The sequence below is a fragment of the Salinivibrio sp. IB282 genome (assembly GCF_001995685.1).
GTDB classification, from domain to species: domain Bacteria; phylum Pseudomonadota; class Gammaproteobacteria; order Enterobacterales; family Vibrionaceae; genus Salinivibrio; species Salinivibrio kushneri.
In genome coordinates this window covers 1-115343 of the sequence record NZ_MUET01000001.1, presented here as the reverse complement: position 1 = coordinate 115343, position 115343 = coordinate 1, and the positions used below count along the sequence as shown (strand labels likewise).

94 protein-coding genes, 4 tRNA genes and 2 pseudogenes (1 of these 100 running past the window's edge) are annotated in these 115343 nt (G+C 51.2%); 41 read left to right on the top strand and 59 right to left on the bottom strand.

Translation table 11 applies throughout. The features are described 5' to 3' along the window. Nucleotides 1-95, top strand: partial view of a uridine diphosphate-N-acetylglucosamine-binding protein YvcK gene (gene yvcK / locus BZG14_RS00505; RefSeq protein WP_077484810.1) — the end only. It extends 838 nt beyond the left edge of the window; 95 of the gene's 933 nt are visible here — the last part of the coding sequence; its start codon lies beyond the left edge, outside the window; its stop codon occupies nucleotides 93-95. Here the strand turns inward: yvcK and BZG14_RS00500 are convergent. The 3 genes and pseudogenes from BZG14_RS00500 to uvrB all read right to left on the bottom strand — a co-directional run bounded on the left by BZG14_RS00500 (nucleotide 27) and on the right by uvrB (nucleotide 4183). Further along, complete coding sequence (locus BZG14_RS00500) at nucleotides 27-386, bottom strand: Hpt domain-containing protein (RefSeq protein WP_069361189.1); 360 nt, start codon at nucleotides 384-386, stop codon at nucleotides 27-29. The two genes, yvcK and BZG14_RS00500, sit on opposite strands and share 69 nt — an antisense overlap. Nucleotides 387-399: 13 nt before the next feature. Continuing rightward, nucleotides 400-1847: pseudogene (luxO, locus tag BZG14_RS00495) on the bottom strand (quorum-sensing sigma-54 dependent transcriptional regulator LuxO). A 308-nt stretch (nucleotides 1848-2155) separates the two neighbouring features. After that, nucleotides 2156-4183, bottom strand: coding sequence for an excinuclease ABC subunit UvrB (uvrB, locus tag BZG14_RS00490; protein WP_077607678.1), 2028 nt, complete (start codon nucleotides 4181-4183; stop codon nucleotides 2156-2158). Between the two features lie 759 nt (nucleotides 4184-4942). Between uvrB and BZG14_RS00485 the strand changes: the two genes are divergently transcribed. The 10 genes and pseudogenes from BZG14_RS00485 to gloA all read left to right on the top strand — a co-directional run bounded on the left by BZG14_RS00485 (nucleotide 4943) and on the right by gloA (nucleotide 12276). Continuing rightward, nucleotides 4943-5018, top strand: a tRNA-Asn gene (locus tag BZG14_RS00485). 43 nt (nucleotides 5019-5061) lie between these two features. Beyond that, nucleotides 5062-5137 (top strand) — tRNA-Asn (locus tag BZG14_RS00480). A 452-nt stretch (nucleotides 5138-5589) separates the two neighbouring features. After that, complete coding sequence (gene rsxA / locus BZG14_RS00475; protein ID WP_046075315.1) at nucleotides 5590-6174, top strand: electron transport complex subunit RsxA; 585 nt, start codon at nucleotides 5590-5592, stop codon at nucleotides 6172-6174. Then, nucleotides 6171-6746, top strand: a complete 576-nt coding sequence (gene rsxB, locus BZG14_RS00470) for an electron transport complex subunit RsxB (protein ID WP_077484805.1) — start codon at nucleotides 6171-6173, stop codon at nucleotides 6744-6746. Before rsxA ends, rsxB begins: the two co-directional genes overlap by 4 nt. Beyond that, on the top strand, nucleotides 6746-8893 hold the full coding sequence (gene rsxC / locus BZG14_RS00465; RefSeq protein WP_077607677.1) for an electron transport complex subunit RsxC: 2148 nt from the start codon (nucleotides 6746-6748) through the stop codon (nucleotides 8891-8893). Before rsxB ends, rsxC begins: the two co-directional genes overlap by 1 nt. A 5-nt stretch (nucleotides 8894-8898) precedes the next feature. Further along, a complete protein-coding gene (gene rsxD / locus BZG14_RS00460) occupies nucleotides 8899-9978 on the top strand; it encodes an electron transport complex subunit RsxD (RefSeq protein WP_077607676.1) in 1080 nt (359 codons plus the stop codon). Continuing rightward, nucleotides 9975-10613, top strand: coding sequence for an electron transport complex subunit RsxG (gene rsxG / locus BZG14_RS00455; protein WP_077484801.1), 639 nt, complete (start codon nucleotides 9975-9977; stop codon nucleotides 10611-10613). Before rsxD ends, rsxG begins: the two co-directional genes overlap by 4 nt. Further along, entirely contained in the window at nucleotides 10610-11308 is a 699-nt protein-coding gene (locus tag BZG14_RS00450; RefSeq protein ID WP_077607675.1) for an electron transport complex subunit E, read from the top strand. The genes rsxG and BZG14_RS00450 overlap by 4 nt, the downstream gene beginning before the upstream one ends. 17 nt (nucleotides 11309-11325) lie before the next feature. Next, a pseudogene (gene nth / locus BZG14_RS00445) lies at nucleotides 11326-11772 on the top strand (endonuclease III); the annotation flags it as partial. 87 nt (nucleotides 11773-11859) lie between these two features. Next, nucleotides 11860-12276, top strand: coding sequence for a lactoylglutathione lyase (gene gloA / locus BZG14_RS00440; RefSeq protein WP_046075308.1), 417 nt, complete (start codon nucleotides 11860-11862; stop codon nucleotides 12274-12276). 519 nt (nucleotides 12277-12795) lie between these two features. Here the strand turns inward: gloA and motY are convergent. Continuing rightward, nucleotides 12796-13698 carry a flagellar protein MotY gene (gene motY / locus BZG14_RS00435; protein ID WP_077607674.1) on the bottom strand — a complete coding sequence of 301 codons (903 nt, stop codon included), beginning with the start codon at nucleotides 13696-13698 and terminating at the stop codon, nucleotides 12796-12798. 209 nt (nucleotides 13699-13907) lie between these two features. On the opposite strand from motY, the gene rnt reads away from it, so the two are divergent. The 3 genes from rnt to BZG14_RS00420 all read left to right on the top strand — a co-directional run bounded on the left by rnt (nucleotide 13908) and on the right by BZG14_RS00420 (nucleotide 18222). Further along, nucleotides 13908-14576 (top strand): ribonuclease T, encoded by a 669-nt coding sequence (gene rnt, locus BZG14_RS00430; RefSeq protein WP_077607673.1) that lies wholly within the window; start codon nucleotides 13908-13910, stop codon nucleotides 14574-14576. Nucleotides 14577-15076: 500 nt separating this feature from the next. After that, a complete protein-coding gene (locus BZG14_RS00425) occupies nucleotides 15077-16411 on the top strand; it encodes an outer membrane protein transport protein (protein ID WP_077607672.1) in 1335 nt (444 codons plus the stop codon). Nucleotides 16412-16899: 488 nt separating this feature from the next. Further along, the gene (locus BZG14_RS00420) at nucleotides 16900-18222 is read left to right on the top strand and encodes a Na+/H+ antiporter family protein (protein ID WP_077607671.1); all 1323 of its coding nucleotides are present in this window, start codon (nucleotides 16900-16902) and stop codon (nucleotides 18220-18222) included. A gap of 105 nt (nucleotides 18223-18327) precedes the next feature. Here the strand turns inward: BZG14_RS00420 and grxD are convergent, their stop codons facing one another. Continuing rightward, on the bottom strand, nucleotides 18328-18666 hold the full coding sequence (gene grxD, locus BZG14_RS00415; RefSeq protein WP_077607670.1) for a Grx4 family monothiol glutaredoxin: 339 nt from the start codon (nucleotides 18664-18666) through the stop codon (nucleotides 18328-18330). A 282-nt stretch (nucleotides 18667-18948) separates the two neighbouring features. Here grxD and sodB point away from each other — a divergent pair, with 282 nt between their 5' ends. Continuing rightward, on the top strand, nucleotides 18949-19533 hold the full coding sequence (gene sodB / locus BZG14_RS00410) for a superoxide dismutase [Fe] (protein ID WP_069362010.1): 585 nt from the start codon (nucleotides 18949-18951) through the stop codon (nucleotides 19531-19533). Between the two features lie 140 nt (nucleotides 19534-19673). Here sodB and asd read toward each other — a convergent pair whose 3' ends face one another. Continuing rightward, on the bottom strand, nucleotides 19674-20795 hold the full coding sequence (gene asd, locus BZG14_RS00405) for an aspartate-semialdehyde dehydrogenase (protein ID WP_077607686.1): 1122 nt from the start codon (nucleotides 20793-20795) through the stop codon (nucleotides 19674-19676). A gap of 535 nt (nucleotides 20796-21330) precedes the next feature. Between asd and nhaC the strand changes: the two genes are divergently transcribed. Beyond that, entirely contained in the window at nucleotides 21331-22770 is a 1440-nt protein-coding gene (gene nhaC / locus BZG14_RS00400; RefSeq protein ID WP_077607669.1) for a Na+/H+ antiporter NhaC, read from the top strand. 128 nt (nucleotides 22771-22898) lie between these two features. Here the strand turns inward: nhaC and yejK are convergent, their stop codons facing one another. Then, entirely contained in the window at nucleotides 22899-23918 is a 1020-nt protein-coding gene (yejK, locus tag BZG14_RS00395; protein WP_077607668.1) for a nucleoid-associated protein YejK, read from the bottom strand. Between the two features lie 77 nt (nucleotides 23919-23995). On the opposite strand from yejK, the gene BZG14_RS00390 reads away from it, so the two are divergent. The 3 genes from BZG14_RS00390 to BZG14_RS00380 all read left to right on the top strand — a co-directional run bounded on the left by BZG14_RS00390 (nucleotide 23996) and on the right by BZG14_RS00380 (nucleotide 26346). Beyond that, entirely contained in the window at nucleotides 23996-24214 is a 219-nt protein-coding gene (locus BZG14_RS00390; RefSeq protein WP_069362013.1) for a YejL family protein, read from the top strand. A 42-nt stretch (nucleotides 24215-24256) separates the two neighbouring features. Then, on the top strand, nucleotides 24257-26134 hold the full coding sequence (locus BZG14_RS00385) for a DUF3413 domain-containing protein (protein WP_077607667.1): 1878 nt from the start codon (nucleotides 24257-24259) through the stop codon (nucleotides 26132-26134). 135 nt (nucleotides 26135-26269) lie between these two features. Then, nucleotides 26270-26346: transfer RNA gene (locus BZG14_RS00380), tRNA-Pro, on the top strand. 60 nt (nucleotides 26347-26406) lie between these two features. Here BZG14_RS00380 and BZG14_RS00375 read toward each other — a convergent pair. Together BZG14_RS00375 and BZG14_RS00370 are read right to left on the bottom strand one after the other, a co-directional pair. Continuing rightward, nucleotides 26407-28473, bottom strand: a complete 2067-nt coding sequence (locus tag BZG14_RS00375) for an alpha-amylase (RefSeq protein ID WP_077607666.1) — start codon at nucleotides 28471-28473, stop codon at nucleotides 26407-26409. Nucleotides 28474-28642: 169 nt separating this feature from the next. Next, nucleotides 28643-31588: a bifunctional diguanylate cyclase/phosphodiesterase gene (locus BZG14_RS00370; protein ID WP_077607665.1), complete on the bottom strand. Its 2946-nt coding sequence runs from the start codon at nucleotides 31586-31588 to the stop codon at nucleotides 28643-28645. Nucleotides 31589-31810: 222 nt separating this feature from the next. Here BZG14_RS00370 and BZG14_RS00365 point away from each other — a divergent pair, with 222 nt between their 5' ends. Further along, on the top strand, nucleotides 31811-32569 hold the full coding sequence (locus BZG14_RS00365) for a sulfite exporter TauE/SafE family protein (RefSeq protein ID WP_077484781.1): 759 nt from the start codon (nucleotides 31811-31813) through the stop codon (nucleotides 32567-32569). A gap of 88 nt (nucleotides 32570-32657) precedes the next feature. Here the strand turns inward: BZG14_RS00365 and BZG14_RS00360 are convergent, their stop codons facing one another. The 3 genes from BZG14_RS00360 to BZG14_RS00350 form a co-directional block, all read right to left on the bottom strand. Continuing rightward, a complete protein-coding gene (locus BZG14_RS00360) occupies nucleotides 32658-34661 on the bottom strand; it encodes a DNA topoisomerase III (protein ID WP_077607664.1) in 2004 nt (667 codons plus the stop codon). Nucleotides 34662-34776: 115 nt separating this feature from the next. After that, nucleotides 34777-35325, bottom strand: coding sequence for an NAD(P)H nitroreductase (locus BZG14_RS00355; protein ID WP_077484777.1), 549 nt, complete (start codon nucleotides 35323-35325; stop codon nucleotides 34777-34779). 95 nt (nucleotides 35326-35420) lie between these two features. Then, nucleotides 35421-37433: an NADPH-dependent 2,4-dienoyl-CoA reductase gene (locus BZG14_RS00350; protein ID WP_069362020.1), complete on the bottom strand. Its 2013-nt coding sequence runs from the start codon at nucleotides 37431-37433 to the stop codon at nucleotides 35421-35423. A gap of 216 nt (nucleotides 37434-37649) precedes the next feature. Between BZG14_RS00350 and sppA the strand changes: the two genes are divergently transcribed. From sppA to BZG14_RS00335, 3 genes are all read left to right on the top strand, one after another. Continuing rightward, complete coding sequence (gene sppA, locus BZG14_RS00345; RefSeq protein WP_077607663.1) at nucleotides 37650-39536, top strand: signal peptide peptidase SppA; 1887 nt, start codon at nucleotides 37650-37652, stop codon at nucleotides 39534-39536. A gap of 131 nt (nucleotides 39537-39667) precedes the next feature. Continuing rightward, the gene (ansA, locus tag BZG14_RS00340; protein WP_069362070.1) at nucleotides 39668-40681 is read left to right on the top strand and encodes an asparaginase; all 1014 of its coding nucleotides are present in this window, start codon (nucleotides 39668-39670) and stop codon (nucleotides 40679-40681) included. A 119-nt stretch (nucleotides 40682-40800) separates the two neighbouring features. Next, nucleotides 40801-41463 carry a glutathione S-transferase family protein gene (locus BZG14_RS00335; RefSeq protein ID WP_077607662.1) on the top strand — a complete coding sequence of 221 codons (663 nt, stop codon included), beginning with the start codon at nucleotides 40801-40803 and terminating at the stop codon, nucleotides 41461-41463. A gap of 68 nt (nucleotides 41464-41531) precedes the next feature. Here the strand turns inward: BZG14_RS00335 and BZG14_RS00330 are convergent, their stop codons facing one another. Next, entirely contained in the window at nucleotides 41532-41828 is a 297-nt protein-coding gene (locus BZG14_RS00330) for a YeaC family protein (protein WP_077484771.1), read from the bottom strand. 153 nt (nucleotides 41829-41981) lie between these two features. Here BZG14_RS00330 and BZG14_RS00325 point away from each other — a divergent pair, with 153 nt between their 5' ends. The 3 genes from BZG14_RS00325 to BZG14_RS00315 all read left to right on the top strand — a co-directional run bounded on the left by BZG14_RS00325 (nucleotide 41982) and on the right by BZG14_RS00315 (nucleotide 45228). Then, nucleotides 41982-42845, top strand: a complete 864-nt coding sequence (locus BZG14_RS00325; RefSeq protein ID WP_077599171.1) for a DUF2989 domain-containing protein — start codon at nucleotides 41982-41984, stop codon at nucleotides 42843-42845. A 365-nt stretch (nucleotides 42846-43210) separates the two neighbouring features. Next, entirely contained in the window at nucleotides 43211-44206 is a 996-nt protein-coding gene (gene gap / locus BZG14_RS00320) for a type I glyceraldehyde-3-phosphate dehydrogenase (protein WP_077456280.1), read from the top strand. 137 nt (nucleotides 44207-44343) lie between these two features. Beyond that, nucleotides 44344-45228 carry a D-hexose-6-phosphate mutarotase gene (locus BZG14_RS00315; protein ID WP_077607661.1) on the top strand — a complete coding sequence of 295 codons (885 nt, stop codon included), beginning with the start codon at nucleotides 44344-44346 and terminating at the stop codon, nucleotides 45226-45228. A 55-nt stretch (nucleotides 45229-45283) separates the two neighbouring features. Here BZG14_RS00315 and BZG14_RS00310 read toward each other — a convergent pair whose 3' ends face one another. Continuing rightward, nucleotides 45284-46042 carry a MipA/OmpV family protein gene (locus BZG14_RS00310; protein ID WP_077607660.1) on the bottom strand — a complete coding sequence of 253 codons (759 nt, stop codon included), beginning with the start codon at nucleotides 46040-46042 and terminating at the stop codon, nucleotides 45284-45286. A 276-nt stretch (nucleotides 46043-46318) separates the two neighbouring features. On the opposite strand from BZG14_RS00310, the gene BZG14_RS00305 reads away from it, so the two are divergent. The 3 genes from BZG14_RS00305 to BZG14_RS00295 are packed head-to-tail and all read left to right on the top strand — an operon-like array spanning nucleotide 46319 to nucleotide 51147. Then, entirely contained in the window at nucleotides 46319-48253 is a 1935-nt protein-coding gene (locus BZG14_RS00305; protein WP_069362028.1) for a PrkA family serine protein kinase, read from the top strand. Between the two features lie 33 nt (nucleotides 48254-48286). Then, nucleotides 48287-49558, top strand: a complete 1272-nt coding sequence (locus BZG14_RS00300) for a YeaH/YhbH family protein (RefSeq protein WP_069362029.1) — start codon at nucleotides 48287-48289, stop codon at nucleotides 49556-49558. Between the two features lie 41 nt (nucleotides 49559-49599). After that, nucleotides 49600-51147 (top strand): SpoVR family protein, encoded by a 1548-nt coding sequence (locus BZG14_RS00295; RefSeq protein ID WP_077599168.1) that lies wholly within the window; start codon nucleotides 49600-49602, stop codon nucleotides 51145-51147. 78 nt (nucleotides 51148-51225) lie between these two features. Here the strand turns inward: BZG14_RS00295 and fadR are convergent, their stop codons facing one another. Next, nucleotides 51226-52077: a fatty acid metabolism transcriptional regulator FadR gene (gene fadR / locus BZG14_RS00290; protein WP_077607659.1), complete on the bottom strand. Its 852-nt coding sequence runs from the start codon at nucleotides 52075-52077 to the stop codon at nucleotides 51226-51228. A 405-nt stretch (nucleotides 52078-52482) separates the two neighbouring features. Between fadR and nhaB the strand changes: the two genes are divergently transcribed. Continuing rightward, entirely contained in the window at nucleotides 52483-54063 is a 1581-nt protein-coding gene (gene nhaB, locus BZG14_RS00280) for a Na(+)/H(+) antiporter NhaB (protein ID WP_077484904.1), read from the top strand. Nucleotides 54064-54151: 88 nt separating this feature from the next. Beyond that, complete coding sequence (dsbB, locus tag BZG14_RS00275) at nucleotides 54152-54691, top strand: disulfide bond formation protein DsbB (protein ID WP_077607657.1); 540 nt, start codon at nucleotides 54152-54154, stop codon at nucleotides 54689-54691. On the opposite strand, the gene BZG14_RS00270 is transcribed toward dsbB, so the two are convergent. The 8 genes from BZG14_RS00270 to BZG14_RS00235 all read right to left on the bottom strand — a co-directional run bounded on the left by BZG14_RS00270 (nucleotide 54657) and on the right by BZG14_RS00235 (nucleotide 61253). Then, nucleotides 54657-55163: a (deoxy)nucleoside triphosphate pyrophosphohydrolase gene (locus tag BZG14_RS00270; RefSeq protein WP_077607656.1), complete on the bottom strand. Its 507-nt coding sequence runs from the start codon at nucleotides 55161-55163 to the stop codon at nucleotides 54657-54659. The two genes, dsbB and BZG14_RS00270, sit on opposite strands and share 35 nt — an antisense overlap. A 4-nt stretch (nucleotides 55164-55167) precedes the next feature. Then, entirely contained in the window at nucleotides 55168-55806 is a 639-nt protein-coding gene (locus BZG14_RS00265; protein ID WP_077607655.1) for a YecA family protein, read from the bottom strand. Next, nucleotides 55794-56795, bottom strand: coding sequence for a tRNA dihydrouridine(16) synthase DusC (dusC, locus tag BZG14_RS00260; RefSeq protein ID WP_241824594.1), 1002 nt, complete (start codon nucleotides 56793-56795; stop codon nucleotides 55794-55796). The genes BZG14_RS00265 and dusC overlap by 13 nt, the downstream gene beginning before the upstream one ends. Nucleotides 56796-56911: 116 nt before the next feature. Then, nucleotides 56912-57643, bottom strand: a complete 732-nt coding sequence (locus BZG14_RS00255) for a DsbA family protein (RefSeq protein ID WP_158011714.1) — start codon at nucleotides 57641-57643, stop codon at nucleotides 56912-56914. Nucleotides 57644-57669: 26 nt separating this feature from the next. Continuing rightward, nucleotides 57670-58191: a protein disulfide oxidoreductase gene (locus BZG14_RS00250; RefSeq protein WP_077607653.1), complete on the bottom strand. Its 522-nt coding sequence runs from the start codon at nucleotides 58189-58191 to the stop codon at nucleotides 57670-57672. Further along, complete coding sequence (locus BZG14_RS00245; protein WP_077607652.1) at nucleotides 58188-60311, bottom strand: protein-disulfide reductase DsbD family protein; 2124 nt, start codon at nucleotides 60309-60311, stop codon at nucleotides 58188-58190. Before BZG14_RS00245 ends, BZG14_RS00250 begins: the two co-directional genes overlap by 4 nt. Nucleotides 60312-60340: 29 nt before the next feature. Then, nucleotides 60341-60721, bottom strand: a complete 381-nt coding sequence (locus BZG14_RS00240; protein WP_077607651.1) for a hypothetical protein — start codon at nucleotides 60719-60721, stop codon at nucleotides 60341-60343. A gap of 91 nt (nucleotides 60722-60812) precedes the next feature. Continuing rightward, nucleotides 60813-61253 (bottom strand): YcgN family cysteine cluster protein, encoded by a 441-nt coding sequence (locus tag BZG14_RS00235; protein WP_069362038.1) that lies wholly within the window; start codon nucleotides 61251-61253, stop codon nucleotides 60813-60815. A gap of 163 nt (nucleotides 61254-61416) precedes the next feature. On the opposite strand from BZG14_RS00235, the gene BZG14_RS00230 reads away from it, so the two are divergent. Next, entirely contained in the window at nucleotides 61417-61683 is a 267-nt protein-coding gene (locus tag BZG14_RS00230) for a YkgJ family cysteine cluster protein (RefSeq protein ID WP_069362074.1), read from the top strand. Nucleotides 61684-61743: 60 nt separating this feature from the next. Here the strand turns inward: BZG14_RS00230 and BZG14_RS00225 are convergent, their stop codons facing one another. Beyond that, complete coding sequence (locus BZG14_RS00225) at nucleotides 61744-62604, bottom strand: Tim44 domain-containing protein (protein ID WP_077607650.1); 861 nt, start codon at nucleotides 62602-62604, stop codon at nucleotides 61744-61746. A gap of 186 nt (nucleotides 62605-62790) precedes the next feature. Between BZG14_RS00225 and BZG14_RS00220 the strand changes: the two genes are divergently transcribed. Both BZG14_RS00220 and BZG14_RS00215 read left to right on the top strand, forming a co-directional pair. Next, nucleotides 62791-63186, top strand: a complete 396-nt coding sequence (locus BZG14_RS00220; protein ID WP_077607649.1) for an NINE protein — start codon at nucleotides 62791-62793, stop codon at nucleotides 63184-63186. A 110-nt stretch (nucleotides 63187-63296) separates the two neighbouring features. Continuing rightward, nucleotides 63297-65159 (top strand): MFS transporter, encoded by a 1863-nt coding sequence (locus BZG14_RS00215; protein WP_077607648.1) that lies wholly within the window; start codon nucleotides 63297-63299, stop codon nucleotides 65157-65159. On the opposite strand, the gene BZG14_RS00210 is transcribed toward BZG14_RS00215, so the two are convergent. From BZG14_RS00210 to BZG14_RS00185, 6 genes are read right to left on the bottom strand one after another with little or no spacing between them, the layout of a single operon-like run. Further along, on the bottom strand, nucleotides 65156-66571 hold the full coding sequence (locus BZG14_RS00210; protein ID WP_131825158.1) for an AMP-binding protein: 1416 nt from the start codon (nucleotides 66569-66571) through the stop codon (nucleotides 65156-65158). The two genes, BZG14_RS00215 and BZG14_RS00210, sit on opposite strands and share 4 nt — an antisense overlap. Next, a complete protein-coding gene (menC, locus tag BZG14_RS00205) occupies nucleotides 66553-67542 on the bottom strand; it encodes an o-succinylbenzoate synthase (RefSeq protein WP_077607646.1) in 990 nt (329 codons plus the stop codon). The genes BZG14_RS00210 and menC overlap by 19 nt, the downstream gene beginning before the upstream one ends. A gap of 8 nt (nucleotides 67543-67550) precedes the next feature. Beyond that, nucleotides 67551-68417: a 1,4-dihydroxy-2-naphthoyl-CoA synthase gene (menB, locus tag BZG14_RS00200; RefSeq protein ID WP_077607645.1), complete on the bottom strand. Its 867-nt coding sequence runs from the start codon at nucleotides 68415-68417 to the stop codon at nucleotides 67551-67553. Between the two features lie 54 nt (nucleotides 68418-68471). Then, a complete protein-coding gene (menH, locus tag BZG14_RS00195) occupies nucleotides 68472-69251 on the bottom strand; it encodes a 2-succinyl-6-hydroxy-2,4-cyclohexadiene-1-carboxylate synthase (protein WP_077607644.1) in 780 nt (259 codons plus the stop codon). Then, on the bottom strand, nucleotides 69244-71007 hold the full coding sequence (gene menD, locus BZG14_RS00190) for a 2-succinyl-5-enolpyruvyl-6-hydroxy-3-cyclohexene-1-carboxylic-acid synthase (RefSeq protein ID WP_077607643.1): 1764 nt from the start codon (nucleotides 71005-71007) through the stop codon (nucleotides 69244-69246). The genes menH and menD overlap by 8 nt, the downstream gene beginning before the upstream one ends. Then, nucleotides 71007-72305, bottom strand: a complete 1299-nt coding sequence (locus BZG14_RS00185) for an isochorismate synthase (RefSeq protein ID WP_241824592.1) — start codon at nucleotides 72303-72305, stop codon at nucleotides 71007-71009. Before BZG14_RS00185 ends, menD begins: the two co-directional genes overlap by 1 nt. A gap of 271 nt (nucleotides 72306-72576) precedes the next feature. Between BZG14_RS00185 and BZG14_RS00180 the strand changes: the two genes are divergently transcribed. Next, on the top strand, nucleotides 72577-73797 hold the full coding sequence (locus BZG14_RS00180) for a pyridoxal phosphate-dependent aminotransferase (protein WP_077484737.1): 1221 nt from the start codon (nucleotides 72577-72579) through the stop codon (nucleotides 73795-73797). A gap of 91 nt (nucleotides 73798-73888) precedes the next feature. Beyond that, a complete protein-coding gene (locus tag BZG14_RS00175) occupies nucleotides 73889-74488 on the top strand; it encodes a tRNA-uridine aminocarboxypropyltransferase (protein ID WP_077484735.1) in 600 nt (199 codons plus the stop codon). Nucleotides 74489-74553: 65 nt separating this feature from the next. Here BZG14_RS00175 and BZG14_RS00170 read toward each other — a convergent pair whose 3' ends face one another. From BZG14_RS00170 to BZG14_RS00125, 10 genes are all read right to left on the bottom strand, one after another. After that, nucleotides 74554-75912, bottom strand: a complete 1359-nt coding sequence (locus BZG14_RS00170; RefSeq protein ID WP_077607642.1) for an anti-phage deoxyguanosine triphosphatase — start codon at nucleotides 75910-75912, stop codon at nucleotides 74554-74556. After that, on the bottom strand, nucleotides 75899-76501 hold the full coding sequence (gene yfbR / locus BZG14_RS00165) for a 5'-deoxynucleotidase (RefSeq protein WP_069362051.1): 603 nt from the start codon (nucleotides 76499-76501) through the stop codon (nucleotides 75899-75901). Before yfbR ends, BZG14_RS00170 begins: the two co-directional genes overlap by 14 nt. Before the next feature lie 106 nt (nucleotides 76502-76607). Next, a complete protein-coding gene (locus tag BZG14_RS00160) occupies nucleotides 76608-76910 on the bottom strand; it encodes a ComEA family DNA-binding protein (protein ID WP_102505046.1) in 303 nt (100 codons plus the stop codon). A gap of 162 nt (nucleotides 76911-77072) precedes the next feature. Then, nucleotides 77073-78953 carry a peptidylprolyl isomerase gene (ppiD, locus tag BZG14_RS00155; RefSeq protein WP_077607641.1) on the bottom strand — a complete coding sequence of 627 codons (1881 nt, stop codon included), beginning with the start codon at nucleotides 78951-78953 and terminating at the stop codon, nucleotides 77073-77075. Between the two features lie 169 nt (nucleotides 78954-79122). Beyond that, nucleotides 79123-79398: an HU family DNA-binding protein gene (locus BZG14_RS00150; protein ID WP_046075257.1), complete on the bottom strand. Its 276-nt coding sequence runs from the start codon at nucleotides 79396-79398 to the stop codon at nucleotides 79123-79125. 188 nt (nucleotides 79399-79586) lie between these two features. Continuing rightward, nucleotides 79587-81959, bottom strand: coding sequence for an endopeptidase La (gene lon / locus BZG14_RS00145; protein ID WP_069362054.1), 2373 nt, complete (start codon nucleotides 81957-81959; stop codon nucleotides 79587-79589). A gap of 138 nt (nucleotides 81960-82097) precedes the next feature. After that, nucleotides 82098-83375 (bottom strand): ATP-dependent protease ATP-binding subunit ClpX, encoded by a 1278-nt coding sequence (gene clpX, locus BZG14_RS00140; protein ID WP_077484726.1) that lies wholly within the window; start codon nucleotides 83373-83375, stop codon nucleotides 82098-82100. 145 nt (nucleotides 83376-83520) lie between these two features. Beyond that, a complete protein-coding gene (clpP, locus tag BZG14_RS00135) occupies nucleotides 83521-84144 on the bottom strand; it encodes an ATP-dependent Clp endopeptidase proteolytic subunit ClpP (protein ID WP_046075254.1) in 624 nt (207 codons plus the stop codon). 278 nt (nucleotides 84145-84422) lie between these two features. Next, nucleotides 84423-85727 carry a trigger factor gene (gene tig, locus BZG14_RS00130; RefSeq protein WP_069362057.1) on the bottom strand — a complete coding sequence of 435 codons (1305 nt, stop codon included), beginning with the start codon at nucleotides 85725-85727 and terminating at the stop codon, nucleotides 84423-84425. A 336-nt stretch (nucleotides 85728-86063) separates the two neighbouring features. Continuing rightward, a tRNA-Arg gene (locus BZG14_RS00125) sits at nucleotides 86064-86140 on the bottom strand. A gap of 304 nt (nucleotides 86141-86444) precedes the next feature. Here BZG14_RS00125 and folD point away from each other — a divergent pair. Continuing rightward, on the top strand, nucleotides 86445-87305 hold the full coding sequence (gene folD / locus BZG14_RS00120; protein WP_077607640.1) for a bifunctional methylenetetrahydrofolate dehydrogenase/methenyltetrahydrofolate cyclohydrolase FolD: 861 nt from the start codon (nucleotides 86445-86447) through the stop codon (nucleotides 87303-87305). Nucleotides 87306-87338: 33 nt separating this feature from the next. Here the strand turns inward: folD and BZG14_RS00115 are convergent, their stop codons facing one another. The 4 genes from BZG14_RS00115 to BZG14_RS00100 all read right to left on the bottom strand — a co-directional run bounded on the left by BZG14_RS00115 (nucleotide 87339) and on the right by BZG14_RS00100 (nucleotide 91781). Then, entirely contained in the window at nucleotides 87339-88568 is a 1230-nt protein-coding gene (locus BZG14_RS00115; RefSeq protein WP_077484720.1) for a response regulator, read from the bottom strand. 214 nt (nucleotides 88569-88782) lie between these two features. After that, nucleotides 88783-90006, bottom strand: a complete 1224-nt coding sequence (locus BZG14_RS00110; RefSeq protein ID WP_241824590.1) for a GGDEF domain-containing response regulator — start codon at nucleotides 90004-90006, stop codon at nucleotides 88783-88785. A gap of 64 nt (nucleotides 90007-90070) precedes the next feature. After that, nucleotides 90071-90571 (bottom strand): transcription/translation regulatory transformer protein RfaH, encoded by a 501-nt coding sequence (gene rfaH, locus BZG14_RS00105; RefSeq protein WP_077484717.1) that lies wholly within the window; start codon nucleotides 90569-90571, stop codon nucleotides 90071-90073. Between the two features lie 154 nt (nucleotides 90572-90725). Next, nucleotides 90726-91781 carry a response regulator gene (locus BZG14_RS00100; protein WP_077484715.1) on the bottom strand — a complete coding sequence of 352 codons (1056 nt, stop codon included), beginning with the start codon at nucleotides 91779-91781 and terminating at the stop codon, nucleotides 90726-90728. 512 nt (nucleotides 91782-92293) lie between these two features. Here BZG14_RS00100 and BZG14_RS00095 point away from each other — a divergent pair. Next, the gene (locus BZG14_RS00095; protein WP_046075248.1) at nucleotides 92294-92893 is read left to right on the top strand and encodes a Yip1 family protein; all 600 of its coding nucleotides are present in this window, start codon (nucleotides 92294-92296) and stop codon (nucleotides 92891-92893) included. Between the two features lie 62 nt (nucleotides 92894-92955). Here BZG14_RS00095 and purF read toward each other — a convergent pair whose 3' ends face one another. The 10 genes from purF to fabB all read right to left on the bottom strand — a co-directional run bounded on the left by purF (nucleotide 92956) and on the right by fabB (nucleotide 107685). Then, nucleotides 92956-94470 carry an amidophosphoribosyltransferase gene (purF, locus tag BZG14_RS00090; protein ID WP_077484712.1) on the bottom strand — a complete coding sequence of 505 codons (1515 nt, stop codon included), beginning with the start codon at nucleotides 94468-94470 and terminating at the stop codon, nucleotides 92956-92958. A gap of 31 nt (nucleotides 94471-94501) precedes the next feature. Next, entirely contained in the window at nucleotides 94502-94999 is a 498-nt protein-coding gene (locus tag BZG14_RS00085; protein ID WP_069362063.1) for a CvpA family protein, read from the bottom strand. Nucleotides 95000-95060: 61 nt separating this feature from the next. Next, nucleotides 95061-95609: an SPOR domain-containing protein gene (locus tag BZG14_RS00080; protein WP_077607639.1), complete on the bottom strand. Its 549-nt coding sequence runs from the start codon at nucleotides 95607-95609 to the stop codon at nucleotides 95061-95063. A gap of 12 nt (nucleotides 95610-95621) precedes the next feature. Further along, nucleotides 95622-96872, bottom strand: a complete 1251-nt coding sequence (gene folC, locus BZG14_RS00075; RefSeq protein WP_077607638.1) for a bifunctional tetrahydrofolate synthase/dihydrofolate synthase — start codon at nucleotides 96870-96872, stop codon at nucleotides 95622-95624. A gap of 65 nt (nucleotides 96873-96937) precedes the next feature. Next, nucleotides 96938-97864, bottom strand: a complete 927-nt coding sequence (accD, locus tag BZG14_RS00070; protein WP_077607637.1) for an acetyl-CoA carboxylase, carboxyltransferase subunit beta — start codon at nucleotides 97862-97864, stop codon at nucleotides 96938-96940. Between the two features lie 167 nt (nucleotides 97865-98031). Beyond that, on the bottom strand, nucleotides 98032-98817 hold the full coding sequence (gene truA / locus BZG14_RS00065) for a tRNA pseudouridine(38-40) synthase TruA (protein WP_077484702.1): 786 nt from the start codon (nucleotides 98815-98817) through the stop codon (nucleotides 98032-98034). A 135-nt stretch (nucleotides 98818-98952) separates the two neighbouring features. Beyond that, a complete protein-coding gene (locus BZG14_RS00060) occupies nucleotides 98953-103767 on the bottom strand; it encodes a FimV/HubP family polar landmark protein (protein WP_077607636.1) in 4815 nt (1604 codons plus the stop codon). 283 nt (nucleotides 103768-104050) lie between these two features. Beyond that, nucleotides 104051-105064 carry an aspartate-semialdehyde dehydrogenase gene (locus tag BZG14_RS00055; protein ID WP_069360719.1) on the bottom strand — a complete coding sequence of 338 codons (1014 nt, stop codon included), beginning with the start codon at nucleotides 105062-105064 and terminating at the stop codon, nucleotides 104051-104053. Then, a complete protein-coding gene (locus tag BZG14_RS00050; RefSeq protein ID WP_077607635.1) occupies nucleotides 105061-106191 on the bottom strand; it encodes a 4-phosphoerythronate dehydrogenase in 1131 nt (376 codons plus the stop codon). The genes BZG14_RS00055 and BZG14_RS00050 overlap by 4 nt, the downstream gene beginning before the upstream one ends. A 279-nt stretch (nucleotides 106192-106470) precedes the next feature. After that, on the bottom strand, nucleotides 106471-107685 hold the full coding sequence (gene fabB / locus BZG14_RS00045; protein ID WP_077607634.1) for a beta-ketoacyl-ACP synthase I: 1215 nt from the start codon (nucleotides 107683-107685) through the stop codon (nucleotides 106471-106473). Between the two features lie 118 nt (nucleotides 107686-107803). Here fabB and mnmC point away from each other — a divergent pair, with 118 nt between their 5' ends. Next, on the top strand, nucleotides 107804-109804 hold the full coding sequence (gene mnmC, locus BZG14_RS00040) for a bifunctional tRNA (5-methylaminomethyl-2-thiouridine)(34)-methyltransferase MnmD/FAD-dependent 5-carboxymethylaminomethyl-2-thiouridine(34) oxidoreductase MnmC (protein WP_077607633.1): 2001 nt from the start codon (nucleotides 107804-107806) through the stop codon (nucleotides 109802-109804). 101 nt (nucleotides 109805-109905) lie between these two features. Here mnmC and BZG14_RS00035 read toward each other — a convergent pair whose 3' ends face one another. The 4 genes from BZG14_RS00035 to prmB form a co-directional block, all read right to left on the bottom strand. Next, nucleotides 109906-110184, bottom strand: coding sequence for a YfcL family protein (locus BZG14_RS00035; protein ID WP_077484690.1), 279 nt, complete (start codon nucleotides 110182-110184; stop codon nucleotides 109906-109908). 4 nt (nucleotides 110185-110188) lie between these two features. Further along, nucleotides 110189-110740 carry an elongation factor P hydroxylase gene (locus BZG14_RS00030; RefSeq protein WP_077607683.1) on the bottom strand — a complete coding sequence of 184 codons (552 nt, stop codon included), beginning with the start codon at nucleotides 110738-110740 and terminating at the stop codon, nucleotides 110189-110191. A gap of 77 nt (nucleotides 110741-110817) precedes the next feature. Beyond that, the gene (gene aroC, locus BZG14_RS00025; RefSeq protein WP_077456341.1) at nucleotides 110818-111879 is read right to left on the bottom strand and encodes a chorismate synthase; all 1062 of its coding nucleotides are present in this window, start codon (nucleotides 111877-111879) and stop codon (nucleotides 110818-110820) included. A gap of 178 nt (nucleotides 111880-112057) precedes the next feature. After that, on the bottom strand, nucleotides 112058-112990 hold the full coding sequence (gene prmB / locus BZG14_RS00020; RefSeq protein ID WP_069360747.1) for a 50S ribosomal protein L3 N(5)-glutamine methyltransferase: 933 nt from the start codon (nucleotides 112988-112990) through the stop codon (nucleotides 112058-112060). 121 nt (nucleotides 112991-113111) lie between these two features. Here prmB and smrB point away from each other — a divergent pair, with 121 nt between their 5' ends. Continuing rightward, nucleotides 113112-113642, top strand: coding sequence for an endonuclease SmrB (gene smrB / locus BZG14_RS00015; protein WP_069360725.1), 531 nt, complete (start codon nucleotides 113112-113114; stop codon nucleotides 113640-113642). Between the two features lie 47 nt (nucleotides 113643-113689). Here smrB and sixA read toward each other — a convergent pair whose 3' ends face one another. Then, nucleotides 113690-114178, bottom strand: a complete 489-nt coding sequence (gene sixA / locus BZG14_RS00010) for a phosphohistidine phosphatase SixA (RefSeq protein ID WP_077607632.1) — start codon at nucleotides 114176-114178, stop codon at nucleotides 113690-113692. A gap of 142 nt (nucleotides 114179-114320) precedes the next feature. On the opposite strand from sixA, the gene BZG14_RS00005 reads away from it, so the two are divergent. Then, nucleotides 114321-115343, top strand: a 1023-nt coding sequence (locus BZG14_RS00005) for an insulinase family protein (protein WP_198531992.1), incomplete at its 3' end; no start/stop codon positions are given.

Sequence of the window (115343 nt, the reverse complement as noted above, 5' to 3'; positions counted from 1 at the left end):
ATCATTGGCGTCATGACAGGGATAAACTACGTCAAGCTATTGATGAAACTCTGCTCGACGGCCATTTCTCGGTAGGTAGAAGCCGTTCCTCGTAGCATTTCGGTTAGCTCATCTAAATGATGTGTCATCCACTCTTGTTGGCCTTGCTTGACCCGTGATTCACACTCACGCGCCATCTCGGCCAAATCATCCGCACCAAAACTGGCTGCACTGCTTTTTATCGCATGGCTGATCTCACGCACTTGCTCGATCGACGGAGAACCAGACAATTGAGAATGGTATTGCGATAGCTCATCGCTAAAAACAGTGAGCAAAGCCGTCACCGTATCCTCGCCTACTTCTGATTTCAGTCGACGTAATGTGTCAGTATTTACTGTGGTGGCCATACATCCATTCCTATCATTCATGCGCCGCAGATTTTTGCCAAGCTTGTAGCTTTCGATACAAGGTTGAAGGGCTAACTTCAAGTAACCCCGCTGCTTGCGGGATATTGCCATTACACACATCGATCGCGACTTCAATCGCCCGTTTTTCCGTTTTCCACAGTGGTTCTATATCGGCTTTCATCACCACTGGTGATGCTGGTTTGACGGGCTCGTGCGGCGCTAGTGCGCTGTTCGCCGCTTCCGATCGCGTGTTATCCCCTGTAGATGCAATTTCAACACCAGAAACGCGAGCGACTGGCGATGGTAGCATTTCTTTGCTGACTTCTTCGCCGTTATGCAACACCACAATGTTACGAATCACGTTTTGCAGCTGCCGAACATTGCCTGGCCAATCGTAGCGAAGGAGCTGCGTGGTCACTTCGTCACTAAAACGACAAAAATCTTTGCCTTCTTCCGCGGAAAACAAAGCAAGCAACGCATTGGCAATGGCGATGACGTCGTCTCCACGCTCTCTTAAAGGTGGCAACTCGAGTGGAATGACGTGCAAGCGGTAGTAGAGATCTTCCCGGAATTTCCCCTGCTGTACTTGGAGCCAGGGATCGCGGTTGGTGGCACAGACAAATCGAACATCCACTGACTTCACCTGCGAAGAGCCAACCTTTTGAAAACTCCCCGTTTGAATGAAACGTAGCAGTTTGGATTGCAAATCCATATCCATTTCGCAAATTTCATCCAAAAACAAGGTGCCACCATTGGCCATTTCTGCAGCCCCTTCGCGCTCGGACGCAGCGCCCGTAAAGGCTCCTTTCACATGGCCAAATAACTCACTTTCAATCAGATCTTTCGGAATCGCCGCGCAATTTAGTGCAATAATCGGCTTGTTACTTCGTGTACTGGCAGCATGAATCGCTTCTGCGCACACCTCTTTACCTGTCCCGCTTTCACCGGTAATAAACACCGTGGCTTTACTGGGTGCGGCCGATTCGATCACACGGTAGACCGCCTGCATCGGCAAGCTACGGCCAATGAACCCGTGGTATTCACTTTCCTGTTTAGTCGCTTTCTCCGGATGACTCGGCTTGGGTTTGAGCGACTTATTGACCGTGACACGCAACTGATCGGCTTCACATGGCTTGATCAAAAAGTCATTGGCACCATGACGCATCGCATCGACAGCGGCATCAATCGAACCGTGAGCGGTCATGATAATCACGGGTAAATCGGGCGCGACCGCACGCACTTTGGCAAGCACATCGATGCCCGACATATCTGGCAGGCGTAAATCTAAAATCATCAGTGCTAACTGGTCGCCTTCTTGCTCGAAAAAAGCCATCGCTTCCTGCCCCGTCCCTACAATGGTGACATCCACATCTAAGGGTTAAGGTAGGATTTATATAACGCCGCCACCGACGCTGTATCTTCCACCATCAAAATTCGTTTACTGGGTGATAGTGCTGGCATGTATCCTCCAAGAATCGCATCGCGGCGTGTAGCGTTAACTCACTCAGTTGCACGAGCGTATGCGAAATGCGTTGCATTATGCAATTTTACAACCATTGTAGCGGGACGAGTCCGTTAAAACCACACGTTTTGTCGATGTAATGGCTATCTTTTATTTTTGGCACGCCAAATGCATCTATTCCAGTGACCCTCAGGGGTCACCTAGCCAACTGACGTTGTTTGTGAGTTTTCACTCACTGAAACACTGTAGCCAACCTGTCGTTTAGGTTGGCTTTTTTTTTACTTTCAAGCGGTGATTGTTCACCCCATTAACTATTAACAATAAACTGCTCACGCAGTGCTTGTAACTGATCTCGCAATTGTGCCGCGGTTTCAAACTCTAGGTTCTGCGCGGCCTCAAACATCTGACTTTCCAACTTTTTGATTTCAGCATCAATTTGTTGTGGTGACTTCAACGCATAATCCGCATCAGGCTCGGCAACGGCACGCAGCGATTTGGCTGCTGGTTTCGCAGGTTTACTCCGTTTACCCGTGCCTATCTCCATCACGTCCATCACTTTCTTGTTCAGTTTCTGTGGCGTGATGCCATGCGCCTCATTATGGGCAATTTGCTTAGCCCGGCGTCGCTCGGTTTCATCAATGGCGCGTTTCATCGATTTGGTCATCGAATCGCCATACAAAATCGCTTTGCCGTGAAGGTTACGTGCTGCGCGGCCAATGGTTTGAATCAACGAACGTTCAGAGCGTAAAAAGCCTTCTTTATCCGCGTCCAAAATCGCCACCAATGACACTTCCGGCATATCTAACCCTTCTCGCAGCAAGTTGATCCCAACTAACACATCAAACTCACCAAGGCGCAAGTCTCGAATGATTTCCATACGCTCCACCGTATMAATATCGGAGTGCAGATACCGCACGCGGACGTCATGTTCTTGCATATATTCGGTTAAGTCTTCAGCCATRCGCTTAGTCAGGGTCGTCACGAGTACGCGCTCGTCTCGCTCACGACGCGCGCGTACTTCGGAGAGCAAATCATCAACTTGGGTGGCCACCGGACGTACTTCTATTTCAGGGTCGATAAGCCCCGTTGGACGCACGACTTGATCAATGATATCCGAGCCCGATTTTTCAGCTTCATAGTTACCCGGCGTGGCCGAGACATACACGGTTTGTGGTGCCAGTGCCTCGAACTCATCAAATTTTAGCGGTCGGTTATCCAACGCGGAAGGCAGCCGAAACCCATAGTCCACCAAGGTCTCTTTACGCGAGCGATCGCCCTTGTACATGGCACCAATTTGCGACACCGTGACGTGCGACTCGTCGAYGATCAACAGTCCATCGGCGGGTAAATAATCAAACAAGGTCGGTGGTGGTTCGCCTTCTGCGCGGCCACTCAAATAACGCGAGTAGTTTTCGATACCCGAGCAATAGCCCAACTCGTTCATCATCTCTATATCAAACTGCGTTCGCTGAGTGATCCTTTGCTCTTCCAGCAGTTTATTGTGCTCAAGCAGTGTTTTTTTACGGTCCGCTAACTCCACTTTTATCTGCTCGACCGCTTCGAGGATCCGCTCGCGCGGTGTCACATAGTGCGTTTTAGGATAGATGGTGCAACGAGGCATATCTTTGACACTCACCTGCCCAGTTAAGGGATCAAACACACTAATGGTTTCCACCTCGTCGTCAAACAGCTCTACCCGTATGGCATCTTTGTCTGACTCGGCCGGAAAGATATCGATGACTTCTCCGCGAACGCGAAACGTTCCGCGCTCAAAAGCCAAATCATTGCGGGTGTACTGCAATTCAGCGAGGCGTTGTAAGATGGTGCGCTGGTCTAAAAAGTCACCACGACGGATGTGAAGCATCATTTTTAAATATGAATCGGGGTCGCCCAACCCATAAATGGCAGAGACCGACGCCACAATCACCACATCACGGCGTTCCATCAACGCTTTTGTCGCCGACAAGCGCATCTGCTCAACATGATCATTAATCGATGCATCTTTCTCTATGAAGGTGTCCGTCGAAGGGACATACGCCTCTGGTTGATAATAATCGTAGTAAGAGACGAAATACTCCACCGCATTATCAGGGAAAAACTCGCGCATCTCTCCGTAGAGCTGCGCCGCCAAGGTTTTATTGGGGGCCAATACCATCGTCGGACGATTAAGCTCAGCAATGACATTGGCCATGGTGAAGGTTTTCCCCGAGCCTGTTACCCCCAGCAGCGTTTGATGGGCAAGGCCGGCCTCTAATCCTTCACACAGGCGATGAATGGCCTCAGGCTGATCCCCTGATGGTTTAAAAGCAGAGTGCAGTGTAAATGTTTTACTCATGAAACTATCCTGTTAGGGGCTGACCACTGTGTCTAGATTGGGGCGCTAACGCGAAAAGCCTATTGTCCTGACTCGCCCTACGGAGTCAACGACTGCCGTTCATTACTCGCAAGATAATCATTGCGATCTTTTTCTTATTGAATGCTTGATCTCACTATGGCTCCTAGGTAACCTGTCTGTCCTCTTTTGGCATGCATGCACTGCATCCAGCCTCTACACGAAGACAAAGCGCTAAGCAAAGAAAACGCTAACTAAAGATAGTGCGATAAAAATAAATCCTCTAAATCACGTGTTTTCGTGCGTATCTCTGCCCAATACTCTCTAGTACGACCGTTTTATCCCCGATACTCAGGGGGTGAGCACATAGCGACCTGTGTATAATCCCCAACAGTTTTTTTTTCAATCTTATGGCGTTAAACAAACAAAAACCATTAAAAATAAACACGTTATATATTTGTTTATGCGTATCACCACTGCGTCAAGCTGGTAGAAAATCAGTCATCGCGTGAGTTGATCAGGATCCACACACATGGTTATCCACAGAATCTGTGGGTAACCGCTGAGAGCCCTTTCATAATCAGCCGTATAAAAAGTCAAGATAAAATTAGCCGCCATGCTTAATCAATCGCCACTATGGTGTTTTTATCATCGTCGATGGCTAGCTTTTCAGCAGTCGATTGAAAAGATAGATTTTATTGCTTTTCATCAGTTGACACCTTTCAAGGCGCTCGCTAACATTCGCTCCGTTCTCAAGGCAATTCCCCCTTAGTTCAGTTGGTAGAACGGCGGACTGTTAATCCGTATGTCGCAGGTTCGAGTCCCGCAGGGGGAGCCATCTTCTTGAGACACCACACCACAGAGCACAATAGCAACACGATTCCCCCATAGTTCAGTTGGTAGAACGGCGGACTGTTAATCCGTATGTCACTGGTTCGAGTCCAGTTGGGGGAGCCAAATTTATGTCCGATGGCAAATTTAGTTCTTCAGACTAATCGTTCCGCAATGCGGAATATGTCACTGGGCTGGGCGCCCCCGTTGAGTCCAGTTGGGGGAGCCAAATTTATGTCCGATGGCAAATTTAGTTCTTCAGACTAATCGTTCCGCAATGCGGAATATGTCACTGGGCTGGGCGCCCCCAACTAGGCGTTCCCGATAAGTCCAGTTGGGGGAGCCAATTCTATGTCTCTCTTCTCTTTGACCTATCTTACTTTTCCGTGATCTCATCATACACTCTTACCGTGATCGAACACGCTACACTGCCACTACCCTTAGAATAAGGTACGCGCGGAAAGCGTCACTAACAGCTTACAGCGAGCCAAGCAAAAACCCTGCGCAATGGCGGTTGTTATAGCCGCTTCAAAGGTCGATAATAGACAGATCACAAAAACATTAAATGATTAAACAGCATGGCTGAGTATTTGTTGCTACTGGTGGGCACGGTATTGGTCAATAACTTCGTACTGGTGGAGTTTTTGGGCTTGTGTCCATTCATGGGCGTATCAAAAAAACTGGAAACAGCAATTGGGATGGGGCTTGCCACAACCTTTGTGTTGACCTTGGCATCAGTGAGTTCGTATCTGGTTGAAACCTATATTCTGATCCCACTTGATCTCGGATACCTGCGTACACTGAGCTTTATCTTAGTGATTGCGGTGGTGGTGCAGTTCACGGAGATGGTGGTGCATAAAACCAGCCCAACACTGCACCGGCTATTGGGTGTATTTTTGCCCTTGATCACCTCCAACTGCGCAGTGTTAGGCGTCGCTCTACTCAACGTTAAGCAACAGCACAGTTTTATCGAGTCGATTATTTATGGCTTTGGTGCGGCGTGTGGTTTCTCGTTGGTGCTGGTTTTATTCGCTGCAATGCGTGAGCGCATTGCGGCTGCTGACGTCCCGGCACCTTTTAAAGGTGCGTCCGTGGCGATGATTACTGCAGGATTAATGTCGCTCGCCTTTATGGGCTTTACWGGACTGGTGACTTTATCATGAGTGGAATAGTGATAGCGGTGATAGTGCTTGCCGCGCTTGCCGCCATATTCGGTGCAATTCTCGGTTTCGCCTCGATTCGCTTCAAGGTGGAGGCGGATCCGATTGTCGATCAAATTGATGCCATTCTGCCGCAAACGCAATGTGGCCAGTGCGGTTACCCTGGCTGTCGTCCCTATGCGGAAGCCATTGCCAATGGTGACGAGATTAACAAATGTCCACCAGGTGGTCAGCAAACCATTGAAAACTTGGCTGATTTGATGGGTGTCGAAGCGACCGAACTCGCCCACGATGAAGAAAAAAGTATCAAAACCGTTGCCTTCATTCATGAAGAAGATTGCATTGGCTGCACTAAATGCATTCAGGCCTGTCCGGTCGATGCCATTGTGGGCAGCACCAAAGCGATGCATACCGTGATCGAGCAAGATTGTACTGGGTGTGATTTATGTGTCGCCCCCTGTCCGACCGACTGTATTGAAATGATCCCCGTTCAGGACACGCCCGAAACCTGGAAATGGAAGCTTGAACAAATTCCCGTTGTAGATGTTACTGAGAGTCAGAGAGCACGCGCCTGATGGACAGCCTTATCGAACAAATAAAACATGGCCAGATCTGGGATTTCCATGGTGGCATTCATCCGCCTGAGCATAAAACCCAGTCGAATCGGGGGGCCATTTTAGAAAAGATTCTCCCTACCGAGCTTGTTATACCGCTCAAGCAGCATATTGGCAGTAAGGGCAAACTATGCGTGAGCCAGGGCGATCAGGTATTCGCGGGACAAGCCCTCACTGAGACAGATATTCAACAATGTGTGCCGGTACATGCACCGACATCAGGCACCGTGATTGCTATCGAAGATAGAACCATTGCGCATCCCTCAGGCTTGTCCGACCGTTGCGTGGTCATTCAGCCCGATGGCAAAGATACGTGGAGACCTAAGCCTGCCCTACCGGCCTATCAAACTCAGCCGCCCGAGCAATTGATCGATCATATCCGGTCTATGGGCATTGCGGGAATGGGAGGCGCAGGCTTTCCAACCGCAAGAAAGCTACAAAGTGGCTTGGCCAGAACAGAAGTCCTTATCATCAACGCCGCAGAATGTGAGCCTTATATCACCGCCGACGATCGGCTGATGCAAGATTGCGCCGATGAAATCGTCGCGGGGATACAGATTCTTAATCACATTGTTAAGCCTAAGCTGACGGTGATTGGCATTGAAGATAATAAACCAGAGGCTATCGCGGCGCTTAAAGCTGCGGTGAAAGCCGTCGATGAGGACATACTCATCCAGGTAGTCCCTACCAAGTATCCATCTGGCGGTGAAAAGCAACTGATTCAAATCATTACCGGGAAAGAAGTCCCTGCCAAAGCCTTTCCCGCTAGTATTGGCGTGCTTATGCAAAACATCGGGACCATCTATGCGATCAAACGTGCCGTGTTAGATGGCGAGCCGCTGATTAAGCGTGTGGTCACCTTGACTGGGAAAACGCTCAAAACCCAGCAAAACCGGTGGGCGCTTCTCGGCACGCCAATTGGCGAGCTGTTGGAACACCATGGCTATAAGGCAGAGAAAAAACAGCCACGGGTGATTATCGGCGGCCCAATGATGGGCTTTACCGTCCCACACGCACAAGTGCCGGTAACCAAAACCACTAACTGTGTGCTAGTGCCAACGCGCAAGGAAATAGCGCCTGCCAAGCAAGAAATGGCCTGCATTCGTTGCAGTGCCTGTGCCGATGTCTGTCCCGCTCACCTTTTACCTCAGCAATTGCAGTGGTATGCCAAAGATCAGGACTACGACAAGTGCCAAGACTATGATCTCTTCGATTGTATTGAATGCGGCGCTTGTGCCTATGTGTGTCCCAGTGAAATCCCGCTGGTGCAATACTATCGCCAGGCCAAAGCGGAAATTCGTGAAATTGAAGCGGAAAAAGAAGCCGCGGAGCGCGCACGTCAGCGCTTTGAAGCCAAAAAAGCGCGCATGGAACGTGAAAAGCAGGAGCGAGAAGAAAAACATCGCAAAGCCGCAGAGCGTCGCAAAAAAGCCGCGCAACAAAATACTGGCTCCGATGATGCGCTTAACGCTGCAGTGGAGCGGGTGAAGGCGAAAAAAGCCGCGCAGTCGGCATCGAGCGATGTCAAACCTGCCGTAGCAGCGGCAATCGCCCGAGCAAAAGCGAAACAGGCCGAAGCGGCGCAAGCAGGCAGTGATGAGCCAGACAACAGTGAAATGATGAAATTGCGCGAAGAGCGTAAGCGTCAAGCGCGAGAGCGGAAGGCGGCCAAAGAGGCGCAAAAAGCCTCAGAGGCCACCGATTCACAGGCAATCCCCGACGGCCAAGACGGCAAGAAGGACGCTGTCGCCGCCGCGGTTGCCCGCGCCAAAGCACGTAAAGCGGCGCAGCAAGGCGACACCAAGGCACAAYCTGMRACRGCTGCCGATACGCCATCCGAYGCTGCAGAYACCKCGCCGGCAGCTGACGAGRCTAACGACAAAAAAGCCGCCGTCGCSGCCGCGGTTGCSCGYGCCAAAGCGCGTAAAGCGGCKCAGCAAGGCGACACCAAGCCACAACCTGCAACARCTGCYGATACGCCATCCGAYGCTGCGGACACCRCGCCGGCAGCTGACGAGGCTAACGACAAAAAAGCCGCTGTCGCCGCCGCGGTTGCCCGYGCCAAAGCACGTAAAGCGGCACAACAATCACAAGAAGATAAGGAATAACCCACGTGGCGTTTTTCATCGCAAGTTCACCACACGCCCACAACAAACGTTCCACCAGCCATCTTATGCTGACGGTGCTCCTCTGTGCCCTACCCGGTTTGGCCGCACAGTGGTATTTCTTCGGCTGGGGCGTGCTGGTTCAATTAACCTTGGCAGTTATCACGGCATGGTCAACCGAAGCGCTGGTGATGCGGCTACGACGTCGTCCCGTAATGGCTTACCTGCGTGACAACAGTGCCCTTCTCACCGCGTTTTTATTGGCGGTCGCGATCCCGCCGATGGCACCTTGGTGGGTGATCGTCATAGGTACCGCGTTTTCGATTATTGTTGCCAAGCATATCTACGGCGGATTAGGACAGAACCTCTTCAATCCTGCCATGGTTGGCTATGTGGTACTGCTCATCGCTTTTCCAGTGCAAATGACCACCTGGTTACCACCGGAGAGTCTCGCCACCCATAGCTTGACCATTGCCGATACGCTCGCGGCAATTTTTGGCGGCTATACCTTAGATGGCTTTAGCGTCAACCAATTGCGTATGACCGTGGATGGCGCCACCATGGCAACGCCTCTGGATACCATAAAAACCGCACTGGCCGGCGGTCAAACCGTGAGTGAAGCCTTGCAGCGGCCCATTTTCTCAGCGCTAGGCGGTAAAGGTTGGGCGTGGGTCAACACGCTTTATCTCCTCGGTGGTTTGGTGCTGATCCAACGTGGCATTATCAATTGGCATATTCCGGTCGCGCTACTCGCCGCCTTACTTGTATGCTCATTGATCGGCCACCTGATCGCGCCGGATCAACTCGCCTCGCCTCTGATCCATTTGTTATCCGGTGCCACCATGCTCGGGGCGTTTTTTATCGCCACCGATCCGGTTTCTGCTTCCACGACCGACCGTGGCCGCTTATGGTTTGGGGGCCTAATTGGCGTATTGGTCTATTTAATCCGTACGTGGGGCGGCTACCCTGATGGGATCGCATTTGCGGTGATCATTGCCAACTTGTGCGTCCCTTTGATTGATTATTACACCAAGCCAAGAACGTATGGGCATGCCACAAACCGTGCAGAGAAGAAGTCAAAATCATGATTGAGACCATAAAAAAACATGGGGGCATTCTCGCAATCGCTGCCCTCTTGTCGACAGCACTGGTTGCGGTCACTCACGCACTGACCGAAGACACCATTAAAGAGCAGCAGCAAATTCAATTATCAAAGGCGCTCAATCAGGTGATCCCTGAAGACAGGCACGATAATGCACTGCATCAAAGCTGTCGCCTTGTCGAAAATAAGGACGCCTTGGGGACCGATGACGCGCTGCCTTTTTATGTTGCCACCCTCAACGGTGAGGTCAGCGCCGTTGCCATCCAAGCCATCGCCCCTAATGGCTACAATGGTGCTATCAAGGTCTTGATCGGTATGGACGCGACTAGCCACCAGGTGCTGGGCGTAAGGGTTCTCGAGCATAACGAAACCCCGGGGCTGGGTGATAAAGTGAGCTTGCGGGTGTCAGATTGGATCCATAGCTTTAGCGGCAAAACCGTCACCAGTGAGGATGATGCGCGCTGGGCGGTGAAAAAAGACGGCGGGCAGTTTGATCAGTTTACCGGTGCCACCATTACCCCGCGCGCGGTTGTCGGCGCCGTCAAAAAGGCGGCTTGGTTTGTGAGTCAACGCCAAGAAGCGCTGATCAACCAACCAGTGAATTGCGGAGGAGCGTCATGAATAGCGCCCACAAAGAGCTAATGAAAAATGGCTTGTGGAGTAATAACCCAGCGTTTGTGCAGTTATTGGGGCTGTGTCCACTGTTGGCGGTATCCGCTACCGTCACCAATGCACTTGGCCTAGGGGTCGCCACCTTGGCCGTACTCGTTGGCTCTAATTTAATTGTGTCACTGATCCGAGACTGGGTACCTAAAGAGGTACGGATTCCTATTTTCGTGATGGTGATTGCTTCACTGGTGACCTGTGTGCAACTGGTCATGAATGCGTATGCTTACGGCCTTTATCAATCACTGGGGATTTTTATCCCCTTGATTGTCACCAACTGTATTATCATCGGCCGTGCCGAAGCCTTTGCCTCCAAAAATCCTGTTGGTTTGTCAGTGAGCGATGGTTTTTGGATGGGCACCGGCATGACAGCAGCCTTGGTGGTACTCGGCGCTATTCGCGAAATCATCGGCAATGGCACCTTGTTTGATGGCGCCGACCTCTTGCTCGGTGATTGGGCTGCCGCACTGCGGATTGAAATTTTTCAATTCGACACCAAGTTTCTACTAGCGATATTGCCACCAGGCGCGTTTCTCGCGGTCGGCTTTCTGATCGCGTTGAAGAACATCATTGATACACACCTTGCCAGTAAAACAGAAAAAGACGACAAGCCAGTGATTGAGCGCGCGCGTGTGACGGGTAATCAATGATCGACAGGATAGGATAAATGAATAAAGAAAAACGACGGCAAATTCTGGAACGCCTGCGCGATAACAACCCAAACCCGCAAACGGAACTCAATTGGTCAACCCCTTTCGAGTTGTTAATCGCGGTGTTACTGTCTGCGCAAGCAACCGATGTGAGTGTCAATAAAGCCACCGATAAGCTGTATCCAGTGGCCAATACGCCCGAAGGGCTACTGGCATTGGGCGTGGATGGGGTGAAGTCCTATATCAAAAATATTGGCCTGTTTAATTCCAAAGCCGAGAACGTGATTAAAACTTGCCGCGCCTTGATTGAACAACACCATGGCGAGGTACCAGAAAGTAGAGAGGCGCTAGAAGCCCTGCCCGGCGTGGGACGCAAAACCGCCAATGTGGTACTCAACACCGCGTTTGGTTGGCCCACCATCGCTGTCGATACCCACATTTTTCGCGTGTCCAATCGTACCAAGAGATTTATGTGAGTACAAAGAAAAAGTTTATCCAGATAGCTAACGCCATCGAGGGCGAGCACTGGCAAGCAAAAAAGGAGCAACGTCATGTCAAACGGCAGAATTCTACACACTATGATCCGCGTCGGTGATCTAGACCGTGCTATCAAGTTTTACACCGAAGTAATGGGAATGCGTTTGTTACGCACCAATGAAAATGAGCAGTATAAATATAGCCTCGCGTTTGTCGGCTATAGCGACGAATCAGAAGGTGCCGTGATTGAGCTGACCTATAACTGGGGTGAAAGCGAGTACGATCACGGTAACGCCTTTGGCCATATCGCCATTGGGGTCGATGATGTTTACGCGACCTGTGATCAAATCCGCCAAGCGGGTGGCAACATCACCCGTGAGCCAGGCCCAGTCAAAGGCGGTAGTACTGAAATCGCGTTTGTTACTGACCCTGATGGTTACAAGCTCGAGCTGATCCAGAACAAAAGTGCCTCTGCGGGCCTGAACGGCTAACACAGCAAGACAGGTCAAAATGAAAAGCCCGGCGTACGAGATGCCGGGCTTTTTTGTTCTGTCTTTGTTTTTCTTTCTCGTTCCCACGCTCCCGCGTGGGAATGCATACCTAGCTTTTGCTGTCGATCGAACACCAACAGAACCAGATCCAATGTGACATTACGCCGCCTAGAGCATGAAACTGGCTTGTTCGCTAAAGGTATTGATGCCGTCCGTTACCGTTAGAACCGCCATTACGCACCTAGTTATCTAATAAATTACGTGACACCCATCACGCCTCGAATGGCTAAGTCATTCAGTATTGGCTGTACAAGTTGGGTTCTGATAGCAATTTTCGATTAAGTTATCTCTCATTACTATCAGGAGGTTAAACGTGACTCGTCATCAAAAATCACATGCCTCTCCGTTAGTGCCTCAAACTCGGCATGATTCCGCAATTGTCACGAACGCGTCGGCATCTTCGGCGAAATAAATTCTAAAAATAGCTTCGGAATCTCGGGTAACGTCTGCGGCTATCGTCTACAACAAAGTTCTTCCCAACGAAATCACCACACGGCGGTTTTTGCTGCGTCCAATCGGGTTATCGTTGTCGGCAATCGGGCGGCGTTCGCCATAAGCCTCAACGGTAATTCTATCTTCTGGCAAGCCCAGCGAGGTGAAGTAGTCGCGCAATTTCTTCGCCCGCCGCTCCGACATTTGCTGGTTGGCTTCACGGGTGCCTCGTGCATCTGAATAGGTCGCCACTAACACCAAATCGATATCGTCGCTGTAACGAACAAACTCGGCTATCTGCGTGAGTCGCTGACGGCTGGCTTTGGTCAACTCATCGCTATTTTCTTGGTAGCGCAACACCGTAAAAGAAATATCCTCAAACGCATAAGGCAACAGCTTATTCAGACATCGGCTGAATTCATTATATGGCGAGCCAAATGCCACCGCCGACAAGGCCACATCTACCTGCTGCCGCTGACGCCGCCAATCTTTAAAGCTAAATGTCGGAAATCGACCTGCCTCTAACTCACTTAGCATCGCCCAAGCCGTTTTACCGCCCACATAACCATTAAATTGCTTGAAAAATTTGAGTTGGTCCATATAACGTGCCGGCTCCCCGGGCATCCAGTCAGCGGGCATGGAAAGCAGTGACACCGGCGCGGTCTCACCCATGGGCCGCAGCATATCGAGTGAGAAATCGAGATTCATGTCTTTGCTCGCCCGCGACGTAAACGAGGCCTGCCCGTACCCGGGCACGTCATGCTCTAACCGGCACTCGATTGGCGTATCAATCGTCACTGTCCAGGTTGACTCCCCCAAGGATGCCACGTACTGCTTGTTGGCAGACGCTTGGTTGGGCAAAAGCAGACCAACACATGATAACACCACCACAAAGCGCCATTTTATTAAATCAACAGGACAAAACGCCATTACAGACTCCGTACGTCGCGTGATTCTGTCTTCACGCACAGTTTACTGCTTGCAAGGTTGCGTACATCACCGCTAGGACAGTGACCGAAACATGACTAAGACACAAACAAATGATTATAAAGTTATCGACGCGTGACACGCCGACTTTAGCTTAACGCCACTATTTGCGATAATCACGCTTTTCTTATTGTTAGTAAAGTGACATCAGCATGAGCCAAGCAAGTGATCCAAACAGTCTCAAAGCCCGATTCCGTGGTTATTTCCCTGTCGTTGTCGACGTTGAGACAGCCGGCTTCAATGCCCAAACCGATGCACTGCTAGAAATATGTGCCGTGACACTAAAAATGGATGAGCAGGGCTGGCTATCGCCAGACAAAAAGCTACACTTTCATGTCACCCCTTTTGAAGGCGCCAACCTAGAGCCAGCCGCTTTAGAGTTCACCGGCATCCGTGACCCTTATAGCCCACTACGTGGCGCGGTTGATGAGGGCGAGGCCTTGCGGGAAATCTTTAAGCTGATTCGTAAAGAGCAAAAAGCGGTAGAGTGCCAACGCACCATTATGGTCGCCCACAATGCCAATTTCGATCATAGCTTTGTAATGGCCGCCGCCGAGCGTGCAAAGCTCAAGCGTAACCCGTTCCACCCTTTCGCCACCTTTGATACCGCCGCCCTGAGTGGACTGGCGCTCGGGCAAACGGTATTGGCGAAAGCCTGCCAAACGGCGCAAATCCCGTTCGATAATAAAGAGGCGCATAGTGCGCTCTATGATACCGAGCGCACCGCTGAGCTATTCTGTGAAATCGTCAATCGTTGGAAACGTTTAGGCGGTTGGCCGCTTCCCTCCACCTCGGAGAGCACAGCGTCCCCCTCTACCTAATCACGCTGATGTAAAGATCACATGCGCGCAGCCAGGTCGGCAACAACGCAACCTTTGCGTTGCGACCGACCCTGGTTAATTGACGCCAAACGTATTCACAAACCACAAAAAGTTCTGCTTAGACTTGTTAACAATTTGTTTGCGGTCACATTTTTGTGATCTTATTTTGGTCTTTATTTCGTTATCAGACTAACCACTATTAAACAGGCACATAAGGAGTGAGCGACAAAATAAAAATGTAAAAATCACGTTAAATAGGGGCTGAACATAGTTATTACTCAAATAGAGTTTTTACTTAAAACAACCGATAGAAACAATGTCAGCCTAACCAGGTGAAATACCGTGTTACCCGTTTTGAAACCAACCTTTAACAAACGTGAAATTGGTGCCACTATTGAACCTGTAGAACATCCGACCACTTCTCACGCCCACGTAAGATGGGCACTGAAGCGGCGGCCCCAAAGAACAAGAAGCTAATTAACAAAGGAGTGAGGCGCGTTATGTCATCACTATTTAAGAAATCGCTAGTGGCAACCAGTTTATCTTTGTTAGCCGTGCAAGCACACAGCGCCGGCTTTCAAGTATCAGAAACCTCGGTATCCGGTTTGGGGCGTGCTTTTGCCGGTGAAGCCGCTATCGCAGATAATGCCGCAGTGGGTGCACGCAACGCCGCTGCCCTAACCCGTTTTAACACTACCGCGTTCTCGGGCGGCTTGACCATTATTGACCCAGAGGTGCATGCAGATGTTAAAAGTGGTGGAGATGGTCTTCTTAATAAACAGGCGCTACAAGCTGCGAACCTTTCAACGGAAGAAAAAGATCTGGCTCCTACTGAGTATGTGCCCAACTTTCATTTGATTCAGCCGATTGATGATCGGCTCGCCGTTGGTTTCTCGGCTTTCTCTAATTTTGGTTTATCAACCGAATACTCCAAAGATTTTGCCGCAGGACCAGGCGCAGGTGATACGGCGCTGGTCACTATGAACTTTAATCCCAATATTGCTTATAAATTGAATGACCAGTGGAGTATTGGCGCAGGAATCAGTGCCATTTACGCCGATGCAGAATTAAATCGATTTGCAGGGGCAGGAGCTATCGATTTCGGCACTGGAGCAAAACTGGCATCGTTTAATATCACAAACCCTGAAACTAAAATAGCTCACTTACAAGGCGACGGCTGGGGCTTTGGCTGGAATTTGGGTGTTCTTTGGGAGCTAGATGAGGACAACCGTTTTGGTCTTTCCTATCGCTCGCAAACGGATATAACCCTTGAAGGAGATTACGAGGGGTTGTCAACTTATGGCACTGGGACACCTGGGCAATTCGATAAGGTCAGTGGCGAACTAGAGCTCAATTTACCAGAAGTTATCGAGTTTTCTGGCTTTCACCAACTTAACCAACAAATTGCGGTGCACTATAGTGCGATGTATGTCGGTTGGGATAGCTTCCAAGAGCTTAAAGCTACTGGGGAACAATGTAATGATTTAGTAAATAACGTTGACAATCAGTGTCTACAAAAAGACGAAAACTGGAATGATAGCTGGCGTTATGCATTAGGTGCTACTTATACTATGGATGACCATTGGGCCTTCCGCGCGGGTTACGCCTATGATGAAAGCCCTGTTGACGCTGAAGACCGCACATTGAGTATTCCTGATTCAGACCGCCATTGGTGGAGCCTAGGTACTACCTATACCGCCAATGACAACCTCTCTGTTGATGCGGGTTTTGCCTTCCTTGATGGTGACCAAGTCGACGGAAATGAAGATGGATTTGCGTTCTCAGCCGGTGGCGATGCTTACATCTACGGTTTGCAGCTGAACTACTTGTTCTAAATACTGCTACCTAGCCATAACCCAACAAGCCGGCCTACATAGGCCGGCTTTTTTCGATCTAGTATCCCGCCCTGAATGACATTAGAAGCGATGGCTGGCCGCTATGATGGAATAACGCGACCAAGCCCCGCACACAGACATGCCGTGAACCCATCCCTGGGGGCGCCGCCGCGCCGTCCTTGGCGCGGAGGGTCTGCTTAGCGGCACTGGGTCGCTATCGAACAGGATCGCCTCGTATGGCCACACCCGCAATTGCTCCCCCCACACCAGTGCTTTTCACACCACTAGCATTTGCAGCCGTCCCTTTTTGCCTACTTTACTGGTCGCGAATTGCAGCAAGGTTGACAAGCATGAAAGAAAGTAACCAAAAAAAACCGATTACCCCTCGACACGGACAAAATTTTGCGCAAACTGGGTAGCTTAATTACAAAACCATAGATATCCCTGCAGTGAAGCTGCAGTCACCACACCCATAACAGGAATGTTTAATGAACCCGGTAGTCATTTCAGTCTGCGTCATGCTGGCATTGGCGCTTATGCGTGTAAATGTCGTTGTCGCGCTCACGTTCAGCGCCGTCCTTGGTGGCTTGGTCGGTGGTCTTAGTATTTCCGACACCATTAGTGCCTTTGAGGGCGGACTGGGTGGCGGCGCCACCATTGCCCTGAGCTATGCGATGCTCGGCACCTTTGCGGTCGCTATCAGCCGTTCTGGGATCACGGATGTGCTTGCGCACTCGGTGATCCGCAAGTTAAACGCGCGTCCCACCGATGCCAATACCGCCACCTTTAAATACGTTGTTTTAGTCCTATTAGGCCTGTTAGCGATTTCGTCGCAAAACGCAATCCCGGTCCACATTGCCTTTATCCCTATTGTGATCCCCCCTCTATTGCATGTGTTCCAACGCTTAAAACTTGACCGTCGATTGGTCGCCTGTGTGCTCACCTTTGGCTTWATTATGCCGTATATGGTGTTACCGGTCGGTTTTGGCGGCATCTTTTTGAACAACATTTTGCTCAAAAATCTCAATGACAATGGTCTCGATGTAGTCGCAAGCCAAGTCCCTACCGCGATGTTATTGCCTGCGGCGGGTATGGTCGTTGGCCTGCTGATCGCCACCTTTATCAGCTACCGTCAGCCTCGCCAATACAGTGAAAAAGACGTCTTGAGCGCTGAGCCGGAAAACCAAGGCATTCAATCGCGCAACTTGTGGGTCGCCGCGATTGCGATTGTTGCCGCGCTAAGTGTTCAGCTGATGGCCGGCTCAATGATTGTGGGCTCGCTGGCTGGTTTTATGGTGTTTACCTTTGGTGGCGTGATCCGCTGGAAAGACACCCAAGATGTGTTTACCAAAGGCGTGCACATGATGGCGATGATTGGCTTTATCATGATCACCGCCGCGGGCTTTGCCGCCGTCATGAAAGCGACAGGGGGGGTCGAATCCTTGGTCGCGTCCCTGTCTGGCTCCATTGGTGAGAATAAGCCACTGGCGGCTTTTCTAATGTTGGTGGTGGGTCTTCTGGTCACCATGGGGATTGGCTCGTCCTTCTCGACCATTCCCATTATCGCGACGATTTATGTGCCCCTCTCTCTGGCATTTGGTTTTTCACCGATGGCAACGATTGCGTTGGTAGGCACGGCAGCCGCATTGGGCGACGCAGGCTCGCCGGCGTCAGACTCCACCTTGGGCCCCACGTCCGGGCTGAATGCCGACGGTCAGCACGAACACATTTGGGATACGGTCGTCCCCACCTTTATTCATTACAATTTGCCACTAATTGCGTTTGGCTGGCTCGCGGCCATGGTGCTCTAAGCGGGGGCGCCAACAAACGTAACGCGCAATTTCACGCATCGATGAATACGAAAAAGCCACGTCCAAGACGTGGCTTTTTCGTGGCCTGTCACATCAGTAACCGCGCTATTCGTTTTCGCTCGCATCACGGTGCTCGGCCGCTTCTTTGACCAGTGGCTGTAGCTCACCTTTTTGGAACATTTCCAAAATGATGTCACAACCGCCGACCAATTCACCTTCAATCCAAAGTTGTGGGAAGGTTGGCCACTGCGCGTATACAGGCAGCTCTGCGCGGATATCTGGGTTTTGTAATACATCCACGTATGCAAACTTTTCACCACACGACATAAGCGCTTGAGAGGCTTGTGACGAAAAACCACAGCTTGGCAGTTTTGGCGACCCTTTCATGTAAAGCAGAATCGCATTTTCTTCGATTTGCTGCTTAATTTTGTCCGTTRTTTCCATTGCTTCCTCGAACACTGTCTGTGAATCTTGTCTTGATTCTACTGGTTAACAGGCCGGAAAAAAATGCCTAAATCTTTTGTGGGATTAGGCATAAAAATTTTACTGCGATCCTTTTAATAAAGTAAAAACTTGCTAAACTACACTGAGCAAAACGAAAATAGTAGCCACACCCGATGCTTAGGTGATGAGTGGTTCATGTGATCATTGATGACAAACCACACGCTTGAGCGCCGGTGATGGACTACAGGAAGCACTCTCACGATAAAAACGGAGATATAAGCAATGTCATTCCAACTACCAGAACTCCCGTTCGCAAAAGATGCACTCGAACCACATATCTCAAAAGAAACCTTGGACTATCACTACGACAAGCACCACAACACCTATGTCGTGAAGCTTAATGGTCTGATTGAAGGGACTGATTTTGAAGGTAAGTCACTCGAAGAGATCATCAAAAATTCTTCAGGCGGCGTATTCAACAATGCCGCGCAAGTGTGGAACCACACCTTCTACTGGCACTGCCTAAGCCCTAACGGTGGCGGCGAGCCGACTGGTGACGTTGCAGACGCAATCACGAAAGCCTTTGGCTCTTTCGATGAGTTTAAAACTCAATTCACCAACGCAGCAGTCACCAACTTCGGCTCTGGCTGGACGTGGCTGGTGAAAAAAGCTGATGGTTCAGTAGCGATCGTCAACACCTCAAACGCTGAAACCCCACTGACTCACGACGGTGAAACACCACTACTGACTGTGGACGTTTGGGAGCACGCTTACTACATCGATTATCGCAACGTGCGTCCAGACTATCTCGCTGCCTTCTGGAAGCTGGTTAACTGGGACTTCGTGGCGAAAAACTTCGCAGGCTAAGTCAGCTTACGAAAAAGCTTGAAGCTAAGGAGGCGTCTATCGCCTCCTTTTTTATGCGCGCTTGAAACGCTAAGACTAAGCGATACACATAAAAAAGCCGCCAACGTCGTTGACGGCTTGCGATGGTTATCGCTCAGTGATTAGTCTTGCGCTTTTTCCGACAAGATAATACGCAATGTACGACGCAGAGGCTCTGCCGCGCCCCACAGCAGCTGGTCACCTACGGTAAAGGCATTGAGGAAATCGTCACCCATTGCCAGTTTACGTAAACGGCCCACCGGCACAGACATGGTGCCTGTCACTTTAGCCGGACTCAGATCCGTCATGGTGACATCGCGCTCATTAGGCACCACACTGACCCAGTCGTTATGTGATGCAATCATGTCTTCAATTTCATCCATTGGCACCGCTTTTTTCAGCTTAATGGTCAGTGCCTGACTGTGACAACGCATCGCCCCGACACGAACACACGTACCGTCGATAGGGATCGGATTGTGGTCTAGCCCTAAGATCTTGTTAGTCTCCACCGAAGCTTTCCACTCTTCTTTGCTTTGACCATTGTCGCGCTTCACATCAATCCAAGGGATCAGTGAGCCGGCAAGTGGCACGCCAAAGTTGTCACTTGGGAAATTACCCGAGCGTAGGGTTTGCGCGACTTTGCGGTCAATATCCAGAACAGAGGTAGCAGGACTGGCCAAATCGGTATTAACGGCATCGTTGATCACACCCATTTGGCTGATCAATTCGCGCATATGCTTGGCGCCTGAGCCAGACGCAGCTTGATACGTCTGGGCAGTCATCCACTCGACCAACCCGTTTTGGTACAAGCCGCCCAAGCCCATCAGCATTAAACTGACGGTACAGTTACCCCCCACAAAGGTACGCGTGCCTTGATGAATACCCGCTTGGATTTGTTTGAAGTTAACCGGATCCAAAGTGATGATACTATCATCTGCCATTCGTAGTGATGACGCCGCATCAATCCAATAGCCTTTCCAACCTGATTCACGCAGCTTTGCGTAAACATCATTGGTGTAGTCTCCGCCTTGGCAGGTGATAATAGCATCGAGGGTTTTTAGCATCTCAATGTCGTAAGCATCTTTTAAGGTGCCCGAATCTTTACCGTAGTTCGGTGCGTCGATACCCACTTGAGAGGTACTAAAAAAGACAGGTTCGATATGGTCGAAATCTTTTTCTTCTACCATACGCTGCATCAGCACCGATCCCACCATGCCGCGCCAGCCAACTAAACCTACTCGCATCATAATTTTCACACTCCATGTTGTGTGACCGTCGTATAAAGTTCGACAGTCAGTGAAAAAACGTTTTTGATACTAACACGTCTTTTCTCAGTCGTCAGGTTAGCCCCTTTTTCTGCTCAATTATCCACCATTTTTTAAACCTTCCGTCACTGACGCCTAACGTTGTTTAACGTACATACGCCGAAAAACACTGCTCTCATACACATAAAAATCATTAATAAAAAACACTAAAGAAACCTTTAAAAAACACGAGCACAACAATTCGTAATGATAATTAACTCAGCTCGCGTTTGACTCACATAAGCGACAAAAATGTTTCCCATCTCATTGTTCTGTTAGCTAGAGTATGACGCCTCACAAATGGAACAAAGGATACTGACACACGGACAGTGATGTGAGTTTGGTTGTTGCTAGTTGCATCGCTAAATCGCGCAGGGAGTAGTCGCGCAATCACAGACGATCCACCTTCCGATAATGATATTGATACGTTCGCCCTATCGGTTGTCACCGAGTGCGACGTGAAGAAGGTTCAGTTATGACAACACATCAAATTCGATTACCATCCATCGTTCAGGTCATCCTAGCGCTGGGTGCATTTTTGGCGCTCGCGTTTTCGTTTACCGCAAAACTCGATTTACCTATCCAGCTGGCACTGTTTATTGGCTGGTTTGTGATCATGGGTTTGGGACTCAAATTAGGCCATCAATACAAAGATCTTGAGTCGGCAGCGACCAAAGGCATTTCCAACGGCCTTGGCGCGGTGTTAATTCTCCTTTCCGTGGGCGCACTCGTGGGTACCTGGATTGCCGGCGGCATTGTCCCCACTATTATTTACTATGGTCTGAAAGCTATCCATCCTTCTATCTTCCTTTTAGCAACCATGTTGATTTGCTCGTTAACCGCTTTGGCGACGGGGACCTCTTGGGGCGCAGCCGGTACTGCGGGGATTGCGATGATGGGGATTGGCCAAGGCCTTGGGATCCCCGCACCAATGACCGCGGGTGCGGTGCTCTCTGGCTGTTATTTCGGCGACAAAATGTCCCCGCTGTCTGATTCGGTGATCCTGGCTTCATCCATGTCAGGCGTGGAAATTGTCGAGCATATTAAAGGCATGCTTCCGATTGCGCTTATTAGCTACATCATTACCGGCATTCTGTTTACCCTGGTCGGCTGGCACTACGCTGGCAATGTCGATATGAGCCAAGTAGAAATGGTGAAACAAGCGATGCAGGAACAGTTTGTGATCACCCCGATGTCATTTATTCCTGTGCTCATCGTACTCGCGCTGCTCGCCATGCGCCTTCCATCCTTCCCGGTGATCAGCTTTGGCTCACTACTGGGCGTGGTGTGGGCAGTGATGTTGCAAGACATGGCTCCCGTTTCGGCGATTAACACCGCTTGGGCCCCGTTCTCTGTCGCATCAGGGGTAGATTTCATTGATGCCATTCTCAATCGTGGCGGCATGTCGTCGATGCTTGGGTCTGTGGCAGTGATTGTATTTGGTCTCGGCTTTGGCGGGTTACTGGAAAAAGTGGGCGTTCTCCATACTATCGCGAGCCTCTTTGAGCGTCGCGTCAACAGTGCTGGAAGCTTGGCCACCTCCACCATCGGCACAGCCTTTATGGGCAACATTTTTGGCTCAGCGATGTACGTGTCACTGATACTGACCCCCAAAATTTGTGCGAAAAACTACGACCGCTTGGGTTATCAGCGTAAGAACTTGTCACGTAACGCTGAGTTCGGTGGTACCTTGACATCCGGGATGGTGCCTTGGAGTGACAACGGCATTTATATGGCAAGCATCTTAGGGGTCGCCACCTTGTCGTATGCGCCGTTTATGTGGCTAAGCTTTGTTTGTATCGCTGTGACTATCGTGACCAGCTATATGGGTTGGTTTGTTGATAAAGTCGATCCAGCACAAACCGTGCAGACTGATGACGCTGCGACCCTAGACGCTCAGCCCGAGCGCGCATAAAAACGCCAATAAGGTTTTGGTGCGAACACGGCACGAGGCAAAGTAAAGCAACAAACGGGACACCATCAGGTGTCCCGCTTTTTATCATCAAGATAAACCTGACCCAACCAAAGTCAGTGATTTAGACGCTAGTCGTCATCTCGGCTCGACAAGCGGCGCTGAAGCTGGTCGCGCAAGTTCGGCGGCGTGCCTTTTATGGTCAGCGTATCTGTCTCTGGATCATAAAACACACGTTCCCCCAACAGCATGGCATCAAAGTTTACCGACAAACCGCCACCGGCCCCGACAAACTTGGTGAGCTTTCGCATCGTGGTTCTGTCAGCCGGGAACTGCTCTTCAAGCTCATACCCTTGCTGGTTAGCATACTGATAAAAGTCAGTGCCTTCGGGGGTGGTCGGCAACTCGCCCGCCAGCTCTTTCACCACCACTTCATCGCCCGCTTTAAGCTGATCATTGCAATAATCAAAAACTTGTTTGCGATAGTTATTCTTTTCTTCCTTGTCGAGGCGAGCATCGTCGCAGTAGTCTTCTACCGCTTGCATCAGCACCTGGTTTTGCTGCTTGCTATCCATTCCCACTTCCGCTTGCAGAAAGTCGAGGAAGAAATCAGCGACTTTGCGCCCCACGCGACCTTTGATAAAGGAAAGGTAACGATTTGACTCGGCGTCCGTCTCCCAAGTTGATAAGTCAATGCGCGCAGCGATATCCATCTTGCTCACATCGAGATACTCGGTGGCATTTACCTCCAACTCATCGGTGACGCGTAAACTGTGCTTGGACTCGAGCACGCCGATAAACAGATAATCCGTCGCGAGCGCTCGGTAGTGCGCCATCACCAAGGTGCCGTTATCGGCAAAAGGGTATTTGGCTAGTTCAGCACGCAAGCGCTCCACCGCTTTTTCGGACAAGGCTTGAAAGTCGAGTTCACCGGTACGATAAGCCTTTAACCACTGCTGGAAGTCACTCTCGGTGTCAAACAAAGCAAACCCTTTGCCTGCTTTTGCATGATAAACCCGATGAATGTCTCCCATCAGGTTTTCGGTCTGCTCAGTCAGCGGCAACGGGCCGTCTCGAAGGTGAACGTTAAGCGAATCATCATCTTGCTTAACGATTTGATGCAATATTACGTTAGAAAGCGTGAGGGTCATGATTGAAAAGATTTTCAGTAAGACTAAAGTGTGAGTTATTATACGCTGCTTTGGTTTTAAGAAGAAAAGACGAATTTATGCCTGTAACTTCAAAATATGACGACGAGCAAGTGGAACGTATTATCAACGATGTTGTCAACGTGTTAGAGCAACACGATGCATCGACAGATTTATCGCTGATGGTGATCGGGAATGTCGCCACCAACATCCTTAATCACAATATCCCTGCCGCCCAACGCCAGGCATTTGCCGACAAGTTTGCCCAGGCATTAATGGCATCTATCGATAAGCAATAATGCATAAAGCAGCAGTCGCTAATAAGAGAAGAATAAATTTGTATGGTTGATAGCGGAACATCGTATCGTGACAAAGTATCCCAGCTTATCAGTTGGGGGCATTGGTTTAGCTTTTTTAACATCATTGCCGCTATGTTGCTGGGCACGCGCTACATCAGCCAATCGGGATGGCCTGAAACCCTATTAGGGCAAAGCTACTTGGTGTTCAACTGGGTTGGACACTTTGGCTTTCTGGTGTTTGCGCTGTATATTCTGATTATTTTCCCGGCCAGTTTTCTCATTCCCTCTCAGCGGTTAATGCGGCTGTTTGCCGTACTGGTTGCCACTGTTGGGATGATGGTGCTGCTGCTCGATATTTACGCTTACCAAACCCTGCACCTTCACCTTAACCCGCTGGTGTGGGAGCTGCTGTTAAGCGGCGAAAAAACCGATATGAATGCGCATTGGCAATACTTGTTTATTGCTGTGCCTGCTATTTTTATCTTAGAGTTGATTATTGCCGAATGGGTGTGGCGCAAACTGCGTAAACTGACGCGTAAACGGATTGGTATCCCCGTGGCTACCGTCTTTGCGCTTTGCTTTATCTCTAGCCATCTTATCCATATTTGGGCGGACGCCTTCATATATAGCCCGGTCACCGCACAGCGCTCTACCTTCCCGGTCTCCTATCCGATGACCGCGAAAACCTTTATGGAAAAGTACGGCTTGCTCGACAGGCAAGAGTACCAACGTTTGCGTGAACAACGTGGACAAGAAACCAGCGAAGTGATCCGGTATCCCCTTCAGCCGCTTGCCTTTGCACCGGATGCCAACAAATATCAGAAAAACTTACTGATGGTGATGGTAGAGGGACTGCGTGCGGACATGGTAAACCCAGTCACCATGCCTCACCTCCACCAGTTTGCTAATCAAAACCTGTGGTTTAAAAATCACTTTAGCAGCAGCAATGACGACATGGCGGGGTTGTTTGGCTTTTTCTACGGCTTGCCTGGCAGTTATGCGCAAAGCGCCCGTACCGAGGGGCTGCGTCCGGTACTGATAGAAACACTCAAACAGCGTGATTATCAACTGGGGTTGTTTAGTGGCGATCATTTTGCCAATCCCATTTATTATCAGAGTATTTTCAGCCAAGCGCTTGAACGCGATAGCCAATCGGACAAACCCGCTTGGCAAGCCGATGCCGAGGCCATCAGCACGATGCAAAACTGGCTGGGAAGTCGCGAAACCGACAAGCCATGGTTTGGTTACCTAGAATTAGCAACCGTGAATGAATACGAGCAAGGTGGTGACTACCCACAGCCTTTTCAACCGGCACTGGATAGTGCCATGGCAGGGGTCGATACCCAGACAAGCTTGGTATTAAAAAACAGCTACAACAACGCCGCGCATTATGTCGATGACCAACTTGGCCGCTTGCTTGAGCATCTAGGCCAGTCAGGGCAATTGGACAATACCGTGGTGATGATCACCGCCAATCACGGGATGGAGTTTAACGAGACCGGACTCAACAGTTGGGGCTCAAACTCAAACTACAGCCGATATCAGTTACAAGTGCCCATGATTATGCATTGGCCCAACCAAAATGCGGAGCAAACTGCGCATTATAGTAGCCACCTAGATGTGGCCCCCACATTGATGGAATCCATGTTATCGGTCAGCTCTCCGGCGGAGACGTATAGCAGTGGAACCAACTTGTTCGAGCTTAAAAACCGTCCACGCAAGTGGGTGCTCGCCGGCGATAGCCGAGATATCGTGGTGGTACAACCGCAAAAAACCACCGTGGTGGATAAGTTTGGCAACTATAAGGTGTTTGATAAGCACTATACACCGCTGCCAGAGGGGAAACCGCAATTGTCACTACTGATGCAAGTGATGCATGAACTGAAACGCTTTTATTATCCCGAAGAGCCGTCGTCGTGATGAGCAAGGGGCAGAGCAAAATGTCACATCGCGACGGTGGGTTGACGCTTTAATAGCCAAACGGTTGAAAAACCGAAAAACAATGCCCCTTGGCAATTGACACCCACTAGGCCGATTCGTAATATAGCGCTTAGTCGGTCTGTAGCGCAGTCTGGTAGCGCACTGTCATGGGGTGTCAGGGGTCGCTGGTTCAAATCCAGTCAGACCGACCAATATTTAAGCCCACCGTTCATCGAACGGTGGGCTTTTTCGTGCGTGCGCATTAAAGGCGGTTACTTCGCTTGCCGCCCGACAAATGCCGCAACCACGGTATCTTCGCCACGTTGACGAGAAAATACATAGGCCCCCGCTTGTGGGATGACTTGGTGCGTACCTGCCCCAATCGCCGGGTGATCTTGCCTAAACTGGCCTACTTTACGCCAATGGTTTAGCAAATCTGTTTGCATATCATTGCGCTGCCATATCATGTCTGAACGGGTACCTTGATGGAAATCGTCTCCGTAAGGGCCCAAGTCACGCCCGACTTCATCACCATAGAACACTTGTACCGCACCGGGCGCCAGCAAGAGTGCGTTAGCGGCACCACGCTGCATGCTGGCGTCTTTAAAGCGACTGAAAAAAAGCTCAGTATCATGGGACGACATATAGCTTACCGGAATGAAATCGCCCTCTTTTGCCATGGTGTCAGCATACGCTTGATAAGTGTCTTGCATTTCACTGAGGCAATACGCTCCCTTGTCCATCTGCTTTTGCAAATCGAAATTAATCAAGGCATCAAAGCCTTGGTCAAAATAAGGGCTGCGATAAGCACGGTGGCCCCATACTTCTCCCATCATCCAAAACGGCTCTCCCGTTTTGCCATGCTGATGCCGCCACGTCTCTAACGCCGCCGAGGCTTGCGATTTCAATGCTCGCCATACTTCGCCATCGACATGCTTGACCGTATCCACCCGAAAGCCATCAATACCGAAACGCTCTACCCATTGGGTTTGCCATTCCAGTAAGTAGTCACTCACGGTATAGTTATCGCGCGCTTCAACGCGAGTGCCTGGGTTGTTGAGTAGCCATTGTGGTGGCGTCACTGGCTGATCGGATTCTGTTTTAAAGTCGGGTAGCCCAGCCAGTGTCAGGGTTTTATCACTGCTGCCGGGCTGATCATAATCAGGTAACCCAGCTCGCACCCAGTCTTTGCCCCACCATTGGTGCCATTGGGTGCTCTTGTAGTCAATGGCCTGATGGAAGTCATGCCAACTTTGCCCCTTATCGGGCTGCCAATCTTGCCATTTTTCTGGCAACTCAGCGTCATTGACGACGTTAATCCCATCTTGCTGTAAGTCCGCGAGCGTGGCATAACCTGGATGATTGACCACAGCGTCAAGAAAGACTTTTAGGCCGCGCTGGTGCGCTTCATCCACGAGGGTTTTGAGTACGGTGTCATCACCAAAGTTTTTGTCTACTTGGGTAAAGTCACGTGACCAGTAGCCATGATAGGCATAAAAAGGAAAGCTGCCCTTGCTCCCACCGCCAACAAAGCCATGGACTTGCTCGACAATCGGCGACAACCAAATCACATCTGTGCCGAGCGACTGGATATAATCCAGTTTATCGATCACCCCTTGCAGATCTCCGCCATGAAAGGTGCCGATGTTCTGTGCGTTATCTTGATGGCGTCCATAACTGTGATCATTGCTCGGATCGCCATTGTTAAACCTGTCCACCATCACAAAATAGATATTGGCATTCCGGTAGCTAAACGTCGGAGAAGGCGCGTCAACCGGGGCTAAGAGTACCAAGCCACCACTGTTCGCTGCCGGCGTCAGCGTGACACTGTGATCCTTTACACGCACCACCTGGCCACTGAGCGCTTCTTTTAGACGGGTCCCTTCGGCAAAGCTATCGCCCAGTTGCAGAGTAACCGGCCCGCCTTGATACTGCTGGCATTGCACATCTGGCAAAGGCCGCTTAAAGGTCGAGGCCGTCTTTTTTGGCTCACGCTTTACCCGTAATGTGCGCGTATCCGCTTGATAATAAAAGCCATAGTCACCAGCAAAGCGAATGGTGAGATCAAAGGTGCTGGCCGTATCGCACTCAAGCGGTATCGGCGTATTAAACTTGGCTTTGTTTGGCGTATCGGCTTGGCAGTCCCCCTCAACGCCATCCACGGTGATTTGGTAAGTGTTCTTTCCCAATGCGAAGACCGCTGGTGCGTCTACATCAAGTGGTTTATCAGCTTGTGTGGTTGAGGTGGTCACCGTGATATGAGGAGAGGCTGCGGCTGTCATTGAAAGCGACGCGGCTATCGCGATAGCGAGCCGCTGCCAAGTAAATACAGGGGTCATGATCGTGCTCCTTGCGATTTTCTTTTAGGGTAAAAAAACCGCAAGCGCTTGACATCATTCCTGCGTCTGCGCCCTAAAAATGTGAGCCATGACCATCCAAGGATGAGTCAAGTCAGTCATTGCTCTGTTTAATCGGCAACAGTTTGATCAGCAACAGCATGGTGAAACATCAATCATTCTCCACCCCCAAAAGCTCGCCAATATCGGTAGCAGGGGCTGGACGACGATATAAATAACCTTGTCCAAAGGTGCAGCCAAGCTCATGCAGTATGGCTTGTTGGTGTAGCGTTTCAATCCCTTCCGCCACCACGCCGATCCCGAGACTATCCGCCATCGCTATCATTGCTGAAACAATCGCGACTTCTTCTTCGTCTGGCGATTGGCTTTGAATATCTTTGATAAAGTGACGGTCAATTTTTAGCTTCGAGATCGGATAACGTTTTAGGTACGCCATGGACGAATAGCCGGTACCAAAATCATCGATCGCTATCCCAACCCCCTTTTCACGCAACTGTTCGAGAACACGTAACGCATTGGCTTGGTTTTCGATCAAGGTATTTTCTGTGATCTCTAACTCTAAAAAGCGCGGATCCGCGCCGGTTTTATCTAATGCCTCAGCCACTACTTGGACAAAAGTGACGTCAGCAATGTTACGGGGAGAGATGTTTACGGCCATGGAGATCGGCGCACCCGCATCATGCCACGCTTTTAATTGCTGGCAACCGGTTTCCACCACCCATCGGGTAATATCATGAATGATTGAGCGCTCTTCCGCGACCTCGATAAAATGAATAGGAGACAGCAAGCCACGTTCGGGATGATGCCAGCGCAGTAACGCCTCGACACCAATGATGTGCCCCGTCACCAGATCCACTTGTGGCTGATAATAAAGCGCCAGTTCATTGTTTTGTACACATTGGCGTAACTCCACCGCTAAACGTAGCTTATGGTTGGCATTAATGGTTAACGCATCATCATAGAACGCATAGGTATTGCGGCCCGACTTTTTGGCGTGATACATGGCTGAATCGGCGAACGTAAGGAGCTCTTCGGTACTTGACGTATCGTCTGGGTATTGCGCAATACCTATGCTTACCCCAATTTGTGCATCAATGCCGCCATCGAGGACAAACAAACGGTTCATGGCATGGATCACATCTTCTGACAAGCGAATACACGCGGTGTCATCAGTGTGAATCAAACGAAGAATGACAAACTCATCGCCCCCCAAACGTGCCAAGGTGTCGCCTTCCTCAAGCAAGCCATGTAAGCGATCACTCACCAACTTCAACAACTCATCGCCCACCGCGTGGCCATGGCTGTCATTGACGAACTTAAATTGGTCGAGATCCAGAAACATCAAAGCGATCTGATTGCGCTGAACGGACTGCATATTCATCGCTTGACGAACGCGGGACGTTAACAACAGACGATTCGGCAGCTCGGTTAACGAATCATAATGGGCTAAATCAATCAGTTTTTTCTCTGAATCTTTAAGCTTGGTGATATCCGAGAACACCCCAATATAATTAACCACATTATCAGCCTCATCTTTTACCACGCTGATAGAGAGTAGCTGGGGGTACACTACGCCATCTTTGCGTCGATTCCAGATTTCGCCTTTCCACCGTCCGTGGTCGACAATTTGCTGCCACATTTCAGCGAAAAACGATTTGTCATGACGTCCAGAGTTCAAAATGGCCGGCGTGGCACCAAGCACCTCTTCCTCTTGATACCCGGTAATCGCACTAAAGCCACCATTTACCGTCACGATCCTTCCCGTCGCATCGGTAATCAGCACCCCTTCACTGGACTGCTCGAAAATTTTTGCATTCAGCATCAGCTTTCTCTCTACTTCAAGACGTTCTGACACATCATGAATCACAGAAAAAAGCAGCTTGGCATGACCAATGGTGATCGGTGAAGAATGAACTTCCACTTGCCGCACCTCACCACTTTTAAGCCGATGTGAGAAGATAAAACAATTTTTCGCGCGCTGTTGTGCCTGCGAGAGGCTTTCTCTGAGGACACTATCGGTTTGGGTATTGATATCACTGATCTGCATCGACGTTAGAGCAGCATGGTCATAGCCATAGAACTGCTGCGCACTGTCATTGGCATCAAGAATATCGCCCGTTTTCGCATCGAGGAGCATCATCACCGCATCGTGACGTTTAAAAATGCTTCTAAAGCGGTAGCTATCATCCACCACACGCCCGATCGATTGGGCAAAACTGCGCCCCGCATTGTAACGGCCATACAGGCCACCCAGCCAAAAAAGTAAAATAATTGTACCCACAACCCAGACCGTGGGGTGAGGATGCAACCCTTTCCACCCCGATTGCGGTACGCCCAATAAACGCCAATCCCCCGACGGCAAATTGACCGTAACCGTCTCGGGCGACTGGCTCAGTACTGAGGTGTCACCATAAACCGTCGTGAATACTGATTCTGATTCGCGTTTTTCTTGTAATACCGCGCGGACAGGATAGTTTTCGCCTTGCTTAAAACTGGCGGAGAACAAACCATCAATATCTAACACCGTGGATAACACCCCCCAAGGCAGACCGGTGTTTTGGTTAACGATTGACTGCCTGGCAATCAACGCCGTCCCGCTTTGTATAAGCTCAACAGGGCCAGAGATGACCGGCTGCCTCGAGCCATAGGCGGCACGAACACTCTCTAGTTGCTCGGGAAGATCACGATAATCAGCGCCCAATACCGAGTCCTCGAGTGTATTGGGATAAACGTGACTGATCACCCAGTTTCGCGCCGCGCCAAAATTAAGAATATGGGGCGTTTTATCTCTAAGCTGGCCGGCAAAGCGGGAAAAATCCTTTTGGTCCAAATCCGGATTAAGGCTGATGTAGGTGGCAAGCCCGTGGCTTAAATCCAAATTCTGTGTCACTTTCAGCTCAATACGAGAGCGATAGGCCAGCAGCGCACGTTGCACTTCTTTCACCTCTTGGTCATGCGCTTGCTGGTAAAGCCAAAACTCCACCGAGACCACAGAGAAAGCAAAGACCATGATGGAAATAAGCACATTATAAACAAACCCCACTCGCGCGGAGCGGCGCGCAACTTTATCAAGCGCGGATGGAACAGCTTGCTGCATGACGTGATATAACCTTATTTCGCAGGACTAATAGGGCGAAAATAACCAAACTTCAGGTGTAGGACGTGATTATAAAGGGCGTGAACAGATTCGCCAGTATTACTATTAGGTTTCACAACATTGCGCATAAACAGTATGCTTGATGGGGCTTTTCTATCAAGCGGTTACCCCTTTCACTCAAGGTAACCACACCAACGCAGCGATGCAAAACAAGGAGTGTGCATGGCAATGACCCTCGAGTATGGTCTGCTACTGGTCAGCTTAGGACTGATCGCGGGGATCATTAATACATTGGCGGGCGGTGGCTCGAACTTGACCTTACCTGCGTTAATGGTGATGGGCATGCCGGCTGATGTCGCCAATGCCACCAATCGCGTGGCAGTGTGGTTACAGTGTACTTCCGGCATGGCGGGCTTTCGCCAGCACAATAAACTGGATACCCAAGATATTATCCCTGTTTTAGTCCCCAATTTACTCGGTGGCCTTTGCGGCGCATTAGCTGCCGCTTGGCTACCGGCAAGCTGGGTGAAACCCTTGTTGCTTGGCACTTTGCTGACCATGACGCTAGTAATGCTGATCAAACCCGCGACCTTTGGCCCTCCAGAGGGAACACCAACGAAGCGCGTTAAAGATACCCCCATGGCTTGGTTGGGTCTCTTGCTGGCAGGCTTCTATGGCGGCTTCGTGCAAGCCGGGGTAGGATTTGTACTACTGGCAGCCCTGTGCGGTACACTGCACTATGACCTAGTGCGTGGCAATGCGCTCAAGCTGGCCTGTACGCTCGCCTTCACCAGCTTATCTTTAGTGGTGTTTATTGCCGATGATCTGGTGCGCTGGGTACCAGGGCTGATTTTAGCCATTGGCACCATGTTGGGCGCACGAGTGGCCGTTCGCTTTGCCATTTCCGCCAACCCCAAGGTGCTTAAAGGCTTCCTGTTTGTGATGACACTGGTTGGCTGTATTGCCGCTTATGCGTTCTAACAGGTCACCTTGTACGTTTGCTCGCCACATGCTTCACATGCAAGCTGTCGCCATAGTGGTGGTAATATGGCGTACCGCTCCAACAACATTATTTTGCGGCTTTGCGTCTCGCTTTCGTGGCGCGCGCTGATTTCGCCGTTGACTTTGTATTAGCCGCCGGCTTTGCTTTCGCTGTCCGTTTTCGGTAGCCGGACGTGCGCCGCCCTTTACGCGCGAACGATTTAGTGGGGGCGGCTGGCAAATCGCTTAACGAGGCCGGTGGGGGCGATGTTTTTACGGTTTCAATTAAGCCTGTCACTTGTGCCGTTAATTCTTGCATAAAAGGGTGATACGCACACTGACGATCCGCCATATCTTGCAGTTGCCGCTCCCAATCGGCGGTCATATCCGGATAGGTGGCACTGTCTGGCAGCGCCGCGATAAGCCCTTTACCACTGGCGCTAGCGTGCAACGTCTTTCCTTGCCGCGTTAATAAGCCACGTTTCACCAATAACTCAATAATACCGGCACGGGTGGCTTCAGTGCCTAAGCCGTCGGTCTCGCGCAATATCTCTTTCAGCGCTTTGTTTTGTACATAGCGACCAATGCCCGTCATCGCCTGCAACAGCGTGGATTCCGTAAACGCCGCCGGCGGCTCTGTCATGCAATCTTTAATCTCACCGCGTTCACAGCGTCCTTGATCGCCTTTCTCCATTAGCGGCAAGGGGGCCGCGTCGCTGTCTGCGGTGTTATTTGTCGGCAACAAAGCACGCCAGCCGGCCAACGTCAGCACCTTCCCTTTGGCAATAAAACACCCACCTGCGATATCAAAGATGAGCTTCCCTTCTGCGTATTCAGCGGCCGGATAAAACTGCATCACGTATTGGCGCGCGATGAGCTGATAAATCTTTGCTTCATCGGCTGACAAGCTTGTCGGCGCGACTTTCGCTGTGGGGATAATCGCATGATGAGCGCCTACTTTACTGTCGTTCCATGCCTTCCCTTTGCGCTTGGTATCAGCCCCCTCACATGCTTGGCTAAGCGTCTCACAACCTTGCTTAATGGCACCGAGTATCTTATTCGCCTCGGCGAAGTGGCCTTTGGGCAAATAGCGACAGTCTGAGCGCGGATAAGTGATCAGTTTGTGGCGTTCGTAAAGCTGTTGGCACACATCCAGTGCTTTTTGCGCACTAAAACCAAACCGCTTTGAAGCGTCAATTTGTAGTGCCGACAAGTTGTACGGCAACGGCGCGGCCTGTTTACGTTGCTGACGCTCCGCTTCAGTGACGGTCGCGGTTTGTCCTGCGATGCGTTGTGCGACGTTCTCTGCCAAGGGACGAGACAGGACGCGTCCCTGTTCATCTTGCCACTTTGCGCACGCTTCACTGGGCTGCCAACGTGCCCGTATCTCTCCCTCTGGATGAGCAATGATCGCATCCAGTTGAAAAAACGGGTGAGGTACAAAACTGTCTATCGCCTGATCACGGCGCACCACCAGTCCTAACACTGGCGTTTGCACACGTCCGACCGATAACACGCCTTGGTAGCCGGCCTGTTTCCCTAACAAGGTATAGGCACGAGACAGATTCATTCCATACAACCAGTCGGCGCGTGAACGCGCTAAAGCCGATACGGACAGTGGCATGTAGGCTTTGTTATCTTGCAGTTGCGCGAGGGCTTTCTTCACCGCAGAAAGGTTTAAATCACTGATTAAAAGGCGCTTAATGTTAGCTTTTTTGTTGGCACTGACCTTGGCGTAGTCAATCACTTCATCAACCAACAACTGTCCCTCTCGATCGGGATCACCCGCGTGCACCAGTTGATCAAACTGTTTGATCAGTTTTTTGACGACAGCCAGTTGCGCCGCGGCGGCTTGACGAGGACGGAGCTGCCATTTTTCAGGCACAATCGGTAGATCAGCCAGATCCCACTTTTTATAGCGGCTGTCATACGCATCCGGCTCAACCTGCTCTAACAAATGGCCGATACACCAGGTCACTACATCGCCTTGAGCGGTCTCGATGTACCCTTTGTGATTTTTGTGCGGTTTAGGCAGTCCCGCCGCAATCGCGCGTCCGAGACTGGGTTTTTCCGCTATAAACAATCGTGCCATGACAAAGCCTTTTTAACCGTCGCTGAGCGCATGGTATGCAAAGGCCGATCAGGGCGCAATAAAAAACCTGTACATATGCACAGGTTTTTTCGAGGTAAACGCGATTTATCCTAGTTTACAGGTAGGTCACAAACTTACTGGTATCACGCTTAGGAGCATTAGCTGGGGCGCAATCAGGCGTCCCCAAGTATAAAAAGCCGACAATCTGATCGTCACCTTCTACCGACAGCGCTTCGCGCACAGCAGGATGATAAGCAAACGCGCCAGTGCGCCAAAACCCTTGAAAGCCCTGCGCGACAGCGGCCATTTGCATCGCTTGTGTGGCACATCCCGCCGAAATATGTTGCTCAATGGTAGGAACCTTATCGTGCGGACGCGTGCGGGCAATCACTGCCACCACCATAGGCGCTCGAAGCGGGGCATTACGCGCTTTTTCAATCGCCGCCTCATCCGCGCCATTGGTTTGTGCGGCGTCGGCAAGAATAGTGGAAAGCCGGGTGAGCCCCTCACCTTCGCAGATCACAAATTGCCACGGCGTCAACGCGCCATGATCAGGGGCGCGCAGCCCTGCTTGAATAATGTTTTCAAGCACGTCACCGCTCGGTGCGGGCGCGGCGAGACGCGGTATCGAGCGGCGCTGTAAGAGCAATTCAAGTGCGTCCATGATTCATCCTTTTTACCGTTAAACGGCCATGTATAACTCGGTGATCACAGGTTAACACAGCCTAGAACGGATAAAATCGTGCAAAGTGTATGGATTTAGAGCGCCAACGCCGTTTCAATCCCTTGGCGAATCGCACGCTTCGCATCCAGCTCGCCCGCATGCTCTGCCCCACCAATTAAGTGATAGGACAGATTAGCTTGTTTCAACTGCTCTGCAAGCTGATTAACCGACTCTTGCCCGGCACACAAGATGATCTGAGTGGCAGGAATCAAGTGCGCCTCGTCTTTGATACTCACATGTAGTCCCTCATCATCAATTTTGTGATAGGTCACCCCCCCCACAAGATTCACGCCCCGTTTTTGCAAGGTTTTACGATGGATCCAGCCAGTGGTTTTGCCCGGCCCTTTGCCAACTCGGCCTTCTCGGCGCTGTAATACCCAAACCTGCTTATCGCTATGGGTATCATGGCCAGGATACAAGCCGCCTTCGTGGCTAATGGTTTTATCGATGCCCCACTCTTTGAGCCAATCATCCAAGCTTTGATCCTTGGGCTCGGTGATCATGGTGGCAACATCCACTCCAATGCCTCCCGCGCCGATAATCGCGACATGGCTACCCAAGGCCGGGTTGTCACGAATAAAGGTTTGGTAGTCAATCACCTTTGGATGCTCGATCCCTTCAATCGCAGGGCGGCGCGGTTTGACGCCTGTCGCCACCACAACGTCATCAAAGGCACTTAATGTATCCACATCCACTGTTTGATTGAGTTTGACCGTCACTCCCGCTTTTTCCAACCTCCGGAGGTAATAGCGAATGGTTTCTTTAAACTCTTCTTTTCCTGGAATGGCCATCGCCAAATTGAATTGCCCGCCTAGACGATCCGACTTTTCGAACAAGGTCACATCGTGGCCGCGTTCGGCCGCCTCGGTGGCACAGCTAATCCCTGCCATGCCACCCCCAATCACCGCCACCTGTTTCACTTGCCGGACCGGTGTGGCGATCAGTTCGGTTTCGTAACAGGCTTTCGGGTTCACCAAGCAACTTGCCCGTTTTCCTTTAAATACGTGATCAAGACAGGCTTGGTTACAAGCAATACAGGTATTAATATCATCCGGCTGCCCCGCCTTGGCCTTGGCGACAAACTCAGCGTCGGCCAAAAAGGGTCGCGCCATCGACACCATATCCGCCTGCCCGCTGGCCAAAATCGATTCAGCGACCTCAGGCGTATTGATGCGGTTACAGGTCACCAAGGGCACCGACACTTCACCTTTTAATTTTTCCGTCACCCAGCTAAACGCACCTCGTGGTACCTGAGTAGCAATGGTGGGCACGCGCGCTTCATGCCAACCGATCCCCGTGTTGATAATGGTCACGCCCGCTTGTTCAAGGCCTTTGGCTAAGGCAACCACATCCTCGAAGGTATTGCCTTGCTCGACCAAATCCAACATCGATAGGCGGAATATCACGATAAAGTCGTCGCCAGCGGCCTGACGCACCGCGCGCATCACTTCAACGGCAAAGCGCATTCGATTTTCAACCGTTCCGCCCCACTGGTCGTAACGACGGTTGGCGCGGTGACAGAAAAATTGGTTAATGAGGTAGCCTTCCGAGCCCATGATCTCAACGCCATCATAGCCCGCTTCGCGGGCAAGCGCGGCACTGCGCCCAAACGCTTTAATGGTGCGCCAAATCGCCCGCTCACTCATTTCAAACGGAGTAAATTTACTGATGGGGGCGCGAATGGCTGATGCACTTTGCGCGAACGGATGAAAGGCATAACGTCCCGCATGCAAAAGCTGAAGCGCTATTTTCCCGCCATGAGCATGAACCGCTTCCGTGATGGCACGATGTGCACGTGCCGCGCGTCCAGAGCTGAACTGGGCGCTAAATGGCGTCAAGCGACCGCGAAAATTGGGCGAGAAGCCACCCGTCACAATTAACCCTACATCGCCTTTCGCACGCTCGGCGTAGAAGGCCGCTAGCTTTTTAAAACCATCGTTTGCTTCTTCAAGCCCAGTATGCATAGAGCCCATTAGCACGCGATTTTTTAGGGTGGTAAACCCAAGATCGAGGGGGGCTAGCATGTGGGGATAAGGGTGCTGTTCCATTGCTTGCTCACTTATTGTTTTGTGGTCTGACCAGACTATAGCGCTGACAGACACGTGATTTCAAACATTCGTTTACAAGTTAGCAACATGGTATCGCGATTTATGATCTGGGTAGGACTTTCACCCAGTATTGGCGTATATCGATAATCGCTCGCACCTATCGCTCTTGGCTCTGATCAGCTAGGATATCAGCGACATGCACCGATGGACTCAAGTATGAAAAAACTGTTCCGCTTTATTGCATCCCTTTTTAAATGGCTGTGGCGTGCGCTCAGTTTCGCGCGGCAGCTTTTGTTAAACGTCCTTTTCATAGGCGTCATTGTTGCCATCTACTTTGCGCTGACGTCGGAAACCCCCTTGACGCCAAAAGACGCTGAATCGGTCAAGGTCGCTCAATCTGAGCCCGAGCCTCGCGCCCTCTTGCTAAACATTGATGGCCCGATTGTCGAGCAGCGTCAGCGACTTAGCCCAATTGATACCTTATCACGCAACGCGCTAGGCCAGCCGATTGAAACAGAAAATGTGCTGTTTGATATCGTCGACACCGTGCGCCATGCCGCCTCCGACGAGCAAATCAACGGCCTGGTATTAAGCTTGGGTGATATGCCGTCTACCAGCTTGACCAAGTTGAGGTACATCGCCAAAGCCATCAATACCTTTAAAGAGAGCGGCAAACCCGTCATCGCCATCGGGGGGACCTATAGCCAAAGCCAATACTATTTAGCCAGTTATGCTGATGAGGTGCTGATGTCTCCTGACGGTATGGTGATGCTGCAAGGCTATGGTAGCTATAATCTGTATTGGAAAGACTTACTCGATAAGTTGGACGTCTCTACCCATGTGTTCCGTGTGGGGACCTATAAATCGTTTGTCGAGCCTTACACGCGCAACAACATGTCTGATGCCGCCCGCGAGGCGAATCAAGCCTGGCTGTCTCAGCTGTGGCAGGCGTATGTGAGTGATGTCGCCAAGAACCGCGGTATCCAAGCGGATATGCTCTCTCCCAGCGCTGAGCAACTGCTCTCGCGATTACGCCGTTTCGAGGGTGACTTCGCCGCATTGTCTAAGGACGTAGGAATCGTCGATAAATTAATGACGCGTCAGCAAATCCGTCGCCATCTCGCCGATAAGTTCGGGAGCGATGGCAAAGACAGCTTTGAATACACAGGTTATTACGATTACCTGCCGAAGATACAAAGTGGCTTTAGCTTGCCGGGCAACAATAACATTGCTGTCGTCGTCGCCAGCGGCCCCATCATGGACGGACATCAACGTCCGGGGACGGTGGGTGGCGATACCACCGCGGCAATGCTTCGCGATGCGCGCCTAGACAACAGTGTTAAAGCCGTCGTGCTGCGTGTTGATAGCCCGGGAGGCAGCGCTTTCGCCTCTGAAGTCATTCGCAATGAGGTAGACGCATTGCGTGAGGCCGGCAAACCTGTCGTGGTGTCGATGTCGAGCGTGGCCGCCTCGGGGGGATATTGGCTATCGGCCAGTGCCGATAAAATCATTGCCCAACCTACCACGATCACAGGTTCGATTGGCATTTTCAGCCTATTCACCACCTTTGAGAACACGCTGGATGATCTCGGCGTGCAGTCTGATGGTGTCGGCACCACGCCGTTTGCCGGTGTGGGACTGACTCGCGCGCTCCCTGACGAGGTGGGAGACATCATGCAACTTGGCATTGAGCACGGTTATCACCGCTTCCTCTCGGTCGTCAGTCACCACCGCAATATGTCGATGGAACAAGCTGATCAGGTCGCGCAAGGCCGCGTCTGGACGGGGCAAGACGCCCTGAACCTCGGCTTAGTGGATAAGCTGGGTGACTTTGACGATGCGGTATCAACAGCCGCCGATCTCGCAGAGATTGAGGACTACCAGCTCGATTGGATGCAACAGCCACTCACCCCCTTTGAGCAATTTATTAACGACGTGCTCGGACAAGGTGCGAGTGTGCTTGGCAAAACCGTCCAGGCGAGCATGCCATCGATCGCTCAACAACTGGCGTCGTCACCACAGTGGCAGTCATTGACCTTGTTGGAAAAATTTAACGACCCCCAAGGGCGTTACTTATTCTGCTTGAACTGTCAATACCAATAAAATCGACTCGCCCTGACCCTACAGTCAGGGCTTTTTCCTGTTTTTCTTCTATTCTGTGTGTCGCTCGCTGTTATCGATGTAATCGTTACATGTATACTGTGCTCACGCTCATTTAATGCAGATTTGACATGATGGAACGTAAACACATTTATATCGCTTACACAGGTGGCACGATCGGCATGCAAAAGTCCGATCATGGGTATGTCCCTGTGTCTGGTTTTCTGCAACAACAGTTGGAGAAGATGCCCGAATTCCATCGTCCAGAAATGCCGCTTTTTACCATTCATGAGTACCAACCACTCATTGATTCATCGGATATGACGCCAACGGATTGGCAACGGATTGCGGACGATATTGGCGACAATTATCACAAGTACGATGGCTTTGTGATCTTACATGGTACCGACACCATGGCTTACACGGCGTCAGCCCTGTCGTTCATGCTTGAAAACCTAGAAAAACCCGTGATCGTGACCGGCTCGCAAATTCCGATTGCAGAGTTGCGCTCAGACGGGCAAGCCAACCTACTCAACGCCCTTCATATTGCCGCTAACTATCCGGTGAATGAGGTCACCTTGTTTTTCAATAATCAGTTATTACGTGGCAATCGCAGTACCAAATCCCATGCCGATGGCTTTAATGCCTTTACTTCGCCTAACCTGCCTGCGCTGCTTGAAGCCGGTATTCATATCGAGGTAAAAGCAGATAAGCTCAACCAGCCTTCCGCCGGCCCTTTTAAGGTGCATACCATCAATGATCAACCGGTTGCAGTGATCATGATGTATCCCGGCATCTCACCGGACGTGGTAAGAAACGCACTCAAGCAGCCAGTGAATGCCATGATTTTGTTAACCTTTGGGGTGGGCAACGCGCCTCAGCACCCCGAACTGCTGGACTTGCTCAAACAGGCCACCGATCGGGGTGTCTTGGTGCTTAACTTGACCCAATGTTTGGCAGGACGCGTGAATATGGGCGGCTACGCAACAGGCTGTGCATTGGCTGATGCCGGTGTGTTGAGCGGCTATGACATGACGCCAGAGGCGGCGTTGGCAAAGCTTCATTTCCTGCTGAGTCAGTCCTTGCCGTTTGAGACCCTGCGTACCTTGGTACAAAAAGATCTCCGCGGAGAACTCAGTTACTACTAGCTTGTTACTGTTTCACGAATCTTTCAGTGTGTGACGTCGGCAAGGTTGCCGGCGTTTTTATTTGCTAACGTATACGAAGGGGTAACCATACTGTTGGTCGTCATTAAAAGGAGCGCATAATGAGGGTATTACATGGTGACTCGCTGTCGCCCCATACGCGAAAAATCGCGCTGGCGCTGAGGTTAAAGCATTTAGACTATCAACTCGCCCCCACTTCCCCTTTCGAGGCACACGAGCGCATCATCCACCATCCTCCGATGCAAACTGTGGTCGCACTCGCCGAGGCATCACACACCATTTACCAAGACACAGTGATTACGGCCTACCTTGATGATGCCTACCCTGATCCGCTGCTCTATCCAGGCAACCCCACCCATCGCGCCCAGATCCGCTGGGTTGAGTGGTTTTGTCGCTATCAGCTCGATCCCTTAATCACAGATACCTTGTTTTACCAACGGGTGGTACGCGGGCATATTTTAGACAAAACGGTCGATCATCAGGCCGTGAACCAAGCTCTGCAAACATTACCCGCCTGCTGCCAATATTTAGGCGAGCAAGTAAAAGCAATGCCCACCCAGACGGTGACGATGGCAGGTATCAGCGTGTGGAGTCTGTTTCGTTGCGCAAAAATGGCAGGGTTGGTGCTGGACGACCGATTCGCGGCGCTGAGTGATTACCTCTCAGCTCTCGACCAACACCCCTTGTTCGATGCCTATGCGCAGGAGGAAAATCATCAACTAACGCCGTTTTTCGCCAGCCCAAYTAGCCTAGCGACCACCTAGGTACCAGCATGCTAATGGCCGATTCAATGATAGACGCGGCCATCGCCGTGATCGCTGAGCTGTGCGCGCTAATGTTTAGTATTGCTGTCCTGAGTCGCCACCTCAATCCGGGCTTCATCTGGACGGGCAAACTCACGTTTTAGTTCCGCTTTCGATTTCCAGGTCACATTGCCCCCTTTTGCAACGGTCATGTGCTGGGGCTGGCTGTTATGACGTGATTGATACAACATCACGGCTTGCAAGGCTTGGTCGCGTTGCGCTTGGTTCAAGCTGGTGCCGTCCGGCCATTTGCCCGTCTCCACGGCATAACACAACCGATCATACACTTCAGGCGTCATTGCTTTTAAGACTTGTTCAATATCCATGATTACCTCTTGGCGATCCTCATTAGGCTATTATGCCTGAACTGGGTGGGTAGACGGCATGCTTGGTTCAGTGCGCTTTATCACGCTTTAGACCATCAACTACACTAAAAGATCACGTATACTCATCGCAATTGACTCAGGATACGCTAAACCATGGATTTACGATTACTCATACGTTGTTTTTACCCCTTGGGGCTAATTGCGAGTGTACTGCTTCTCACTGGCTGTGAAGGCGAGCCCACCACGAATCAAGTCTGTGAAACCCACCCAGAGCTATGCGCAGGATTAAACACCGGTGATGGACAATGCCGATTTGAGCGCTCTGATCTGATTTTTGATCGCTTATCTGTCTATCAAAACCCCAGTGATTTGAATAAGCTTGCCGAGCTAAAACAAACCAAAGTCTACCTTCGCTGCATGGAGCTGGTTGCCGAAATAGAGCCCACCACCTTAAAACAGCGCAAAACCAAGCGCACCGAAGCGGTGTATCATGCTTACGACGCGATTGAACGGCTAGAGGGCGAACTGAAAGACTCTTACCAGCCACCCGTGATTTACTATCGCTGGTCTCAAGGCGACAACAGCGCGTTACCGCAGTTTTTAAAGCTAGAGGGAACACGCCATCTCGAAACGCCACAATTACAGCTGGGGCTTGCCACCTATTATGTGTCGCGCAATAAAGCGAAAACAGTAGAGATCCTGCGCCATGCGTTAGAACTGTATGATGGTGACAATGAGACCGTTCGCAAAGCGGTGATCCCAGAAGCCATTAAGTCACTGGCGACCACCAATCATGCGCTAAAACGCTTTGAACATGCTTATTTATGGGCAAAAGTGGGGGAAAGTTACAATCTGCCGATTGCGCGCGGTGATCGCCTATCGCGACTTTACCCATTGACCGACGCACAACAAAAAAACCTACAAACCCTTGCGTTTGAGATTGCCGCCGCGATTGAAGATGGTGAGTTTGAGGCGACCCTGTTGCAGCCACTTGATAAAGGGAACCACGCCTCATAGCACAGCCTAATTTAGTATAACGCCTGCGCATCACCCTCACTGGTGCGCGGTGCGGAGACGGACTTCCTGCCGTTCCACCGTCTCGCTTGTCATACCACTTTAACTTTCACGATCGCGGTTCTGCTTCTACGCTAACAATTACCAGCGGTCGCTCCGTGTCTGCAGCCGTCGCATTAATCGCACGCGGTTAAAGCGCATACAGACATGGCGGCAAGGGGTCAAATGTTTAGGCGATGTAAAAAAAATCCGTACTTTTTTTTGACTTTAAACAATTTTGGCTGCGATTACCCTTGCATGGCGGGGTCCTATTCTGTAATTTTACTACCAGTTTCATCTCACTAGAAATTAAGTTGTGGAGCAACATAATGACTATCAAAGTAGGTATTAACGGTTTTGGCCGTATCGGCCGTTTCGTATTCCGTGCATCTGTCGAGCGTAACGACATCGACGTGGTAGCAATCAACGATCTTATCGACGTTGAGTACATGGCTTACATGCTGAAGTACGATTCAACCCACGGTCGCTTCAACGGCACAGTTGAAGTGGAAGGTGGTAACCTTATCGTTAACGGTAAAACCGTACGCGTCACTGCAGAGCGCAACCCAGCAGACCTTAAGTGGGATGAAGTGGGTGTTGACGTTGTTGCTGAAGCAACCGGTATCTTCCTCACTGACGAAACCGCGCGTCAACACATCCAAGCGGGTGCGAAGAAAGTGGTTCTAACCGGCCCATCTAAAGATGCGACGCCAATGTTCGTTATGGGTGTTAACCACAGCGATTACGCGGGTCAAGACATCGTTTCTAACGCGTCTTGCACGACTAACTGCCTAGCGCCAATCGCGAAAGTACTGAACGACAAGTTCGGTATCGTATCTGGCCTGATGACCACCGTTCACGCCACCACTGCAACGCAAAAAACCGTTGATGCTCCGTCTGCGAAAGACTGGCGCGGTGGCCGTGGTGCGTCTCAAAACATCATCCCATCTTCAACCGGTGCTGCAAAAGCGGTTGGTAAAGTATTGCCAGTACTAGACGGCAAACTGACTGGTATGGCGTTCCGCGTACCAACTGCCAACGTTTCTGTTGTTGACCTGACTGTAAACCTTGACAAAGCAGCGTCTTACGACCAAATCTGTGCAGCGATGAAAGAAGCGTCTGAAGGTGAGCTGAAAGGTGTTCTAGGTTACACCGAAGATGCCGTGGTTTCTCAAGACTTCATCGGCGAAGTACAAACGTCTGTATTCGATGCTAAAGCAGGTATCGCACTGACTGACAACTTCGTGAAAGTAGTTTCTTGGTACGACAACGAAATCGGCTACTCAAACAAAGTATTGGATCTGGTTGCACACATCGCTAAATAATGCGCATGTAACCCTATTCAACGTAAAGGCGGCCATTGGCCGCCTTTTGTTTATCAGGCCCATGACTCGCGACCACGCTGTCTGTGAACGTGTCTTCGATAACTGATTAAGGAACACTTACCCAAGAGGATCAGGCTATGACTTCTCCCACCCTGCATGTTGAACGTCAACTTTCTGCATCTGTCGATCTCTGCTATCGCCAATCCGTTCCGATTCTTCGTGTTACTCACCCTGCGTGTTCAGCCACTATTAGCCTATTCGGCGGACACCTCATCACCTTTGCCCCTGCGGGTGAAAAGTCACTGACTTGGATGAGTGATAACGCTATCTACGATGCCAACACCCCATTACGAGGCGGCGTCCCTATTTGCTGGCCATGGTTTGGTCACACTGGGCAACCTTCTCATGGCTTTGCTCGCCGTCAAATGTGGCAGTTAGCGAACATTGAAGAAAACCCTAAAGGCGTCACTATTCAACTGCAGTTATCCGACTCAGACGCCTCGCGAGCACTRTGGCCACATTGTTTTCATGCAACGGTGACCTTTACGCTCACCCATCACGCCGACATTGCCTTAACGGTGACCAATACAGATCAACACCCTTGGGCCATGGGTGGCGCCTTGCACAGCTATCTTGCAGTAGAAGATAGCGAGCAAGCGAACGTGGAAGGGCTGGGTTGTCAGTATCTTGATAACTTTGCGGCAGGCAAGGCCGTGCCAGCGACGGGCAAAGTGACCTTCGAGGAGCCGGTTGATAGGATTTATACGGGGGCTGACAACACCCTCACTGTCACCGACCCGATGGGAAACCGTCGTCTCAAAGTCAACAATCAAGGTGCAAGCAGCGCTGTTATCTGGAACCCGGGTCAGGCGGCGTCCATTCAGATGGCGGATATGGACGATAACGGGTACCTCAAGTTTGTCTGTGTCGAAGCGGCGATTGAACAACCCACACAAGTTGTCCATCCAGGTCAAAGCTACACGTTAGCAACCCAATTAATGGATGAGCGCCACTCAAGCTAGACGGGCGTAACAGGCCGCCTTACACCCAAGCGGCCTGTTTTAATGACTAACAAGGCTACATAAAAATGTAGTTAACCCCTAAGTAGCCCGAGGCGGCAGTCGATTGATCCACCATTGGGCTGTTCGCTATTTCATCATCGAGATTGGTATAGCGCACGCCACCAAGCAGTTGGATGCGCTCGGTCAGCATGAAATAGCCACTGGCACCAACAAAGTAATGACCCGCAGACCCTGGCTCATACGCCGATAAACCGGAACGCGCCGCTTCGCTATCGCTGATCCCGTAGAGGTGCCGGTTTAGCTCATGGCTGTTATAGGCGTAACCCACTTCCGGTGACACGCCCCAGCGAGGATGGTTGAACGCGTATTTCCAGCTAGCCTCGCCATACACCCCGTCCCTATCATGGGTCACGCCTTCCCCAGCTAGCACCTGAAAACGCCCTATCGGAGAATGGTACTGGTAAGCCAGTGCAGCAACGATGGATGTATCACGTTTATCAAGTTGACTGAGTTGTGGGTCATCAGTGTCTGCGGGATCAAAGCGACGTGGATCATAAGTGGCAGATAAAACAAGGTTATGGGTCGATCCTTTCGGTGCCAGTCGCGCGCCCGCCGTCAGGCCACGAAAATAAAAATGGTCAGTCTCAACATTGACCGTCGGCACGACCAGTGGATCGGTATCCGTGTCTTTATAGACCTGAGGTGAAAATGCGCCTATTACGCCAGCAGAGACACGCGTCTCAGCGTAAGCACTGCTGGCGGTTAGCATCAGGGCGCAAGCGACCCAAGCCGTTTGTCTCGCTATGTTCATCATCTATTCCCTTCTTGTTTGACGGCTGGCAAACGTCCACCTAGTCGCCCTAACGGATAAAAATATCACCGTTATCATACCTCACTCGTTTGAACGCCAGCTGTCAATATCTTGACAAGAAAAGCGTACGGATCCGGCAACAAAAATTATCGAAAAAACAAACAATTCTTTCACGCAAAATCGGCAAATCAGGTCTAACCTTATTGAAAGGAAAGGGATCATTCAGCCAATTTTGCACCTTTTCTTTTTGAGTTATTAGACGATTTAGGGGGCAGGACCATGACTATTTTCGATCACTATCGTCAGCGTTACGAAGAAGCGAAAGACGAGGAAATGAGCCTTCAAGCATTCTTGGATCTTTGCCGAGAGGATCGCGGCGCGTATGCCAATGCGGCAGAGCGTTTGCTGATGGCGATTGGCGAGCCAGAAAAAATTGATACCTCGCTTGATCCGCGACTCAGCCGTATCTTCTCCAACCGAGTAATTTCCCGCTATAAAACCTTTGAAGACTTTTATGGCATGGAAGACTCGATTGAGCAAATCGTCTCTTACCTCAAGCACGCCGCCCAAGGCTTGGAAGAGCGAAAACAAATTCTCTATTTACTCGGGCCTGTCGGCGGGGGTAAATCATCCTTGGCCGAGAAGCTAAAGAGCTTGATGCAGCAAATGCCTATCTACGTTCTGACGGCGAACGGCGAACGTAGTCCCGTGAACGATCACCCATTTTGTCTGTTTGATGCCGAAGAAGACGGCCATTTACTCGAGAAAGAGTATGATATTCCCCACCGTTATATTCGCCATATTATGTCACCTTGGGCGGCGAAACGGTTGAAAGAGTTTGGTGGCGATATTAGCCAGTTTAAAGTGGTGAAACTGCGCCCATCGATTCTTAACCAAGTCGGGGTGGCAAAAACCGAGCCTGGGGATGAGAACAACCAAGATATCTCGTCCTTGGTGGGTAAAGTTGACATCCGTCAGCTCGAACACTATTCACAAGATGACCCCGATGCCTACTCCTACTCCGGTGCGCTGTGTCGCGCTAACCAAGGGATGATGGAGTTTGTGGAGATGTTTAAGGCCCCGATTAAGGTGCTCCACCCACTGTTGACCGCGACCCAAGAAGGTAACTACAACGGCACCGAGGGCCTGTCAGCACTGCCGTTTGACGGCATCATTCTCGCGCACTCCAACGAATCTGAGTGGCAATCGTTCCGCAACAACAAAAACAACGAGGCTTTCCTTGACCGTGTCTATATCGTCAAGGTGCCCTATTGCTTGCGGGTGTCAGACGAAATTCGAATCTACAACAAGCTGCTGTCTTCTAGTGAGCTACGCCATGCGCCTTGCTCCCCCAGCACCTTAGATATCTTAGCGCGCTTCTCTGTGCTTTCACGGCTGAAAGATCCTGAAAACTCGAGCATTTATTCAAAAATGCGCGTGTATGATGGTGAAACCTTGAAAGATACGGATCCTAAAGCCAAGTCCTACCAAGAGTACCGTGATTTTGCCGGTGTTGATGAAGGCATGGATGGGCTATCGACCCGTTTCGCGTTCAAGATCTTGTCGCGCGTCTTTAACTTTGACCACGCCGAAGTCGCCGCAAACCCGGTGCATCTGTTCTACGTGTTAGAGCAACAGATTGAGCGAGAGCAGTTCCCGCAAGAGATGGCGGAGCGCTACCTTGAGCACCTAAAAGGCTACTTGATCCCTAAATATATCGAGTTTATCGGCAAAGAAATTCAAACCGCGTATCTCGAGTCCTACTCAGAATACGGGCAAAATATTTTTGACCGCTATGTCACCTACGCTGATTTCTGGATTCAAGACCAAGAGTTTCGCGACCCAGATACTGGCCAGTTGTTTGACCGCTCAGCACTCAATGCTGAATTGGAAAAAATCGAGAAACCGGCGGGCATCAGTAACCCGAAAGATTTCCGCAACGAAATCGTCAACTTTGTCCTCCGTGCACGCGCCAATAATGAGGGTAAAAATCCGGCATGGACCAGCTATGAGAAACTGAAAACCGTCATTGAGAAGAAGATGTTCTCTAACACCGAAGATTTGCTTCCAGTGATTTCCTTCAATACCAAAACCTCGAGCGAAGAGCAGAAGAAACACGACGACTTTGTCGCTCGTATGATGGAAAAAGGCTATACCCGCAAGCAAGTTCGCTTGCTCGCAGAGTGGTATTTGCGCGTGCGTAAATCATCGTAGCCCACGGGCTGACGCAGATGACGGGAGAGAGATATGGCGCATTTTATTGATCGTCGTCTCAATGGCAAAAATAAAAGCACTGTCAATCGACAACGCTTTTTACGCCGACACAAGCGGCAAATTAAAGAGTCCATTGCTGACGCCGTCAACAACCGCTCGATTACGGATGTCGAGAGTGGAGAGGATATTTCTATTCCTTCTCGTGACATTCGTGAACCGACGTTCCACCAAGGCAAAGGGGGACAGCGTGATGCTGTCCACCCAGGTAACGACCAATTTAGCCCAGGGGATCGTATTGCTCGTCCCCCCGGTGGCGAAGGCGGCGGAGCCGGAGAAGGACAAGCCAGCCCTGATGGCGAAGGCCAAGATGAATTCGTCTTTCAAATATCAAAAGACGAGTATTTGGATCTCTTGTTCGAGGATCTTGAGCTTCCGAACCTGAAGAAAAACCAAATGAATAAAATGGTGGAGTACAAAACGCATCGCGCGGGATATACCTCGAATGGGGTGCCCTCGAACATTGCTATTGTACGTTCACTGCAAAACTCACTGGCACGACGCACAGCAATGTCAGCCGGCAAACGCCGAGAGCTGGCAGAGCTTGAAGAGGCGCTGGAGCGCGTGCGCGAGGCCGAGCCAGCACAACCGCTTGAGGTGAAACGACTCGAAGAAGAAATCTCGGTATTGAAACGCAAAATCGCCGCGGTGCCGTTCATCGATACCTTTGACTTACGGTATAAAAATTACGAAAAGCGGCCACAGCCCAGTAGCCAAGCCGTGATGTTTTGCTTAATGGATGTGTCCGGCTCGATGGATCAAGCGACCAAGGATATCGCCAAGCGGTTTTATATCCTGCTGTATCTTTTCCTGACGCGCACCTACAAAAACGTGGAGGTGGTCTTTATTCGCCACCACACGCAAGCGAAGGAAGTGGATGAACATGAGTTCTTCTACTCACAAGAAACAGGCGGCACCATTGTATCCAGTGCCCTGCGGCTGATGGATGAAATCATCAAAGATAGGTACGACCCGGCAGAATGGAACGTCTATGCGGCCCAAGCCTCGGATGGCGATAACTGGGCCGATGACTCACCCGGCTGCCGAGAACTATTGCAAAATACCCTGTTGCCGGTCAGCCGTTATTACGCCTATATCGAGATTACCCGCCGCGCGCATCAAACACTGTGGCGAGAATATGAGGCGTTGGCGCAAAGCCATGACAACTTTGCAATGCAGAATATTCGCTCAGCGGAGGAAATTTTCCCCGTGTTCCGCGAACTGTTCAAGCGTCAGGTCGAAGCCTGACGCCATACCGGCATAGACGCATTTTATCAGGGAGACATGGTATGGCTGCCACCAAAGGTAAACGTAACACTCCACTTCATGATGGACCCGATTGGACCTTTGACCTGCTCGAGCAGTATCACAAGGAAATCAAACGAGTCGCTGAACACTACAAACTGGATACTTATCCAAACCAAATCGAAATCATTGCCGCCGAGCAAATGATGGATGCTTACTCAAGCGTCGGGATGCCCATCAATTACAATCATTGGTCGTTTGGTAAAAAGTTTATCGAGACCGAACGCAACTATAAACACGGCTACATGGGGCTCGCTTATGAGATAGTGATTAACTCCAATCCGTGTATTTCTTATTTGATGGAAGAAAACACCATCACCATGCAAGCGCTGGTGATGGCACACGCCTGTTATGGCCACAATTCCTTTTTTAAAGGCAATTACCTGTTTCAAACCTGGACAGATGCAGGCTCCATTATTGATTACCTGCTGTTTGCTAAACATTACATCAGTGAATGTGAAGAAAAGTACGGCCTCGCGGAAGTAGAAAACCTTATCGACTCCTGCCATGCGTTGATGAACTATGGGGTCGATCGCTACAAGCGGCCGCAAAAAATCTCTCTTGCCGAAGAAAAAGCGCGTCAAAAGGCACGAGAAGATTACTTGCAAACACAGGTCAATGAGCTGTGGCGTACCATTCCGGGCGGTAAAAAAGAGCAAGAAGAAGAAAAGCGCCGCTTCCCGACCGAGCCACAAGAGAACCTGTTGTATTTTTTTGAAAAACACTCTCCGCTGCTTGAGCCATGGCAGCGAGAAATCGTGCGGATAGTGCGTAAGGTCAGCCAGTATTTTTACCCGCAGAAGCAAACCCAGGTGATGAATGAAGGCTGGGCGACGTTCTGGCACTACACCATCCTCAATCACCTGTATGACGAGGGCTTGGTGACGGATAGCTTCATTATGGAGTTTTTACATAGCCACACCAATGTGGTGGCACAACCACCATACAACAGCCAGTTCTATTCCGGCATTAACCCTTACGCACTCGGGTTTGCCATGTTCCAAGATATTCGTCGCATTTGCGAAAATCCCACGGAGGAGGATGAGTACTGGTTCCCTGATATCGCCGGAAAAGACTGGCTCGAAACCGTACACTTTGCGATGGCAAACTTTAAAGATGAAAGTTTCATCAGCCAGTTTCTATCGCCCAAAGTGATGCGGGATATGAAGTTTTTCGCCGTCAATGACGACGATCGGCAAAGTTATATTGAAGTGACTAGCATTCACAATGAACAAGGATACCGCCAGTTACGCGAAGATCTCTCCGCGCAATACAACCTCAGTAATCGTGAACCGAATATTCAAGTGTTCGATGTCGATTTGCGTGGCAACCGTTCACTCACACTTCGCTATGTCCCTCATAACCGGATCCCGCTCGCTAAATCTTATGAAGAGGTGTTGAAGCACGTGCATCGATTGTGGGGATTTGAAGTGATCCTCGAAGAGGAAACCAGTGAAGGGCGAGGAAAGATACTGAGTAGCTGCCCCAAGCGGCCGCAGTTTGACCCTGATATGTTAATGGGCAGCCACTAAAACACATGGCTCCCCTAACCAAAAGCCGCGATGAACCCTGTTCAAAGCGGCTTTTCACGTTTTAAGTATCAGAACGCGTTAGGCTTCTTCTTCTGCCATATGTGCCGCGATCGTTTCACGGTTACTAAACCATAAGCCACCRCACTCACGTCCGTATTGCTTGACCCTATCGCCAATCATGGGGTGCTGGTTATTGGCCACCATCTCCCGTAAATCACTGTAGAAACTCAATGCGTTCTCACAGGCACGGCGATCCATAAAGTAATATCCGCCCACACGCGAATAAATCTGACGCATGCCATTAATGGTTAACACATACACCTTGTTGCCAGAAAAGTGCGCCATGCCTTGGAACAAACGATAGTCAAAGTGATTAAACGCGCGCCCCATACATATGCGCTCACACAAGGCGGGATCTTGCTTACCGTATTTGTCCTGGATCTTTTTAACGTCTTTTAAAACTTCATCTTGTTCATCGATGAGCCCCAAAAACTGCTCAAAGCGTTCGCACTCAAGCACTTGCTCACAGCGTTTAATCACATGGTCAATCAGGTTTAAGCAATCATCAGCACGGTTTTTTGCCGCATAGCGCATGTACACGCCACTGATGTCGGTGCGCGCCGCGAGTAAGTCCTCAAGTACGCCATGCACATCTTGCCCCTCTAGGGTGACCAGGGTATCAAGAATACTCAGCCCCGACGTACGCATATAATCGTTCACGCGTGTGGGTTTGCCATGTTGAATGGTTAACCAGCCATCACGCGCCAAGCGTTGCAACACTTCACGTAAGGTGGTGCGAGTGACCCCARTCAGTTCAGACAGTTCACGCTCTGCAGGTAAAATGGAGCCTTTAGGAAAGTGATTATTCCAAATACTTTCAATTATATATTTTTCAGCAAATGTTGCTGGGCTATCCGCCTTTATAACCATTGAATCTAAATTCCAATTTGCTTCTTGCTCTGATTAATAACTCATCATACCACCAGACGCCATCAGCAGAAACCGCTGAGTGAGATCACCGGATATCGCGTGACATCTGCTATCTTTTTGTACCAGATCAATGAAAAACTGGGCATAAATCGCAAAACTAACCCATACAAGATGTAACAAAATATGTCTGAGGCAAGCTAGCGCACACTTATTCGTGCCAAGGCTATCCATCCACGCATTGTGAACCATGCGTCCCGATGAGCCTTGGTCACTGATATCTGTCACCCTCATACTGTGTCCATGCAGCCGTTCGCCGATGGCGCGTTTGTGTTGGTGCACGAGACTCGCCCATCCGCGCGCTAGGTAGGCATAGATAACAATGAGACTTTCACTATGGCGAAGACCATGACACTCAGAACTGCGTTTCTTAAGAACTTTCTCGGCAAAGCACCCGATTGGTACAAATTAACCATTGTTGGCTTTTTAATTCTCAACCCAATTGTTTTCGCGATCGACCCTTTTATCGCTGGTTGGCTCTTGGTGGTCGAGTTTATTTTCACCCTCGCGATGGCCTTGAAATGCTACCCACTGCAACCCGGTGGCTTATTGGCGATTGAAGCGGTCGCCATTGGCATGACCAGCCCCGCGCAAGTCAAACACGAATTAGTGGCCAACGTTGAAGTCCTGTTGCTCCTCGTCTTTATGGTGGCGGGGATCTATTTTATGAAACAGCTATTGCTGTTTATTTTCACCAAAATCCTGTTGGGCATCCGATCCAAGATAGCCTTGTCGTTGGCCTTTTGTGGCGCGGCGGCGGCGCTCTCTGCCTTTTTGGATGCCTTAACCGTGATTGCCGTGGTGATCAGTGTTGCCGTCGGTTTTTACGCCATTTACCACCGCGTGGCGTCCGGGAAAGAGTTCGGCGCTAACCATGATCATACCTCAGATGAAAGCTTAAGCGACGAGCTTAGCCGCAACGATTTGGAAAATTATCGAGCGTTTTTGCGCAGCCTATTGATGCATGCTGGCGTGGGTACCGCATTGGGCGGGGTGATGACCATGGTCGGCGAGCCGCAAAACCTGATCATTGCCGACCAAGCTGGTTGGCATTTTGGTGAGTTTATTTTACGTATGGCACCGGTCACGCTGCCGGTTTTCTTTGCTGGCTTGCTAACCTGTGCGCTGGTCGAGAAGTTTGCTTGGTTCGGTTATGGCGCACACCTGCCGCAAAATGTATTAAAAATATTGGTAGAGTACGATAACGCACAGCGAGCAAAACGCACGCCTCAAGACATCGCCAAGTTGGTGGTGCAAGCGCTGATTGCGGTGTGGCTAATCACCGCATTGGCTTTCCATTTGGCCGCGGTCGGTTTAATTGGCCTAAGTATTATTATCCTTGCCACCGCGTTTACGGGCGTTGTTGATGAACACCATATCGGCAAAGCCTTTGAGGAAGCGCTACCGTTTACTGCGCTATTGGCGGTCTTTTTCTCTGTGGTGGCAGTGATCATCGACCAACACCTGTTTGCACCTGTCATCGACATGGTGTTGTCGCTGGAAGGTCACCTGCAACTGACCATGTTTTATATCGCCAATGGTCTGCTTTCCATGGTGTCAGACAACGTGTTTGTCGGCACCGTGTATATCAACGAGGTGAAAACCGCCCTGCTCAATGGCGTGATTGGCCGCGAGCAGTTCGATATGTTAGCGGTTGCGATTAACACAGGCACCAACTTACCCTCGGTCGCCACGCCCAATGGCCAAGCGGCTTTCTTATTCTTGCTCACCTCCACACTCGCGCCGCTGCTGCGCCTTTCTTACGGGCGTATGGTATATATGGCGTTGCCTTATACCATCGTCATGGGGGTATTGGGGGTGATTGGCATTGAGTTTTTCTTGGTGCCCGCTACCGAGTGGATGCTACACCAAGGTTGGATTTCCGAAACCATCCATATGACTCAGCAAGCCATACCGAGCGCTCACTAACGCACTTCTATCATTGACCTTAGTCTCAACAAACGATTGAATAGCAGGGCTCTCAATATAGGGCCTTGTTTTTTATCAGGAGTGAGTTATGTGGCGCGCCTTAAACCAGTTTTCTCGCAGCCGAGCGTCCTGGCTGCTGTTGCTTCTATGTGTTGTGGGGCTGGAAGCCACCGCGCTTTACTTTCAACACTATCAAGGGCTGGCACCTTGTGTAATGTGTATTTATGAACGCGTTGCCCTATTGGGGATTGGCGTGGCTGCCTTGTTGGGTTTAATCGCGCCTAACGACCCTTTTTGGCGCACACTTAGCTTGCTTGGCTATGGTGCCACAGTCGGGTGGGCGCTAAAGCTCTCGGTAGAGCACGTGAGTTATCAATTTTCTGACCCGAACCAATTGTTCGGTGCCACCTGCGATGTGACGGTGAACTTCCCTGCTTGGGCACCACTCAACCAATGGCTGCCCTCCGTCTTTGAAGCCTACGGTGATTGCAGCAAGGTGGTGTGGCAGTGGCTAGGCTGGTCGATGCCTCAATGGCTCGTGGGAATATTTTCCGCGATGTTGTTTGTCTGGGTGTTAGTGGTGATCGCCCAGTTTATTGGCCGCCCCCCACGCCGCATTTTTTCATAATTGCGGGTGACGGATCGTGCAAGATAGCGTCGGCTTTATCGGCGCTTTCGCTCCTTGCTACGCGGTTGAACCGCTCACAAAGCACCTTGATTAAGGGACGATCTGCGCCACTAAAAACCCCAGCATCGAGGCGACGAGGCTCACTCCAATAGATGGCCTGATGGTGATGTAGCATGGGCGGTCCATCAAGGATGTCACACCAAAAACTGCGCAATAAGATCACCTTGTCGCCGTAATCGAACTCGGTTTCTACAATCGGTGCCCCAACATGGATATCCACCCCAAATTCTTCACGCCACTCCCGCTTGAGTGCCTGCTGGTCAGTCTCGCCTTGCTCGACTTTGCCACCCGGAAATTCCCACCAGCTAATAAACTGCGTATCCGGTTGGCGTTGTGCCACCAACACTTGGTGATCTTGGGTCGCTACGCCGGCGACAACACGTATCGGAGAGGATTGTTTTGACGACTTCATCTGATTAACGCCCACAGCATTTTTTGAACTTGGCACCACTGCCACATGGGCAAGGATCGTTGCGGCCTATCGACTTAAATGGATTGACCTGGTGCGCACCATGCGTGCCTTGTTGCGCTTCATCCGCCGCTTTCGCCACTTCTTGGATCATTAAGTCCAGTTGTTCCATATATTGGCCCGGCTCAACATCAATGCCGACCTCTTTCATCTGTGCTAACGTGCCTGCTTCATCGTGCAGCAGCAGCATGCTGGTGACTAAGGCGGATAGCATCCGGCGACTGCCATCATTGAGCGTCACCTCGTGCCAGTGCGGCTCAACATAGGGCCACACCGCTAAAAAACCCTCGGCGAAAGCTTGGGCGTGCTCACCGCGCATCGACAACATTAAGCTATCCGGCAATACATAATCATTACGCATTAGGGCGTGATATTGCTGCTCAAGGTGCGCCAGTACCGCCTGCTTATCGTCTTGATTGAGGCTAACTGCCTCCTCGTCTTCTTCAACCCCTGCAGTCACTAGCACCGACAGCCAGGTATCAGGATCTAAAGGAGCCGGACATATATTCGCGGCCAGGAGGGCACCTTCAATAAAACTGGCGGGCATCCCCTCCCAGTGTTCAGAGAGTGTGACTAGTGTTGACATAAACTTTCCTGTGTCATGAATTCTGTTTGTTGACGTGCGTTATCGAGTGCACGGACTATCTCATCCGCGCGATTAAGAACGCGAATCACCTTAAAGCAGGCATCTGCCTGGGGGTAATATTGGCGCAAATACTTAAACCATTGCTTGATGCGGTTGGGGAAATACTGCGCATTATCACCTTGGCGTTCTTGCTCGGTATAGCGAATCAGCAATGCGAGCACGGCAGGCCAAGGCATGGGCGCGACGTTATCACGGATATGCTGACCGAGATTAGGCATATTTAACGCCCCACGACACACCATTAAGGTGTTGCAGCCGGTGAGGGCTTGGCAGCGCAGCGCGTCCTCACGGTGCCAAATATCCCCATTGGCCGTGACGGGGATGGGCAGGTGTTGATTAATGTCAGCAATTAAATCCCAACGAATAGTGCCCGCTTTGTAGCCATCGCGCTTGGTGCGCCCATGTACCACCAGCTCATCCGCCCCTGCGTCGGCCACCGCTTCGGCAATGAGCAAGTAATCATCAAGATCATTAAAGCCAAGACGCATTTTGGCGCTCACCGTATGAGCCGGATCAACCGCCTCTCTCACTGCTTTGACCACATCAAACATATGCTCTGGGGTTTTAAGTAGCGCTGCCCCACCACGGTTGCCATTGACGGTTTTCGATGGGCAGCCAAAATTAATATCAATCCCTTGCGAGCCCAGTTCGATCGCACGCACCGCGTTACCCGCCATTGCATGTGGATTTTGGCCCAATAGCTGTACGCGAACCGGGGTTCCCGCGGTGGTGAAGCCCCCTTGCGCTAACTCCGGACAAAAGCGATAAAAGACTTTTTCCGGCAAGCGTTGGTCGACCACGCGCACAAACTCGGTGACACAGAGACTGTAGTGATTAATCTCGGTGAGCAACTTGCGCATCAAGGGGTCGAGTACCCCTTCCATCGGGCCCAAGACGATACCTGGTGGTGATTGATGTATTTGACTCATGCCATACCTTCGCGATTAAGGCGCGCTATTTTGCCAGTTTTTACACCAAAGCGCAGCTAAGAAAAAAGCCAGTCAAAAAATGACTGGCTTTCAAATCGTTAGCGACGCCGGCAGGGTTAGCCGTCYGCTCTCGCCGCGTCAACCATGGCTTCTAGCTGCGGGTACGGCAAATAGCGAGGTATGACCTGCTCGCCAATGATCATCGCTGGGGTACCTGGAAGTCCAATCTCTCTAAAGGCGCGATAGTTTTCTGCGACCGCTTTGCCAGTCATTTCTTTGCCTTCCAGCAATGCTTCGGTACCGGTTTTCTTGGCGATCTTCTCTAACGAGCGCGCATCATGCATGCCGCGCTTTTTCATCAATAATTGATGAACCTGCGCAAAGGCCTCCGGTTTTTCCAGCCACACATTCATCGCATACACCGCAGAATTGGTGCCGAGCGATTCGATACTCTGCTGTTTGAGTGGTACGGCAATATTAATCACCTTAACATCATCATGTGCGGCCACCAGTTTCTGTAACTCTTCTTCCAGCTTTTTGCAGTATGGGCAGTTGTAGTCCATAAAGTTCACCACGGTGACTTCAGGGTTCTCTGCGCCAATCCAGCTGTGGGTGTCCGATTTAAACCAGTCACGGCGTGCGGCAAGGTTTTTCTTTAACGCCTTTTGTTGTTCAACAAACTTTTGCAAACTCTGGTTAAGGTTGGCGATCAGTTTGGGGTTCTCTTCCAACAAGCTGACTATGTCATCCAATTGCGCTTGCTCGGTATCGGATAACGCATTCGCGCTGACAGGAAGAGCCAGAAGCAGTAGAGCCCAAAGCGGGGCGATATAGCGAGATAAGGACATCGGGTTTCCTTTTAATAAATGTAAATTCATAACGCTAGCCTTAACCATAGGCCAAGCGGTGTCGTGAAGCCTGTTGTGATTGACGTGATTTCACCTTGCTCGACCACCATCACGGTAGGCGTCACTTTCACTGCAAACGCTTTAGAGAGGTTTCCATGTTGATCGTTCACCACGGGAAAATCATACCCATGATGCGCAAGGTATCCAGCAATGTGTTTATCTGAGCCTGAGCGTAACGCGATCGAGACTACCTGCGCATGACCACTTAACCAATCTACCGAGGGGGTCACAAAACGGCAGACACCGCACCAGCTTGCCCATACATAGACAAGCACGGGTTCGTGTTGCGACATGGCGATCAAATCCTGCTGGCGGCCATCCAGCAAACGCACCGACTCGACCGGTATCTGACTGGTATCGATGTCGCGGCTGCGCCACCAATCCATCGCGGYACTCGATATCAGCACAAACACGATGAGCCAGCAAATGTCACGCGCACCGCGTTTGACCCGTTGACGCCATGACAGCTTTTTTTGCTTGGCCATCATGGTGTTTTCGCCTGTTCAATCGCCGTCATCACCGCTTTATCGGTCAAAATGACGGGTAAGGCGATCCCTTCAGGCGCACCAGGGCCGTAGACAATGTTAAACGGCACGCCATAACGCTGGTGCTCTTGCAAATATTGAGTCACGGTGTCGCTCGGACGGGTCCAATCACCTTGCATCGCCACCATATTCGGCGCGGTGATGGTGTCATACACGGGGGATTGTAGAATCACTCCCACTTTGTTGGCATGACAGGTAATGCACCAATCCGCCGTCACATCAACAAACACCACTTTGCCCTGATCCACCGCTTGATCGATCGCGGCTTCATCCAGACTCACCCACTCTGGGTCCGAGTTCAATGGCGTTGCCCACCGCGGCGCGGTCAATGACGCACCAATCAGCCCAAGCACAACCACCACGAGCAGCCCAGCTGTCCCTTTAATCGCTGCCAGTTTTCCAAGGGTGCGATATGTTAGCCACACACTGGCAACCAGTAGCAGCGTTCCCACTGCGATAGCACCAGCAACGCCAAGATAAGGCATCCACAACCAGAAGAGCCACACCGTGGTGCCAGCCAGCAATAATGCGAATACCCGTTTGACATGATTCATCCACGGCCCTGGTTTGGGCAATGCGCGGGTCAGACCAGGAAAAGCGGCAACCAGCAGCCACGGCAGCGCCATACCAACCGCCAGCGCGGTAAAAATAAGCCATAGCGCCGTCAACGACCCGCCCAGCGCATAGGCGACCGCCGTCCCAAGGAAAGGGGCCGAACATGGTGTGGCCAGTAAGGTCGCAAACACGCCTTGAACAAAGTGGCCGCGGGTAGTGTGGCCGCCGCGTGTCGCCATCCAGGTCTGCCAACTGGGCGGTAAATCAATGCGCAGTACATCAAATAAACTCAAGGCAAACAGCCAAATCACCAGCGTCATCACCCCAATAAACAGCGGGCTTTGAAACTGGATCCCCCACCCCACGGCTTGCCCGGTAAGCTTTAATGCCATCAGTAATCCAGCAATCGCCCAGAAGGACACCAGGATCCCCGCCGCTGAGGCCAAAAACTGGCCGCGAATAGCGCCACGTGTCGCTTCTGGATTGGCAACGATACTGTTGAGCTTAAGCCCAAGTACGGGGAGCACACAGGGCATCACGTTGAGGATCAAGCCACCCAAAAGTGCAATACCGCCAATCATCCATATTGATAATCCCGCTTGCGAAACCACATTGCCCGCCTGCACGGTGGTGGCGTGCTCAGCCAGCAGTTGCTTATCCATGACCGTCACTTGAATCGGTTTATCGGTCAGGTTGGGCGTTTCAATCCAATTGGTTACGTCAAACGTGGCGGTCAGGGTGTCGCCATCACGGTGGATACTCGGCGCGCCAAAGGTATCATCGATCACCGCCTCCCCATCCACCAGCATATCGGGTTGCTGCCACGCTTGGTTGCCGGTCACGGTGACCGCGAGCTGTTGTTGATTGGTATCCCATACCGCGGACTCAATCTGCACACTGGGTAGCGGCTTAGGCACTTGGCTCATCGCTTGGTTGAACTGATACATCCGCTCACCATCCGCCTCAAGCGTACTCGGAGTAAAATCGAGAGAGATGGGATAATCAGTGATCACACACACACTGGTGCACGAAGACAAGCGCAAGGTGGCATCGAGCGACACCGGCTGTTGCCAGGTTTCAACCTTGAAGGTTAGTGGGAAGGTCACTTGCCCTTTGTAGCCCAACATGGTCAGGCCAAGTAGCTCGTGGCGCTTCGGTGCTGGCCAATGCCAGGTAATATCGTCCAGGTTTTGGCTGTCATTGATAATCAGCTCTGGAGCGACCCCGCCCTCGCCTGGCGAGCGCCAATAGGTTTTCCAATCGCCTTGCAAACGGATAGAAAGCAACCCATCGAGGCGTAGCGTGTCTGGCTTCCCTTGCCCCGTTAACGCTATACGCGCCGTGACCGGCGGGTGGTCAGGATTAGTGAGCCAGCCGGTATCTGGGGCATTGGCGCGAGCAGTCGGAGTGAGTAACGATAAGCACAATAACAGCAGCGGTAGCAAGGCCCAAGCTTGCCAAGCGCGCCCTTGTTTAACAGTGTGCCAATAGTGATTGAGTCGATTCATAAGTCTGTTCCTTGTTAAGAATAAATACGCTATTTAAGAAGCAGGCCGCTTTWTTCTCGGAACACACAAAAGCAAAGATGCCGTCGTCGATAGGTCGGTGGGTCGTGAGTGGGTAAGGAAATCGATACACTAACGGTCGCCATCACCGCCAGTAGCACAATCAGCCACCAAAGTGGTGACGGTAGCCAGTCTAATGCCAACGCAGACGGATGCATCAATTGCTCGGAAAGCGAACATTTTTTACCCAGTGCGCTTTTTGCGTCCTGGGCGTCACCAATACTGACTGCTTGGCAAACCGCTTGCGCCCCTGATTGCCAGCTCAGTTGGTTTTGCAAGGCACACACCGCTAGAACCCATAACGCAATCGCGAGGGCCCAGCCAGCTTTTGAACGACGCGTGTACCTTTGCATTCCACCTCCTGTCGAGTTGGCGATCATTATGCCCAACAACAGAAATTAAACAATGAGTGAGTCTGCACCACAGGGTGACAAGGCGCTGGAGTTATCGCGGTTGCTGAGTCAACTGAATATGATCTTCCCAATCAATCACATCAATTTCGTACACCACGCTGTCTTTGACCGAGATCCCCGCTTTGTGCATCGCCGCTTTTGATCCTGTGATCAAAGGATGCCACTCGGGCAAGGGTTTATTTTCGGCCAGCAAGCGATAGGCGCAGGTTTCCGGCAACCAATAAAACTCATCAATCTTATCGCGGGTGAGCTTCAAACATGACTCTTCATACGAAAAGCGGTTGGGATAATCTTTGCACGAGCAGGTTTGATCATCGAGCAAACTACACGCAACATTGGTGTAGTAAAGCTCATCGGTCTCTTCATCAATTAATTTGTGTAGGCAGCAGCGGCCACAGCCGTCACAGAGTGATTCCCACTCCTCATCACTCATTTGTGCCAAGGTTTTTTGTTGCCAAAAAGGCGTGCTCATGATGTTTCATCTCTTTTTTATTGCCGTCTATTCACGGCAACGACATTGCGCGCTTGTTATAACCATCATCGGCTTAAAGTGCAAGCAAGCCTTTGTGTGGCTTGGATAGTGCAAAAGTGAGTGATAGAGTGCCCGACTTTGCACCTTGACGGAGGCCATGATTATGCCCACTGCATCGCCATTTTCGTGCCGCCTTGGCTGTGGCGCGTGCTGTATCGCCCCTAGCATTTCATCACCGATCCCTGGTATGCCAAACGGTAAGCCTGCTCACACTCGTTGTGTGCAGCTAGATGATCGCAACCTCTGCAAGCTGTTTGGCTCTGAGGCTCGCCCCGAGGTGTGTGCTGCATTCGATGCGGATCCCGAGGTATGTGGCAACTCATACCAGCAAGCGCTCGACAACCTGATTTATCTGGAAGCAGCGACATAAAAAACGCTGGCTTGTCTCAGCCAGCGCTATATCTATCAGCGTATTATCACCGCGAGCTTGTTAGCTTTGAATGCCTACGATTAGCCAAGGCGCATTGGGCTGGCGTAGGTCACGCTCTAGGTGCCAGATATCGGTAATATCTTCTTCGACCCCCTCCACGCGATCACAATAACGGCCGGTGAATTTTAAGCTCAATTGTGCCATGCGGCTGTCATAATCGGCGCGAACAATCTCGGCATCCACATACATGACTTCAGTATGTTGTTCACTCCCCAATCGTGCCCGCTCGGCAGCCAGATCGTTATAAAGCTCAGGCGTCACATATTCTTGGATTTTACCCAACTCGTTATGGTTCCACGCACCTTGCAAAATCCGGTAGTGCTCACGGGCACCGCTCAAGAAACTTTGCATATCGAACTGAGGCGGGAAGTTAAATGGTACATCATTGTTTGTCGCACCAAACCCACTCGAAGATCCACCAGCAGCTGTCGGAGCCCCTTGTCTAAACGCATGAGGCTGCTCATGGTAATAGCCTTTATTTTGCCCCGCGTACGCTGGCCCTTGCGCTTGTGCGCCCGCTTTGGCTTGGATCAGTCCGCGGAGAAACTTCATCGCAAAGTAAGCAATGACACCCAAAATCAAGATGTCCATAAATTGGATACCTTCAAAGGCACCGCCGAAGAAAGCGGCCAGTAAACCACCGGCGAGCATACCGCCGAGTAGCCCCCTCGCGAGTCCTTTTCTGGTTTTCGAGGTGTTCTTCTTAAGGGTATTAGTATGTGTGGTGTTATTTTTTGGCGCAGGCGCGGTTTTAAAGCTCTTACCAAAAGACTTACCACCGCCGAAGCGTTTCGCTTCTGCGTAGGGCGCTGTCACAACAAAGACAAACATCAAGGCGGCAACAGAGAATAATTTTTTCATTATCGCATCATCTGTGGTTTTAGACCGTTATCATGCTAGAGTCTCTGGTGATGAAGTCAATTGGCAAAGTGGGAATAATTGTTACCAAACGTCATCTAGACACCCCTGTTTTGTCGTCAGTAGGAACCATTTGCCGCACTGGGACTCCAAGCCATTAGTATTCTTTCACTGCAATAGGACCAAGCCATGAATGATACCCACAGTAAATTTGTTGGTTACTTACTCTGGATCTTTGGTTTTCTCGGATCCCATCGATTTTACTATGGTAAACCGGTAACTGGCACCCTCTGGTTTTTCACCCTAGGCCTGTTCTTTGTCGGCTGGATTGTGGATTTATTCTTGATTCCCGCTATGGACAATGAAGCCGATCTCCGTTTTCGCAGCGGCCCCACGGATTTTACCATTGCCTGGCTATTACTGACCTTTCTGGGTGTGTTTGGCATTCACCGTATGTACATGGGTAAATGGATCACTGGCTTTATTTACCTATTGACCGGTGGCTTTTTCTTAATTGGTGTGTTGTATGATTTTTGGACACTCAATGAGCAAGTGTCGATTAAAAACATGCAAAAATTCTCTTAGTCTGCCTTTTTGTCAACTCACTAAATGATGCGCAACGCATTCAAGGTTGCGCACACCTCGCTCGCTGCTAGTATAAGTCGCTTACTGCAACGCGAAATGGATCTGCCTAAATGAGCCAACAGTTTCAGCTTTTACGCGAGCGACGTTTTTTGCCTTATTTTATTACCCAGGCATTAGGCGCGTTTAACGATAACGTCTATAAGAATGTGTTGGTGATCATGGTCGCGTTCGCCTCGGCCGATCAATTGCCGATGGATGCTACGCTGTTTATCAACGCCGCTGCAGGCCTGTTTATTCTGCCTTTTTTCCTTTTTTCTGCCTTTGCGGGCGAGCTTGCGGACAAATACGACAAAGCACTGATCATGCGGCGGGTGAAGTGGTTGGAAGTGGTGATCATGTCGAGTGCCGCTGTCGCGCTGTATTTTCACGCTTGGAATGTGTTACTCGGCTTGCTTTTTTTGATGGGCACCCAATCGGCTTTTTTTGGCCCGGTGAAATACGCATTACTGCCACAAACGCTCAATGACAAAGAGCTTGTTTCAGGCAACGCCTTGGTCGAAACCGGCACCTTCTTATCGATTCTGCTCGGTACCTTGCTGGCGGGCTTTATTGCCCACCACCCTGACGCTAACCTGATCTCTGGGGTAGCCGTATTAAGTTTTGCATGGCTTGGCGTCATGTCTGCCTATGCCATCCCACCTGCGCCTGCCGGGAATCCTGGGCTCAATTTACGTTACCGGCCGGTTGCTTTGATGCGACAAACGCTGCGTTTCGCGCGTAAAGACAAGGTCACCTTGCAAGCGATTCTCGGGATCAGTTGGTTTTGGTTTTTAGGAGCCAGCTATTTAACCCAGTTTCCCAAATTCACCGCCTCGATCGGTGGCGGTGAAATCGGCGTGTCGTTTCTGCTCACCTTGTTTTCTGTCGGCATCGCTGTGGGCGCATTGCTGTGCGATAAGCTTTCTGGTCATCGTATCGAGCCCGGTATTGTCCCCTTGGGCAGTTTAGGGTTAACCGGCTTTGGCTTACATTTGTTTTTTGCCACGCCAGCCGATCCAACGCTACACACCAGCCTGCTGAGCTTTATCACTGATCCCGCCCTGACCTGGGTATTTATCGACCTATTGATGATTGGCGTGTGTGGCGGGATTTTTATTGTGCCGCTGTATAGTCTGATGCAACAACGCGCCGATAAAGCCGCGCGTGCGCGTGTGATTGCCGCCAACAATATTTTCAATGCCTTATTTATGGTGGGCAGTGCGATACTCGGTATCACCCTCTTGGTGGTGGTGGAGTTATCTATCGCGAAATTCTTCTTGGTCTTGGCGGTGCTCAACTTCTTGGTGGCTATCTATGTCAGCAAGCTGGTCCCCATTTTCGCCTTGCGCTTTTTTACCTGGATGGTCACCCATACCTTGTATCGGGTAAAACACCAAGACCTGCACCATATTCCTGAAAAAGGCGGTGCCTTACTGATTTGTAACCATGTCAGTTATATGGACGCGCTCTTGTTAGCCGGGGCGTGTCACCGTCCTATCCGTTTTGTGATGTTTGAAGATTTGTATCAATTACCGGTGCTACATTGGTTTTTCCGAACGTCAAAAGTGATCCCCATTAGCCACCGCAGCCGCACGATCCGGGCCGCCATGAACGAGATTCAAAAGGCGCTTGATAATGGCGAAGTGGTACTGATTTTCCCAGAAGGGCATCTCAGTTATGACGGCGAAATCGACCAATTCCGCCGCGGGATGGATATGATTTTGCAACGCTCGCCAGTGCCTGTGGTGCCGATGGCGTTACAAGGCTTATGGGGCAGCTACTTTAGCCGTCATGGTGGCAAAGCCATGTTAAAACTGCCGAAACGTTTTTGGTCGAAAGTCACGGTCGTCGCCGGCCCAGCCGTTGAACCAGAGCAAGCGACTTCAGAGCATATGCGCAATGAAGTCATTCGTCTGCGCGCCGACCGGTCTTAGTCTATCGCTTGGCGTTGCGCCCATTGGGTTAATAGCGCTCGAGACGGCTTAATCCCCGCCTCGGGCGACAAAGATGGCCAAGGTAAAAACGCGACTGGGCGTTGATAAGCGGGCAAGCGCCGACAATAATCAGCCAGCTGCTGGGCGTGGAGATGGCCCCGACTCTGGATAATCGCCAACGGGCGCGCCCCGAATTCGCGATCGTCAATCGGAACGACTATGGCCTGACGGATCTCGGCACACTGTTGCAAATGTGCCTCGATCACCTCGGGCTGAACGTTCTCCCCACCGCAGATAAATTGATTATCCTTCCGCCCGATGATACGCAGTGTCGGCGGCTGAACGTCCTTACACCAGCTGGCTAAATCGCGCGAGGCCAGTCCTGTAGAAGCATCAATTGGGTGCAGGGCGCCCGCTTGCCAAACCCCTAAAGCTAACGTCTCCCCGCGATGGATTACCTCACCGTCATCCGCCACTATCAGATCGCGATAAGGCAAGGTGGTGCCCACGTCATCCTGTCCATCGGCGCGTTTTAAGGTGACCGTCGATGCCGTTTCCGTCATCCCATACCCACACCAACAGCTTATCCCGTGTTGTTCTGCCTGCTCCGTCAGTGCACTGGAAATCGCCGCGCCACCAAGCAACACGTGAGATAAGGTGGCCGTGTCTGGGCATTGTCTTAGTGCGGGCAGCACGCGATAGAGTTGCGTGGGCACTAAAGAGGCGTGGCTAACATGTGTGAGCGCCGATGCCATGCTTCCCCCGCGGCATGGATAGATAGCCAGCTGAGCACCTTTATACAGCCAGCGCCATACAATGGCTAAGCCGGAGATATGAAACAGTGGCAAAGATAAGAGCCAACGATCGACGCGATTTTCTAGAGAGGTCGTCTTATCCGCCAAGCCCAAAAAAGGCAGCATTTGGGTTAAACCAGCGGCACTGGCGAGATGCTGATGAGCCGCGTGAGCAATCACTTTAGGCGTACCGGTTGACCCGGAAGTTAAGGTTAACGTCAAAGGCTGATCAGGTTGCCAATGGCTCRTCGTTGGCAGCACATTGACACGTGGTTCATACGAGCGGTCAGGCAAAAATTGATAGACGCCAAGTTGACTCAGCACTGTGGCTTGCACCTCGTCATTTAAAGCTTGATTCAATACCAGCGTTTTTTTCCCCGCCTGCCAAGCCGCGAGCATCCCCACGATCAGCGCCCTTTGCGACAATGCGCTATCGAGCACCACAATGGGCGCCTCACCCAGTCGCGCTTGCTGGCCATCCACGAGAGCGGTGAGTTCACCCCATGTAAGCGGCGTATCGCCATCAATCGCTTTCGCGTTCGGTGCCATGGCCGCCCACTGCCGCCATGGCCACGTATCAAACCCAAACATGCCCTCACTCACAAGGTGTTTATCCACACGAGTGGTTGATCGTCGAGCGGAAGCAATGGCTGCGACGCCCCTGGCCAGGTGCGATCGAGTTGATGCTGATAAATTCTCAATGTATCGAGTCCTGGCACGGCCCCCGGGGTTAACCAATTTGCCAACCGAGACAATTGGGTTAAGCCCAAACTGGTTTCCAATGCCGAGCTAATCACCGCCGTTTTCCCTTGCGCGTGCGCCCGACTCACCCATTGTTCAATGGTGGCCAGATCGCCGAGCAAGCTGGGCTTAATCACCCAGGCAGATGCCAAATCGTGTTCAAGCAACGCGCTATCGCGACTCTCTGTTAAGCTTTCGTCCCACGCCAAAGGAAAGCCTAAGGCCTGCGCTTGGACAAGCGACTGGTGAGGATCGGGGCAAGGCTCTTCAATCCAGTGAATTCGCGCTTGGTGTGCTTCACTCAGACCGTTCCAAAAACTGGCAAGTTGCTCGGGCTGCCAGCGACGATTCGCATCAAGACGCAACCTCAAGTCCGGTAATGCCTCTAACAAGGTCGCGATCATTAACCGATCGCGGGCGACCTCATAGTCCCCCACTTTGATTTTTGCCTCATAAGGCTGACCCGCCGGTTGTTGTCCCAGGGTCATTAACAGCGCATCCGGATCCCCTGTGCACACAGGCACATGACCAAACCCTGACTGAGTGGGCAAATATTTATCTAACTCGGCTTGCGCAATGCTTAATCCCCATGCCACCGAAGGCGGCAGTTGTGGCATGGCAATATTACGATGATCACACCAAACCGCGGTGGCGGCAATTAACGCATGACGTGCCTCGGCGAAGGTTTCTTGGCTAAAGCCGGGAAGGGGCGCTACTTCGCCCCAACCACGTTGTGCCCCCTCGCTTAATTCAACCACCAAGCCCTCTCGCTCCGTTAACGGCTGATCACAGACAAATAAACCGGCATTGACTGGCAAGGTGTAGTGATAGATCCGTGCCTGTCTCATAGTGACCTCTATGGATTACGTGGGAAACGATCAAATTCAGGGCGGCGTTTTTCATTAAAGGCATTGCGCCCTTCTTGCCCTTCATCAGTCATGTAAAACATCATGGTGGCGTTGCCGGCGAGTTCTTGCAGACCCGCCTGCCCATCGCAGTCTGCATTCAACGCCGCTTTTAAGCAGCGTAGCGCCATAGGACTGTGTTGGAGCACTTCCCGGCACCAGCGCACTGTCTCTCGCTCAAGCTCATCCAGTGGCACGACTGTGTTCACCAATCCCATGTCTACGGCTTCTTGCGCATTGTAGAAACGGCACAAGAACCAGATTTCACGGGCTTTTTTCTGGCCCACAATCCGCGCCATATAAGAGGCTCCCCAGCCGCCGTCAAAGCTGCCGACCTTGGGACCTGTTTGGCCAAATTGGGCGTTATCAGCGGCGATGGTTAGATCGCACATCATATGCAGCACATGGCCACCGCCGACGGCATAGCCTGCAACAGCGGCGATGACGGGTTTAGGACAGGTGCGGATCTGACGCTGAAAGTCCAACACATTCAAATGATGCGTGCCTTCATCATCTTGATAACCGCCGTAGTCGCCCCGCACGGACTGATCGCCGCCAGAGCAAAACGCCTTCTCTCCCAACCCAGTGAGAATAATCACGCCCACTCGGCTGTCATAGCGCGCATCAACCAAGGCTTGCATCATTTCTTTTACCGTTTGAGGCCGGAATGCATTGCGCACCTGGGGACGATTAATCGTGATCCGAGCGATGCCGTCGGCAGATTTATGGTACAGAATATCGCTAAACGTATGCTCGGTGGGTACCCACTCAATCGGCGCGTAAAGCTCTTGTTCGGTGATCCCTGGCGTGACAGCCATAGTGTCTCCCTTTTCTCGGTTGCTTGGGACAAGGCCCGTCATAAAGATAAAAAGTCAAGCGAGTGCGTGACTTTGCGTCAGTACCTGCACAAATCTATCTGGGTTTTCAACATGGCTGTTGTGCCCCGCCCCTTCTATCGACGTGGCGGGGATCCCTGTGTGTTGCCATAGTGAGTGTGCAAGTGAGGTAAATTTGTTGTCGTGCTCTCCACAAAGGTAGTCAATAACGACGCCTTGTCGAAAGGCTTCACCCAACCCCGCGCGTAAATTCGCCTGGCGACCCAAGGAGGTCGCCATTAGCATTTTCGCCACAGCAGGGCCGTGATTATCACGACGCGCCGCGACAAGGTCGGCCCGCTGCGCATCGGTCAGTGAATGAAAAACCGGTTGTCGATACCATTCAGCTAATACCCCATCGATGGCTTGATGCGCGAAGCGTTCCGCCCACTGGCTATCCTGTGCCAGCCGCTTGCGCCGTTGGTGGCTGTCCGTCAACCCAGGATGACCCGCTTCCAAGAAGACCGCGTGCCAGAGACTAGGTTGAGTGCAGACAAGATGCATAGCAAGACGGGCGCCGAGCGAGTATCCCACCAAGCATGCTCTTTGGTGCCCCCATACCTGATGGCACGTTTGCCGTATTGCTGCCACAGTCGTGGTAAAGTCAACGGATTGACAGCTCAAGCTGCCACCATGACCGGGCAGATCAATACACAGCCAATGACAATGGTGCATTTTATCCGTCACCGTGCGCCAATCTGCTCCGCTACCTAAAAAACCATGGAGAAACACCACTTTCTTTCCATGCCGATCGCCGCCTTGCTGGTAACTAAGCATATGTCCCCCTTGCGGCCATGGCAGCCAGGCACTCGCTAAGCACCTGCCCGGCTTCTCCGGCCGGCGTCACCACCTCAATCACATCAGCACCAGGGGTAGTGAGCGCCTGATTCATGCTTGCCACGAGATCATCTGGGGTAGCGGGTTGATGGAAACCCAAAGAGAATTGCGCCGCGATATGTTCAAACCCGAGGTCATGCGGCATCCGGTAGTAGGTATCACACAGGGTTTGATCAACCGGCAGCGCATCAAAAATACCACCGCCATTGTTATTAAGGATAAGGATGGCGGCTGGCGCGGATGTCTCTCGCCATAATGCAAAACTATTAAGATCGTAAAGGGCACTGGTATCACCCAACACCACTAACATAGGTTGAGCGCGGTATCGCTGCACCCCAGCGGCACAGGCCAGTAAACCATCAATGCCAGACGCGCCGCGATTAGCAAACACCCGATGGCCGGAAAGATCAGACCATATATCGGCTAAGCGGATCGCTAAGCTATTACCGATAAAAATATCTGCCCACTTGGGAAGCAAAGCAGGGAGCTGTTGAAACACGCTATGTTCCGATAATGCCGTGTGGGACAAGGTCGTGGCAGCCTGCTGCATCTGATGCTTGGCTTCTCGTATCAACGTCTGCTGCCATGTCTTGACGCTATCAATACCCTCTCCAGGTGCCGAGTCAGTGTTAGTCACTGACTCGGCCAACGCCTGGAGCCAAAACGACCAATGAGGATGCGGCACAATAAATTGCTCTAAAGACTGATGGTTAGGATCTAGCGCTTGCGTGTGTTCGCTGATCAGCCAGTAGTGAGCTTGCGTTTGCGCCAGCCATTGGCCCAGGCGTTTAGACACCAAGCGCCCCCCGAGCTGAATCACCCATTGAGCTTGGTTCAATTGCTGGAAAAGATCGGGGTGGTTAAGCCACAGATCGTAGCCTGGCGCACTGCTCGCCACCCCTGACTGCGGATCGGCCAAGATAATGGCATGAAGCGCACTCGCTAACGACTCCACCGCCTCGGACAGCCCCGCCGGCACAGCACCAAGTACAATCACTGTTCGCGGGCTCCCATTAGACGGCCTCAACCAAGGCGGCCATTCAGGCATCGCACAACAGCGAGCTTGATGATAGCGGGTATAACACTGGCCGCTTTGCCACCAGTGGGCAACAGACTCGCGAAGCTTTTTCTCCTCTGTCTCATCGCGTTCGCCATAAAAAGGCTCACGAAACGGACAGTTAATATGGACGCTCCCCCCTTGCTCAGCCTGACGTGCAAGTAGCTGATCCACCTTGGTGAGTAATGCCGGCAAAGGGATCTCAGCGGTCGGTGCCGGAAGCGCCAATTCAGCGGTCACATGGGACGAAAACAGGCCTGATTGGGTAATCGCTTGGTTGGCGCCACAATCGATTAATTCAAATGGGCGGTCAGCAGAAAGAATCACTAACGGTTCACCGGTTAAGCCACTTTCCACCACGGCGGGCAACAAGTTTGCCACCGCGGTGCCTGAGGTCACGATCACCGCGACAGGCTCACGGGCACTCTTGGCCAAGCCAAGGGCAAGGTAACCCAGCCCGCGCTCATCAAAATGACGGTGGATTGTCACCGGACGTTGGGGATGCTGACTTTGTTTCACCGCGGCCAACGTCAAGGGTGTGGAACGTGAACCAGGCGCGATACAAATATGCCTGATGCCTAGGCGCGATAGCTCTTCTATCACCACCTCTGCCCAAGTGTGTGTGAGAGAAAGCGACATTAGCAGGCTCCGAGTCTGATAGTGTCTTTTTCCGGCACCGTGCAAGCAGGCAAACACTGACGGAGAGTCGTGAGCTTATTGTCCAGCTCTTGCCACTCAGCATCCGGATCCGACCCAGGGACAATCCCGGCGCCGGCATATAAGTCCACGGTATTCTCTGTCACTTGGGCACTGCGTATCGCCACACAAAACTRGCTTTCACGCTGAGACAGATAACCGACTGCACCGCTATAACGGCCACGTGCGATGCCTTGCTCGGCTAAAAAGGTGCGCGCGTTTTCACGCGGCAACCCGGCCACCGCGGCGGTAGGCTGTAAGGCACTGAGCAACACAGCATCATCGACACCAGGTCCGATGATGGCGCTGATACGACGACGTAAATGCTGAAGATGGCGAAGCACAATCAGGTGCGGTTCAGGGTCAACCGTAATGGTTAAGGCATGACGGCGCAGTCCGGCGAAAATGTCATCCACCACCAGCTGATTCTCGTGCACGTTTTTGGTGTCACTTAATAGCCACTCGCCAAGATGGTGATCGTCACTAAAGCTTGCACCACGACGCACCGTCCCTGCCACCGCTTCTGTGGTGACACGACAATCGCGACGACGATATAGCCGCTCCGGGGTTGAGCCAACAAAAGCGTCATCAGGTCCGGTAGCAAAAAGGAAGTGAAAACTCTCGACGTTATGCTGCTGGCTATGCTGTAACAGCTGGCCGGCACTGATCGGTGCATTGAGCGAGAGACGCGTTTGACGCGCCAGCACCACTTTTTGTAGTGCGGTCTGCTCCATGTGTGTCAACGCACAACGGACAGATTGACGCCATTGAGCGCGGCTGGGTGTATGTGTTTCCTCACGGACGACGGCATGTTGTGCCGCCAATGGACGGCCTTGCCAAATGATCTGATTCAGTACAGCTTGACTGTCGCACGCTTCAGTGAGGTTAACGCTCAGGTGCCACTGTTGATCGCGCCTAATTAGCTCCACCACCGGTAAGAAAAAATCACCATAACCGGGCGCATCATCAAAGGCCACACAGCCCCAAATGCGCTGGTCAGGCAACAGACTGGCTTGAGCCGCTGACAACTGAGAAAACTGGCGGCCAGCGCCCAGTACCAATACCTCTTCACGACCATCGCGTGATTGCCAGTAGGTTTTCGGGTAAACAGGCTGTGCATCCAACCAAGCAACGGGCGATAAATCACCTGGCCAAGTAAACGCCATGGTCAGTTGAACAGGCGCTTGACTGATCGCTACTTGGCTTTGTAAATGATTAGCCGCTTGAATCAAGGTAGTCACGACATCCTCCAACCGCCTAAGCGGCAGTGCTCTTTGCAAGTCAATCCGTACTCTTTTTATGTAGCACGTTATTCTTGCTTGTCAGTCTACCTGTGAGCGTCTTTTACAAATATGCGCTAGATCAGTTATCTGTCAAACTTGGTCGATTTTTTTGTTCCATTCGTGGCAGTAAAACTTTATCCGCCTAAGTCTTTCGAATTGGCAAACAAATAGTGTAAGTTATCAAAAAAGCCTAATAACAATTTTCACCTTTTTATTTACAGGAACGTTAATGCAAACCATTGGAATGTCCGCCAAGCTGGATGATGTCTGCTACGACATTCGCGGTCCAGTCATGAAAGAAGCGAAACGCCTCGAAGAAGAGGGACACCGCATTCTTAAGCTGAATATCGGTAACCCCGCTCCGTTTGGCTTTGATGCCCCTGATGAAATCTTGGTGGATGTGATCCGCAATCTCCCGACTTCGCAAGGATATTGCGATTCAAAAGGGCTCTATTCCGCCCGTAAAGCGGTGGTACAGCACTACCAAAAACGCGGCTTGATGGACTTAGACGTGGAAGACGTCTATTTGGGCAACGGTGCCTCCGAGCTTATCGTGATGGCCATGCAAGCGCTGCTTAACAATGGCGACGAGTTACTGGTGCCCTCACCCGACTATCCACTCTGGACGGCAGCAGCATCTTTATCAGGGGGCAGGCCTGTCCATTACCTTTGCGATGAAGAGTCGGACTGGTATCCAGACTTAGAGGATATCAAACGTAAGATCACGCCCAGCACCCGGGGGATTGTCCTGATTAACCCCAATAATCCGACAGGGGCGGTCTATAGCCGCGACTTTTTATTGAAAGTGGTGGAGATCGCGCGCCAGCATAACCTGATCATTTTTGCCGACGAAATATACGATAAAATTCTCTATGATGGCGCGCAACATTACTCCATCGCCACCTTGGCGCCGGATGTACTGTGCCTGACCTTCAACGGTTTATCCAAAGCCTACCGAGTTTGCGGGTTTCGCGCTGGTTGGATGCTGGTAACCGGCCCCAAACAACACGCGCGCGGGTACATTGAAGGCCTTGAAATGCTGGCATCAATGCGGCTTTGTGCCAATGTGCCCATGCAACATGCGATTCAAACCGCGTTGGGGGGATACCAGAGCATTAATGAGCTTATCTTACCCGGCGGTCGATTGCTGGAGCAGCGCGACAAAGCCTACGAGCTTATCAACCAAATTCCTGGGGTGAGCTGTAAAAAGCCGAAAGGCGCGCTCTATCTCTTCCCGAAAATCGACACCAAGCGGTATAACATCCATAACGATGAAAAGTTGATGCTGGACTTTTTACTCCAAGAGAAAGTGCTTATGGTGCATGGTACGGGGTTTAATTGGCATCAACCCGATCATTTCCGGCTTGTAACCCTTCCCCGTGTGGATGACTTGGAGATGGCGATCAGTCGCTTTGAACGCTTTCTGAGCGGGTACAGCCAAAAAGCCTGATCACGCGAAGCCATTGATAACGCAAGTACGTGCGACACGGCTTGCGTTGTGTTATTGATCGCCATATTCCATTTATAGCGCCCTGATTCGTATGTCTCGATACTGCTCTCGCTGCCATAAAGCCCACGCCATTTGCATTTGCGATGCCATTACCAAGATTGATAACCCCAATCCCGTGATCCTACTTCAGCACCCTGATGAAGTCTCGCATCCAAAGAATAGTGCCTGCCTACTGAGCCTTTCGCTACAACATTGCGTTACCTTAGTCGGAGAAGATTTTAGCCAGCATCCCCAACTGAATGGGTTGTTGGCGGATCCAGACATCAATTATGTCGTGCTCTACCCCGGTGAAAACGCACTGCCACTCAGTGAGATGATGGCCGAAGGGGCGAGTGCCAAACAAGGGATTATTCTACTGGATGGGACCTGGAAGAAAGCCTATAAAATGTATCAGTTGTCGACCAATTTACAGGCACTTCCCAGTGTCAGTATTGCCGCAAAGATGCCCAGCCACTATCAGATTCGTAAAAGTCGCAAGCCAGGGGCGCTTTCCACGCTCGAGGCCGGGTACATGGCGCTGAGTCAGTTGGAGGATAATGCCAAACGCTACCAGCCTTTGCTCGATAGCTTCGACACCATGATTGCACGCCAACTCGCTTTTCTACCCAATGCGAGTAAACGCCGCGACTGAGCACGCAAGGTGCTTGTTGTCTTACTCGTGGGGCTAAACCATCAACCTTTTCGCTCTGCCCATGGCTAACGAATCGCGTATAGCGGGCCGTTACTGGCGGCGGTAAACATGGTGCTGTGAAGCTTTTGCGCAAAGCTATCAGTCATCGACGACAGGTAATCAGCAATCACCCGCATCCCTGATTCTCCCCGCTCTCTGGCGGCCAGCCAATCGCGTCGATAGTCGGTTGGCAACAAACGCTCGGGATCAGACGCAAAGGCATCAAACAGCTCCATCACCAACTGCTGGCCTTTGTACTCCACCACCTGAAGCTCTGGCTGTTTAACCACAAACTCACTGACAAAGCGCTTTAACACCTCCAAAACACCGGCCATGACCTCAGTCAAATAGGCATTCCACGCCAATAGCGGCGAGGTGAAACTGTGGGTGCCATCTTGATTGGTCGGTGCCACTTCCACCGAGGTCAATAAGGTATTCACCAAGGCACCAATGGCGTCTTTACGCTCGTACGGTGGGCCAAACATTTGCTCGCTCAACTCGCCAATGTTGGCCTCTAGCCAAGGGTCACCGCATTCTGCCAAATGACTGGCGACCGCCTCTTGCCATTGCTCTCGGGTCACCAAGCCCATCACGATGGCATCTTCCAAGTCATGGACGCCATAAGCGATGTCATCGGCCAGCTCCATAATAGAGCAATCGAGTGATTTATAGCGTGTTTTGCGGTGTTGATCCGTGGCCGTATGATCACGAAACGCTAAAAATAACGCGCGATCCGCCTCATTAAGCGGCGCAAGCACCCAATCTCGCCGCGCTTTATCATCATCATAAATGCCCTTGGCAGGTTGCCACTCCCGCGCTTTGAGATGGCGAAAGTCGTTAACGGGCGCAGGCTGATTGCCATTGTGAGCGGCACTGATTAACGCAGGGTACTTCATCACTCCCAGTAAAGTGCGACGCGCCAAGTTCATCCCGTGAGCTTGTGTATAGGGCTCAAGCAGCGTGACAATGCGAAAGGTTTGCGCATTGCCCTCAAAACCACCGTCATTTCGCATCATGTAATTCAGTGCGATTTCACCGCCATGAYCATAAGGCGGATGGCCGATATCGTGAGCCAAACAGAGGCTTTCCATCAAACCCGTCGATGGCAGCAGAGGGCGAAATGCGGGTTGTTTCTCTTTGAGCTGCGCGACAATACCGGTACCAATTTGCGAGACCTCAAGTGAATGGGTTAACCGAGTCCGATAAAAGTCGCTGTGCTCGGCACCGAGCACCTGGGTTTTAGCTTGCAAGCGTCGAAAGGCCGCTGAGTGCAGAATTCGCGCACGATCGCGCTGATAGGCCGTGCGCTTATCATGACGGCGCTTTTTTTTCTCATTCGCCATCTGGCGAGTTTGCCAGGCGTCAGACAGGTCAAAATCCATCATCACTGATCTCATCCAACGAGAGTGTAAAACTATCCACAAAGGTAGCCATAAAGTAATCGCTCGCCGGGGAGCGCCTTTTTTCTAACGAGGCTTCCAGCCGCTTCTTYGCTTGCTCAAACTCATGGTTCCCCGCGGCAATTTCTTCTAGGCACTTTAAATACGCACATAAGGTGTCGGCTTGTTTAACCAGCTGGTAATCATCCGGCGCGATGTGATCTGAGTCTATCAGCCCGCTATATTCCTCTTGCAACTCAGGCGGCAACATCGCGATAAGCTTTTTCTCAGCCATTTTCTCTATTTTTTTATACTCCCCCGCAATCGAAGGGTTGAAGTACTTGACTGGGGTAGGTAAGTCACCGGTGATCACTTCGCTGCAATCATGGAACATCGCCAATACCGCAACACGCTCGGGTTGATAGTGGCCATTAAAGCGTTTGTTATTGATTAACGCTAGCGCATGCGCCACAAAGGCAACTTGTAAGCTATGTTCAGAGATATTTTCGGCGGAAACATTGCGCATCAGAGGCCAACGATAAATCAGCTTCATTCGCGCAAGGTGGGCAAAAAAGTGGCTTTGTTTTTGAGTCATCGCATCCTGCTACCATGCTACACATCGCTGTCATTGTGTGCATTCAGGCCAACAGACACAAGTATTATTCGCGCAAAGCGGCAAACACCACTTTGCGCGAGTGTGGTTACACCTTTATGAGGTCTCGGTTTTTATCCAATGTTGAAGGACCAATGCCTTTGACCTCCATCAGTGCGTCTGGCGAGCTAAATTCACCGTGGGCTTGGCGATACTCAATAATGGCCTTAGCCTTCGCCGGACCAATCCCCTTGAGTTGATCTGATAACTGCTGCTCACTCGCCGTATTGATGTTAACGGAAAGACGCTCAACTTGCTCAGTCGCTTGAGCGGCGTTTTCATCAGCACTCCAACTCACCGGCGCCGTCACCAACGCAAGGGCAAAGAACAGACAGGATAAAAGGTGTTTCATGATTTCACTCCTTGTAGAAATGTCAGCCTTACCCTAAGTCCGCGCTCGCCTATTTGCATGTGAGCGATAAAAGAAAAACGACGCAGGACAAAGTCCTAGCGCCGTTTTTCTTACTCAAGCAAAGAGGGTGCGAGAGAGATCGAACTCCTGCTGCCCACTCGCTTACTGGGTATCTGACTCCGCGTAAGTCACATCGACGTCTTCACGCAATGCTTGTAAGGTCGCAGACAATGACGTATTACTCATCGCGCGTTGAACACGCGCCGCCATTTGACTTTGCGGGCTGATAGCCGGCACCTCAGGGGTCACCACCTTGTCCAGTGCGACAACCACGACGTCACCTTGGCGGTTTTGTGTGACACCATAACTCGCCGTCTCTGATGCAGGCTGTGGCAGAGAAAACGCCAGTTCCGCGACGGCTTGTTGTTGCGACACACGGTTAAGTGTCATCGGTGCGCTAAAGGTGTAATCGCTTTCCGTTAACTCACCGCTTTCTTCGAGCTGGGTAATCAAGTCTCCAGCCGTTTCTTTCGCCTGCTCTTGCCCTTTCTCGGCAGCAAGCGTTTCGCGAACTTGCTCTTTCACGTCAGCAAAGCTGAGCTGCTTTTCCGGCTTCACATCATCAAGACGCACGACAATGGCATGCTCGCCAGACAATTCAATCAACTCTGAGTTGAGCCCGTTTTCACGTACATCATAGCTGTCAAGTGCTTGCTGGATTTGAGGGCGAGCCATCAAGCCAGTCGCCGCGTCTAACGCAAAGTAATCAGTATACTGCACCTTGCCATTCACCGCGTCAGCCGCTGGCTCCAAACCGTTCGCTTCTTCAAACGCGACTTCCGCTAGTGTGGTAGACTGCGCGTAGAAACGATCCGCCGCACGCGCTTGTTGCAATTCGCTACGAATATCGTCTTTTACCTCTGCAAGCGGAGTGACATCCGCCGGATCAATATCATCTAAACGGATAATATGATAACCAAAGTCAGATTGAACCAGCCCAGAGGTATCGCCTTTCTCTGACAACGCATACGCCGCTTTCTCGAACGCCGGATCCATCACACCAGGTTCAATCCAATCCAGTGACCCACCCTGCTCAGCACTGAAGGTGTCATCAGACATTTCCTTTGCCAGCGCGGAAAATGCGTCGCCTTGGTTCAGGCGCTCTAACGCTTGCTCAGCTTTGGCTTTGGCCTCATCACCTGTTCCTTCAATTAGGATGTGGCTGACTTTACGACGTTCTTGTGAGCCATACTGAGACWGGTTCTCTTGGTAATAAGTCGCGATGGCTTCATCCGAGATCTGAACCTCATTAGCCAGTCCCTCTCCCGTTAGCTCTACATAAGCGACTTTGACCATGCGAGGTTGGATATAATCGTCTCGGTGAGCTTGATAGTATGCTTCTAGCTCATCGTCCGTGAGCGTTACCTGCTCCGCAAAATCATCCACCGGGAGCGTGATGGTGCGCACTTGCCGACTCTGTGCTTCTAGGCGATACAGGCTTTCCAGCTCACTCGGTAACACAAACCCCGAACTTTGTAAGCCATTTACCAGTTGCTGACGCATTAAATCCGTGCGCATGTAATTAGCAAACTCATCGGCACTCATGCCCGTTTGGCGCAGAGCGGCCTGGTAGCGGTCGTTATTAAACTGCCCGCCTTGACGGAACTGTGGCATCTCACGGATCGCGGCTTTGACTTGTGCATCACTCACACGCAGGCCAAGGTCGCTGGCTGCCTGCTCTAACAGCAAGTCATTGATCATTCGATCTAAGATGTTTTGACGAAAACGCTTCACATACTCTGGGTTACCCAGCAGTTGATTAAACTGCTCTCCCGCCTGTTGCTGCATACGAGCACGTTCGTTTTGATAAGCTCGATCGAGCTCTGCACGGCTGATTTCTTTATCGCCGACGGTTGCAGCGGGCGGGTTGGAACCGCCTGCCAGATAGCTGCCGACACCGGCAAAAGCAAAGGAAAAGATAATAAGGCTTAAAATGATCTTCACCGCAAGACTATTGGTGCCTTCGCGTATACGTTCCATCATAACTGGCCGGTACTCCAACTGGTTTGGGCTGGTTGGTTTTCAACTAAAAAGGCGCATCATGTGATGCGCCTTTACGCTCTTGTGTGCAGAATTATACGCGGTTGTTAGTGGCTTTGCAGCTCCAACGCCCCGTCAAACGCGAATAATTCGGCAGCGAGTCACGTGATTATTACTCGTTAACGGCGTCTTTTAAGGCTTTACCCGCTTTAAAGCCAGGTACTTTGGCCGCTGCGATATCAATTTCAGCGCCAGTCTGCGGGTTACGGCCCTTGCGTGCGGCGCGTTCGCGTACAGAGAAGGTGCCAAAGCCCACTAGCGCGACTTGGTCGCCTGACTTCAATGTGTCAGACACCGCCTCGACGAAGGCATCCAATGCACGGTTTGCTGAGGCCTTAGAAATATCCGCACCTTCTGCAATATGATCAATCAGTTCCGACTTATTCACTTTTTCATCCCCTTAGATTACATCTCCGCAAACCTATCAATGTTGCGGTGTTCAATAACAGACGCTTTGTCGACGAAAGACGTTGAAAGCGCGCTTGCCCGCCCCATGCAGGCAATGCGTCAGAGCAACGTTAGCGAGCAAAAAAAACGCTGACAAGCCTTTTACTGCCTGTCAGCGTTTTACGTTGCTTAATTTTGCTGCATGTCACTCTTTTCGGCGTTAACCAACTCAATGCCGAGTGGGTTATTCTCTAACGCAATGGTTAAAACCTCGTCAATCCAGCGCACTGGATGGATAGATAAATCCTCTTTGACGTTAGCAGGAATGTCCTCCAGATCGCGCTCGTTCTCTTTTGGAATGACAACGGTTTTGATACCCCCGCGACGTGCAGCCAATAGTTTTTCTTTCAAGCCACCAATCGGGAGCACTTCACCACGTAAGGTGATCTCGCCGGTCATTGCCACATCGGAACGCACGGAGTTACCGGTTAAGCTTGAAACTAACGCGGTACACATCGCGATACCTGCGCTCGGTCCGTCTTTCGGGGTAGCGCCTTCAGGGACGTGGACATGAATATCACGCTTCTCGTAAAAGTCGCTATTGATACCCAGTTTGTCAGCACGGCTACGCACCACGGTCATCGCCGCTTGCACCGACTCTTGCATCACATCGCCCAGCGAGCCTGTGTGCGTCAGTTTGCCTTTACCTGGCATCGCTTCGGTCTCGATAGTGAGCAAGTCGCCACCCACTTCAGTCCAAGCAAGCCCAGTTACTTGACCCACGCGATTTTGCTCATCCGCTTTACCGTAATCAAAGCGGCGGACGCCTAAGTAATCTGGCAAGTTCTCATCCGTCACCGTCACTTGCTTAAGTTCGCTATTAAGCAGGATTTCTTTTACCGTCTTGCGGCATAGCTTAGAAATCTCTCGCTCAAGGCTACGTACGCCCGCTTCGCGTGTGTAGTAACGAATAATGCCGATGATTGCCGAGTCTTCAATGGTGATCTCATGCGCTTTCAAGCCATTGCGCGCCACTTGCTTGTCAATCAAATGCTGTTTAGCAATGTTGAGCTTCTCGTCCTCGGTGTAACCTGAAAGCCGGATCACTTCCATCCGATCCAGCAGCGGGCCGGGGATATTCATCGAGTTAGACGTCGCCACGAACATCACATCCGAGAGATCATAGTCGACCTCTAGATAATGGTCGTTAAACGCGTTGTTTTGCTCAGGATCGAGCACTTCAAGTAACGCTGATGATGGATCGCCGCGCATGTCAGACGATACCTTATCGATTTCATCAAGCAGGAACAGCGGGTTACGGACGCCCACTTTAGACATCTTCTGAATCAGCTTGCCGGGTAATGAGCCGATGTAGGTCCGGCGATGACCACGGATTTCCGCTTCATCACGCACACCACCCAAGGCCATACGGGTATATTTACGCCCGGTGGCACGCGCAATAGACTGCCCTAGCGAGGTTTTACCCACCCCTGGCGGTCCCACTAAGCAAAGAATCGGACCTTTCAGCTTCTTCATCCGGTTCTGTACCGCGAGGTATTCCAAGATGCGGTCTTTGACACGCTCAAGCCCGTAGTGATCGGCGTTCAATACTTCTTCCGCCCGGGCTAAGTTTTTCTTCACTTTTGAGCGCTTCGCCCATGGCACACTAATCATCCAATCGATATAGCTGCGTACCACAGTCGCTTCCGCCGACATCGGAGACATCATTTTCAGCTTTTGCAGTTCTTGCTCGGTTTTTTCCCGCGCCTCCTGCGGCATTTTTGACTCTTCGATTTTTTGCTTCAGCGCTTCAAACTCATCCGGCGCATCATCCAGCTCACCCAGCTCTTTCTGAATGGCTTTCATTTGCTCATTGAGATAGTACTCGCGCTGGCTCTTTTCCATTTGCTTTTTAACGCGGCCACGGATGCGCTTCTCAACCTGAAGCAAGTCAATCTCAGACTCCATCATGGTCATCAGGTATTCGAGACGCTCGGAAATATCAACGATTTCCAACACGTTTTGCTTGTCTTCAAGCTTAAGCGGCATGTGGGCAGCAATGGTATCAGCGAGACGCGCCGCCTCTTCAATACCATTTAAGGATGTCAGTACTTCTGGCGGGATCTTCTTGTTGAGCTTAATAAAGCCTTCAAACTGGCTGATCGCCGTGCGAACCAACACTTCTTGCTCACGCTCATCCAAGCTTGGCGTGGTCAAATACTCGGCCTGCGCAGTGAAGAAATCATCTTCACTAAACTGCTCGATGCGCGCACGCTGCATCCCTTCAACCAGCACTTTCACAGTGCCATCTGGAAGTTTAAGAAGCTGGAGAATGGTTGCCACCGTACCAACGGTGTATAAATCTGAGATACTTGGATCATCAGTGGCGGCATCTTTTTGCGCAACCAGTAGAATCTGTTTGTCGTTGTCCATCGCCGCTTCAAGGCAGCGTATCGACTTTTCCCTTCCCACAAAAAGCGGGATCACCATGTGAGGATAAACCACCACATCCCGAAGTGGCAGCACCGGAATGTCAATGCGCTCGGAACGCTCCAAGTTCATATGCTTCTCTCTTCCATTCAATCTGATTATGAGTATATGGGGTCTATTGGACAGGTTTCAACGGCTCAACCGTCAGAAAATAAAAAAGGGAGTTGTCACTCCCTTTTTCTATATCACTGATAACCTTATGTAACGATATTACTCGCCACCCGCCGCTTGGTTATCCGCGTGTTCATACATCAGTAGAGGTGCAGATTCACCTCGGATCACTGAATCGTCAATCACCACTTTGCTCACGTCTTTCATTGACGGTAAGTCGTACATGGTATCCAACAACACAGCTTCGACAATCGAGCGCAGGCCACGTGCACCTGTTTTACGCTCCATCGCTTTTTTAGCGATAGCACGCAGTGCGTCGTCCCGGAACTCAAGCTCGACACCGTCTAGCTCAAGCAAGGCACCATACTGCTTCGTGAGTGCGTTCTTAGGTTCACGTAGAATTTGCACCAAGGCATCTTCATCGAGCTCTCTCAATACCGCGGTGACGGGCAGACGCCCGATAAATTCAGGGATCAGACCGTATTTCACCATGTCTTCAGGTTCAACTTTGCCAAAGAACTCGTCGGCTGAACGATCCGTGGCACCTTTGACCTGTGCACCAAAGCCAATGCCAGAGCCTGTGTCGACACGTTGCTCCACCACTTTATCGAGGCCCGCAAACGCACCGCCACAGATAAACAGGATTTTCGACGTGTCTACTTGCAAAAATTCCTGCTGTGGATGCTTACGTCCTCCCTGAGGAGGAATCGACGCGACTGTTCCTTCTACCAATTTAAGCAGTGCCTGTTGCACCCCTTCCCCAGAAACGTCTCGGGTAATAGATGGGTTGTCGGATTTACGAGAGACCTTGTCAATCTCATCGATATAGACGATTCCACGCTCCGCTTTGGCGACATCGTAATCGCACTTTTGCAACAGCTTCTGGATAATGTTTTCTACGTCTTCACCCACATAACCGGCCTCGGTCAATGTGGTGGCGTCTGCCATGGTAAATGGCACATCCAAAAAGCGCGCAAGCGTTTCGGCCAGCAGTGTTTTACCACTACCGGTAGGACCGATCAGCAAGATGTTACTCTTGCCCAGCTCCACGCCATCTGCGCTTTTGTCACCGTTTCGCAAGCGTTTGTAGTGGTTGTATACTGCAACCGAGAGCACTTTTTTCGCTTGCTCTTGACCAATGACATAATCGTCAAGGTGTGCACGAATTTCACTCGGCGCGGGCAAGGTATCTCCCTCGCGCTTCGGCATCACTTCTTTGATTTCTTCGCGGATAATGTCATTACACAGGTCAACACACTCATCACATATGTAGACCGATGGCCCGGCAATTAACTTACGAACTTCGTGTTGGCTCTTACCACAGAATGAGCAGTAAAGCAGCTTTCCGCTTCCACCGTCTTTTCGCTTGTCTGTCATTCGCTAACCTCTTTGGGGCATTTGCCCGTCGTTGCCTTATGTTGAGTTTACAACAAATCGGCCACTTTTTCCGACCCAACCACTGACAAGCTTTGCACTTGTTCACGCAGCTTGCTTGATTTCAACGCCCTAAGGCATGTTGGGTTTAGTCTCGTTGACTTAATACGGCGTCAACCAAGCCATAGTCCACCGCTTCTTGTGCCGCCATGAAGTTATCACGGTCGGTGTCACGCTCAATCACTTCCATCGGCTGGCCTGTATGCTCAGCTAACAAGGTGTTGAGGCGGTGCTTGGTTTTGATCATTTCTTGGGCATGAATTTCAATGTCAGACGCTTGGCCTTGGAAGCCTCCTAGCGGCTGGTGAATCATCACCCGTGAATTCGGTAGGCAATACCGTTTGCCTTTCGCCCCCCCAGCCAACAGGAACGACCCCATTGAGCAGGCTTGGCCAGTACACAGAGTGCTCACATCTGGTTTAATAAACTGCATGGTGTCATAAATCGCCATCCCCGCCGTGACCACGCCACCTGGTGAGTTGATGTACAAATAAATGTCTTTTTCTGGATTCTCTGACTCTAAGAACAGCATCTGCGCCACAATCAAATTTGCCATTTGATCTTCCACTTGCCCAGTGAGGAAGATGATGCGTTCTTTAAGCAGGCGAGAGTATATATCGTAAGAGCGCTCGCCGCGCGAGGTTTGTTCCACCACCATAGGGACAAGGGCGTCCATAATTGGCGGCATGGCATTATTGTGTTGTTGGCTCATAGCGTAATATCCCTAATCGAATTCGTTATAACTCTTGCCTTAACCAAGGTTTAGCACAAAACGCTGTAACAGGTCACTAAAATCTTAAATCGATGAACGCAGCTTAATGATCCAACAAGATTTTTTGTGGCTAAAACGTCTCGCACTCTCAACGGCTAAGCGGCCCGTATAGCGACTCAGTAGATGGAAAAAATGGCCCAAATGACAAGTCATTAGGGCCATTGTAAGCAAATCCATTTACGCAGTGTCAATGCGACACAAACGTTTTTTAACCTTGATTAAGCTTGCTGCGAAGCGTTCATCAAGTCACTAAAGCCGACTTCAGCTTCGGTGACAGTGGCTTTTGCTAGCAGTGCATCAATCGCTTGCTCTTCTAGCGCGACGTTACGCATGTTTTCCATCAGCTTTTCGTCTTTCTCATAGTAAGCGACAACTTCTGATGGATCTTCATACGCCGATGCCATTTCTTCGATCAGTGCTTTAACGCGCTCATCATCCGCTTCAAGCTCTTCCGACTTGATCACTTCACCAAGCAGCAGGCCAACGCTTACACGGCGTTTGGCTTGCTCTTCAAATAGCTCACGGGGTAGCTGAGACGCGCTGTCCATGTTGCCACCAAAGCGCTGTGCCGCTTGCTGGCGCAAGGTGCCAATTTCTTGCTCAATCAGCGCAGACGGTACATCGATTTGGTTTTGCTCAACCAAGCCGTCTAGTACCTGCTCTTTTACCTTGTTTTTGATCGCTTGCTTGAGCTCGCGATCCATGTTTTTACGCACTTCTGCTTTCAGGCCTTCTACGCTGCCATCAGCAATGCCAAAGCGCTGTACGAACTCTTCAGTCAGCTCAGGCAGCTCTTGTTCTTCCACTGTATGCAGTTTAATCGCAAACTGTGCTGCTTTACCTTTTAGGTTCTCAGCGTGGTAGTCGTCTGGGAAGTTCACATCGATAGTGAATTCTTCACCCGCTTTTTTACCCACTAGGCCGTCTTCAAAGCCTGGGATCATACGACCTTGGCCCATTTCTAGTTGGAAGCCTTCAGCTTTACCGCCTTCAAACTCTTCACCGTCGATGGTACCCACAAAGTCTAAGGTGACACGGCTGTTCTCTTTCGCTTCACCGTCTGCTTCTACCCAGCTTGCTTGTTGCTTGCGTAGCGTATCAAGCATTTCATCCACATCGCTTTCCTGCACTTCGGCTTTTGGCTTTTCAACGCTAATCGCGTCTAGACCTTGCAGCTCCACTTCTGGGTACACTTCAAAGTCAGCTTTAAAGACCAAATCTTGACCCGCTTCGTTTTCAACGGGTGTAAAGCTTGGCGCCCCTGCTGGGTTCACTTTTTCTTGGATCATCGCTTCAATGAAGTGACGCTGCATCACTTCGCCCAGCACGTCTTGGCGTACTGTGTCACCGTACATGCGTGACACCATCTTCAATGGAACTTTACCTTTACGGAAACCATCAAAACGACGATTCTTAGCGATATTGCGTAGCTCTTTAGTGACTGCATCATCGATGTTGGCAGCAGGCACTGTGATGGTCATTTGGCGCTTAAGGCCTTCGGTGGTTTCAACGGTAACTTGCATTATAAATTTAACCTCAAATTTACTCAGGGGTACTGAGTGATGTTTACCAGTTTTACTGGTGGCATCATCTGAGCTATGAATCCGTCATAGCCCCTGCGAATCCGGATACACGCGATTGGCGTATCGAGCTATCTCATCCGAGACTGAAAATTAAGACGCGCTATTATAGCGGCACCCGTCAACTGAGTCGAGACAAGGGGCGACCGATGGCGTTTCAATATCGAAATTGGGGTGATATCTCACAATTCAACCGCGTAAGATCACAGTTTTTACGGTTTTATGCGCGTTTGGTTATTTTCAGAGCAATTGGGAGAGAAAACGGGGGAGAAAGTAAAATGGCGCGCCCTACAGGATTCGAACCTGTGACCCACGGCTTAGAAGGCCGTTGCTCTATCCAACTGAGCTAAGGGCGCACTGTCTTTACGCAGCGTGGATTATAAAGCGACGTTAGGCGTCGTCAACGCTTTTCCCTAAAATCTTGACGCGGTTGCTCAAAACCACATCGTTTACTGGTTATCCATTGATGCGACGCAGGGAGGCGAGAGCGCTAAGCCTGTTCTTTTCGTGTTTCCGTCTAACAAAGCATCGTGCCGCCATGGACGGCTTATTATTTTTCCTTCATCCTCACTAAAGTGCAAAAGCAAACGTTTGCGCAATAGCTTTTAGGCGCGTTTTTTGTCACACTATTGCCAACATTGCTTTAGCCGAAGGATAGTTATGGCCGCACAACTCATTGATGGAAAGCTGATCGCGCAAACCGTGCGCCGAGAGGTTGCCGCTCGCGTCTCTGCTCGCACGCAAGCGGGACGTAGGGCCCCCGGATTGGCGGTAATTCTGGTTGGAGACGATCCTGCGTCACAGGTTTACGTTGGCAGTAAACGCCGTGTTTGTGATGAAGTGGGGTTTGTATCACGGTCCTATGACCTCCCCACGTCTTGCTCTCAACAAGAGTTACTCTCACTCATCGACACCTTGAATGCAGATGACAGCATTGATGGCATTCTCGTCCAACTGCCCTTACCTGCAGGGATTGATGCCACGTCCGTGTTGGAGCGCATCCGCCCAGACAAAGATGTCGACGGCTTTCATCCCTATAATGTCGGCCGCCTGTGCCAACGCATGCCAACGCTGCGTTCTTGCACACCAAAAGGGATCATTACCCTCCTAGACCGCTACAATGTGCCTCTTCGTGGTAAACATGCTGTGGTCGTCGGCGCCTCCAATATTGTTGGTCGCCCGATGACATTGGAGCTGCTGTTGGCTGGCTGCRCAACTACAACGTGCCACCGTTTTACTCAAGACTTAGAGGGGCATGTTCGCCAGGCCGACGTCCTGGTGGTGGCGGTCGGTAAGCCTAAGTTTATTCCTGGCGAATGGATTAAACCCGGCGCAATTGTGATTGATGTGGGCATTAACCGCATGGAAAACGGCAAACTGATTGGCGACATCGAATACGATCTCGCTTATGAAAAAGCCAGTCATATTACCCCTGTCCCCGGTGGTGTGGGCCCCATGACTGTCGCAACCTTGATTGAAAACACGCTCATGGCCTGTGAGCAATACCACGATGGTCACTAGCAGGCAAGAGGGTCAAAATGGCCCTCTTTTTTTTCAGGATACTAAATCCGTTTTGAGCTGGTTTCGTCCCCCTGCCTTGGCTTGGTACAAACACCAATCGGCACGCTGAACAAGTTCATCAATATGCGCATCGGCATGGACCATCCCAATACTAATGGTGATTGAAAACGTCTTGTCGTAGGGTGACCAAACGGTCTTTTCCAATTCTTCTCGCATCGCCTCAAGTCGGCGCACAAAGCCCAGCTCGTCATTGCCGTAGAGGATACAAAACTCTTCCCCACCAAAGCGAGCGACCATGCCTTCTGGAAAATAACGTTTCATCATTTTTGCCAGCTCAATCAGCGTAATATCACCAATATGATGGCCAAATTGATCATTGATCTTTTTAAAATGGTCGATGTCAATCAGCGCCAAACTCCGCGGCCCTTTGTGTGAGCGAGTGTGGGGGTGTTCGAAAAAATAACGTCGATTCCACACCTGGGTTAAATAATCCGTGTTGGCCATATTAAATAAACGACGTTCAGTATCGAGCGCATTCAATGTGCTATGCAAACGACAATAAAACTCCTCTTGGTTAAACGGTTTGGCCAAAAAATCATTCGCCCCTGCCTTCAAAAACCGTGCCGTTAAGCTGGAATCCTCCTCACCCGATAAGCCAATAATCGCCAACTGGCCGTCTGTCTTCAGCTTGCGTAGTGCCTTGACCACGCTCACGCCATCCATTTCTGGCATGGTGTAATCAGTAATCACCAAAGAAATTCGCTTATCACGCCGCACCATAGCTAAGGCCTCTTGGCCATTTTGTGCTTCGAGGACATTAAGGTATTGCCGTTCCAATAAGCTACGCACGTAACGGCGTGCCGTCAGTGAATCATCCACGACTAACACATGGTGCTGATGGTTCTTTTCCAAGCGGTTAAGTAAAGGCGCTATCGACGACACGCACGAAGGACTATCTTTGGGGATGTAATCAATAACGGTTTTGGCTAGCACACGCTCCCGAGTCCGGGCGTCCATCATCGCAGTGAGCACAATCACTTTTATATTCAGCGACAAACAAACATCGATGATTTCACCGTCCTGCCCGTCGGGCAGGCAGTAATCGAGGATAGCGCAAAGAAAGTCGGTCTCTTGGTTGAGGATCTTCTCTGCTTGCTCGATTGAGTCTGCTATACATGGGATGTAACCGGCCTTTCGTATCTCGGCTTCAAGTAACCGCCTGAAAGGTCGACTATCCTCCACAACCAACACTTTATATTCCATCTGCAACGCACCACGTCTTCACGTTAATTTTGCGCGACAATACACGCAATGGGGCAAGAAGCGATACAGGGTAAGGGCAATTCAGTGCGTGTAGACAGAAATTGCGCAAATTTCYCAACAATGACACATATCTCGCAGAAATTTGACGCAACACCTACAACTGAGCGTACACTTTATGCGTTATTTCGTATCATTTTTTAGGCAATGCAGCCATTTACCCTTGATATACCACCATTTGATTTCTACCAGACGCTTTTGCCTGATACAAGGCTTTATCAGCCATGTGTAAAAGGCGTGAAAGAGAAGCAGCTTGCGAGTCCACGCCAATACTCACCGTAACTTTCAGCGTCTGATCTAACACCTGTATGGGGCGATCAGCCACCGATTGGCGGTACGTGTCTAACGATTGCTGAAACACCGCCAAATCACCAAGTGATAACACACAAAACTCTTCTCCCCCCAAGCGGGCGACCGTGTCCTCCGGGAAAGCGTCTGCCAGCATTTGCGCGATCTCAACCAACACATCGTCACCGATATGATGACCAAACTCATCATTAATGCGTTTAAAATAATCAATATCAATAATCGCTAGATGCTTACGCGCCTCAGTCGCCAGCTGGTCACCTCGCTCAAAGAAATAGCGTCGATTACAAAGCCGCGTGAGAAAATCTGTATTGGCTAAAAGAAATAACCGCCATTCGATATCAATCGCATTCAAGCAGCTATGAACGCGACAGAAAAACTCTTCCTGATTAAACGGTTTGGGCAGGTAATCGTTGGCCCCTGCTTTGAGAAAGCGTGCCGTTAGCGCACTATCATGATGTCCAGACAAGCCAATGATCGCCTGGGAACACTCGGTATCTCTCTTGCGAAGTGCAGATACAAGCTGAAGACCATTCATTTTAGGCATATCGTAATCAGTGATAACCAGCGATATATCTGGCGTTTTTTCCACCACGTCAAGTGCCTGTTCACCATTTTCTGCTTCCAATACGGTTAAATACTGGCGCGCCAACAACGCAGAGATACGTTGACGTATCGAGGCTGAGTCATCCACCACCAGCACACGATGGCCTTGATTGTCAGCTAAACGCTTAATGAGTCGGCAAACCGCATCAATACAATGACTACTGTCTTTGGGGATATAATCAATAATGGGCTTTGATAGGATCTCATCACGCGTTTTCTCGCTTTGCGAGGCGGTGAGGACAACCACTTTAAGCCCTGCGGATAAACATAAATCGATGACTTCGCCGTGGTGAGCGTCTGGCAGATTATAATCGAGGATCGCACAGAGAAAGGGGGTGTTGTGAGCTAGCACATCCCGTGTTTCGGCTAGGCAGGTACAGGTCACGGGGGCAAACCCCGCTTTTTTCACCTGCTGTTCAGCCAGCATGCGAAACGACCGGCTGTCTTCAACGATAAGTACCGACTCCAACGACTGCCTCCCCTACTTTAAACTGTCCCCTTGAAGAGTGTAGCAGCCAAACCAGGAGAGCGGGTTATCTGGAAGCACTGATATCGGCGTTATCGATATGTAGTTCAGTTTGCTTGCTAAGCATATTTATCAGCAAAATACAGCGCTTCTCGCCGTCTTTTTCTTTGAAGATCGCTTCCGTGCCTGCAAACTGCCCCTTTTCAATCATCACCGACTGTCCGGGCTTGAAGCCTTGGTAGAGCGCGTCGCGTTGTTCGTCACAGTCTTCTATCGTCATCAGTTGTTGAATCAATGCCAAGTCGACCTTGATGGGATACGCACCTTGGCGAACGAAATCAACTACACCACGCGTGGAGCGAACACTCGTATACTGCACAAGGTCGGGATCAAAACCGACAAAAATATAGTTGGGAAAGAGCGGCTCCTCAACGTGCTGACACTTACCACGACGCAGCTTTTCCACCGTCACTATCGGGTAGTAACAATCAACGCCTTGGCGCTTCAAATTTTGCTCTGCGCGTTGCTGTTCCGCGCGCTTACAATAAAGTAGATACCAATGTTTCATGTCGTTCTGTCCCTGATGTCTATCGCCAGTAGCAGCCTGTCCAGAGCGACGAAAGTATACGGATGTTAAGCCCACACAGCAACAAAGGCGAGCACCCACCACGGCCACTCACCTTTACATAGGGTTGACTATTCGACATTGCATCGCTGGGTCGTTAAGCGATTTTTTGAATATCGACACTGAAACTGTTCAAGCCCACTTCACTCAATGACACACGTGCATCACCTGATTGAAGATCAACGCTTTGAAACTGGCTCGAGAACGCGTCGCGCCCCAACCAGTGATCATTGTGAACCAGGCTTGTCGACCCGCAGCTATCCACCGTGGCTTTTATCCCCGCCGGTAAAATATCAAGCTGATTATCGGCGGTGTTTAGCACACCGAACATCGCACGAACCGGCGACGTATAGGCTGAGGCGCGAATCGCATCCTCGATCCGTTTTACCAGGGTGAGAAACCCTCTTTCATTAACATCACCTGAGCGGACAAAATCATTAAAAAACGCACGGATCATCAAGGTGGTCGCGGTACCGTCTTCCTCTGCCGAGGCAGAGTCGACCACATAAAATGCCATTTTCCCGCCCATCAACCATGCATAATCCAGCACAATGGGGTTGGTATCTGCCGATTGCAGTGAGTGATAGGAAAGACGCCAAGCACCTTGTTGCGAGTCGGGTTCTGGCATCAACCCCATTAATAGTTCACGTGCGCTACCTGGGTTGTGGCGTAAGGCATCAAGGTGCCATTTCAGTTCCGTCTCTGATGCGCCGCGATCCGCGTCCTCGCTCACCTTAAACCATTGTTGACTAAAATCATCGCTGGCGTGTACATCGTCGTTGGCATCATCAACCACCGCTTCGATGGCTTTTTTGACCACATTGATATCTTCGATCGGTTTGATCAAAAAGTCCTTCACCCCAAAGCGAAGCGCTTGAGCTACATCTGCCATCCCCCCGGTGCCAGAGATCACGATTATAGGTAGCATTGGGTATTCAAGGCTCACCTCCTCAACGAATTCTAAGCCTGTCATTACCGGCATCGATAGATCACTGATCAATAAGTCAGGAATCGATTGCCTCAGCGCTTGCAACCCTTCTAAACCATTTTCGACCTCACGTACTACCGCTCCCTCTCTTTCGAGAAAAGACGCAATCATCCGACTGAAGACGGGATCATCTTCGACGATTAAGATCTCTTTATTATGCAACACGACGCTCTCCTCCAGGACTGCAAAGCAGCGGCTGTTTTCTTTCTCACTGCACTAATCGTAGTTGAATTCAGTCACACCTGTGATCGCTAATGAGATTTAATTCAGAAGCGCTCTATAAACAGCTGTTTAAAATAATAATTTTCTTAGCATTCAAGCAGGTGAGCCGTCAAAGCCATTTATCGGCAGCATAAAAAAGGCTTGAAAATCAATGACACTATAAGAGTACGCTACTCTGTATTAAAAGTAAGACTTGTAACAATTAATACATGATGTCTATCACAAGAATGTATATCGGCATTATCTCAATATCGCGCCAGTGAGCCATGCGCAGAAAGGCGATTTTTGTCGAGAAGAAAACTTGCCAATTCAGGTACCAACAACTATTCGTTACTAAAGAAGAGTGTACACGGCATCTATCCTCCGCATACGAGCAGAGAAGAAGCAGTTACTTGAGGCGTCGTGCGCCAACCGTTGCACCTGACTTCACTGAGGGAATAACGAGCGGGGTTACTATGATTTTGAGTCATTTATTAGGGTTATATACCCATCCCAAAAAGGAATGGAAAGCGATTGGCGAGCGCCACGAGGCCGCTTCAAACAGCATTGGTCACGCGTTGTTACTCGCGTTAATCCCGCCTGTTTGTGCCTACTACGCGAGCGTCCACATTGGTTGGCAAATCGGCGCGGGGGATCCCATCTTTATGACCCCGCAAAGCGCCCTGTTCATCGCCAGTGCCATGTATCTTGCTTTGTTGGGCGGTGTCGCGGCGTTGGCCTATCTCACATTATGGATGAGTCGTACGTTCGGTTCCGCTCCGACTTACACCCAGTGTCTTGAACTGGCAGCCTATACCGCAACGCCCATCTTTATGGTGGGACTCGCCACGCTTTATCCAGTGGTGTGGTTTGTGATGATCGTCGGCTTGATTGGCATTGCCTACTCTGTCTACCTCCTCTACACGGGGGTTCCCATATTGATGGAGATCCCTGAAGAGCGAGGATTCATCTATGCCAGCTCTGTCGTCACTTGCGGGTTAGTATTGCTGGTCGCGATTCTGGCTGCCTCGGTCATCCTATGGAATGTCGGCATGGGGCCTGTCTTTACCCATTAGTCAACATGGGCGTAGCAGGATACCAGTGAAAAGCGCCGCGATAACTGTCGCGGCGTTTTCAGTTAGTCCTCGTTATGTATCTCTAAGTTCGCTAGCTCTTGCTGCTGCTCGCGTACCGTTTTCGCATCGTCGTTACGCAAGCTTTGTATATACTCGAGATAAGCTTGATCGACATCTTGAGTGACATATTCACCACTGAATACGGATGTCTCAAAGCGCTCAATAGCTGGGTTCGCTTCGCCAACCGCCGCCACCAAGTCAGACAGATCTTGGTAGACCAAACCATCTGCACCAATCAGTTGACCAATTTCATCAACTTCACGGCCATGGGCGATCAGCTCGTTGACACTGGGCATGTCGATGCCATAGACGTTAGGAAAGCGCACTTCGGGAGCGGCTGATGCCATATACACTTCTTTTGCTCCCGCCTCGCGCGCCATTTCGATAATTTGCTCCGAGGTGGTGCCGCGGACTATCGAGTCATCGACCAACAAAACGCGCTTGTCTTTAAATTCAGAACCAATGGCATTGAGTTTACGGCGCACCGATTTCCGACGCATTTGTTGCCCAGGCATAATAAAGGTCCGCCCGACGTAACGGTTTTTGACAAAGCCTTGGCGGTAAGGCTTACCCAGCACTTGGGCAATCTCCAAAGCGATGTCACAGGAGGTCTCTGGAATTGGGATCACCACATCAATGTCAGCGTCATCCCACTCACGTTGAATTTTAGCCCCCAGTTTTTGGCCCATACGAATACGCGCGCCGTATACGGAAACCTTATCGATAAAGGAGTCAGGGCGAGAGAAGTAGACAAATTCAAAGATACAGGGGTTTAAACTCGGCGTATCCGCACATTGACTGGTATGCAGTTGCCCATCCAGCGTGATATAGATAGCTTCACCGGGTGCCACATCACGGACAAAATCAAACCCGACCGCATCCAACGCCACTGTCTCCGACGCCACCATGTATTCAGTGCCCGCCTCCGTATCGCGCTTACCTAAACAGAGTGGCCGAATGCCTTTAGGGTCACGGAACGCGATCACACCATGACCAATGACCATGGCCACGACCGCATAAGCCCCCGACACTTGGCGATGCACCGACGCCACCGCGGCAAACATATCGTCAACCGTTAATGGATGCGATGTCGCGGTTGATAACTGGTGGGCAAGGACGTTAAGCAGGATTTCAGAATCAGAGGTGGTATTAAGGTGACGACGATCTTTCTCGAATAGCGACTGACGCAAGTCTTGGGCATTGGTGAGGTTACCATTGTGCGCCAGGGTAATACCGTAAGGCGAGTTGACATAAAACGGCTGCGCTTCTGACGCACTCGAACTCCCCGCGGTTGGATAACGCACATGCCCAATACCCACTTGGCCTTGTAAGCGCTGCATATGCTTAAGTTGAAACACATCCTTTACCAGACCATTGGCTTTTCTAAGCCGGAAACGATTGTCGTCAATAGTGACAATCCCGGCTGCATCCTGTCCCCGGTGTTGTAGCACCGTCAGTGCATCATAAATGGACTGATTGACCGGGGTGTTACCAACGATTCCAACTATACCACACATGTCAGCGATTCCTTGTTACGCGAATATCATCCTAAGATCCGGCGATCTCAGGTAAGAAACTGGAACTGTTCTCGAGATAGTGGAAAAACCATTCAATCACTACCGCAAAGTTAGGAATAAGTTGCGACTGCCCCCATGCTTGGGTGTGAGCGACCGACGTGAAGGCATCCAGGAAGAAGAGCATCGCGGCAATAATGAGTACACCACGCACACTTCCAAACACCATACCCAGCACCCTATCGGTACCAGACAACCCGGTTTTCTCTACCAACTGAGCAATCACATAATTGACCACCGCCCCCACTATTAAGGTGGCAATGAACAATAAGGCTATTGCGCTACCATTACGAATAACGGCATCTTCAATATTGGTCAGGTAAACCGCCAGTTGCGTATAAAACTGACTGGCGATAAAAAACGCACCAAACCATATCACCAATGACAATGCTTCTTTAACAAAGCCTCGAATAACACTAACTAGCGCCGAAAAACCAATGACGCCAATAATGAGGTAATCAATCCAATTCATCGTATTCACTTGCTCGAGACGTGCGCATTCTAACAGAAAAAATGCTCACGCAAACGTTTTCTTATTGGGTGAGTGGGTCAAATTTACGCAATTGACCCTTCAATCCAGTCAAAGATTGCAAATCAGTCAGTTGCGATTCTAACGCCGATTTGGAGACGTGAGGCCCCACGACCACCTTGGCTAAATCACCCGGTTGGATGGCTTTGGGTAAGATATGCGCTTGGTAGCCTTTTTCGCGTAATTGCTTGACCAAACGTCGGGCGTTGTCTTGGTTGCGAAAAGTGCCAAGCCGAATCATCCACGCCCCTTCTTGAGCACTGGCTGACGAAGAGGCGGTGTCACTAGACGCCGGTTTAGGCGCAGGCTCGTTGTCCAATTCGTTTGTCTGACGCTCTTTTACCTTGGTGTCTGGCGCGTCCACCTCAACCACTTGTGGGGCTTTAATCGGTGCTTGGCTCACCTCACTATCAAAATTTTCTCGTAGTGGGATACTTTCATAGCTCTCTTGATAATGCTCTTTTTTGCCATCAAGCACATCTGGCAGCACTATCACCCCGATAGACACCAACACCAAGGTACCCACGATTCTTTTTTGTAACTTACTGGCCACAATGACTCCGTTTTAGTTAAGCGCGCTTATTACCTGCCCAACGGTATGAAACGACCCAAATACGACCACACAGTCTCGCGCAGGTTCAGCATGTTTTAATGCCTGCTGATAAGCCTCACTGGGTGATGCAAACTGTTGTGGTGCCGGCACAGGCAAGCTGTCGGCGGGTGCACCTCGAGGCACAGATAACGATGCCGGATACCAGTGATCCACGATTCCGTCCAAGCAGGCTAAGGTACCCGCCATGTCTTTATCGGATAGCATGGCCACCACCGCATGCACGTGTCCGCCGCGTTCCGCTTTGCACTCAGCCAACTTCTCTGCCAAATAAGCGGCCGCGTGCGGATTATGAGCAACGTCAAACACAGTGTAAGGCGCATTGGCAACAACCTGCATTCGCCCGGGTACCGACACCGAGGCTAACCCGTCAGAGATGTGTGTGTCTGCGATCTCCAGCTCGGCAACCCCCAAAGCCATCAAGGCAGTGGCGGCATTTTGTAACGGTATTGCCGGGATAGGCAACGCCGTCAGCTCAAACGCCCCTGCCGCCCAACACCAGGTATTATCCGTGAGCGTATATTGATATTGATAGCCCAGCTGGTGTAGCTCGGCGCCAATGCTGTCAGCATGTGCAGCCACGCTCGCCGGTGGGGAGGGCTGACCGCAAACAGCGGGTTTACCTGCTCGGAAAATCCCTGCTTTTTCGTAGCCGATTTGGTTAATGTCATCCCCTAACCAATCACAGTGATCGAGCGCGAGGCTGGTGATCACCGATACGTCATGCTCCACTACGTTGGTGGCATCGAGGCGTCCACCTAGCCCCACTTCTAAAATAACCACGTCCAGCGAATGCTGCTTGAACAAGTGCAATGCGGCCAAGGTGCCGAACTCGAAAAAGCTCAGGCTCGTGTCACCACGCGCTTGTTCAATCGTCGCGAACGCTTCGCTGTGCGCGGCATCGTCTAGCCGTTCGCCATTAATGCGCACGCGCTCACTATAGTGAGTTAGATGCGGGGAGCTATAGACACCGGTGCGATAACCCGCATGCTGCAAAATCGATTCTAGCAGCGCACAGGTTGTGCCTTTACCATTGGTTCCCGCGACGGYAATCACTGTCGGCGCTGGCTTAGTCAGTTGCGCTTTTTCGGCCACTGCCGCGACGCGTTCAAGGCCAAGATCGATGGCACGGGTATGGATGCTTTSGAGATAAGACAGCCACGTCGTTAAAGAGGACGTGGCTGTTGGGTGTTGTTGTTCAGACATTGGCTTGGTCAGTTACTCCATGATGGGTAAATGATACCAAGGATAGCGCCGTGGGACACGGTCAATTATTGCTCTTGAGAAGGCTGTGCCGCTTCAGGCTCAAGATCAGGCTTGCCTTGTTCTACATCGACCACCAGTGGTGAGTGACGATTATTCAATTTGGCAAGCAGACCCGCTAAGCGTTGACGCATTTCTCGGCGATCGACAATCATGTCAATCGCACCATGCTCAAGCAAAAACTCACTGGTTTGGAAATCTTCAGGAAGATTCTCACGCACGGTCTGTTCAATCACTCGGCGCCCCGCGAAACCGATAATCGCTCTAGGCTCGGCCACATTGATATCACCTAACATGGCAAAACTGGCCGTCACGCCACCGTAAGTCGGGTCGGTTAATACTGAGATAAACGGCAGGTTATGGCGGGAAAGGCGTTCCAATGCGGCACTTGTTTTGGCCATTTGCATCAGTGACATGAGCGCTTCTTGCATACGCGCACCGCCACTGGCAGAAAAACACACCAAACCGCAGTTATTGTCAATCGCCGCATCCACAGCTTTAACAAAGCGAGCGCCCACAACGGCTCCCATCGAGCCACCCATAAATTTAAACTCAAAGGCGCAGGCCACCACGGGCACATCAAACACGCGGCCTTTCATAACCACCAGGGCGTCTTTTTCGCCACTTGCTTTTTGCGCCGACGCTAAACGATCTTTGTACTTTTTCGAATCGCGAAACTTCAACACATCTTTGGGTTCAAGCTCACTGGCAATCTCTTCACGCCCGTCTTTATCCAAAAACACGTCGAGCCGGCGGCGTGCTGGCATGCGCATATGGTGTTCACACTTTGGACAGACTTCCAAGTTACGCTCGACATCCGCGTGATAGAGAACTTGATCACACGACGTGCACTTGGTCCACACGCCCTCTGGAATCGACGCCTTGCGTGATGAACCAATATTACTTTTGGTTAATATTTTTTCTAGCCAGCTCATGGACAACCTTTACTTAGTGATAGCTCTCGCGGACGGACAACTATCTTGGATTCGTAACAAATTAGACCGAATTAAATCACAAGTCTGTCAGACTTGGGATAAAAAACTGGTACTACCTATTCTTTCTCCGTGCTTTATGAGTACAGCGTACTTGCCGCCACAATCACCTAATCCGGCAAAAACAGGGGGCCAATGGGTGAACGAGGCAACCCAAATGTTTCGGGGTAGTCTACGTCAACCAGATACAAGCCTTCAGCTTTCGCGGTCGCAGCCGCCTGGGTACGATCTTTTTGTGCCAGCAACCAAGCCATCCACTCAGGCGGCTGCTCTTGACGACCGACCGTCATTAAGCTCCCCACAATATTGCGAACCATATGATGCACAAACGCATTGGCTTTAATATCAATCACGATAAAGCGTCCTTGACGGTTGACCGATAAATGCATCACATTCCGCCAAGGGGATTTCGATTGACACTGAGCGGCACGGAATGAGGAAAAATCATTCTCCCCAAGGAGATACTGACCCGCTCGATGCATTAAGGTTTCATCAAGTTCAGCGTGATAGTGACTGACTCCCTTGGCTAAGATCGCCGGGCGCAAGGGATGATTATAAATCACATAACGATAGCGTCGCGCGGTCGCACTAAAACGGGCATGAAACTCGTCTGTCACAGGCTTCGCCCATCGCACCGCAATCGGATCCGGCAAGTTCGCATTGACACCCATGGTCCAAGCTTTTAATGGACGCTGATTATCAGTGTCAAAGTGCACTACCTGTCCTGTTCCATGCACGCCAGAGTCGGTACGTCCCGCACACTGTACGGCGACAGGATGATTGGCAACCGTCGATAAAGCACGCTCGAGGTGTTCCTGTACACTGGTGACTTCTCGTTGCCTCTGCCAACCGTAAAACTGAGCGCCATCATACTCAATGCCTAACGCGAATCTCATGCCCTGCCTTCTCGTTACTCGTCAATAAGGCGCCGCATTATACCCATAAAGCCCTCGAGTTGCAGGTGAAAAGCGCGTGCTTGGCCATCACTGCCGCCATAAAGAAACAGGCAGCATTCGCTACCTGTTTTTTCACTACCTCAGCTGTTCTAGCAACTGACGTGCTTCTTGCTGCAAGGCCTTGTTGCCCGACTGCATCACTTTTTCGAGCAAAGAAATCGCCCCATCGATATCGTTCATTTCCAAGTACGCTTTGGCAAGGTCAAGATTCGTCGATGCTTCAGTACTCGCGGTATCACCATCCACATCAATGGCACTGATATCTTCTAACACATCAGGAAACTCATCTAAACCCACATTCAGATTCATTTCCGCTTTATCAGGATCAATATCTGGCGTAGAACCATCATCTCGCATGAGCTCCTCAATGCTGATGTAGTCATCTTCTTCTTGCTCTTCACCAATCAGCTCACTCTCTGCTTCTCCCTCACTCAGAAGATCCTCATCTAAGGCTTCCTCGAGTTCAAAGGTTTCCAATGACGCCGGATCGATGGCGGGCTGTTGACTCCAGTCTTCACTCTCTGCTTCAGGCTCAGGTTCATTATCAGCCTGCCAAACCGCCGCTTCTTCATCGGACAGTGAGGAAAGATCCAGTGGCGTGTCATCGTCTGACTCGGAGAGCAGTGCCTCCATGTTTAAGCCACCCACTTGGTGATCGTCATCGTCGAGATCGCTGATATCTCGCTCATCACGCTCAGGCGTTTCCTTGGCGACGTCACCCTCTTGCTGCTCATCTAAATAAGATTCTAGCTCTCGCTGCTCTTCGAGCGCAGCGCTTAGTGCGTCGTCTTCGCCAAACTCGCCCAGCTCATCAAGCGAGAAAGAGTCAAACTCATAGTCACGCTCATTGCTTGGCTCGGGCTCTGGCTCCGGCTCCGGCTCCGGCTCCGGCTCTGGCTCTGGCTCTGGCTCTGGCTCTGGCTCTGGCTCTGGCTCTGGCTCTGGCTCTGGCTCTGGCTCTGGCTCTGGCACGCTATCTAAATCCGCTTGTTCTTGATCGTCAACCGGTTCAGCGTCTGCCAATGCCGCTTCTTCGTCGTACTCTGGTAGGCTGGTTAAATCAAGTAAGTCTTCTTCGCTAATGTCGTCGAGATTATCGCCGTCATCATCAGCTGCTTCATCTTCCTCGCGGGTAGCTTCTGGCTCAACCGATTCGTCCGCCTCTGCATCGTCTTCACTTAACGCTGCTTGCGGCTCGTCTTCCGCGTCATCGTCCGCTGCGGGTGCATCATCGGCCTCGCTAGTGGCTTCTGGCTCAGTCGATTCGCCCGCCTCTGCATCTTCTTCACTTAACGCTGCTTGCGGCTCATCCTCCGCGTGATCGTCAGCTACGGGTGCTTCATCGGCCCCGCTAGTGGCTTCTGGCTCAGTCGATTTGTCCGCCTCTGCATCGTCTTCACTTAACGTTGCTTGGGGTTCGTCTTCCGCGTCATCATCAGCTGCGGGTGCTTCATCTGCCCTGCTAGTGGCTTCTGGCTCAGCCGATTCGTCCGCTTCTGCGTCGTCTTCACTTAACGCTGCTTGCGACTCATCCTCCGCGTGATCGTCCGCTGCGGGTGCATCATCGGCTTCGCTAGTGGCTTCTGGCTCAACCGATTCGTCCGCTTCTGCATTGTCTTCACTTAACGCTGCTTGCGGCTCATCCTCCGCGTCATCGTCCGCCGCGGGTTCTTCATCGGCCCCGCTCGTGGCTTCTGGCTCAGCCGCTTCGTCCACCTCTGCATCGTCTTCACTTAACGCTGCTTGCGGCTCATCCTCCGCGTGATCGTCCGTCGCGGGTTCTTCATCGGCCTCGCTAGTGGCTTCTGACTCAGCCGATTCGTCCGCCTCTGCATCGTCTTCACTTAACGCTGCTTGCGGCTCGTCTTCCGCGTCATCGTCAGCTGCGGGTGCTTCATCGGCCTCGTTAGTGGCTTCTGGCTCAGCCGATTTGTCCGCCTCTGCATCGTCTTCACTTAACGCTGCTTGCGGCTCATTCTCCGCGTCGTCGTCCGTCGCGGGTGCGTCATCGGCCTCGCTAGTGGCTTCTGGCTCAGCCGATTCGTCCTCTTCAGCATCGTCTTCGTTTAATGCTGCTTGCGACTCGTCTTCCGCGTGATCGTCAGCTGCGGGTGCTTCATCGGCCCCGCTAGTGGCTTCTGGCTCAGCCGATTCGTCCACCTCTGCATCGTCTTCACTTAACGCTGCTTGCGGCTCGTCTTCCGCGTCATCGTCAGCTGCGGGTGCGTCATCGGCCTCGCTCGTGGCTTCTGGCTCAGCCGATTCGTCCTCTTCAGCATCGTCTTCACTTAACGCTGCTTGCGGCTCGTCTTCCGCGTGATCGTCAGCTGCGGGTGCTTCATCGGCCCCGCTAGTGGCTTCTGGCTCAGCCGATTCGTCCACCTCTGCATCGTCTTCACTTAACGCTGCTTGCGGCTCGTCTTCCGCGTCATCGTCCGCGGCGGGTGCTTCATCGGCCTCGCTCGTGGCTTCTGGCTCAGCCGATTTGTCCGCCGGTGCATCGTCTTCACTTAACGCTGCTTGCGGCTCATTCTCCGCGTCGTCGTCCGTCGCGGGTGCGTCATCGGCCTCGCTAGTGGCTTCTGGCTCAGCCGATTCGTCCTCTTCAGCATCGTCTTCGTTTAATGCTGCTTGCGACTCGTCTTCCGCGTCATCGTCAGCTGCGGGTTCTTCATCGGCCCCGCTAGTGGCTTCTGGCTCAGCCGATTCGTCCACCTCTGCATCGTCTTCACTTAACGCTGCTTGCGGCTCGTCTTCCGCGTCATCGTCAGCTGCGGGTGCTTCATCGGCCTCGCTAGACTCTGCCGCGGCGGGAGTGTCCGCTGGTGCGTCAGCGTCGCTGTCTTGCTCAGCACCTGTCTCTGATCCTGGATCAGTGTCAGGTGTTTCTTCTGTTTGCGTATCCGACGCGTAAAGAAGTTGCTCTAACTCCGCTTCGTTCGGATCACTGTCGTCTTCTTCTCCCCACAATGCTGGATCATCATCATCAGCGAGTGGGTCGGGTTCATCGTCATCCCCCAACACTTCTTCGAGTAAAGCGTCAGAATCTTCTAAATGAGGGTCATCATCTTTGTCTAAGACTTCATCCAGTAAGGCGTCACTACTTTCATCGAATTCGCCCTCGGTATCATCCCCTTCATTGAGCCAGCTATCTTCGTCCTCTTCATCACCGACAAGTTCATCAAGCAACTCGGTTGTGTTATCAAGAGAAACGTTGTCATCGTTATCATCATCAGATAAATCAATGTCTTGGCTTAAATCCAGCTCAGGTTCATCGTCGAGCACCGAGTCAAATAGCGCGTCATTTGGCGCTTGCTCGTCATTGTCTTCGCGCTCTTCTGACGTTTGCGCTTTCGTCTCGGCGCTTTCGCTCTCAGGCTCTTCCGCTGGGGCTTCAGCGGCGTTTCCATCAGCTTCACCTGCTAACAAGGCATCGATATCGTCGACATCACTGTCATTGCCTTCCTCGAGCGCTTTAGCCCACTCGGCGGCAAGCGCTTCATCAGCACTCATTTCCTCTTCAGGTTGGTCTGTGTCGCCCGTTTCCGATTCGTCCCCCTCGTCGGATGATGTGTCATCGGCAGCGCTATCCTTATCAGCCGGCGGCGTATCGGCCAGCTCATCCAGCGCGCGCTCCATGTCTTCAAGACCGATAGCATCATCGCTGGTAGGCGCGACACTCGATTCATTGCCTGCCATATCATCGAGTTCGTCATCCAGATCGAGATCGTCCAGGTCGGTATCATCGCCAAACGCGATATCCTCACTCGCCGTCTCATCATCGGTGATCTCTAACTCATCGTCATCTTGCGGATCGTCAACATCGTCTTCATCCGGATCGGGCACCATGACCACGGGCATATCGTCTATATCATCATGATCCAGTGCCGCAGGCTCTTCCGCGTCTTCCTCTTGCTTTCTGCGACGCGCGAGGAAGAAGAAAATGGCCCCTGTAATCAAGGCCCCCGGGATGATGGCCAACATGGCAAGCAATAATGGGCTATCAAGTAAAGATTCAACCACTGAGGGAGGTTGAGTGTCCTCAGCCACCTGTTGCTGACGCTGCTTTTCTAAAAATGCCCGGATCTCTTTATTGATTTCAGCATCACCGCTCATCTGCTCTTTTAGGGCGCTCAGCTCGTGCTGGACCTCAGACAAACGAACCTTGAGCACATGATTGCTCTCAACCAAACGCGTCATTTCTTGGTCTGACGCTTGCAGCTGAGACTGTAAGTTTTGTACCACTTGAGGTTCAGGCGCACTGGCTTGCTGAGTCTCTTCACTGGATTGGGAAGTGTCTTGGCTTGTTTGCTCAGGTTGCGATTGTTCCGGCTGGGTGTTCGTTGAAGGCGCTGGCGACGGTTGCGGACTCGGTTGCTCAACCTGTTCGCTGAGTGGCGTGGTATTTTGGGCTTGCTTACGCGCTTCATCAATTTCAAGCCGATTGACCACATCTTGGGTGCTTTCTCGCTCAATTTGCGCCAGCGTCGGCATCACTAAAGTGCTACCCGGCTGCAAACTATGAATATTGTTGTTGGTGAATGCGTCGGTATTCAGACGAAAAATCGCGCCGAGCGTCTGATACACACTCACTTGCGTATTAGGGCGCATTTGAGTCGCAATCGACCACAAGGTTTCATTGTCCCCGGTTGGACCATATTGTTGTGCCGATGCAACCGCTGGCGTTGGTTGGGGCGAAGCGGTTTCAGCCGCCATTTCATCTTGCGGACCAAGAATGCGTATTGCCGCTTCGACCGGCACCGTTGAAACACTGACAAGCGCAACCGCCAATACCCCTGCGACGGCAATAAGATGCCGCTTAACGCGATGCGAGGTTATGGTCAATCGAGTTTGAGAAGAAGACTGTTCACTTTGCTGTGCGTTGGACACACCCGCACTCCCTTATGGCAAAAATGGCCTCACTAAATATCTAACTATATCGGAAGCCATGCTAAAAACTGTAGTTTGGTGATATAAAAGTGTGTTGCGCGATCAAACTGTGGGCGCTCTGCCTCAGTTTTGACTCGATGATAGCATCGTCACACGTCGCGTATCGCCCACCTATGCAAAATTAATGCCTAAAAAAATACCCCATCAACGGATGGGGTATCAATCAACCTAGTGTGGTGATGGGCGGGCTATCACGCTCTTTTATGGGTGCGACGCTTGTTGCTTAAAGGTAATCGCGAACCAATACTTCCGCAATTTGTACCGAGTTAGTTGCGGCCCCTTTACGCACATTGTCTGCTACCACCCAGAGGTTGAGCCCATTAGGGTGGCTAATATCGTTGCGAATACGCCCCACCAGCACCTTATCTGAGCCAGTGCCTTCTTTCACCTGAGTGGGGTAATCTTCCCCTTCAAAGACCTCAATGTGTTCATGCTGACTCAAGATCGCTACCGCTTCCGTTGCGTCAATCGGTTGACGGCACTCAAGGTGCACGGCTTCAGCATGACCGTAAAACACGGGCACGCGCACACAGGTAGGGTTAACCCCTATCATCTCATCGGCAAGAATTTTCTGGGTTTCCCACACCATTTTCATTTCTTCTTTGGTGTAGCCATTTTCCATAAACTGGTCAATGTGTGGTAGGCAATTAAAGGCAATTTGCTTGCTGTATAACGCAGGCTCCGCATCTTGGCTGTTAAGCAATTTAACCGTCTGCCCGGCAAGCTCATCAACGCCTTCTTTCCCTGACCCTGAGACCGATTGGTAGGTAGACACATTTAAACGTTCGATACCGACGGCATCGTAAATGGGTTTTAATGCCACCAGCATTTGGATCGTCGAGCAATTTGGGTTAGCAATAATATTACGATTACGGAAGTCACCAATCGCGGCTGCGTTCACTTCAGGGACCACCAAGGGCACGTCGAAGTCATAGCGGAATTGCGACGTGTTATCGATAACGACGACGCCCGCTTCCGCTGCAATCGGCGCCCAATGCGCAGAAGCCTGTGCGCCCGCCGAGAACAAGCCAAGCTGAACCTGTGTCCAATCAAATTTGTCGACATTTTGCACACGCAGGCTCTCACCTTTAAAGGTGATGGTTTCACCTGCACTCCGCTCACTGGCGAGGAGGTGTAGCGTGCCAATGGGGAAATCGCGCTCTTCTAAAATCTCGATCATGGTGCGTCCTACCGCACCGGTTGCGCCCAAAATGGCAACGTCAAATGCTTGTGTCATGCATGCTCCTCAATACTAAAGCCCAGCTTAGCCAGCGACTGTAACCCGAAATCAGCCTGTCCGGCTACCGTGATCGCACTGTACTCGCGTCGATCCCAGTAATTTTTCCGTAATTGGTCAAAGGCTGCACGCTGAGCGAGTTTGTCATCACCGGCCGCATGCATGGCCCGACGAAAATCACTGTCATCTCGGCGAATATCGTAGACCAATTGCGTCAGTGCCATCAGATCACTTTGTTGCCACGGCTGTGCCAAGGCAACGTGTGGAATCGGCGCGGTGGGCAGCAGCTCACTGGCATGGGCAAGATGAGGCAGGCCCAGGTGTTCACACAGTGCGTTAAAGACCATGGTAGTACCACGGGCTTTGCCTTCTAGACCATAGCCTGCAATATGAGGCGTAGCAAACGTAAGCTGGTCCATCAGGGCAAGGTCGACCTCGGGCTCCTGTTCATAAACATCCAACACCGCATCAATCTCGCCTCGCGCTAACCGCACTTTAAGTGCCTGATTATCAACAATCGGCCCCCGAGCGGCGTTTATCAAAATGCTTCCTGACGCAAGCGCATCTAACCGAGCTTGATTCATGAGGTGATAAGTGGGGTGCGCTCCGGTCGTGGTCAAAGGGGTATGGAAAGTGACMACATCCGATTGTGCGATCAGGGTGTCAATGTCCACCATGTCAGCCAGGTTTTCTTGCTCCTGACGAGGGGGATCGCAAAGTAAGGTTTTAATCCCAAGTGCCGCAAGCCGCTCGGCCAAGTAGTGCCCCACATGACCCACGCCCACGATACCGACCGTTCGGTCGGTCAACTTAAAGCCTTGCTGTTGCGCTAACACCAGCAAGGCGCTAATCACGTATTCCGCCACCCCAACCTTGTTACAGCCAGGCGCCGCCGTACCGTGGATGCCTTGTGCGTGCAAGGCGTTAAAATCAAGATGATCTTCACCCGCGGTGGCTGAACCGACAAAACGCAGACGAGTTGCACCGTCAATCAGAGCATGGCTCACTTGCGTGACGCTTCTCACCATTAATGCGTCAGCATCAATCAAATCCGTCGCACGGATTGCGCGCCCGGGTAATGCAACCACCTCACCCAATTGACTAAACAAGGTTTGGGCATAAGGCATGTTTTCGTCTACAACAATTTTCRCGTTCAACGTCCTGTGTGAGTCGGTGCATCGCTTATCGGATGCTCAATGCAAGAAAATCATTGTATCTATCTCACGGTAAGAAAACACCCTTGAACTGAGTGGATAACCCGCTCACCGGGTGGCCTCAGGCAGAAAAAAACCCGGCCGAAGCCGGGTAAATCCAGGACCTGAAAAGACCATTAACGGCTCTCAACGATAATGGTCCGTGTCTGATGGCAGAGCCTCTCTGCATACCTGGAAAAAGGGGCGATTGTATTAACCGCGATATTTTTCAATTACCAAGGTGGCGTTGGTACCGCCAAAGCCAAAGCTGTTGGACATCACGCGCGTCAGTGCTTGCTCTCGCGGTTGCGTCACAATATCTAACCCTTCAGCCGCGGGATCCAAGTTCTCCACGTTGATACTTGGCGCGACAAAACCTTGCTCAAGCATCAGGGTTGAATAGATGGCTTCGTGCACCCCCGCCGCGCCGAGCGCGTGACCTGTCATTGACTTAGTCGCAGAAATCGCTGGGCTCTTGCCGCCAAACACTTCCTGAATCGCGCCAAGCTCTTTTACATCTCCTACTGGGGTTGAGGTGCCGTGAGTGTTGATGTAATCAACCTCACCCTCTACATCTTGCATCGCCATATTCATACAGCGCACCGCGCCTTCACCCGACGGCGCCACCATGTCATAGCCGTCAGACGTTGCACCGTAACCGACAATTTCACCGTAGATGGTCGCACCACGCGCCAGCGCATGCTCCAGCTCTTCCACGACTAGCATGCCGCCACCACCAGAGATCACAAAACCGTCTCRTTCCGCGTCATAGGTACGAGAGGCCTTCTGCGGGTCGTCGTTGTATTTGGTTGAAAGGGCCCCCATGGCGTCAAACATCATGGTCAGTGACCAATCCAGCTCTTCACCACCACCGGCAAACACCACATCCTGTTTGCCTAGCTGAATCAGCTCAAGGGCGTGACCAATACAATGCGCCGAGGTCGCGCACGCAGAACTCATGGTGTAGTTCACCCCTTTAATTTGGAACGGGGTAGCCAAACAGGCTGAAACAGTCGATGACATGGTCCGTGGCACCATGTAAGGGCCAACACGCTTCACGCCTTTTTCGCGTAATGTATCAACCGCGGTGACTTGGTTCACCGATGACGCACCACCTGAACCGGCCACTAAACCAGTTCGTGGATTAGAAACTTGCTCAGGGGCCAGGCCCGAGTCTTCAATGGCTTGCTCCATTGCCAAGTAGGCAAAGCCCGCCGCGTCACCCATAAAGCGCATTCTTTTGCGATCAATATGGTCGGCTGGGTTGAGTTTGAGATCCCCCCAAACATTGCTACGCAGCTTCATATCTGCAAACTGCTGAGAAAAGTTAATGCCAGATTTTCCCGCTTTGAGCGACTCCAGCACTTCTTTGACGTTGTTACCAATACTGGAAACAATCCCCATGCCTGTAATGACAGCTCGTTTCATGATTCTTTCCTAGACGTTAATTTCGCAGTGGATGATAGCGTTTTTGAAGCTGATAAGTGGTCAGCTTTCCTTTGAGCCAGTACAATTTGCTTTTTCTTTTCCTGTGTAAGAGGCATTTGTGAGCACTCCCTCGATCGACCACGCAAAAATCAGCTGGAATGACACGGGCACCCCCGTCGCGGAACAGTTTGATGACGTCTACTTTTCCAATCACGACGGTTTGGCCGAGACCCGCTACGTGTTCATCGAACAAAACCAACTTCCCGCACGTTGGCAAACTGCCACATCATCCCGGTTTGTGATTGCGGAAACCGGCTTTGGCACTGGGCTCAACTTCCTGGCCACTTGGGCGGCTTTCGAGCAGTTCCGTCAAACCCATCCAAACGCGCCCGTAACCCAGCTTCACTTTATCAGTTTTGAGAAGTACCCCCTGACAGTAGAGGATCTCGCCCGTGCACATCAAGCTTGGCCAGAGCTGGCACACTATGCTAAACGGCTACGCGCCGACTACCCTGTGCCGTTAGCTGGTTGTCAACGAATCGTGTTGGCTCAAGGTCAGATTACACTCGATTTGTGGTTTGGTGATATTAAAGATTGGTTACCACAAGTGCCAACAGGCCCTAAAGGGGTGGTGGATGCTTGGTATTTAGACGGCTTTGCCCCAAGCAAAAACCCAGAGATGTGGAACCAAGATTTGTTTAATGGCATGGCACGACTTGCACGCGAGCAATGCACCTGCGCCACCTTTACCGCCGCTGGCTTTGTGCGTCGTGGCCTTATCGAGGCCGGTTTTGAAATGAAAAAGGTGAAAGGTTTTGGCCACAAGCGAGACATGTTGGCAGGTGCACTGCCTGCTCGCCAAGCCCATGCCAGCTACTCACCATGGTATGCCCGCACACCCGCTTCAACAGCGGACGACATCGCCATTATTGGCGGCGGTATTGCCAGTGCCGCCTTGATCACCGCATTGCTGCAACGGGGCAAGCAAGTCACGCTGTATTGCCAAGACCCGCGCCCGGCTGCTGGCGCATCAGGGAACCATCAAGGCGCCATTTATCCGCTTTTAAATGGCAATAACGATAATTTAAGTCAGTTTTTTGCCCCCGCCTTTTTGTTTTCACGACAGTTTGTTCAACAACAAAACGTCCAAGGCATCGCCTTTGAGCACGACTGGTGTGGGGTGACACAGCTGGGTTACAACGACAAGAGTGCCGCTAAACTTGCTAAGATGGCCGATGGCGCCTTTCCTGAGGCATTGGTCACGCCGTTAGACGCCGATGGCGTGAGCGATAAGGTCGGCTTAGAAACCGGGCATGCCGGCGTGTTTTATCCGCTTGGCGGTTGGATAAGCCCGCAACAGTTTACTGCGGGTGTAATAGATAAAGCCATTGCCAGCGGACAGCTACGTGCCCATTTTGATTGTCCCGTGAGAGCGCTAACACAATCGAACAATGGTTGGACACTCGAGACCAGCATGGGTGAGGTTCACCACCCAAATGTGGTGATCGCCAACGGCCACCAAGCAGATAGCTTCAGCCAAATACAGCCTATTCCCGTTTATCCGGTGCGCGGCCAAGTCAGCCATGTGCCCACCAATACCGAACTCAGTAAGCTCAACACTGTATTGTGTTTCGAGGGCTATTTAACCCCGGCTAATCAGGCGGGCGAGCATTGTCTAGGGGCCAGCTATCGTCGCAATAATGCGGACGTAGCGTTCCAAGCCGCCGATCAGCTTGAAAATCAACAGCGCTTAACCGATTGTGTCGATACAGACTGGGCACACGCGGTGCCTCTGGCGGAAGACGGACGCGTTGGCGTGCGCTGTGCCAGTCGCGACCATTTACCTTTCGTGGGCAACGTGTGTGATTACGACGCCTTGGTGTCTGCCTACCAAACCTTGCAAAAAGACAAAGAAAAAGCGGACGCCGTTCCCGTTTATCCCGGGTTATTTTGCTTGCTGGGGCTCGGCTCTCGCGGCCTCACCTCAGCCCCATTGGCGGCAGAAGTGCTAGCAGCTCAGCTTTGTGACGAGCCTTTACCTTTACCTCAGTCGGTCCTAGACACGCTGCACCCAGGGCGGATGTGGGTTCGTAAGCTGCTAAAAGGTAAAACACTATAGCGCGTCACGGCCAACAAAGAAGCCATCACCGAGGCGATGGCTTTCTTTTGCTACGCGGTACCGTTTTCGATACCGCTTAGTGTCTCATTTAAAACAGTGTGTTACGCGTCTTTTTCCACTTGCTGTTGCAATAAATCCCACAGCGCCCCGACGAGACGTTGGTCGCCGGGTGACAGCTCACTGGCATTGTCATTGAGACTAGCATCGACGCGCGCTTTCAATGCTGACACCTCATCAACCCCCTCCAACTCACAGTCCGCTGCCGCTAAAGAAACGTGGCCACGTAAATAGCCACTGGCAAACAATTCATCGTCTGAGGCGGTTTCCACCATCTCATCGATTAACGCTAAAATGCGTGCTTCATAGTCTTGAACTTTCATCTTTTTAACCTTGGCTTGGCAACGTAAAGGTATCTGGCGTCAACGGCGCAACACCATAAAAGTCTCGCAAGGTATCAGAAAACTGCTTGGCGCGCACGGGCAAAGCGGTGCTTGTCGATGCATCCGAGACATACTGTACGACTTGTTGCCGAACTTTCTCAGTAAACGCGTGGCGATCGGGCTCAACACCACTTAAATTGTCACAGCTCACTTGAAAGCGAAACCCACAGCTTGCCGAGAGGATCCATTCAATCGCCTGTGGCTTCACTTCGACGGCCTCAAAGGCGGCTTGCGTGTCAGCATCACGGCCATCCGGATGATACCAATAGCCATAATCTTCCCATTGACGACGCTGCTCACCGGCAATGGTCCAGTGTGCAATTTCGTGCAATGCCGAGGCAAAAAAGCCGCGCGCAAAAATCACACGATGATGAGGATGATCGGCATCAGCAGGTAAGTAAATAGGCTCATCCCCGCCACGCACCAGCTCAGTATTGAAAGAAGCAAGAAAGGATTGGTTAAAAAGTTGGATCAAGTCGTGATAATTGTGGGTCATAATCTTAAACAATAACGACACCCCACCTATCCAAAACGACAGATGGGGTTAAAGAAGATGAAACGTTTGGGATATCGCTATGCGCCCATTTGGCCGCGGTGACGAAGCAAATGGTCCATCAGCACAATCGCCACCATGGCTTCGGCAATCGGCACGGCGCGGATCCCTACACACGGGTCATGACGACCACGTGTCACCACATCCGCAGATTCACCGTGAACATCAATACTCTTGCCCGGCACGGTAATGCTGGAGGTGGGTTTGAGCGCTAAATGTGCCACTAGTGGCTGGCCTGACGAGATCCCACCAAGAATGCCTCCCGCATGGTTTGAGGCAAAGCCGTCAGGGTGAATTTCATCACGATGCTCACTGCCACGCTGATTCACCACGTCAAACCCATCTCCGATTTCGACCCCTTTCACCGCGTTAATTCCCATCAACGCATGGGCAATGTCCGCATCTAAGCGATCAAACACTGGCTCGCCAAGGCCGACAGGAAGGTTTTCTGCCACCACGGTGAGCTTGGCACCGATTGAATCTCCGTCTTTTTTCAGTTGACGGATCAGCGCATCCAATTCCTCTAGTTTGTTCACATCCGGGCAAAAGAAAGGGTTTTGCTCAACTTGCGCCCAATCCACCGTATCGATGGTCACCTCGCCCATTTGCGCCAAGTAAGCACGCACTTGAATACCATGCACTTGCGCGAGGTATTTTTTAGCCACCGCGCCTGCGGCGACACGCATCGCCGTCTCTCGTGCCGATGAACGGCCGCCCCCGCGGTAATCGCGGATGCCATATTTATGGTGATAGGTATAGTCTGCATGCCCAGGGCGAAACACATCTTTGATTTTGGAATAATCTTTGGAGCGCTGATCGGTGTTTTCGATCATCAAGCCAATCGATGTCCCCGTGGTTTGGCCCTCAAAGACCCCAGAAAGGATTTTCACCGCATCCGGTTCACGGCGCTGAGTGGTGTATTTCGACGTCCCAGGACGACGGCGATCGAGATCATGCTGCATGTCCGCTTCAGTCAATGCTAACCCCGGTGGGCAGCCGTCAATAATCGCCCCCAATGCAACGCCGTGGCTTTCTCCAAAGGTCGTGACGCGAAATATCTGTCCTATCGTGTTGCCTGCCATGCCTTCCTCTACTTGCCTGATGGGCATTGTTGTATTTTTGCGTACTTTGTTAGCAATTAACCATAAAGCAATCAAATACGCAAAGAAAATCCAGGTGAGCAACGGAGCGACTGCAAGTGTTAGAGACTAAAAAGCCAGCACGAGGCTGGCTTTATATCATGATCGGTGGGTACTGCCTCTAGTCGCGATAAAGGGCAAATTCATCCGCACACGCAACGAGATCTTGGCGACTGATCATAAACACACCATGACCGCCGTTTTCGAACTCAATCCACTGCAAAGGCAAATGACCGTATTGCTCTTGCATGTGCACAATCGAATTACCAACCTCACACACCAACACGCCATCGTCTGTCAGATAATCGGGGGCATTGGCAAGCATCCGACGCACCAGTTTCAACCCATCCGTGCCGGCGGCAAGCCCCAGCTCAGGTTCATGGCGAAACTCGTCCGGTAAGTCGTCCATATCTTCCGCATCGACGTAGGGAGGGTTGCTTACGATTAAATCGTATTTATCTTGCGGGACATCTTTAAGCAAATCCGACCGCATCGGGATCACTTGCTCTTCCAAGCCATGATCCTGAATATTGATTTCAGCGACATCCAGCGCATCGGTGGAAATATCCACCGCATCGATCTCTGCCTCTGGGAACGCATAGGCACAAGCAATAGCGATACAGCCACTGCCCGTACATAAATCCATAATCCGGCGAGGAGGGTGAGGCAAGATGCCAGCGAATTCTTGCTGGATAAGCTCACCTATCGGTGAACGTGGCACAAGTACACGCTCGTCGACAAAAAACTCTAAGCCACAGAAATACGCTTTGTTGGTTAAATATGCGACTGGGGTTTTATCGTTGATACGTGCAATGACACGCTCAACGATACGATGTTTTTCACTGGTGGTCAGTCGCGAAAAGCGCGTCTCTGAGGGTACATCTATCGGCAAGTAGAGTGTCGGTAACACCAGCTGTACCGCCTCATCCCACGCGTTGTCGGTGCCGTGGCCATAAAACAAGCCTGCCGCATTGAAACGACTGACTGTCCAGCGCAGCATGTCTTGCAGCGTATGTAACTCACTGACCACTTCTTCAGTAAAAATCGTATCCACATTGGCCTCCATCGGCTTCATGCAATTTGGGGTCGCCCTTTGACGCGAGGTCAGTACAATAAGCAGCATTTTGAGCTAGCTGAATGTACAATTCAGGTCATCACCTCGGGGACAGTTTTTTATGAGCAAAAAACCATCGATGACGGAAGAGGACTTGGCGCTATTCCGTGATGCCGTCAAAGGCGCAAAAAAGTTGAAGCAGGATACCATAAACCCACCACAACGCCAGACGACCAAGACGCGCAAACAACGTCAGTTTGAACGACAGAGTAGCGATCATGCATTTTACTTTTCCGATGAGTTCGAGCCGCTGCTCAATGAATCGGGTCCAATGCAGTACGCCCGTCAGGATGTCTCTAAATACGAGGTCAAGCGGCTTCGTCGTGGTGTGTATGTGCCCGATATCTATCTCGATTTACACGGAATGACCCAAACAGAAGCCAAGCGAGAGCTGGGGGCGATGCTCGCGGCCTGTGTGAAAGACGGCACTCGTTGCGCCAGTGTGATGCACGGGATTGGTAAACGGGTACTCAAAGACAAAATTCCACTGTGGCTGGCACAGCACCCCAATGTGATGGCGTTTCACCAAGCGCCAAGGGAGTTTGGGGGGGATGGCGCCTTGTTGGTGCTGATAGAAGTGCCCGAGCGCTAGTAACCTATCGCTAAAGAGACAGATGCGCGTCAAGCACTTTTTACCGATTACGATTTTAGAAGCTGTCGTGGCGACATATGCGCACTCAGCGACGCTTGTTGGTTGGTGATATCGACCTCAATCAACGCCATGGCTGACGTGGCAAACATCGGCGGTTGCCCTTCTTGCACCCACTCGTTGGTAAGGTATCCGACTAAAGGCAGATGAGAGACGACCAAGACCACGTCAAGTTTCTCAACCTCTATCATTGCATTCAGGTAATCATAGACACGATCACTTTGCCCAAAAGGGGTGATCTCTTGTTCTGTGATCACCTCTTTTGCATCGGGTAACAAAGGCGCACACACCTGCCAGGTTTGCTGCGCACGTAAGTAAGGGCTCACCAGCACTTTATCAATCCCTTGCCCATCCAATTGCTGGTTCAGCCACGTCGCCATCTGTTTGCTCTGTTGCTCACCATTGGCCGTGAGCGCTCGGTCGCTATCACTGGCTGCAAATGCTTGCGCTTCGCCATGACGCATTATGATTAATTTCATCGCCTTAATACCCACATTCATATGCCAAGATTGGCTGCATGCTATCAAGATGATCCGCAAAAGACCAAATAAGTGGTTTGCGACTCTGGTCACTGGTAGTCATACTTACTACTAACTTATTTACTCTGATAGTGAGATGCTTGTGCACGTCAGCCCTAACGACCATAAACACTACCGTTATATCACGCTTCCTAACGCATTACGTGTCTTATTGGTGAATGACCCACATGCGCATCGCAGTGCCGCGGCATTGTCGGTGAATGTCGGTCACTTTCACGACCCAGTCGAGCGACAAGGGCTGGCGCACTTTCTCGAACATATGCTTTTTTTGGGGACGGATCAGTACCCCGTCATCGGTGACTTTCAGCGCTTTATTAGCCAGCATGGTGGCCACAATAATGCGTGGACAGGCACCGAGCACACCGCCTTCTTTTTCGATATTCGCCCCAGCCAGTTTGCGGCAAGCTTAGACCGCTTCAGCGCCTTTTTCATTTCACCCCGTTTTGATGCCGATGCCGTAGATAAAGAACGCCAATCGGTCGACGCCGAGTATCGCATGAAGCTCAATGACGACGTGCGACGTATCTATCAAGTTCACAAAGAAACCATCAATCCTAACCATCCGTTTGCCAAGTTCTCCGTTGGCAGTGTCGAGACGCTCGCGGATCGTGATGATTCCAATGTACGGGATGATCTCATCGCCTTTTACCGAGCTAACTATAGCGCCAATCTCATGACACTGGCATTGACCGGGCCACAGTCATTGGATGAGCTTGAGCGCTTCGCGAAACAGTATTTTTCCACCATTGCCAACCATCACTATCCTGAACTTGCCATCAATGCGCCCCTGACCACCAAGAATGAGCAGCATCAATGGGTGACGATTGAACCTTTAAAAGAGGTTCGTAAGCTCACCTTGGCGTTTTCTGTCCCTGAAAGCCCCGAGCAATACCGCACTAAGCCTTTGTCTTACATTGCCCACTTACTGGGTTATGAGGGGCCTGGGAGTTTGATGTCACTATTAAAAAACAAAGGCTATATCAACACTTTGTCTGCAGGTGGTGGGATCAGCGGACGAGATTTTCGTGAATTTACCCTCGGCTTTTCGTTAACGCCATTAGGGCTGAGCCATGTCGACGATATTATCACTCATGTATTTCAAGCT

Excerpts from the sequence above, each read along its gene's own strand:
- BZG14_RS00500 (WP_069361189.1), bottom strand. The coding sequence starts at position 386 with ATGGCCACCACAGTAAATACTGACACATTACGTCGACTGAAATCAGAA.
- rsxB (WP_077484805.1), top strand. The coding sequence starts at position 6,171 with ATGAGTGGAATAGTGATAGCGGTGATAGTGCTTGCCGCGCTTGCCGCC.
- rsxG (WP_077484801.1), top strand. The coding sequence starts at position 9,975 with ATGATTGAGACCATAAAAAAACATGGGGGCATTCTCGCAATCGCTGCC.
- BZG14_RS00450 (WP_077607675.1), top strand. The coding sequence starts at position 10,610 with ATGAATAGCGCCCACAAAGAGCTAATGAAAAATGGCTTGTGGAGTAAT.
- gloA (WP_046075308.1), top strand. The coding sequence starts at position 11,860 with ATGTCAAACGGCAGAATTCTACACACTATGATCCGCGTCGGTGATCTA.
- motY (WP_077607674.1), bottom strand. The coding sequence starts at position 13,698 with ATGGCGTTTTGTCCTGTTGATTTAATAAAATGGCGCTTTGTGGTGGTG.
- rnt (WP_077607673.1), top strand. The coding sequence starts at position 13,908 with ATGAGCCAAGCAAGTGATCCAAACAGTCTCAAAGCCCGATTCCGTGGT.
- BZG14_RS00425 (WP_077607672.1), top strand. The coding sequence starts at position 15,077 with ATGTCATCACTATTTAAGAAATCGCTAGTGGCAACCAGTTTATCTTTG.
- sodB (WP_069362010.1), top strand. The coding sequence starts at position 18,949 with ATGTCATTCCAACTACCAGAACTCCCGTTCGCAAAAGATGCACTCGAA.
- asd (WP_077607686.1), bottom strand. The coding sequence starts at position 20,795 with ATGCGAGTAGGTTTAGTTGGCTGGCGCGGCATGGTGGGATCGGTGCTG.
- nhaC (WP_077607669.1), top strand. The coding sequence starts at position 21,331 with ATGACAACACATCAAATTCGATTACCATCCATCGTTCAGGTCATCCTA.
- yejK (WP_077607668.1), bottom strand. The coding sequence starts at position 23,918 with ATGACCCTCACGCTTTCTAACGTAATATTGCATCAAATCGTTAAGCAA.
- BZG14_RS00390 (WP_069362013.1), top strand. The coding sequence starts at position 23,996 with ATGCCTGTAACTTCAAAATATGACGACGAGCAAGTGGAACGTATTATC.
- BZG14_RS00385 (WP_077607667.1), top strand. The coding sequence starts at position 24,257 with ATGGTTGATAGCGGAACATCGTATCGTGACAAAGTATCCCAGCTTATC.
- BZG14_RS00375 (WP_077607666.1), bottom strand. The coding sequence starts at position 28,473 with ATGACCCCTGTATTTACTTGGCAGCGGCTCGCTATCGCGATAGCCGCG.
- BZG14_RS00370 (WP_077607665.1), bottom strand. The coding sequence starts at position 31,588 with ATGCAGCAAGCTGTTCCATCCGCGCTTGATAAAGTTGCGCGCCGCTCC.
- BZG14_RS00365 (WP_077484781.1), top strand. The coding sequence starts at position 31,811 with ATGGCAATGACCCTCGAGTATGGTCTGCTACTGGTCAGCTTAGGACTG.
- BZG14_RS00360 (WP_077607664.1), bottom strand. The coding sequence starts at position 34,661 with ATGGCACGATTGTTTATAGCGGAAAAACCCAGTCTCGGACGCGCGATT.
- BZG14_RS00355 (WP_077484777.1), bottom strand. The coding sequence starts at position 35,325 with ATGGACGCACTTGAATTGCTCTTACAGCGCCGCTCGATACCGCGTCTC.
- BZG14_RS00350 (WP_069362020.1), bottom strand. The coding sequence starts at position 37,433 with ATGGAACAGCACCCTTATCCCCACATGCTAGCCCCCCTCGATCTTGGG.
- sppA (WP_077607663.1), top strand. The coding sequence starts at position 37,650 with ATGAAAAAACTGTTCCGCTTTATTGCATCCCTTTTTAAATGGCTGTGG.
- ansA (WP_069362070.1), top strand. The coding sequence starts at position 39,668 with ATGGAACGTAAACACATTTATATCGCTTACACAGGTGGCACGATCGGC.
- BZG14_RS00330 (WP_077484771.1), bottom strand. The coding sequence starts at position 41,828 with ATGGATATTGAACAAGTCTTAAAAGCAATGACGCCTGAAGTGTATGAT.
- BZG14_RS00325 (WP_077599171.1), top strand. The coding sequence starts at position 41,982 with ATGGATTTACGATTACTCATACGTTGTTTTTACCCCTTGGGGCTAATT.
- gap (WP_077456280.1), top strand. The coding sequence starts at position 43,211 with ATGACTATCAAAGTAGGTATTAACGGTTTTGGCCGTATCGGCCGTTTC.
- BZG14_RS00310 (WP_077607660.1), bottom strand. The coding sequence starts at position 46,042 with ATGATGAACATAGCGAGACAAACGGCTTGGGTCGCTTGCGCCCTGATG.
- BZG14_RS00305 (WP_069362028.1), top strand. The coding sequence starts at position 46,319 with ATGACTATTTTCGATCACTATCGTCAGCGTTACGAAGAAGCGAAAGAC.
- BZG14_RS00300 (WP_069362029.1), top strand. The coding sequence starts at position 48,287 with ATGGCGCATTTTATTGATCGTCGTCTCAATGGCAAAAATAAAAGCACT.
- BZG14_RS00295 (WP_077599168.1), top strand. The coding sequence starts at position 49,600 with ATGGCTGCCACCAAAGGTAAACGTAACACTCCACTTCATGATGGACCC.
- nhaB (WP_077484904.1), top strand. The coding sequence starts at position 52,483 with ATGACACTCAGAACTGCGTTTCTTAAGAACTTTCTCGGCAAAGCACCC.
- dsbB (WP_077607657.1), top strand. The coding sequence starts at position 54,152 with ATGTGGCGCGCCTTAAACCAGTTTTCTCGCAGCCGAGCGTCCTGGCTG.
- BZG14_RS00270 (WP_077607656.1), bottom strand. The coding sequence starts at position 55,163 with ATGAAGTCGTCAAAACAATCCTCTCCGATACGTGTTGTCGCCGGCGTA.
- BZG14_RS00265 (WP_077607655.1), bottom strand. The coding sequence starts at position 55,806 with ATGTCAACACTAGTCACACTCTCTGAACACTGGGAGGGGATGCCCGCC.
- dusC (WP_241824594.1), bottom strand. The coding sequence starts at position 56,795 with ATGAGTCAAATACATCAATCACCACCAGGTATCGTCTTGGGCCCGATG.
- BZG14_RS00245 (WP_077607652.1), bottom strand. The coding sequence starts at position 60,311 with ATGAATCGACTCAATCACTATTGGCACACTGTTAAACAAGGGCGCGCT.
- BZG14_RS00235 (WP_069362038.1), bottom strand. The coding sequence starts at position 61,253 with ATGAGCACGCCTTTTTGGCAACAAAAAACCTTGGCACAAATGAGTGAT.
- BZG14_RS00230 (WP_069362074.1), top strand. The coding sequence starts at position 61,417 with ATGCCCACTGCATCGCCATTTTCGTGCCGCCTTGGCTGTGGCGCGTGC.
- BZG14_RS00225 (WP_077607650.1), bottom strand. The coding sequence starts at position 62,604 with ATGAAAAAATTATTCTCTGTTGCCGCCTTGATGTTTGTCTTTGTTGTG.
- BZG14_RS00220 (WP_077607649.1), top strand. The coding sequence starts at position 62,791 with ATGAATGATACCCACAGTAAATTTGTTGGTTACTTACTCTGGATCTTT.
- BZG14_RS00215 (WP_077607648.1), top strand. The coding sequence starts at position 63,297 with ATGAGCCAACAGTTTCAGCTTTTACGCGAGCGACGTTTTTTGCCTTAT.
- menC (WP_077607646.1), bottom strand. The coding sequence starts at position 67,542 with ATGAGACAGGCACGGATCTATCACTACACCTTGCCAGTCAATGCCGGT.
- menB (WP_077607645.1), bottom strand. The coding sequence starts at position 68,417 with ATGGCTGTCACGCCAGGGATCACCGAACAAGAGCTTTACGCGCCGATT.
- menH (WP_077607644.1), bottom strand. The coding sequence starts at position 69,251 with ATGCTTAGTTACCAGCAAGGCGGCGATCGGCATGGAAAGAAAGTGGTG.
- menD (WP_077607643.1), bottom strand. The coding sequence starts at position 71,007 with ATGTCGCTTTCTCTCACACACACTTGGGCAGAGGTGGTGATAGAAGAG.
- BZG14_RS00180 (WP_077484737.1), top strand. The coding sequence starts at position 72,577 with ATGCAAACCATTGGAATGTCCGCCAAGCTGGATGATGTCTGCTACGAC.
- BZG14_RS00175 (WP_077484735.1), top strand. The coding sequence starts at position 73,889 with ATGTCTCGATACTGCTCTCGCTGCCATAAAGCCCACGCCATTTGCATT.
- BZG14_RS00160 (WP_102505046.1), bottom strand. The coding sequence starts at position 76,910 with ATGAAACACCTTTTATCCTGTCTGTTCTTTGCCCTTGCGTTGGTGACG.
- lon (WP_069362054.1), bottom strand. The coding sequence starts at position 81,959 with ATGAACTTGGAGCGTTCCGAGCGCATTGACATTCCGGTGCTGCCACTT.
- clpX (WP_077484726.1), bottom strand. The coding sequence starts at position 83,375 with ATGACAGACAAGCGAAAAGACGGTGGAAGCGGAAAGCTGCTTTACTGC.
- clpP (WP_046075254.1), bottom strand. The coding sequence starts at position 84,144 with ATGAGCCAACAACACAATAATGCCATGCCGCCAATTATGGACGCCCTT.
- tig (WP_069362057.1), bottom strand. The coding sequence starts at position 85,727 with ATGCAAGTTACCGTTGAAACCACCGAAGGCCTTAAGCGCCAAATGACC.
- BZG14_RS00115 (WP_077484720.1), bottom strand. The coding sequence starts at position 88,568 with ATGGAATATAAAGTGTTGGTTGTGGAGGATAGTCGACCTTTCAGGCGG.
- rfaH (WP_077484717.1), bottom strand. The coding sequence starts at position 90,571 with ATGAAACATTGGTATCTACTTTATTGTAAGCGCGCGGAACAGCAACGC.
- BZG14_RS00095 (WP_046075248.1), top strand. The coding sequence starts at position 92,294 with ATGATTTTGAGTCATTTATTAGGGTTATATACCCATCCCAAAAAGGAA.
- purF (WP_077484712.1), bottom strand. The coding sequence starts at position 94,470 with ATGTGTGGTATAGTTGGAATCGTTGGTAACACCCCGGTCAATCAGTCC.
- BZG14_RS00085 (WP_069362063.1), bottom strand. The coding sequence starts at position 94,999 with ATGAATTGGATTGATTACCTCATTATTGGCGTCATTGGTTTTTCGGCG.
- accD (WP_077607637.1), bottom strand. The coding sequence starts at position 97,864 with ATGAGCTGGCTAGAAAAAATATTAACCAAAAGTAATATTGGTTCATCA.
- truA (WP_077484702.1), bottom strand. The coding sequence starts at position 98,817 with ATGAGATTCGCGTTAGGCATTGAGTATGATGGCGCTCAGTTTTACGGT.
- BZG14_RS00055 (WP_069360719.1), bottom strand. The coding sequence starts at position 105,064 with ATGACACAAGCATTTGACGTTGCCATTTTGGGCGCAACCGGTGCGGTA.
- BZG14_RS00035 (WP_077484690.1), bottom strand. The coding sequence starts at position 110,184 with ATGAAAGTTCAAGACTATGAAGCACGCATTTTAGCGTTAATCGATGAG.
- BZG14_RS00030 (WP_077607683.1), bottom strand. The coding sequence starts at position 110,740 with ATGACCCACAATTATCACGACTTGATCCAACTTTTTAACCAATCCTTT.
- aroC (WP_077456341.1), bottom strand. The coding sequence starts at position 111,879 with ATGGCAGGCAACACGATAGGACAGATATTTCGCGTCACGACCTTTGGA.
- smrB (WP_069360725.1), top strand. The coding sequence starts at position 113,112 with ATGAGCAAAAAACCATCGATGACGGAAGAGGACTTGGCGCTATTCCGT.
- sixA (WP_077607632.1), bottom strand. The coding sequence starts at position 114,178 with ATGAAATTAATCATAATGCGTCATGGCGAAGCGCAAGCATTTGCAGCC.